Origin of the sequence: Saccharicrinis aurantiacus, from assembly GCF_001660705.2 — a bacterium.
GTDB lineage: Bacteria > Bacteroidota > Bacteroidia > Bacteroidales > Marinilabiliaceae > Saccharicrinis > Saccharicrinis aurantiacus.
Genome location: NZ_LYBV02000013.1, coordinates 1 through 115,343, shown reverse-complemented (window position 1 = coordinate 115,343; position 115,343 = coordinate 1). Strand labels below are relative to the sequence as shown.

Genomic DNA, 115,343 nt, shown 5'->3' with positions numbered 1-115,343 from the left:
TGAGCAGCATTGGCTGGCACAGGATGATCCGGTTGTTCAGGATCAGCATTTACAGTGTGCGGACTACTAGATAGAAGTAACTGCATCGGAACATCTTCAAGAGCTGCATCTCCTGGTTGATCAGAAGAGAAATATTTTACCCCATCATAATAAAAAGATACCTCGGTTGGAGTCCAAAGCATTCCCCAAACATGCCAATTAAAACAATCCCGGTTTTGTGTATTTGCATAAGATACAGTTGCATGAGATTTTCCATTAATTTGAGCTTTTGCTCTATAATGGTGCGAAGTTGTAGCATGATTATTATAGTACTTAGATGCAAAACCACTGTACTCCATTAAATCAAATTCGGTTGCTGAAGGTGCTGGTCCTCCATTACGCCAATTACCGCCCCATATCCACCAAGTTGGCCAGATAGATCCCTGATTCCAACCGTTAACACGGATTCGTGCTTCGTAATATCCATACTTATTATTGCCTGAGAATTTAGTATTTGAGCCAACCCAACCACCTTTAATTTCACCATTAGAGGTATACGTATTCTTTATAGTTAACACACCTCCTCCAACGGTTAAATGATCGGTAACGAAAACGCCATTAGTTCTAGGTGTCCAAATACTTGTATTTAACGACGAACCACTAAATTCATCGGCAAATACATTTGTCCAACCACTTCCTGGTGGTTGAGCTGTTGAAATCATGCTAAAAGCAATGAAAATAACAATGAGTAGATTTTTAATTTTCATGATTAAATATTTAAAAGTTAACAACTATAAATATATATCACGATGCAGAGAAATAAAACCCTAAACCACTACACTACAGTGAGATAAAATAAAACACATCCAATAAACAGACCAATTAACGTTAAATAATAAGGCATCTTCAATCTTTAATTAAAGATGCCATAAAGGTTTAACGTGTTAATTATTAGAACAACTTAGAAAACTGGTATAAAACCTACCAATTACATTTTATTTAAAATAACCAATAAATTAATGGTATTATCACCCCTACATTATTAAGACACTTTGGTCTTTTTCACCAATAAAAGATCAATTTTCATCAATACTTAATCGTTTTTTTAATCATTCTTAAATAAACTTCTATTACCCTCTTAAAGTTAACTCAACTCTCATTCCTAAAATTGAATGGTAATAATCTTTCGCAAACTGCAAGTGTATTTCTACAAACCAATTTTTGTTGCTGCAAACTACAGAACTTCATAAATGGCACATTGATTTCATCAATACAAGCAACAATATACCACACTACTAATCAACCGATACCACTGACAAGCACTTAAATATCCGTATCTGTAGTTTACTGTCTTACTTAAAATAAAATCTCCTTGTATGTTTATTTTTTGGAGATTAATAATGAACAAAGATTGCACTTATTAGTTTATAGTGCGATAACTGTTTGGATATATATCCATGCAGAAAACAAACAAAACTATAAACTTAAACAGTTTTAATCATGAGAATGAAAAACAGTAAATTATTATTGCTCATTGTAGCAATAGTTTTTGCAGGAATAAACCTAAAAGCTCAAGAAATTATTCACGATGCGGAATATTACATTCTTGAAGCTCAGCATGGAGACCAATGGGCTAGCGAAGATTCAGAATTACAAAAGAAGCTTGCCAAGCTCAGAAAAAAGTACGGTACTCCACCAAACATTATTCATATTATGTGGGACGATATGCCAGTTGGAGAGATTGGTATTCCAGCACTGCAAAAAAACAGAGGATTTGAAACTCCTGTGATGAATAAAATTGCAGAAGAAGGCATCTTAATGACTAGGATGATTACTGAACCATCATGTACACCTTCTCGTGCGGCAGCAATTACAGGAAGACATGCCGTGAGAAGTAGCATGACTAACGTAGCCTTCCCTTATGAGTATGGAGGTATTGCTGCTGAAGAGGAGTTCATGTCAGAAGTATTATCCAAAGCAGGTTATGCAACAGCCTTTTATGGAAAAGCCCACTTAGGTGATGTGGAATCTAGTTATTTAACAAACCAAGGTTTTGATGAAGCTTTCTGGACTCCTTACAATCAAGTACCTAGTTTATATGTTCGCAGAGGACAACAAGCTGCACTATATCCAACAAGTATGTACCCGGACATGTACCCAGAAGACAAATACTCCTTAGATGACCAATGGATTCCTAAAGGATTTGTTTGGGCCTTGGAAGGTAAAAAAGGTGGTCCTGTAAGTGAATGGGGAAACACAGAAAGTGATGACGACTATTATAAAATTGATCCTGAATGTGTAAAACGTGCCAAGGCTTTTATGGCGCAGAGTAAAGAACAAGATAAACCTTTTTATATTGCCTATTGGCCAATGATGCAGTCTTTCTTAGGCAACCAACCAGGCACGCCTAACAATACAACTAGTGGAGCTCTTCCGCAAGAAGGCTACGTAAAAGTTGATGGTTATGTAGGTGAAATAATGGCTGAATTAAAAAAGTTAGGCTTAGAGGAAAATACCCTAGTAGTGCTAATGGCTGATAATGGTCCGATGACTCACAACGGTCCGCAAGGAATGATTGAGCATATCTACCGAGGTGGTAAAGGTGACTTTACAGAAGGAGCCGTTCGTGTACCTGCTATTATTAAATGGGAAGGTGTGATAGACGAAGGACAAGTAGTTGGGGATATGTTCCATATAACTGACTTGTATACCACTTTTGCTAATATAGCTGACGCCAAGCAATATATCCCAACGGACAGAATTATAGATGGATTAGATCAAACTTCTTTATTATTGAATGGTGATGGTTTTGGCAGACGTGATTATGCCTTTATCTATACAGGTCCTATTCTTGCAGCTACCGTTAAAGGTCGCTTTAAGCGCCATTGGATTGGTGAGTTACCAGGATTAAGTGGTGCTGCATTTTACGATCTATACAACGACCCGCGCGAAGTAAACGGAAAAATGCTACCTGGTTTTACAACCAAAGGGATGTTTACCGAGATGAAGTTAAGACACGAACTTTGGACTTTAAAATATCCAAACCGCGCACAATCTAGGGACTTTCCTTTTAAAGGGATAGAAAATGCATCGCCTAATGTTAAAGATGCCTCACAGCCAAGGATAAATCCTGATGACTTACCGTTTGATCCTCGTGAATTTATAAAAGCCATTCCTGAATGGGAAGATACAGAAAGGCTCTGGTAAACTAATTATATCAATACAAGGGAGAGCAAGCGCTCTCCTTTTTATATTAGCTTAATTTTTACAACAACACTTCATATATGTCGGAATGGATTAATGGATAGGCCATTGCGGATAAAACCCCGACACAATAATAAAGATATTTGTTACAATTAACACTACAGGGAAAACCAATAGGCTTTCCTTCTTAAATTATAAAATTATGCTAGTTGCTATCTTTTCTTTAATTGCGGCCCTATTATTTGGAGGGAACGAAATGGATTATTACATGGTAAGTTCCTTAGAAAAAGGAATGAATAAATGTATCGTTGATAAAAACGAAAAACAGGAAATAAAACAAGTTTTAAAAACCAGTAAGAGCGAAACAAAATCATTCTACAAAGCTCAAAAGCAGAATACCAAAGAGCTTAAGAAACTATTGCTTAGTAACAAAACCACTACTAAAGAATTTTACACCTTTGAAGAGAAAAAGATTGATGAATTATCAGCCTATCAAAACAAAGTATTTGAAACACGCATCACTTGCCTAAAGTATATTACTGAACAAGAGTGGAACTGCATTATTGAAACTGCAGAAAAGCATACCTTAAAAGACATCCAAAAGAAATCAAAGTCAACAAAAGAAGATCCTTTTAAAAAGGTAAAGTTGGTTATTGAAAAGGAAGTTGCTTCGGAAATAAACCAAAAACACTTGTTGAAATCTGTTGATAAGCTAGAGAATAGCTACCAAGAACTTTTAGAAGCTTTGCAAAAAAGAAATGAGATTGACCAAGCGGTAATTAGTCAATACGATTCAACCATAGATGATTTTAAAGTTATTGCCACTGAGATAAATTCATTACGCAGCGATGCCTTTGATCAATTGGTTCAATTTCATCACGATGCCAGTCCACTAACAAGTGCAGAACAATGGCAATCTATTGCAAAACAATTAAACAAAGTAATAATGAACTAGAAAAACCAACCCACCCTAACTGATGAATAAACTCCTCAACAATCTATCATGAAATACATTCTAATTATACTAACTATAGTTTTTTGCACAATAGCAGTGCCTCTTTATGCGCAGTCGGAAGAAGATGTTGACCTTGATAAAATAAATAGGGCGCTCGATAATCCGCTTTCACGATATTGGTCCTTGGTTTTCCAAGAGAACCTAACTATTAAAACAGGTAATTCTCTTGAAAGTAATAAGGTAGCTAATACATTCTTTTTTCAACCGGCATTACCTGTTCCAATATCAAAATCAACCATGTTTACGGCCAGGCCTGTATTCCCCTTAGTGAGCAATCCTAGTTTTACCGAAACAAACGAAATTAGCAATACGGTAACCGGTTTGGGAGACATTCAGTTAATGACTTTATTTGGTCCGGATAAGAAATCAGCCTTTGTGTGGGGAGCGGGTTTAACCTTTATCTTCCCAAGTGCTACCTCTGAGTTTTTAGGTCAAGGAAAATATCAAATGGGGCCTTCGCTAATGCTTATTAACATGACAAAAAAATGGACACTTGGATTAGTTGGTCAGCATTGGGAATCGTATGCCGGCGATAAATCCCGACAAGAGGTTTCTCAAACAGATATACAATACTTGATACGAAGAAATATAGAAGGTAAAGCCATGTCTATTGGTGTAGGACCAACTGTAAGTGTGAATTGGAATGCACCGAGTAACGAACGTTTGGTTTTTCCCATTGGTCTTGGAATTGTAAAAATGGTGAAAGTATCCGGAAGACCCGTTAAAATTAAATTAGAACCTCAATACAACATCATACGCCCTGAAAGTTATGCAACCAGTTGGACCTTCCGATTACAAATAACACCCGTTATTGGCAGTCCTTTTATTTAAGCAATTGTTTCCTCTATGTCTATTCGGGATATGGATGCGTCTTATCAGATTAAAAACTCCTACAAAACAAGTGCACCTTTGTACTATACAAACACTTACAAAACATTACGTCATGAAACTATTTAATAAATTAACATTCGCAGTACTTTTTACTCTAATTACATCCTTGCTGTTTACAGGGTGTCAAAATGCAGAAAGCGACAACAAAAATAATGTAGCTAACGAGAAGTTACAATTAAAAGTAGCTGGCTACGACTTAGACAGATTAGAAGGAATCTTTAAAGGCAAAGTGCCTATCGAAGGCTGCGAAATAGAATTTCAGAAATTAGGAATTGGTGATGCCAATACGGCTGCCTTTAGTGGTGCAGGCACTTACGACATTACAGAAATAGGACTACACCCTTTTATGTTAGCCTATGCCAATAACGACTTTAGAGATTACACCTTAATTCCTGTATTTCCCATCAGGGCATTTCGCCATAAAAGCATTTTTATACATACCGATAGTGGTATAAACACTCCTGAAGATTTAAAAGGAAAGCGCATAGGAACGCCGGGTTATTCTTCATCCTCACTTACGTGGATAAGAGGTGTATTGAAAGATGAGTATGGCGTAGATCCTGAAGATATTACTTGGGTATTATCCAACGAAGATTCATCGGCCGAAGCTGTCGGAAAAATTTCAGCCGAAGAACAAGTGGTTCCTGAAGGCATCAATGCTGTTTATGGCACTGCGGGTAAAGATGAGTCGGAACTTTTATTAAGCGGAGAGGTAGATGCCCTGTTTCATGCAGCAGAACCTAAATCGTATATAGAAGGTAACCCTAAGGTAAAACGTCTTTTTGATGATGCTCGAAGCACTGAAAGAGCCTATTACTCAGAAACAGGTATTTTTCCGATAATGCATGTAATTGCCATTAAAACGGAGCTTGTTGAAGAAAACCCTTGGTTAGCAAAAGCAGTATTTGAGGCTTATTCTAAATCAAAAAGTATGCACTACGCCAAGTTAGATAAAATTGGTTGGGCCTATTCATCGCTACCTTGGTTTGCACAAGAATACGAAGAAACAAAGAAACTAATGGGCGATAACTTTTGGCCTTACGGGATAGAAGCCAATCGCAAAACATTAGAAACACTTTTCAGATACTCATATGAGCAAGGCTTGGCCAGCAAGCATTTAACTATTGAAGAGTTATTCTGCACAGAAAGCCTAGAATTATCAGAAGAATAAACAACTACTAGAACATTATAACTTATGAAAACACTACATATTATTAGCCTCATTTTGCTTTCTACTTTTTTACTGCAGTGCAAACCAAAAAGTAACGATCACTTTAAGAGAAGCATTGCACTGCATGGACAAAGTAACTTTAGAGATATTGGCAACTATACAAACGAGGATGGCAAAATGATGAAATCAGGTTTGGTTTATCGTTCTGGTGCGCTCTCAAAGTTAGATTCTACCGATATAATTCAGCTTGAAGAGCTCAATATAAAAACAGTTGTAAGTTTTTTAACCCCTGGGGAGATTGCTAAATATGGGATGGACAAATTACCCAATGGGGTTAATTACTATAACTATCCCATCACTGGCAATAACAATGAAGCACAAACCGTATTGAAGGCAAGGATGGATGGTGATTTCTCGAAGGTGCCGATTTCATTTAACTACGATATTCACCAACTTCTTATTGAGGTTGGGCAATCGGCTTACCTAAATTTATTTAAGCTATTGGCTGATGAAGATAACTACCCCATCGTTTTTCATTGCTCGCATGGTGTGCACCGAACCGGAACGGCAGCTGCACTTGTTCATGCAACTGTAGGAATTCCCTGGGAAACCATTACTGAGGACTACCTTTTATCGAACCAATGCAGAAAAGAGGAAGTATCTAAAAGAATTAACGAGTTATCTAAATTGGCTAAGAATAATCCTTACGTATTTAATATGAAGGAAAACAAAGAGAATATAACGGCTTTTTATAAGCTGAAAAAAGAATATCTCGAAGGCTGTGCCACAGCTATACAACAAGATTACGGCAATACTAATAATTACCTTCAACACATTGGACTTACTGAAAACGAAATATCAAACATCAAAAGTATATTACTACAATAAAATATACGGTGATATGCGATCTCAAGGCGAGCTGTAAAAACGTTTATAACTTATCACTTAACATTTATCACTCATTCCTTATGCAGGCTCTCCAAATACAGCCTCGGCCTCTTTTTAAATGGCTGCTGTTTTAATAAGCCTTTTAGTAAGACCAAGAAGTTAGGAGCTTGGCTCCTAAATCACTTGGCCGCACTTAAAGCTTATTAAATAAGGCAGACGTTTAAAAAGCAGCCGACGGTCTTTTTGTCTACTTTTGGGGCTGTAGAAAAAAGTAGAAGCCTTGCGGCTTGAGCATTTTTTATCTATCAATTAATAATGTGCTTTACAAGGTGCCTTGAGATTCCTTCGTACCTCGGAATGACGAGGCGCTTAATTTGAATAATTCGAACGCGAAGGGATTCGCGCACGAGCGCTTAAAAATTACAACGCACATACAATATCACGTCTTCGCGAGGAACGACGCGATCTCAAGGCGAGCTGTAAAACAGTTTATAACTTATCACTTAACATTTATAACTCTAAACAATTATAACTTAAAATAGCCAGCTCCCCCGAGCTGGCTATTTTATTTATCCCCTTTGTTGTTTTGGTATTACTTAGGCCACTACTTCCTCAGTACTCACACGCTGCTTCACCACATTATCGGCATCGTTAATTTTAGTAGCCACCTTTAGGCAAAGCTCAGTATATTCAGCCTCTTCCATCACCTGATTAATGCGCAGGTAGGGAATAAACTTAGTATTAAGTACAGTTACCAACTCTCTTTTTAACTGTGTGGCATTGGCGTTTTTCTCCACACTAACAACAGCTTCTTTAAAACTCTGCTGTTCGGCAACAAACTCATCATTCTGCGTTTCAAAAGCAGTTAACAAGCCCGCAACGGGTGGTAATAAAGCCAAACTATCGCTTAATTCGGGCTTTTTCATATCGGCTATAAACGATTGCCCCAATACCGATTGGGCCGAGTAGCCTCTCTCTATAAGATCGTAACCATAATTGCCAATAATTTTATCAAGGTCCTGAGCCGCCTTAACTACAGCCGCATCGGGATACAATAAATACGCCGATACCAAGCGCAATATCGATTTATAGGTAGCATCGCGCTTATCGTCTAACTCCTCTAAAGTAGACGATTTTTTATCTCTGCTTATGGCGCCTACCAATGCAGGCAAAAGCCCATTTGTTTCATCTACTATGCGGCTAAACTTTAAGTCGCTAATAAGTAAAGCTTCATCAACATCAAGCAATATTGCCTGACAAAGACCCGCTAATTCGGAATTACGCATGTAATTCACAACCTTCTGAATTTTTTTCATGTACATTTTTTTTAATATGAATAGATATGGGGATTTTTAAGTTTGTGCTAGTTTAAGCAAAAGTTCACCAACTAAAAGGAAAGCTCGTGTACAAAGGTAAATTGGCTGCCTGCAAACTGGGGAACACATTTACATACAAAAATTCGAATTCCGTTGCGCCGGTGAAGGCGTACTAGTTTGTAAATTGACCACCTGTAGAAATTTGGACACATGCTAGAACTAGCAAAGCACTTTCTTTTGCCGGGGGAACACGTGCTCGAAAAAATATTGACTTCCTCTGGCTGGGTGAGCACGTGCTAGAACTAGCAAAGCTAAGTATTACAAATAACCGAGCCGCTATAATTGATAGTGCCTACACTTTTAAAATAATTGGAGTTTACTGATACCGAAAAAGGATTGTTGTTAGGTTTTGGCATAGTGCCCGCATGCAAAACAGGGCAACTTGGGGTAAGTGGGTTGTTTGTTATCATTACTTAAGGTTAAAAATTAGGATAGCTAATATAACTAATTAGGGCGTACTAGCAAACATAAAAAACTAGACTAGAGCTTATTTAGGTTTGTTTTAAATAATGCAACGAGGTTGAAGTACTTACGTTTTTCTATAAATAGTTAGCAATTGGATTTTTTATAATCTTATTTCTTTTCCATTATCATTCAGCACCCTCACAGTCTTACCATTACTCTTTAGTTCTGCAATTAATCTCCTTATAAGTCCTAAATAGCTATGTTCAATCCGAATATTATATGTTACTGTCAACCCTTTAAACTTGAACGATAGTTTATTGTCGTCCCCTGTATCAAACAATATCATAGAAATAGTTCTTGATCTTTGTGCATAACCATCATACATCAATGAAATTTGAGATATTTCTGAAATTGGGTATTCAGTCTTATGTCCGTTTAAATAATATACAAATCCATATTTATTCATTCTTAATGTTCCTTTTGGAGAAGTTGATTTAGGAATGAAAAAACCAATAATAACAAATGCCATTAATACTCCAATAAACAACTTCCCAATAATATTATTTTCATCTTTAATTACTAGAAAAGAAAGAATAGAAACAATAGAAAATGTTACAAATACAATGTTATAGATAATTAAGGGAGATGTTTTTTTCAATTTAATTACAGGTAATTCTATGTCAGTTCCCATTTTTATTAATGTCATTATTTTTAGTGCGATTGTAGCTTTTCATTCTAACAGCATGAAAAGCTTTGGCGAAACTGGTTTCGCCATAAAACTTTCATAATTATCTGCGCTCCCACATTGTTTATTCCAATTTGTTGGGGTGCGTTATTTTTATCATCATTATAGATAAGATCCATATAACATTTGCTACGATAAATGAAATCTTTATCCACCATAAACTATGCCCCATTCTACGACTATAATTCCCATCAATTTCTTCCAAAACGTAAACTTTCTTTTTATTACTTATTAAGGATTTATTAATCTTTCCTCTATCTGAATATGATAAGTCTTCTAAAAATTGAGTATTAAACTCGAAATCATTGTAATAAGTTTTGATTGAGTCAATATAATTGTTAATAAGTTTTCTCTCTTTTATTTTATCATCAAATACCCTATTGGAAAATGTTTGTGTAAATCTTTTAGAAATAGATATTCCATTATATTCTTGATTGACTTTATCTACAATTGGGCATGTAAAAGAAACTTGTACGCTTATCTCACTACCATATCTACCTAATGAATGTTCGCTGATTTCCACTTTTGTTTTTTCTTTCAGTTGAATGGTGTTATTAAGACTGTAGTATCTCGTATCATCACTAATATGAATGTCATTTATATTATCAAGGGTTGTTAATTCACTATACTTTTCTTCGATGTGAAACTGCAGAAATAAAGCAATTCCTGCAAGCAATACCATTTCAATACCCAAAAGAGGTCTTCTACCGGATCTATCAAGATCTATCAATTTTAATTTTCTATCAAATCCAAGCCACATAAATAGTCCAGCAGTAATAAAGGGAGCCCAAGATAATACAATAGTATAGCTAGGTATTTGCTTTAATACAACTATACAATAATAATATACAAAAGCATAAAATAATGAATGTAGGCTAGTTCCAATAATAAATGGGATTATAAATTTTGATATTTTGTACTTCATGTATTTAATAAGGTTAAGATCAGTTTTTATAACTGTTAGCAGCTGTATTGCTAATGCTCCCTAGCACCAAAATAAAACGCACGAATGGCGTTTGTTCACATTGTATGGCGCCTTCAAATTTAACAAAATAATGGAACTAATTTCTAGTAGGTATTTATTCGTTATACAGCATGCATTTTTAAAGCATACAAAGCCCTCATACTCAACGAAGCGTCTCGTCTCGTTGTTGCAATAAGGTCTCTGTACAAACTCTTTTTTATATAAAGACATTAAAAAGGGGTATTCATTATTAAACACAAAACCTTTCCCCACCCACAACGTTCTTCTTAACACAGTTGTAATCAATTAAATATTGAAAATATGAAAACTGCAAAATGGAATGGTGTTGTGTTGGCACAAAGCGAAACAACAGTAGTAATAGAGGGTAACGATTATTTTCCGATGGAAGCTATCAATCAAGAATACTTTAAAGAGTCGGAAACAACCTCGCACTGCCCGTGGAAAGGCGAGGCCAATTATTACAGCATTGAAGTGGATGGCAAGGTGAATAAGGATGCTGCGTGGTATTACAAAACCCCTAGCAAATTGGCCGAGAGCATTAAAGATCATGTGGCTTTTTGGAATGGCGTAACGGTGGAGTAGATTTTAATATTAGACAAAAGACAATAGTATAAAGACATAAGACACACAATGCGCTTTTGTAATCTTTATACTTATGTCTTTATTCTTAATACTAGAATTTCCTAAACCCTATTCAACACATAATTGGCAAAGTAGCCTTTATTGTCGGTGATTTTTGATTGTATTTCAAAGTCGGTTTTCTCCAGAATAGTATTTATAATTTCGTCGTTATACTTGCGCGATACTTCTGTTTGTATTTGTTCCCCTTCTTTCAGCTCGTAGAAATTACCATTGCCATTAATCCTTACTTTTTGGTCTTTCCTACTTTTTAGGTAGCTACGGGCATAACCATCCTCCTCAGAATATGAAGGTATATGCTCAAACTCATTCAAGTTAAAATCGCCGTGTAACTCTTCGTTAATTCTACGCAGTAAATTTAAATTAAAGTCTCTTGTAACGCCCTGAGAATCGTTATAGGCAGGTAACACCACCGAGGCGGGTTTAATTAAATCTACGCCCAATAAAAGCTTATCTCCTTTGGATAAGTTACTGCCCAATGCACTCAAAAACCCAATGGCCTCCTCATCTTCCATATTGCCAATACTTGAACCCAGAAATAGCACCACTTTTGGGTGCGAAGTTGCTTTTAAGGAATCTAAAATCTTAAAGTAATCGCCTTGCTGCTTTTTAATGGATAAAGAGGGCAATGCACCTTTTAACTTATCGGCTATCAACTCAAGCGCATTCATAGAAATATCTATGGGCATATAGTCGAAACTAAAATTTTGCACCACCAGTGGCTTTAGTAACTCTAAGGTCTTTAGCCCATCGCCGGCACCCAATTCAATCAACTCAAAGTAAGAGGAAGGAGACAGTGCCAAGGCTTCAATTATTTGCGCCGTTTTAGTCTGAAAAATCTCCAATTCCGAACGGGTTAAGTAATACTCTGGCAAATGCATTATTTTAATAAATAACTCATCTCCTCGCTTATCGTAAAAGTATTTCGATGGAATTGTTTTCTTCGATTTACTTAAACCTTCTTCAACATCTTGTAAAAATTGCTTAGACATGAGCCACTAATTTAGGTTGACCCGTTTCGTAGGCATTCTCTTCGTCGTTACTCCACTCAAACCAACCGCCATCAAATACCGACACACGCGGCCAGCCCATTAACCAGGCATTAAAAAACGCCTCGCTACCGCGCCATCCGGTTCCGCAATAAAAGGCCAAATGTTTATCGGGCGTAACGGCCACCTCTTCCCAAATGGCTTCCACCTCTTGGCTTTCGCGTATGGTATGATCCACGTTTCGGTAGTTTTCCATGTGGTAGGCATCCGAACCACAGTTACCAAAAATAACACCCGGAATACGCCCTTTCTTTTCTATATAGTTATAGCCACTCACTGCGCCAATATATTCAGGCCAGCTGCGCACACAAACCAAGTCGGCATTATCCGACTTAATCATTTGCTTGGCCTCATCTATATCAACAATAATCTCGGGTTTCGCGGGTATGGTTAGTCCAAAGTCTGCCACTGGCATTTTAGGTACATCATCAGTACTTATTTCATGTCCGCCATCTTTCCACGATTGAAAACCGCCATTTAAAACGCGAACATCCTTCACTCCTGCGTAAATCATGATCATGGCATTACGGATGGCTCCAATATGCCCCGCAGCACTGCCTGGGAAGTCGTTATTATTATCAGGGTGCATATACTTTCCGTACAGAATTATCGTAGTATCTGATGTTATTCCATGCGCCTCCAATGCTTGCTTCAATTCGGCAGGCTCTCTCCTATTCCAGGTTTCGGGAGATTCAAGCGCTAGGGTATCCATATCTAATGCTCCAGGTATATGCCCCGATAAATAGGCATCTCTATTACGATAATGGGCATGCACAATCACATATTTCGAATTCTCGTATGTATCGGGTTTTTCCCCATCAATTAATTGCTGAACCCAATCAGAATAAACAAGGTTCTTATATCGCGCCAAATGCTCCATAGGAAGCGTTTCATCGGCACACCACTCTTCTACAAATTCATTATATATGCAAAGGTTATGGTAACCTGCTTTGTTAAACATGGTGGCAACACTAATAGCATCTTCAGCATCATAGCCATAAATAATAAGTTGCTGCTCGGGTTTTATTTCTTTCGATTGAACTACTTCTATCCAATCCATATAATTACACCACTTTATGGGTAAGGATTTCGCCCCTTGTATATGACCGCCACGTTCCTCTTTTCGGAACTTCCAGCCATTATAGGCATCGGTTGTACGTACATCAATAATTACTGTATCACTATTTTCCTTTAGCACTAGGAGCTCTTGAGTGGAGATTGTTTTGAATGAAACCATAGATTATTAAGTATTTAGAACTATTTATAAGAGTATTAAATATAGTCACTGTTTAGGCCAAATCAAATTGCTTGATGATATTATTATCTTAACACTAGCGATTTAGATTTTAAGTAAAAAAAAAATGCCGGGCAGAAGGCAAGTATAAATTATACGCGATGAAGAAGATCAGATGAGAATTACGCGCATAAAAAAAGGTCTCTTCAACTAAGAAGAGACCTTTACTTGGTACTCGAGGCGGGACTTGAATCTACCTGTCGGCAGACAGGCCCGCAATATCTAATTCATTCCTAATTAACCTCAACTTTTCTTTTCCTACACCCGATTTCCAATACTTCTCACGAACTCTTGCTTCTGGGCGCGATCCAACTTCTTCTGAATATATTAAAGTAAAAGGTGCATAAGGCTTAGTCGTTCGCTCGTAACCTTGATTATGACGTTCTAACCTATTGGATAAATTCGAAGTCATACCAACATAAATATAGTTTCTTGCATTACTGGCAATAGCGTAGACTGTGTGCATAAGGAATCAGTTTAAGGAGAACTGAAATTAACCAAATAAAGGATCAGACCCAAATATTGTGCGTGATCCCCTCTTACCTCCAAGTATAATCCAAAATAAAGGGCATAAAAAAAGGTCTCTTCAACAAAGAAGAGACCTTTACTTGGTACTCGAGGCGGGACTTGAACCCGCACGTCCTAATGGACACAAGATTTTAAGTCTTGCGTGTCTACCAATTCCACCACTCGAGCATCCTTGGAGCGAAAAACGGGACTCGAACCCGCGACCCCGACCTTGGCAAGGTCGTGCTCTACCAACTGAGCTATTTTCGCGTCATAATGTTTTGTTTGTAATCAGTAAGTGCCATTGCCTTTACCTTGCGATTACTATATTGTTTTGCTTTTTCAAATTAAAAGCTTCCTTCAAGAAGAAGGAAGCTTATTGGTACTCGAGGCGGGACTTGAACCCGCACGTCCTAATGGACACAAGATTTTAAGTCTTGCGTGTCTACCAATTCCACCACTCGAGCATCCTTTGGAGCGAAAAACGGGACTCGAACCCGCGACCCCGACCTTGGCAAGGTCGTGCTCTACCAACTGAGCTATTTTCGCATTTCAAAATCGCTGCAACCCCTAGTGTCATTACCTTTGTGATGAACACATCATTTCGTGATTGCGGGTGCAAATATAGATCATATTTCTATATCTGCAAACTTTTAGTGCATTAAAAAGTGAACTTTTTTCACCTCTTTTTAGTTGTCCTCTGAAATTCAATAATTAAGCCTATTTAATTCCTGTGAACTTTTTTATTTCATTTAGTTTATTGAGGGCCTCAACGGGAGTTAAATTATTAATATCGGTATTTGCTATTTCATCTCTGATCTGTTTTAATACAGGATCGTCTAACTGAAAAATGCTCATTTGATACCCTTCTCTATGTTGTCCTATATCATTAACCGGTTTCGCAAGGCTTCCTTTTCTGTTGGCTCCTTCTAGTTCCAATAATATATCGTTGGCTCTATTCACTACCGTTTTGGGCATTCCAGCCATACGTGCCACATGTATACCAAAACTGTGGTTACTGCCTCCGCGAACCAATTTGCGCAAGAATATCACCTTATTATTAACTTCCTTGACCGATACATTATAATTCTTGCATCGCTCAAAGGATTTTTCCATTTCGTTCAATTCATGATAATGGGTGGCAAATAGTGTTTTTGCTCTGGCCCTTTTATTTTCGTGTATATATTCCACAATACTCCAGGCAATGGAAATACCATCGTAAGTGCTGGTACCTCGTCCTAGCTCATCAAATAAAATTAAACTACGTGGCGAAAGATTATTTAATATACTCGCGGCTTCATTCATCTCAACCATAAAGGTAGATTCGCCGGCCGATATATTATCAGATGCTCCTACTCTAGTAAATATTTTATCCACCACACCAATTTGGGCCGATTCTGCAGGTACGAAGGAACCAATTTGTGCCATCAATACAATCAAGGCTGTTTGCCTTAATAGTGCCGATTTACCAGCCATATTAGGACCAGTAATAATGATCACCTGCTGCTTGTCCGTATCTAAGGCCACATCGTTGGGGATGTACTCCTCATCAATAGCCATTTGTTTTTCGATAACCGGATGACGACCGCCTTTGATATCCAACACATCATCATCCTTAATTACAGGACGTACATATTTATTCTGCGCTGCCGTTGTGCTAAACGACAATAAACAATCGAGCTTCGCCAATAAACTAGCATCGAGCTGAATGGCCACCAAATATTCACTTAGGCTTAAAACCAGTTCTGTGTATAATTGTGTTTCTAGCACCAATATTTTTTCTTCGGCACCTAATATCTTGGCTTCATATTCTTTCAGCTCCTCGGTAATGTAGCGCTCAGCATTCACCAAGGTTTGTTTTCTGATCCACTCTTGTGGTACTTTATCCTTATGGGTGTTTCTTACCTCAATATAATAGCCAAACACATTGTTGAAGCTAATTTTTAGCGATGGTATTCCCGTGCGCTCAACCTCGCGCTCCACCATGCTATTGAGATAATCTTTTCCTGAAAAGGCAATTTTGCGTAAATCGTCGAGTTCTTGATTTACGCCTTCAGCAATCACATTTCCTTTGTTAATTTGTGCCGGCGGATCGCTTGCAATCTCTTTCTCTATTCTTTCGCGGATAGAAATACACGGGTTCAGTTGCTCACCAATACTTTTTAAAGTATCGTTATCGCCCATTTCGCAGCCTTTTTTAATGGGCTCAATAGCGTTTAAAGCTTGCTTTACCTGAACCACCTCGCGTGGCGAAATACGACCAACAGCAACCTTTGATACCAAACGTTCTAAATCGCCCACCGGACGTAAATATTCTTCGAGCTGCGATTTAAATTCGGGTGCCTTAAAAAAATACTCCACAGCGCTCAAGCGATCTTCAATAAGCTTAACTTCTTTTAGCGGTAAAGCCAACCAACGCTTCAGCATTCTACTTCCCATTGGCGAAATAGTTTGATCAATAACTGCGCTTAAGGAAGTAGCACCATCGTTAACAGAACCAAATAACTCTAGGTTGCGGATGGTAAACTTATCGAGCCACACATATTTATCTTCCTCGATACGAGAAAGTCCTGTAATATGCTGTATTTTATGATGCTGGGTGATATCTAAATAGTGCATTATGGCTCCCGAAGCCACCACACCATATTTTAAATTATGAACGCCATACCCTTTTAAAGATTTGGTTTCAAAATGCTTTAGGAGTCTATCGTGTGCCGAATCTTCGGTAAAAACCCAATCCTCTAAACCATAGGTGTAAAACTTATCGCCAAAGCATTCAACAAACTGTGTGCGTTTGCTTTTTTCGAACAATACCTCTTTGGGTTTAAAACCATTGAGTAATTTATCGATGTATTCGAAACTGCCTTCTGCGGTTAAAAACTCTCCGGTAGAAATATCTAAGAATGATACCCCTGCTAAGTTTTTATGTATATGAACGGCAGCCAAAAAATTATTTTCTCGATGCTCTAACACATTATCACTGATGGCCACACCAGGCGTAACCAACTCGGTAACGCCACGCTTTACAATGGTTTTGGTCATCTTTGGATCTTCTAACTGGTCGCAAACGGCAACGCGCTGACCGGCACGGACTAACTTTGGCAAATAGGTATCTAAGGCATGATGTGGAAACCCCGCTAACTCAACATACGAAGCGGCACCATTGGCTCTTCGAGTAAGTGTAATACCGAGTATTTCAGAAGCTTTGATGGCATCATCAGAAAAAGTCTCGTAAAAGTCGCCCACTCTAAAAAGTAGAATCGCGTCTGGATGCTTGTCTTTAATCGAATAATATTGCTTCATCAAAGGGGTTTGAACCGCCTTTTTTGTAGTTCCTTTTTTTGCCAATGTATTGTTGTATTTGATTGTTAGAATTTAACCTTTTTCTTGGAAGTAATTGAGAATATTATTGCTCGAGCAGCTTCTCAACTTCAATAATAAGCTTAGGAAGATGCTTGGATATGATCCCCCATATAACCACATCATCTACTTTATCGTAACCATGAATTACCCAATTTCGAGTATCTACAATTTGTCTTGCATTCTCTATGTTAACATCAGGTGCAATTTTTAATATGCGATTCATTGCTTCCCCTATAATTTCTATCTCTCTTTCAACAGCCCTTCGTAATAGCTTGTTGTTTTGATACTCAAAGAAATCACGTTTATCACCTAGATAATCAAAGATAGAATCTATTGAAACTTTAATATCGTATAGATACTTCTTTACCTCACGCTTCATATATTAACTCTTTCGTTTCGTTAATACTTTCTATAAAATACGGATTTGATAAGGTACGTTCTGTTACCAAATCTATTTCTCTTTTTAAGAGGTCTTTTAATTTATAATGAAGTGCAAAGTAATTATCAGCATACTCTTCTATCGATAATTCATCGGAAAATGCAATCAATAAATCAATATCACTATCCTGTGTAAAGTTTCCTTCTACAACAGAACCAAAAGCATGCAGCCTTTTAATCTTAAAAGTCTTACATAGCTTCTTTAAATCGGTGATATGTTCTACTAAAATTGCTTGCATTTTTTTTATAAAGTTAATAATTAATCTTTGAGCTCGAAATTCACTTTATTAATCAATTCTTCACCACTCACCTTGAGATTGCTTCCGTTGTCGCAATGACGAGGCGCATAGTGTTCCTATTTGATAGCACCTTTTTTGCGTCATCGCGAGGCACGCGGCGATCTCAAGGCGCCTCATTTACTAATTATCCAAGCTTTAAAGTCTCGTAAATATAATCCATATCGCAAGCTTCGCGCACTACGTTTGCTAACTTATCGTATTCTTGATTTTTGTATTCTTTATAATTAAAACTTACGGTAAAATCGGGTTTTAACTGCTGCAACATTTGCTTTAACACAACTGGGTTATCCATGATCCCATGCATGTACGATCCCCATGTTTTGGCATCTTTATAATACCCATCCTCACCATCTTCTGTAATACAAAGTGGACTTGGATTGGCTGCAATGGTTTCGCCCATATGAATTTCGTATCCATCGCAGATAGCTTCTGATCCCAAGAAAGAGAATTTACTTTGAACCGTTTTCTTTTCTTCACTTAAGATGGTCTCTACGGGTAGCAGGCCTAAACCTTCTATCTCATCAATTTCACTTTCTACGTGATGTGGGTCAGAGATTTTAGTTCCCATCATTTGATACCCCCCACAGATACCATAAACTGGCGTTCCCTTGGCGTGCATTTGTTTTACCTGAGTGGCTACTCCATTATCGGTGATGTATTTTAAATCGGCAAGCGTACTCTTTGAGCCCGGAAGAATAACCATATCTGCTTTGGCTATTTCAGCCTTATTATCGGTGTAATATAAATGAACTTCGGGAAGATGCTCAATCATATTAAAATCGGTAAAATTAGACATGTGTGGTACTAAAACCACTGCCACATTAATTTTACCTTCAACAGCGGTGCTGGTTTTATGCTGAATCACCACGGCATCTTCTTGCTCAATATAAATATCGCGGAAGTAAGGAATAACGCCAACCACAGGCTTTCCTGTTAACTCCTTAATAATGCGTTTCCCCTCTTCGAACAAAGACAAATCGCCACGGAATTTATTGATGATGATTCCCTTAATGGCATCACGTTCCTCTTGTGGCAATAGCATAATTGTACCATAAACACTTCCTATTACTCCGCCTCTATCGATATCGGCAATGAGATAGGTTGAAGCACCGCTAGTCACGGCCACCTTCATGTTTACAATGTCCTTATCCCAAAGGTTAACTTCAGAGATACTACCGGCTCCTTCAATAACAACAGGGTTGTACTTTTCTTCGAGACGATGATACGATTTCATGGCTTCCTTAAAAAGCTCCGTTCTATCGGTATATAAAAAATACTCCTGTGCCGTTTGGTTGCCAATGGGCTTACCGTTTAAAACAACCTGAGTACTAATGTTTGTATTGGGCTTTAACAAAACCGGATTCATCTCAACAGAACACTCAATGCCGCAAGCTTCTGCTTGAGCTGCTTGAGCTCTCCCAATTTCTAAACCATCGGGAGTGGCGTAACTATTAAGCGACATGTTTTGCGCTTTAAATGGTGCTGGTGCATAACCATCTTGTAAAAAGATACGACAGAATGCAGCGTTAACGGCCGATTTACCCACATCGGAACCAGTACCCACAAACATGATTGGTTTTATTTTTTGCATGTTTTCTTTTTAGTATCAAGATACAAGTATCAAGTATCAAGATGATTTACAAAATGTAGAGCAAAGTAATTTTAGATATTAAGACACAAGACTGATTTACAAGATGTATTTCATCTTGATACTTGTGTCTTGATACTTACTACTCATTTTACAACTTAATTAAAGTTCCCTCTTTGGTATAAACAGGTACTACATCTAACACATCAGATTTATAACAATACTCTAAATCTTCGGTTGCGCCTAGGCCTGTTAAGCGTTTATAGTGCTTTCCTTTTGAACCTAAAGCATGGATATCGTCTTTATTTTGTTCGTAAAGCGTAGCCATGGCAATAGCCACATCGCTTAGGTGGGCACCATTTTGTTGTAAGTGATAAGCAATTTTACCTGCACAAAGAGAATCTTCCATGGTAAAATGATCGTGCGATCCGCTAGCCACTAGCACTACTTCTTCATCGCCTGTTACAGCTTCAACTATGGCTCTATCGTTTAAAAAAGCACCTACATATAATTTACTGGCTCCTTTAGAGTTGATAATAGCACGCGTTCCGTTGGTTGTTGTAATCACTAAAGTTTTATCCTTAATAATTTCGGGAGAATACGAGAATGGTGAGTTACCGAAGTCGAAACCTTCGATAGGTACAGCCTTACGCTCGCCACCTAGTACCACATTTTCTTTACCCATTTCTTTTTGCACTTCAAAGGCATCCTCTGGGTGAAGCACCGGTATAATTTGCTTTGCGCCGTTAGCCAAAGCGGTTGTCATAACCGACGTAGCTCTTAATACATCAATTACTACTACTGTTTTATTTTCTACTTTATCAGGAAAAATCTCTCGTGCTGATGAAATTACATCTACGTTCATTATTTTATATTTAGTATCAAGTATCAAGACAAAAGTATAAAGACTGATTTACAGCTTCCATTATCTTTTATCTAACTATCTATTATTAATTATCTTATTTGTATAAATAGTTGTTAGTTTTTATTCAGTAGATAGCAGTTCTGCCATCAAGTCTATTCATCTAACTTCTATTATCTAAAGTCTAATTATAAATCAATTTTTTATACAAACCTTTAAAACGGTATCGCAGCCAAATACTCGCTATTGCCAAACCAGAAAGGTAGCCCACCCAAATACCCGATGGACCCATGTTAAATTGGAAAGCACAAATATATGAAATTGGCAAAGCCATTAAAATCCAAGTCACAAAAGTTATAATGGTTGGTGCTTTAACATCTTCTAAACCACGAAGTATGCCTAGCCAAGCAATTTGCAATCCATCGAAAACTTGAAAAATACCGGCCACTACCATCAGTTGTGATGCCACCAATAACACTTCAAACTCATCGGAAAATATCCTAGGTAAAACATTACGCGCTAATATAAATGCAATTGCAGTAAAAGTCATAAATACGATAACCTTATGCACAATGGCATAGGCCGATGCTTTTACATTAAACCAATCTCCAGCGCCTCGGTAGGTGCTTACTTTTATGGTGGCTGCCGATGCCAATCCGCTCGACATCATATAGGTAACACTAGCAATGGCAATTACCACCTGGTGCGCAGCCATGGCTTCTTTACTAATCCATCCCATCATAATGGCGCCCATGCTAAAAGCAAATACCTCAATCACCATTTGTCCGCCAATGGGGAAACCAATTTTTATAAGTTCCCATACTTTTTTCATCTCCACTTTAGTGGATAAATACACCTTTTTATAACTCTTGAAAAACGGTAAATAAGCAAATACTATAATGAAAATTAATGGCATCAGGATACGGGATATAAAGGTAGCCCAACCTGCACCCATTACTCCCATTTCTGGAGCACCTAATTTCCCATATATCAAAATATAATTGAGTATTATATTAATAGCGTTAGCCGCTAGGGTAATTACCATGGCAATGCGGGTATTGGAAATACCTTCGGCAAACTGTTTGAATACAAAGAAAATACTGATGGGAAATATGGAAGATACAATCACCAAATAAAATGGAATAGCCATGGCCACCACTTCGGGCTCTTGTCCCATAAAGGGCATCAGTAAAGAAACCAACAACATGAGGATAGTTTGCGCCACAGCAAACATCCCTACCCCAACGATTCCTTGCTTTAACCAGAATCCTGTTTTGTGTGAGTTGCCCGATCCATGCGTTTTCCCCACCAAAGGAGTTACTGCTATGCTTAGACCGATGATTAAAACAAAACCTACGATAAATATACTATTGGCAAAGGAAACAGCAGCCAATTCGGTTGATCCCAACTGCCCCACCATAAGTGTATCTACCAAATTAACCACCATTTGCCCGGCTTGCGATAACACTACAGGTAGGGCTAATTTTAGATTAGGCAGATAATGTGGCTTATAAGGCTCTAGAAAGGATTCAATTTTATTCTTCACGTATATTTATTTTAGCCGCAAAGATAGGAATTACATACTAAGTATGAAGGTATAAAACCTTACTAAACTAAAATTTTAGATAAAAGTCTTTTGTGAGTTTTTTGTAGGCTTCTGAATACTGATGACGACCAAATTCTTCCACTATCATTACTTCTGATTGAATGGGTAATTCTTGAAATGAATATTGCAGCAATACGCGCTTTTCCGGCTTCTTGGGAGTAGGCTTTAACTTTAGTTCTTTATTTAAATGCAGGTTTGCTTCTTTGGCAAAATCGGTAAAAATTGCTTGCTGATCAGATGGCAGTACCACACAAAAAGAACCATCGGCAGTTAATAAGTTCGCGACTCCTTTGGTAAGGTCTTTAAATGATAAACTATCGTTATGACGTGCCGCACTCTTTTTATCGCATTCGTTTTTTAATGAATCGGTAAAAAAAGGTGGATTACTAACAATTAAATCGAACTTATCCACAGGTTGATTTACGTAGTTCGTAAAGTCCGCTTGATTGATGGAGATTCTATCTTTCCAAGGTGAAAGTGTTGCATTCTCTTTGGCCTGAAGTATTGCATCTTGATCAATATCTATGGCTGTTATATTTAAAGAGGGATTTCGCTGAGCAAGCATAATGGCAATTAAGCCTGTGCCTGTTCCAATATCCAAGGCCTTGCTTTTATGCAGCACATCGGCCCAAGCGCCCAATAAAACGCCATCAGTACCCACTTTCATGGCAGCTTTATCCTGATGAATGGTGAACTCTTTAAATTGAAAATAGGTATTTGCCATGATAAAAAAGTTATTGAGTTTTCAGACTGAAGACTGAAGTCAACTTAAAACGCTCTAAAATTTTTCAAATACACCTAAACCAAAGAGAGCGTAATCGTATTTAATGGGATCGCTAGCATCAAAGGACTTGAGCACTGAGGTAATTTCTTCAACGGATTTAAAGTCATTAGCCTTACGTGTTAATATCCCCAATTTACGTCCCACATTACCCGTATGTACATCGAGCGGCAAAAGTAAATTGGCTTGATTAATCTGATTCCATATACCAAAATCAACGCCCATTTTATCCTGTCGTACCATCCATCGTAAATACATTAAAACACGTTTTGATGAGCTACCTTTTGCCGTATTTGCAATATGCTTTGCCGTTCTACCGGGTTCTTGAAAAGAGGTAAAAACATCACGAAAGTGAATAAGACTTGCTTTTATATTGTTATTTTGTTGATATCCTTGGGTAAAAACCGCCTCAAGACCATTATGGTTTTTGTAAATATTTCTCAATCCTGTTAATATATACCTAAAATCAAGTCCATTAAATGTTCGGTACAGCGCTCCATCTGGTATGCTATCAAAGTCACCATTCATTACAAAATCAAAGGGTTCGTAATCCATCAACTGAAGGATATTTTCTGCAGCTTTTAATATCGCTTTGCGCTGTCCCCATGAGATGGTTGCAGCAATATAACCGGCAATTTCTATATCTTCTTTTTTTGTAAATTTTTTAGGAATAGATATAGGATCGGAATCGATAAACGAAGGCGCATTATATTGTAGCACTTTCTCATCGAGAAAGGATTTTATTTCCTGAAGTTCCATAACTATTGGTCTGAAAGAATTAAACCATCTTTCATCTTTATTTCTCTATCACTTAAACCCGCTAAATGCAAATCGTGCGTAACAATAACAAAGGTTTGATTGAACTCATCGCGCAGTTTAAAAAATAACTTATGTAATTCTTCTTGATTTTGGGAATCTAAACTACCCGTAGGCTCATCGGCAAAAACCACTGCAGGATCATTAATTAAGGCTCGTGCAATAGCTACACGTTGTTTTTCGCCACCACTTAGTTCGGCAGGCTTATGCGTTTCTCTATCCTTTAAATTTAAGAAGGAAAGAAGCTCTTTTGCTCTTTTCTCGCTTTCTCGCTTATTTTTACCCGCAATTAATGCAGGCAAAGCAATATTCTCAATGGTATTAAACTCCGGCAATAATTGGTGAAACTGAAATACAAAACCAATATTCTCGTTCCTGAATTTAGCCAATTGCTTTTCGTTCAGGCTTTGAATCGGTGTGTTATTTATGATAACATTTCCATCATCAGGTTTATCAAGCGTACCTAAAATCTGTAACAAGGTTGTTTTACCTGCGCCACTAGCTCCAACAATGGAAACAATTTCACCTTCGTTTACTTGTAGTTCGATTCCTTTTAGAACCTGAAGGTCACCGTAGGATTTTGTTAAGCCTTTTCCTGAAATCATAAAACCTAATTAGCAAATAAAATAAACATATAAGCTGCATATAAAGCAACTAAGATGGCACCTTTCCATCGTGTTAACACGCCTCGTTTTAAAGGAATTATCATCACCAATAAGAGAAATGCAACAAATACCATTACCAAAACATCAAACTGAATGATTTGCAATGAAACATTTAATGGTTTTAGAATAGAAGTAACTCCAATAACTCCTAACAAATTAAATATGTTAGAGCCGATAATATTACCTATGGATATATCTGTTTCTTTACGAAAGGCTGCAATTAAGGATGTTGCTAATTCAGGAACGCTTGTACCAAAGGCAACCACTGAAATACCAATAACACGATCGCTAACATTTAAGGCTGCAGCAATACTCTTTGCACCACCTACCAACCATTCTGAACCAAGGTATAAACCTACTGAAGCTAGTAGTAACAATAAAATAGCTTTCCAAAGCGCTAAAGTTGGTTCCTTTATCTGTTCTCCTTGCTTTTTAGAGTCTAGCCTGGATTTGAAGACTGACCAAAGCAAATAAATTATTAATAATACAATAAAGCAGATTCCTTCAATTAAACCAACTGTTCTGTCATAAGCGAATATGTAAAACAATAAAGAGGCAAACATCATCACACTCCAATCTATCCAAAGTGCCTTATTTTTTACCTTTATTGGGAGGATTATAGAAACTGCACCCAGAACTAGTGCGATGTTTGCAATATTAGATCCAACAACATTACCTATTGAAATATCAGGAGATCCACTAAAAACAGCTTTTAGACTAACTAACAATTCGGGAGCTGAAGTACCAAAAGCTACAACCGTAACTCCAATAACTAATGTAGAAACCTTTAGGTAACGCGCTATCTCAACGCTAGCTTTCACAAGCCAATCTCCGCTAAAAAATAGCAAGGTTAAGCCTGCTACGAGCATCAATACACTCATTATTATTGTTTGCTTGGGTTAGATTCCTTTTTTTTATCTTCTATAGAAGCCTCGTTTGCTTCGCTTTTATGAGCATCTTCAATCTCAGAAGCATCTTCTCCTTCTTGTAAATACTCATCGTCTTCATACGAATCGTAATCTGAAATATCAGTTACTGAATTGCCAATTTCACGAACCTCACGATTAATTTCTTCTTGACTCTTTTTTATATCATCTACTATCCCACCTGTACTATCATTAAACTCACGTTTAATATCGTCGGTAGCTTTTTTAAACTCATTCATTCCCTTACCGAACATACGGGCTAATTCAGGAATCTTACTCGATCCGAAAAGTAATAAAACAGCAAGGGCGACGAAAATAAATTCTCCACCACCAATACCTAAAAAGCATAAACTCATATTATTGAATATATCTAAAAAAATAAGCTCAAATATAATAAAATAAGGCCAATCAAATTACTACTCACTAAATATATACCAATTGAGTACTGTTCTTCCTTAGTATAATTAGCATGAAACAAAAACACCCTTTAAACCAATTGGTTTAAAGGGTGCCTATATTATTATTTAGCTTTTAAAGATTATTTCTTTTTAGCAGCTAATTTTTTCTTTTCACGTGCATCAATAACTGAAAACGTTACTGGAGTTGCAATAAACAATGAAGAATATGTACCAACTACAACACCTAACATGATAGCGAATACGAAACCTTGTATTACTTCACCACCAAATAAGAAGATTACTAACAATACAACAAACGTAGTGAATGAAGTATTTACCGTACGACTCATTGTAGAGTTTAATGCTGAATCAACAACTTCACCTTTATTTTTCTTCGGATGTAATCCTAAATACTCACGAATACGGTCAAAAACAACCACGGTATCATTAATTGAATATCCAATTACTGTAAGAATTGCCGCAATAAATGCTTGATCAATTTCTAAACTAAATGGTACAATTGAATAGAACATTGAAAATACTCCTAACACAATTATTACATCATGCATCAAGGCTGCAACAGCACCTAAACCATACTCCCAGTTACGGAAACGAATTAAGATATAAAGGAAGATTACAATTAAAGAGAACGCAATTGAGTAATATGCTTTTGTCTTAATATCACTCGCAATGGTTGGCCCAACTTTTTGAGAGCTCATTCTGTAATTATCGATAAACTCATCGAACGTTACATTTGCTCCTAAATAAGTTTTTAAACCGTTGTATAATTTTTGCTCTAATTGATTATCAATTTCCTCACCATTCTCGTCAATCATGTAGTTTGTAGCAATACGAACCTGATTATCTGAACCATAAGTTTTAACCTCAACATTTGAACCTTCGAACTCTGCATCTAAAGATTTCTTAATATCTGAAGCAGATACTGTTTCATCAAAACGAATAACGTAGTTACGACCTCCAGAGAAATCAATACCTAATTTTAAACCATGAGTTGCTAAAGAGCCTACACTTACTAATAATGCTACAGCAGATATAATGAAGAAAGTTTTCTTTTTCTCTAAGAATTTAATTTTAGTATTCTTTAAGAAACCTTCAGTCATTTTTGTACCAAACTTAAGATCTGCTTTGCTTTCTAACATTCTCTCAAAAATTAAGCGAGTAATAAAAATCGCACAGAAGAATGACGTGGCAATACCAATCATTAATGTTGTAGCAAAACCTTTAATAGGACCTGTACCAAAAACAAATAAGATTAAACCTGTTAAGAAAGTAGTAACATTGGAGTCAATAATTGCAGAGAAGGCATTTTTATAACCATCAGCAACAGCTAAACGAACCCCTTTACCAGCAGATAACTCTTCACGAATACGCTCATAAATAAGTACGTTGGCATCAACCGACATACCAATTGTTAAAACAATACCAGCAATACCTGGTAATGTTAATACAGCTCCGAAAGAAGCTAACACACCTAAAATAAAGAACATGTTTGCGATCAAAGCAAGGTCAGATACTAAACCTGCTTTGAAACCGTAGAAGAATACCATGTAAACTAATACTACTAAGAATGCCCACATAAATGATGACAATCCTGAATCAACAGCTTCCTCACCTAATGAAGGACCAACAACAGTATCTTCAACAATACGAGCAGGAGCAGGTAATTTACCAGACTTAAGAATGTTAGCTAAATCTTTTGCCTCTTCTGGAGAAAAGTTTCCAGTAATAGAACTTCTACCACCTTTAATTTCACCATTTACTGTTGGTGCTGAATATACATATCCATCTAATACAATAGCAATAGACTTATCAATATTTGATTTTGTTAAACGAGCCCAAACATTTGCACCTTCGGCATTCATACCCATGCTAACTTCGTAATCACCACGTTGTCCTGTTTCAGCACGAGCGCTTGTAATTACATCTCCTTCTAGTGGAGGACGACCATCATGACTAGATACTTTAATAGCAAATAATTCAAATATTTGATCTTTACTCATCGTACCATCCTGTAACTTACGTTGAGGAAGTGCTTTTACACCCCACATAAAACGAACGTTTTTAGGGAATACAGATTGTACCTGTGGTAAAGACATATAACTATTAACTTTAGCAGTATCTTTAGATAATGCCATACCTACAGTAGCACCAGTCTGACGTTGAGAAGGCATTAAAACACTAAATAAAGATTTAGTTGTTTCAGCTTGTAAAGAGTCAACTGCTGAATCTTCAGCATCTAAATCTGCTAAAAGACCATCTTCTTTAACTTCTTCAGTCTCTACTTTAGCAACTTCCTCATCAGCTGGTTTATTAGCCTCTGCTTTAACAGCTTCAATTTCAGTTACTTTTTGATTTGCTTGAATAAGGCTATTTACAATTTCGCTCATCTCGTAAGTTTCCCAAAACTCAAGACTAGCTGTTCCTTGTAATAATTTACGAACCCTTTGTGGATCTTTAATACCCGGTAGTTCAACCAATACACGACCTGCTTTTTCAAGCTTCTGTACGTTTGGTTGTGATACACCGAATCTATCGATACGAGTACGTAATATATTAAATGCATTATCAATTGCACTTTGTGACTCTACGCGAATTACTTTTAATACATCGTCATTAGAAGTATTATAGTCAATTCTACCTTTCATCTCAGGCGTATTAAAAATAGCAGCTAAGCGAGCTTCTGAGTCTAATTCTGTAAACGCTTCATAAAAAAGAGTTACAAAATCAGCAGAAGTATTTTTCTCCTTTTGTTCTGCAATTTGTAATGCTTCGTTAAAAGTAGGATCTGTATTGTAGTTTGAAAGGGCTTTCAAAACATCAGCCACTTTAACCTCTAAAATAAGGTTCATTCCACCTTTAAGATCCAGACCAAAGTTAATCTCACGCTCTTTACATTCTTTATATGTATAAGATCTTAATCCAAACATAAAGTTGTAAACAGGTTCGTTAGCTATTGAATCCAGATACGTAAATTCTACTTGTGGATCTCCAAGCGCAACAGCCTTGGCTTCATTCTCCACTCTTCGCGTTTGATAAGTAAATATCAACTGATATAAACTTACTAATGCCAAAAGGATGGCAAAAGTTCTTATCGCTCCTTTGTTTTGCATCTGTTCTTAAAATTTATTGAATTTTGTCAAAAAAAATATTATTTCACTTCTGAATTGCGCAAATATATTGTTTTTTTTTAGAAATCCCACTTATGAATATCAGCAATTGAACATTCAACGAAAACAGAGAATAAGTACATAAATATCAATTACAATATGTAACCTTTTCTACAAATCTACGTTCGTCAAAAAAACTAAATTAACGACAAGTGAAATTTGATTTTAATATATAAACACAGTTTTGGGAATTATAATTTGATTACACAAATTATTACTTTTTTAAATACTGCATTCTATTAAACATTACAGCAAGATGTGCATACAACGAAGTATCCTGAACTACAACATCTTCACCTAGTCTAATTCGCATTGGAGTAAAGTTCCATATTCCTTTTATACCCCCATCAACAATATCATGCGCTACTTTTTGAGCATACTCTGAAGGAACGGTTAATATTCCAATATTAACTTGTTTCTCTTCTTGCATCTTATGGAAATCATCCATATGATAAATAGGAACCCCTGCTATTTCTTTCCCTATTATATTTGCATCAACATCAAACGCAGCAACAATCTTGAGCCCAAACTGACTTAATCCATGATCAAGAAGAAGTGCATTACCTAAACTCCCAGCACCAAAAAGGTAGGCTTCATCTATAGTTCGAAAACCTAAAAACTCCTCAAGTATGTTAATTAAAGGCTCCACCTCATAACCAACACGCGTTTTACCCACTATACTTGTGTAAGATAAATCCTTAGTTACCTGTGTAGGATCTACCCCCATATCACGGGCAATATGCGTACTAGACACAAATTGTTGATTTTGATTTTTAGCCATTTTAAGATATGCCAAGTAAGTAGGCATACGTCTTAACGAAGGCTCTGGAACTAAACCTTCTTTCTTTTTATTATCAGTGCTCATTATTTACTCTAATTCAGGGAAAGACCAAAAGTAGACCATTTTTCTTTTAAAGAAAATTTTCGTTAATAAAAAATTTAGGTGTTTTACAGCATTATACATAATTGCTTGCAAACACTAAATATAATAAACGAAAAAAGGAGACTCAATAATGAATCTCCTTTTCTGTGGGCGATGAGGGAGTCGAACCCCCGACCCCTTGGGTGTAAACCAAGTGCTCTGAACCAACTGAGCTAATCGCCCTAATGCGTAATCGTTTAATCTTTTAAAGATTGTGGGCGATGAGGGAGTCGAACCCCCGACCCCTTGGGTGTAAACCAAGTGCTCTGAACCAACTGAGCTAATCGCCCGAATACGTAATCGTTTAATTCTTTTAAAAGATGTGGGCGATGAGGGAGTCGAACCCCCGACCCCTTGGGTGTAAACCAAGTGCTCTGAACCAACTGAGCTAATCGCCCGAAAACGTATTCTTCAATGCTTTTAAAAATGTGGGCGATGAGGGAGTCGAACCCCCGACCCCTTGGGTGTAAACCAAGTGCTCTGAACCAACTGAGCTAATCGCCCTTTTAGAAAACTAACTAAATTCTCGTTTGAATTATCAAGGCTTGTTTCCAAAAGCGGTGCAAATATAGAGGTCTTTTTTAGAACTGCAAAAATTATTTTCAAAATCACACAACTTCTGCAACAACAAAAGTACTTCCCCCGATGAATATCAAATCATTATGGGATGCATTTTTTTTTGCACCTTTCTTCGCTTCATCCACAGAATCGTACACTTTGCCCATTAAACCATACTTTTTTGCGGAACTCTGTAATTCAACAGCATCTAATCCTCGAGGAATATTTGGCCTCGCAAAGTAATATGTTGCATCCTTCGGTAATAACTTTAATACATTATCAACATCCTTATCGTTAACCATACCCCAAACGATATGCAATTTATCAAACGCTGTTGATAATAATTGCTGCATCAACTCCTCCACACCTTCTTTATTATGACCCGTATCACAAATAATTTGAGGATTCGCACCTAATACTTGCCATCGTCCCATAAGTCCAGTATTCTTCACAACATCACACAAACCATTATAAATATCTTTAGATGTGATAGCGTACCCATTAGCTATCATCACATCAAGAACCGTTAAAACAGTTATTAAGTTTTTCTTTTGGTAATGTCCTAACAAATCTAATTTTAGATTTTCAAACTCTAACTTACCATCCTTATAAACCTGAAATATCTGACGGGCATCAATACCGTTCATTACAACTGGGCTCGAATAAATTTCTTCTGCAAATCTAATTTCAGAATTCCCAGCATTAGCTTTTTCTATAAAAACATTTTTAGTTTCAGAATGAATCGCACCAATAACTACAGGTATATTTGGCTTTATCACTCCTGCTTTCTCTAATGCTATTGCCCCTAAGCTATCACCCAATAAAGCTGTATGATCCAGACCAATATTAGTAATCACTGAACATTCGGGGGTAATAATATTAGTAGAATCAAGCCTTCCTCCTAAGCCTACTTCTACAATCGCAATATCAACCTTACAATCTGCAAAATATTTAAAAGCCATTGCAACAGTCATTTCAAAAAATGACGGCTTTATCACTTCTATAATCTTTTTGTGATCAGTTACAAAATCAACTACATCCTCTTCCGATATACATAAACCGTTTATTTTAATTCGCTCCCTAAAATCTTTTAGGTGCGGAGAGGTATATAAACCTACCTTATACCCAGCCTCTTGCAACACCGAAGCCAAACAATGCGACACCGAACCTTTTCCATTAGTACCTGCCACATGAATACTTTTAAACTGCTCATGCGGTTGTCCGAAATAAGCATCTAACTTTTTAGTATTATCCAAATTAGCTTTATAAGCTACCGCACCACTTCGCTGATACATTGGAAGTTGAGAAAACAGAAAATCTAAAGTCTCTTTATAATTCATTCTCTTAATATTTTCAATAAAAAATAAGTAATATATATCATCCTTATTTGTTAATAAAATAAATAACTTTAAGCATGTTCAACCACTAAAACGTCCTTTATATGCCTAAAAACCGGAAAATATTTGTACTTGACACAAATGTGATTTTACACGACCACAAATGTATATACAACTTTGAGAATAATGATGTAGTTCTGCCAATTGTTGTTTTAGAAGAGCTGGATAAGTTCAAAAAAGGAAATGATCAAATTAATTATCAAGCAAGAGAGTTTGTTAGAGATTTAAATAAAATTTCAGGAGAAAAACTCTTTATGGAAGGTATTTCACTTGGAGCAAAGCAGGGTAAGCTTTTTGTAGCCACCGGAAAACCTTTTACCGAGGCGATGCAGAATTCCTTTTTTGAAAAAAATGCTGATCATAGAATCTTAGCTATAGCCCTGCACATAAAAGAGGAATTTAACGGAAGAGTTGTAACCTTAGTTTCAAAAGATATTAACTTAAGAATGAAAGCCAAATCTCTTGGCCTATTAAGTGAAGATTATGAAACTGACAAAGTAAAAAACATTGACCTCCTAGAAAAAGGGGTTCAGATTCATGAAGACTTTGACACAGAAATTATTTCGAACCTATACAACTCAGAAGGCATTCCTGAAGAGGATTTTCCAATTAAAGACATGCCTGCTAATCAGTATTTTGTTCTTAAAAATGGCACACAAAGCGTTTTAGCTTGGTACGACTCTCAAAACAGTATAATTAAACGAGTTGAAAAACACAGCTGCTTTGGCATTGAGCCGAGAAATGCTGAACAAACTTTCTCGTTACATGCCCTAACAAACCCCAATGTCAAACTCGTTTCTTTAACTGGAAAAGCAGGAACCGGGAAAACTCTTTTGGCATTAGCAGCAGCACTCCATCAACATAAAAATTTTAAACACATTCTATTGGCGCGCCCAATTGTACCATTAGCTAATAGAGATTTAGGATTTCTACCTGGCGATGTTAATGACAAAATTGGCCCATACATGCAACCTCTTTTTGATAATCTAAGTGTAATTAAAAATAGCCATGGAACTAAAAGCCGGGAAAATGTTCTGATTGATGAAATGCAACGAGATGAACAATTAACTATTACACCATTAGCATACATTAGAGGACGTAGCCTTTCTGATGTGTATTTCATTGTTGATGAAGCTCAAAACCTCACACCTCACGAAGTAAAAACAATTATAACGAGAGCGGGCGCAGGAACAAAAATGATCTTTACTGGTGATATTGAACAAATCGATTCTCCATATCTAGATAAAACATCAAATGGACTTGCCTATTTAACTGAAAAGATGAAAGGTCAAGATGTATTTGCACATGTAAACTTAATAAAAGGAGAAAGAAGTTTCTTAGCAGAATTAGCTTCCGACTTATTATAAAACAACTAGTCTCATCACAAAACCGGCTCACCAAAGAGTCGGTTTTTTTCTTTTTCGCAAAAACACACACAATCTCATTTTCAATTATTATCTTTGTGCCCTTATTTTTCAGAATTTAACTGAAAATAAAAAAGATACAACTACATTACCCAGATGGAGTTGCATTTAATTGTAGATTAGAGATGATTGATAAAACACAGTTTTTAGAGAAGAAAGTAGCTTTTCACACTTTAGGTTGTAAATTAAACTTTAGTGAAACCTCAACCATAGCCAGAGGATTAATGGAAGAGGGCTTTAGCAAGGTGAAATTTACCGACTTTGCGGATGTATATGTTCTGAACACATGTTCTGTTACTGAAATTGCTGACAAAAAGTGCAGACAAGCTATTAACAAAGCCATCAAAATAAATCCTAACGCCTTTATTGTTGTTACAGGATGCTTTGCTCAATTAAAACCCCAAGCCATTTCTGAAATGCCCGGCGTAGATCTTGTACTAGGCTCAAATGAAAAGTTTAAGATGGCGGATTATCTTGGCGATCTACAAAAGAAAGCATCAGGAGAAATTCACGCCGGTAAAATTTCTACAAATAAAGAGTTTTTTCCAAGCTATTCTATGGGCGATCGAACACGAACCTTCTTAAAAGTTCAAGATGGATGTGATTACTTCTGCTCATACTGCACAATTCCTTTAGCAAGAGGAAAAAGCAGAAATGCAAACATAAAAACAACTGTTGATTTAGCGAAAAAAGCAGCGAAAGAAGGTGCCAAAGAAATCATTTTAACTGGAGTAAACATTGGTGATTTTGGAAAGAGTACTAATGAAACCTTCTTTGACCTAGTTAAAGAATTAGATAAAGTTGAAGAAATTCAACGTTTCAGAATTTCCAGTATTGAACCCAACCTACTTAGTGATGATATTATTGAATTTGTTGCAAAGTCTAACAAAATAATGCCTCATTTCCACATTCCATTACAATCGGGTTCAAATAAGGTGTTAGCTCTAATGAAGCGCAAATACAATAGGGAATTATTTGCCAAAAGAGTAGAAAAAATAAAATCATTGTTACCAAATGCCTTTATAGGTGTAGATGTAATTGTAGGTGTTAGAGGAGAAACCGACACACACTTTAATGAAGCCCTTGAATTCATAAAGTCATTAGAGATATCGCAATTACATGTATTTACGTATTCCGAAAGGCCTAATACAAAAGCACTAACAATAGAACATATTGTACCTATTGAAGAACGCAAAAAAAGAAGCCAAATTTTACACGAACTATCGGATAAAAAAACACGTTTCTTTTACCAACAATTCGAAGGTCAGGAAGAACAAGTTTTATTTGAGGGCAGCGAAAACAATGGTTTCATGAATGGCTTCACACAAAACTACTTAAAAGTTCGAATACCATATAACGAAAAACTCACAAATCAAATCACATCTGTAAAACTCAATAAGTTTAATGCAGAAGATATGATTTATGATGCGGAAGTTTTAATTGATTATTCTAGCTTTGAGCTTCAAGTTTAAAACTATGGATTATAAAACTCTTTGCCAACAAGCAATTGACCTGATTAAATCAACAGGTGCCTATATTAAAGAAGAAGGTAAAAAACAAAAGCAAATTGAGACCAAAGGCAGTAACGATTTTGTTACCCATGTTGATAAAGGATCTGAAAGACTCCTTGTTGATGGCCTTAGCAAACTTTTGCCCGAAGCTGGTTTTATAGCAGAAGAAGGAACTTCTGAAGCTATTGGAGATACACATAACTGGATAATAGACCCTATTGACGGAACAACTAATTTTATCCATGGATTATACCCACATGCAATAAGTGTTGCTCTTGAAGAAAATGACGAAATTGTTTTAGGTATTGTTTATGAAATAGGCTTAGATGAATGTTTTTATGCATGGAAAAATAGTTCTGCATTTCTTAATGACGAACAAATCCAGGTATCGAACACACAAAGAGTAAAAGACAGCCTTTTAGCCACAGGTTTCCCATATTCGGATTTTGCCAAAATGGAAGGCTTCATGAAATCTCTTGATTATTTCATGAAGAACTCTCATGGATTAAGAAGACTTGGCTCAGCTGCAACAGATTTAGTATATGTGGCATGCGGAAGGTTTGAGGGTTTTTATGAATACGGACTAAAACCATATGACGTAGCTGCCGGAGCCTTCATTTTGCAGCAGGCAGGAGGTAAAAACTGCGACTTTAGAGGAGGTAATAACTACATTTATGGGAAAGAGATTATTTCCTCTAACAATTTAATTTTTGAGGAATTTAGAACAACGATTAACCAACTAATGAATTAGTAAATTGAAAACTTTTATAGTACACATAGGAATACTTTTAATTAAACTAATAGGTCACCTCCCATTTTGGGCAATATATTTTTTATCAGATATATTTTACCTCTTAGTTAGACTTATAGGCTATAGAAAAGAGGTAATTTTCAGAAATCTAAGAAATGCCTTTCCTGAGAAATCAGAAAAAGAAATATCAGAAATAGCCAAAAGGTTTTACAAACATTTATGCGACTTATTCTTTGAGACTTTTAAAGTACATGCCATATCAAATAACGAGATGGCAAAACGTATGAAATTTCACAATACAGAATTGCTTGACAAATTTTATGATGAAGGCAAAGATGTAATTATTATACTTGGTCATTATGGAAACTGGGAATGGGTACCTTTCGTAAATGGCCATATAAAAGCATTAGGAACGCAGGTTTATCATCCACTCAGGAATAAACCCTATGATAAATTCTTACTTAACATACGCTCTAAATGGGGCACACTAAATTTCCCGATGAAAACATGCTTCAGAGACATGTTAAAATTAAGACGAGCCAAACAACACTTTATTATTGGTATGATTGCAGATCAATCTCCTGCAAAAAATAAAATTCAGTATTACAGTACTTTTTTCAACCAAGAAGTTCCGGTATTACTCGGAGCTGAGAAAATGGCAGTTAAAACTAATAGTCCCGTTGCTTTTTTAAGAGTGGACAAAGTAAAAAGGGGCTATTACGAAGCTACTTTTGAGCTATTAGTAGAACGCCCTAAGGAATGTGAGGAATTTGAGATAACCAAAATACACACTCAACACCTCGAAAACATAATTAAACAGAAACCTGAATACTGGCTATGGAGTCATGATAGGTGGAAACACAAAAAATAACAAACCTATATGACAAAAGTAGCAATCGTTATACTCAACTGGAATGGAGAAAAACTACTAAAGGAGTTTATACCCACAGTAGTGAAAAACTCACATTCAGTTAATTTTAAAATTTATGTAGCCGACAATGCATCTACCGATAATTCTGTTAGCTATTTAGAAAACAAGCACCCAGAGATTGAAATCATAAAGCTTGATAAAAACTATGGCTTTACGGGCGGATATAATAGAGCCTTAAAACAAATAGAGTCCAAATATTACATATTACTCAACTCTGATGTTGCTCCGGCAAATAACTGGCTTGAACCGCTTGTTCTCGAAATGGAAACGCATGATAATATTGCTGTATGCGTTCCTAAAATTAAAAGCTATAAAGAACCAAAATATTTTGAATACGCAGGTGCGGCAGGAGGACACATTGACAAATATGGATTCCCATTTTGTGAAGGCCGTATATTTAATAAAATAGAAGAAGACACCGGCCAATATAACACTTCAAAAAACATATTTTGGGCTAGTGGAGCCGCACTAATGACTAGAGCAAACATATTTCATGAAGTTGGTGGTTTAGATGAAGACTTTTTTGCTCATATGGAGGAAATTGACCTATGTTGGCGCTTAAAGAACAGAGGCTGGAAAGTTAAATATATAGCAGAAAGTGAAGTGTATCACCTCGGAGGTGCCACTCTAGATTATAGCGACCCAAGAAAAGTATACTTAAATTTCAGAAACAACTTATTTCTGTTAACAAAAAACCTACCCCGAAACAAATGGCTATTTAAGCTAATTGAAAGAATGATTATAGATGGTATCGCAGCCATGAAGTTCTTAGCATCTCTAGAAATTAAAAACTTTTGGTCCGTATTAAAAGCTCATCTTAGTTTTTATAAACACTTACCTTTATTCTACAAAAAAAGGCGCAAAAACCTTAAATATACAACTCAAAATAAACATCCAGAAATATACCAACACTCTATTGTATTTCAATTCTTTTTTAGAGGGATCAGAAAATACTCAGACCTCAGACATAAGATATAATACTAAAGATATTTTACTACATCTTCGAGTTTATTACTCCTCGACCCTTTTATAAATACAAATGAATCTTTAATCGGATGATCTTTTAAATAATTGATTAGATCTAATGTTGTAGAGAATACTGCAAAAGAACCATCACTACATGATACCTGGCTAAAACTTGTTCCAAGAAGAAAAACTTGCGAAAAATCTTCCTTAATAATTGTATCAATTATATTTTGATGCTCCTCAATACTCGATTCACCAAGTTCTTTCATTTCACCAATAACCAATACCTTATTCTGATGATCTAGCTTAATAAAGTTCGCTAACGCCAAAGCCATGCTACTTGGATTTGCATTATAGGCATCAAGCAATATCTGATTAGTCGCCGTTTTTATTAACTGCGACCTGTTATTTGAAGGCACATACAACTCTATTGCAGCTTTAATATCTGATACATCTATATTAAAATACATACCAATGGAAATTGCAGCCAATACATTCTCGATATTATAAGCACCAATTAAATGAGTTGATAATCTCATGTCCTTTTCTCCAACTTTTGCGATAAATGAAAGAAGAGGATGATTACTGATTTCCTTACACGATACATTATCAACCCCTACACTACCATAAGAGATTATTGTTGCTCCAACATCAAGCATACTTTTCAAATGTTGATTCTCACCATTAACAAAGAGGGTTCCATTAACACTTTCAATAAATCTATATAATTCAGACTTTGCTTTCTTTACGCCTTCAAATGAGCCGAAACCTTCAATATGTGCCTTTCCAACATTAGTTATTATGCCACAATTTGGTTGAGCAATTGCGCAGAGCTCTGCAATTTCACCAACATGATTAGCACCCATTTCCACAACACCAACTTCTATCTTCTCATCCATAGATAGCAAGGTTAAAGGAACTCCAATATGATTATTTAAATTTCCTTTTGTGGCGCAAACATTTAAACCTTTACATAGTACTGCATTAACAAGCTCCTTAGTTGATGTTTTACCATTTGTTCCAGTAATCCCTATGATAGGAATATTAAGATACGTTCTGTGATAATTAGCTAAGTTTTGAAGAGTTTTAAGAACATCATCCACCACTATAACAGAATCATCACCCCATGCTTTTTCATCATCCACAATGGCACACTTTGCTCCATCTGCAATAGCTTGTTCGGCAAATTGATTCCCATCAAAATTAGCACCCTTCAAAGCAAAGAACATACTCCCTTCAATAATATTACGGGTATCTGTACATGCCCCACTTGACTTTAAAAACAACTGATGTAACTCTGCAATACTTTTCATACATACAAAAATAAAAAAAGGTTGATCCAATTAAGAACCAACCTCATATATTTATTTCAAAAAATTTATTTATTTCTTTTTTCGATTGCCAGTTGGACTACCTACACGGGTCATCGCACAACGGAAACCTAAATCATCTCTAGCTTCTCTTTCATCAAGATAACGACGAGTACCTGGACTCAACCAATATGCTCTATCTCTCCATGATCCACCTTTATACACTCTAGTTCTATCTGACACTAAAGAGCCTAATTGACCTGTATGCGCTCCATACATATCTGAGGTAGATTCTTCACTATCTAACCAATCTCCAGTAGCAATATTAGTTTGACCATCACCATCTTGGTAATTTCTATTATCAGCAGTACGATAATTTTTTCTATCCAAAATATCTTTATCCGTTTCCATTCTATAACGAATACGACCTAAGCTATCTTTTTCAACAACATAACCTTCTTCGTCAAGAACTTTAGTTTTAAACTCATTACCCCTATATGGACTAAATTCATCAACATCTTCAAATGATAAAGGACGATATACATCAGCTACCCATTCATTCACATTACCTGCCATACAATACAAGCCATAGTCATTTGGGTAATAAGATAATACACTTACTGTTTTATCACCGCCATCATTTAAATCGCCAGCTACACCCATGTAGTCACCTCGACTTCTAACAAAGTTAGCCATCATTTTACCACGCTCCTGCTTACTGGCATTTCTTGTAATATGACCATCCCAAGGATAAATCCTACGATTTGTTACTCTTTCTTCCTGAGAATTACCAATTAAACCTAATGCAGCATACTCCCACTCAGCTTCAGTTGGTAGTCGGTAACGAGGCAACAATGTTCCGTCTTCCCATCTAACTCTACGACTATCCTTGTTAGGGTCTAAATCCTCAATTGGGTTTTTACCTGCAATACCATCGTATTGGCCTAATAAATAAGCATCTGTATTAAAGTTATTATCCCCTTGTTGATTTACATCCATTTCAAGAACTCCCATATCAACAAGAATTTTCTCATTAACCCTATCTGTACGCCAAGCACAAAAATCACTCGCTTGAAGCCAATTAACTCCAACAACAGGATACTCGCTATATGCAGTATGACGAAGGTAATTTTCAACCATCGGTTCGTTATAAGCTAAAGACCTTCTCCATACTAGAGTATCAGGCAATGCCTTTTTATAAACCTCAGGGTAATCAACAAAAACGCGATTTGTCCAATATAAATATTCACGATAATCAACATTACGAACTTCACTTTCATCCATATAAAATGAAGGTACAGTAACTCTACGCGGTACATTATCCCAATCGTACATAACATCCTGTTCAACACGCCCCATAATGAAAGTACCACCTTCAACAAACTTCAGACCTGGTCCTAATTCTTGTTCATAACCAGCAATATGTTCAAAACCTCCATTTTCAGGGGTATTATAATCCCAACCTGTAACTGATGATACATTACCCGAACCACCTTTACTACATGAGGTAAAAACTGCAATGCTTAGCACAATTGTAGCATACGATAAAATACTTCTTAATCTCATAGTAATATATTAATACTTTATTTTAATTCTTCGATTACGAACCAAGAGACTTAATTAAAATATTAAATCCCACTCTTGCATTATACTGCAAAAATAAAAAAAGGTTATAATCTGAATCATTAAAATGGATTTTTTTTTCAACAACTCTGATTCACACCTCAATGCTATCATTTTACAACATACTGCATAATAAATTCCAATAGAATAACGTTTAAGTTATTGAATTCGTATTTTTGTAGCGAATTTATTTTTATCCAAACCAAAACTAACCAATTTCGTTTATTAGAAACGGGGTTACAATTAACACAAAGAGAGAAAGATGATTATCGAGATATATAAAAAGATACTATTATTTAACCTTTTATTTATTCTAACTATTTCTGTTAGCGCAGAGGAAAAGATTCTTTTAAAGAAAAAAATTGATTGGCACGAAACTAGTCTAATGACAATTCTTGGAGAAGAAAAGGAAGTTCTGAGCTTTTCTAACAATGGATATACCAATGAAATTGGCTTACCTATTATTATAGAAACAATTAATATTCCGGCGAATATTGATTTATCGACTCTAAAAATTTCGATTTCCGATGCATCCTATAAATGGCCAACTCCTGAAGAACACCTTGCTATTAAGGATATTGTTGAAAAAGATAGCATTGCAATTTCTTACAAGGTCAGCACATCACGAAACATTAATAATTTAGATATATCAATAATTCCAGTTAGAAGAAATCCTAACGAACCAACCTTTAAAAAGCTACATCAATACACTTTAAACATAAACTTCGATACCCTAAGTGACGCAAATTTAAAAGGAGCATCTAACGTCTCAACATTTACGAACAATTCTGTACTAAAGGATGGCAAATGGGTAAAGGTTAAAATTAAAGATAGTGGCATTCATAAAATATCATACACTGAGCTTAAAAATATGGGGTTTTCAAACCCAGATAAAGTTAGTGTTTATGGAAATGGTGGACGAATGCTGGCAAAGCTTAATAGTGATTTCAGACATGAGGATTTAGCAGAAAATGCGATATGGCATCATAACAATGCCATTTATTTCTATGCAGAAGGAACTAAATATTGGAATTATAACGATACTAAAAAAATCATTGAACATGAAATTCACGACTTCACAGAGGATGCTATTTACTTCCTTACAGATAAAAACTCAACTATAAAATCCGTTACAAACTCTGATGAACAAGGAGGTTCCGCAACTGTAAATGTAGATTATTTTAATGATTATAAATTCTTTGAAACAAACGAGCAAAACCTTATTAAGTCTGGTAGAATATGGTTCGGTGAGCGTTTTTCTACATACAGCACACTTTCATATGATTATACATTTTCCTTCGACAATTTAATTACAAATGAAGATGTAATTGTATATACACAACTAGCTGCAAGGTCAGAAACTACATCAACCTTCACTATTAATCATAATTCAAATCTATTAACTACGGTTAGCATTCCTGAAATTATACCCAATAAAACCGAATGGTATTTTGCCCAACTAAAAAACAGTGAAGTATCTTTTTCTCCTGGTGATAATAACTTCACCATTACATTACAATACAATGGTACAAGTTCTTCAATTGGTTATTTAGATTATATTGGAGTTAATGCAAAAAGAAAACTAATTCAATCAGGAAGTCAAATGATTTTTAGAAATATTGATATTGTAAGCAACAATCAGATTGCAAACTATACCCTTGGAAATATCAATGCTGATTTCAAGATTTGGGATATTACTGATCCAAGCAATTGTAAACTAGTTAACCATACATTAAATGGGTCTAATGCATCTTTCAACTACAATGCAAACTCCATAAAAGAATTTATTTCATTTAATCCATCACAAAGTTATCCTAGCGTAACATTTGTTGAAAATGTTGAAAATCAAAATCTTCACAACTCAACTCCCGTTGACTACATAATAGTAACCCACGAAGATTTCATAGATCAAGCAGAACGATTAGCATCAATACATCAAGAGCATAATAATCTAACAACCTTAGTGGTTACTCCAGAGAAAATTTACAACGAATTTTCAAGTGGTCAACCTGACGTAAGTGCTATCAGAGACTTTGTAAAAAGCCTATATGAAAAAGCTGGGGACAATACTGATTTATTACCAAAATACTTACTCCTATTTGGTGATGGATCTTATGATAATAGATCAACAACAGACAATACAAACAAAATTATAACCTACCAATCTGATGAATCATTGCACCAAAGTAATTCTTTTGTTTCTGATGACTTTTTTGGCTTCTTAGACCCTAATGAAGGAGAAAATATTCAAAACAATAAACTTGATATCGGAATAGGTCGTTTCCCCGTAAATACTATTGAGGAGGCAACTAATGCCGTTGACCGCTCTGAAAAATATATTACCTCGCAAAAGTTATCCCCATGGAAAACTCAGGTTTCTTTTGTTGCTGATGATGGTGATGAAAATACACACATGAGCGACGCAGATTTCATCAATGAAACATTATCTAATAAGCACCCTGAAATAAATGTAAATAAAATATATTTTGATGCTTATCCAAGAGTATCTACGTCAAGTGGAAATAGGTACCCTGAAGTTGAAGAAGAAATCAACAATTGTATTCAACAAGGAACTTTAATATTTAATTATACGGGTCACGGTGGTACTAATGGGCTAGCTGAAGAACGAGTAGTTACTAAAGAAAGTATAAGTAGCTGGACAAATATTAATAGCCTTCCGTTATTTGTTACCGCAACTTGTGAATTTAGCCGTTTTGATAACAAACTAGAAACTTCTGCAGGGGAAATGGTTTTTCTAAGCCCAGTTGGTGGAGGGATTGCATTATTCACAACCACCCGAATTGCCTACACAGGAAGTAACAAAACGATAAGCTTAAATTTTTACAACAATGTTTTGGAGAAAGATGAAAACAATAAAAAGCTCCGTTTTGGCGAGATAATTAGACGCACAAAGAATGATTGTAGTGCAGGAGTTTACAAACTTAACTTTACTCTATTAGGTGACCCTGCTCTTGAATTAATTTATCCAGACTTTAATGTTAAATCGACTAAAATTAATGATATACTAATTTCTGATACTGTTAAAACAGACACACTAAAAGCTTTATCATTAAACAAATTGGAAGGCAGCATCACAACAAACAAATCCTCCGAGAATACAGTTATTAACAATTTTGATGGAGAATTAAATCTAACTATCTATGATAAAAAACAATTTGTTAATTGCCTAGGGCAAAATTCTGATACTATTTTCTCTTTTGAAATACAAAAAAGCACAATTTACAAAGGACGCTCTTCTGTAAACCAAGGACAATTTCAGTCAGAGTTTATTATTCCAAAAGATATTAAATACAATTATGACTATGGCAAAATTAGTTACTATGCCAGTAGTGGAGATCATGAAGCTTATGGCGCATTTAATGATATCATTATTGGGGGCATGAATGAGAATCCTATTGATGACAACGAAGGACCTGACATTAATGTATTTCTAAATAAACGCAGCTTTAAATCAGGAGATGAAACCACACCTGCCCCTTTGCTTATAGTTGATCTGTTTGATAAGAGTGGTATTAATACTACAGGAACAGGAATTGGTCATGATATCACCTATGTCATCAATGAAATAAGCCCAATTCCTACAGTATTAAACAACTATTATGTTGGGAAAATAGATAGTTACCAAGAAGGATCTATAGAATGTAATCTACCACAAATGGAGATTGGGGAATACACACTAACCGTTAAAGCATGGGATAGCTTTAATAATTCAAATGAAAAAACTATTTCATTCAAGGTAGGTAAAAATATAAAAATCGATTTTAATAATCATAAGGTATATCCCAACCCTATTGTAAGCGGAGCTGATGCATATTTTAGCTTTGAACATGACGAACCTAACTTAAGCCTAAGTGTTGAAGTTAATATTCACACTTTAAGTGGAGAGCTATTAAGTAAACAACGCAAAAATGTAGTTTCTTTAGGCAATACAATTCCGCCTATTCATTGGAAGGCCAACTATTCAAATGGTAAACCTTTAAGTGCAGGAGTATATATTTATCAATTAAGAGTGAAGTCAGAAACAGGAAGAGTTGGTAATCTTTCTGGAAAAATAATGATCACTCAATAATAAAAATCATTTTTTTGCGTTTACTTTGTAGACTATTATATTTTACAAACAAATAATTTATGCAAAAATCAACCTTTAAACTAGTTGCTATTGTAAGTATTTTTGTTCTTTCTACAATTGCTTCTTTTGCGCAAAACGAAGTTGAAGAAGGAATACTGGTTCCAACCGCTACCCCATTCTTAAATATTTCTCCAGAATCAAGAGCTGGAGCAATGGGTGATGCAGGTGTTGCCACATCGGCAGACCTTAGCTCTCAACATTGGAACTCATCTAAGTATGCCTTTTTAGAGCAAGACATGGGGGTTTCTGTTTCATTTACTCCTTGGTTAAGAAACTTGGTTAATGATATCAACCTATACTATCTTACTTTCTTTAAAAGAGTAGATAAGATGTCAACGGTAAGTGCATCCTTAAGATATTTTTCGATGGGACATATTACTTTTACCGATGATAATGGAGAACCTACAACAACTGGTAATCCAAATGAATTTGCGCTTGATGCTGCCTATTCTCGATTATTATCAGATAACTTTTCAGCATCTATTGCCTTTAGGTATATTCGATCAGACTTATTGAATGGTAGTGGAACAGCTGGCGCATCTGCAGGCAATGCCTTTGCTGCTGACCTTAACTTCTATTATCTACAACGCGTAAAATGGGGAGGACGAAAAGGAGATATATCTGCCGGACTAAACTTCTCAAATCTAGGTTCCAAAATATCATACAATGGTGGTACAGACGAACAGTTTTTACCTGCTAACATGCGCTTGGGTGGAGCTTACTCTACCGAAATTGACCGATATAACAAAATTGGCTTTACAATGGATATTAATAAGCTAATGATTGCAAAAGGTGAAGAAAACCAAGATATTTCTGTACCTGCTTCTTTCTTTAAATCTTTTGGCGATATGACCCTTGAAGACTTCATGTTTTCTTTAGGTGCTGAATATTGGTACGATAATCAATTTGCACTTAGAGCCGGTTATTCTCATCAAGATGAAACAAGAGGAAATAACAAATATGCAACCGCTGGTGCTGGGCTTAAATTTAACATGTTTACTATTGATGCTTCGTATATAATTCCACTGGTTGCTAATAATCCGTTGGCAAATACAATCAGATTCTCACTAGCATTTAATTTTGATGAGATGACAGGAAAAAATAAACGACCTACTTATAAAAGAAAAAGATAGTTTATCTAAATAAAATAGGAATCCCGTATACCCCAAGTATACGGGATTTTTTGTTTCATATAGTTTAATTAGCTTTACAAAAACAATAATTTAGTTATCATGAAAATAAGAGTTGGATTTGGCTATGATGTTCATAAACTTGGTGAAGGTGAAGAGCTGTGGATTGGTGGAATACATGTAAAACACATAAAAGGATCAATTGGCCATTCGGATGGAGATGTACTTATTCATGCAATATGCGATGCTTTACTTGGGGCATGTAACATGCGAGATATAGGTTTCCACTTCCCGGATACATCAAGTGATTTTAAGGGTATTGACAGTAAAATATTATTAAAGCGAACAGTTAAAATCATCACAGAAAAAGGATTTGAAATTGGGAATATCGATTCTACTATTTGCCTCGAAAAACCTAAATTAAAAGATTTGATCCCAACAATGCAATCAACTCTTGCCGATGTAATGAACATTGACACAGATGACCTCGCCATTAAAGCCACCACAACTGAAAAGTTAGGTTTTGTTGGTACACAAGATGGAATTGCTGCTTATGCAACGGTATTGGTTCAAAAACTAACAAAATAACAAATATGAAAACTTTAGTAATTGGTGCTAGCCCAAAGGCAGAACGATATTCAAACAAAGCTATTAAATTACTTATTTCTCATGGACACAAGGTTATTGCCCTTGGGAATAGAGCTGGACAAATTGACAACACCCCTATTGTTACACAATTAGAAAATACAACTGATATTGATACAATAACAATGTACATTGGAGCTAAACATCAAGCTCAATATTTCGACTTAATTAAATCAATTCAACCACGAAGAACAATTTTAAATCCAGGTACAGAAAATCCAGAATTAGAAAAATTTGCAACACTAGAAAATATTGAAATAATACATGCATGTACTCTAGTACTGCTAAGTACGAATCAATATTAGATAATCATAGTTATAATTTAATCCAGCGCTTCTGAGGATTTAATTTAATCAAATGTTTGATTGGAGTTTGATGAAATACGAATCATTTCTTGATACTCATCAGCAGTTAAATCATTAAAGTAATAATGCGTTGGATTTACTTTTTTATTCTTAACCATAACCTCATAGTGCAAGTGAGGCCCTGTAGAAGTACCACTATTACCAACGTAACCAATTACATCACCTCTTTTTACCTTCTGCCCTTTCTTCACATTAAAATCATTTAAATGTGCATACAGGGTTTTATATCCAAAACCGTGATCTATTTCAATTCGTTTTCCATAACCTATACTTTGCTTGGTCACTTTTGATACTTTACCATCACCTGTTGCATATACTTCTGTACCAGTAGATGCTGTAAAGTCCATTCCATAATGAAACCGACGTGTTTTGTATATTGGATGAATACGGTATCCCCATCCTGAAGCCGTACGTTTTAAATCTTTATTAGCTATTGGCATAATAGCAGGAGTCGCTTTTATTAGCTCTTCTTTTCGTTTAGCCAAACTAACAATTTCATCAAATGATTTTGACTGAACATAAAGTTGTTTCATAATTACATCAAGCTTCTTAGATGTATTTATTACCAAAGCTGCATCATCTAAGTCCTCTAGACCCTCGTAACGATTAACACCGCCAAAACCAGCATGTCTGATAGAGTTCGGAATCGAGTCGGCCTGAAATATAACCCTATAAATATTTTCATCACGCAGCTGTATGTCGTCCAAAACCAAAGCTACCTTATCAAACTTCTTATTAATGATTTCAATTTGGGTAGTTAACCTTGCATTCTCTCTCAGTAATCGTTTCTCTTTTGGACTATCGACCAAATTAGAGTACGCAAAAAAGAAGGCTAAGCCGAGAACAGCACCAAACAATGTGTACAATACAGCACGAGCCGTATAATACTTAAATCCGGTTTCTATTTTATCGTAACTTAAGGTTTCTGGGTTATATCGGAATTTAACTTTTGCCATACAACAAATAACTTATTGTAACTAGTGGATTTTTAAGATTATTTAGATGCAAAATTAGCGAAAAAATCTAACTTTGCAACTTCGTAAAATAGGTACAATAAGTAAGTATAACAATAATTAAGTAAGAACAATGAATGCTTCTGAGGTAAGAAAAAGTTTTTGGGATTTCTTCGAATCCAAACAACATCAGATTGTTTCATCTGCCCCAATGGTTGTTAAAAACGACCCAACATTGATGTTTATCAATGCAGGTATGAATCAGTTTAAAGATATTTTTTTAGGAAATGCCAAACCTTCTTCATCACGAATAGCAAACTCTCAAAAATGTCTTCGTGTTTCCGGAAAGCATAATGACTTAGAAGAAGTAGGTCATGATACTTACCACCATACTATGTTTGAGATGCTTGGCAACTGGTCTTTTGGCGATTACTTTAAAGCTGAAGCGATAGATTGGGCCTGGGAATATCTTACCGAAGTATTAAAAATTGATACAAGCAGACTTTATGCTTCAGTATTTGAAGGTGATAAGGATATGAAGCTTGAAAAAGATATGGAAGCTTTCAATTTATGGAAGAAACATTTACCTGCTGAAAAAATTATCAATGGAAATAGAAAAGATAATTTTTGGGAAATGGGAGAAATGGGACCATGTGGACCATGCTCTGAAATCCATGTAGATTTACGCTCCGATGAAGAAAGACAAAAAGTTGATGGTGCTTCTTTAGTAAACGAAGATCACCCTGAAGTGATTGAAGTGTGGAACTTGGTTTTTATGCAATACAATCGCAAAGCAAATGGAGACCTAGAAAATCTACCTCAAAGCCATGTTGATACCGGAATGGGTTTTGAACGTTTATGCCGTGTTGTACAAAAGAAACAATCAAACTACGATACAGATGTATTTGTGCCTATCATAAATGAAATTGCAACAATTGCGAACATAAAATATGGCAACAACGAAGATTCTGACATTGCCATGCGAGTAATTGCGGATCATATCAGAACCATTGCATTTTCTATAACCGACGGACAATTGCCTTCTAACAATAAAGCGGGCTATGTAATACGTAGAATATTGCGTAGAGCAGTGCGTTATGGATATACATTTTTAAATCAGAAACAAGCCTTTTTACACCAATTGATTCCTTCTTTAATTGAATCAATGGGAAGTGCATACCCTGAGTTAAAACAACAACAAGATTTAGTAACTAAAGTTATTCGTGAAGAAGAGGACTCTTTTTTAAGAACTCTTGAAACGGGTATCTCCATGCTAAATAAAATAATAAAAGAAACCAAAGCCGATGATTACAAGGTAGTACCAGGTAAGATTGCTTTTGAACTTTATGATACATTTGGTTTTCCGTTAGATTTAACTGAATTAATTTTAAAGGAAAACGATCTTGTGGTAAATCGAAGAGAGTTTGAATCTGAGATGAATGCGCAAAAAGAACGTGCACGAAATGCAACTTCGATTGAAACTGACGACTGGGTTATTTTAAAGCATGATGATGTTGAAGAATTTATCGGTTATGATAATTTAGAAAGCGACGTTTACATCACTAAATACCGTAAAGTTACAGCCAAAAACAAAACTCTATTTCAGCTTGTATTCAATATTACACCTTTTTATGCTGAAAGTGGTGGTCAGGTTGGCGATACTGGATACATTGATAATGGATCTGAGAAAGTAAGTATCATTGATACTAAAAAGGAAAACGGATTAATTGTGCATATGGTTAAAAAACTTCCAGCTAATTTAGAGCCTAGCTTTAAAGCTGTTGTTGCAGTTACCAACCGTAAGTCAACCGATAGAAATCATACAGCAACCCACCTACTACACCATGCCTTAAGAAGTGTTTTAGGCGAGCATGTGGAGCAAAAAGGGTCATTGGTTCATCCTGATTATTTACGTTTCGACTTTTCTCACTTTCAGAAATTAAGTACTGAAGAAATTGAGCAGGTAGAAAATATAGTGAATACCAATATTAGAACCAATTATGCACTTAACGAGATGCGTGATATTCCGGTTAGCAAGGCACAAGAAAAAGGTGCTATGATGTTATTTGGAGAAAAATATGGCGATCTAGTGCGTGCAATTCAATTTGGAGATTCAATAGAACTTTGTGGAGGTACGCATGTAAAGCACACTGGTGAAATCGGTTCCTTTAAAATAATTGGTGAGTCATCTATTTCGTCTGGCATACGCCGTATTGAGGCTGTAAGTGGAGAGAAGGCATATCAAATGTTTCAAAAACAAACGCAATTACTCACAGCCTTAGGTAATATGTTTAAATCAACTGGTGATCTCGAGAAAAACATCGAGAACATGCTTAGTGAAAACTCAAGCTTAAACAAAGATTTAAACGGCATGAAACAGAATCTATTAAACATGAAAAAACGTGAATTAATAGATGATGCCCAAACAATTCATGATATCAAACTAATTACTGCAACAGTTCAACCAATATTAGGTGATAAGATAAAAGATCTAGCCTTTCAATTAAAGAAGGAGCTAGGTGAATACGTTGCCATTATTGGATCTGAAGTTAAAGGCAAACCACAAATATTAGTAGCTGTATCTGAAAACTTAGCGAAAGAAGGTAAAGTAAACGCAGTTGAGGTTATTAAAGATGCTGCAAGTGAAATTAAAGGTGGCGGAGGTGGCCAAGCATTTCTTGCAACAGCAGGAGGTAAAAATCTTGAAGGATTAGAAAAAGCAATCGACAGAGCACGTAACTTTGTCGAAAATAAAATAAGTTAATTATAAACTTACAAAGTAACCAAAGGCCGGGTTAATCTCGGCCTTTTTTTATGCCCTACAACACTATCTAGAAGGATTCTAAATACAATTACCCTGTAAAAGGCAGCAGTTAAAATAGTGGATGAAAATCCTTTAATTAAAGATTAAAAGCTATTTTTTATACATATACATGAACCAAATGTGGTAAAAGAGGGTTAATGTTATGCTTAGCTTTAAATAAACTCTTAAATACGTAAAGTGTCTCTAGATAGAACTAGTTTCACAAATATCTGTTTATTATGGATACAACAAAAATGAAAGATAATAGGATTCCATTCAAAAGGTTTCACGAGAGAAACGAAAAGTTAGAAGATCAATACGACGAAACATATTTTTCTAAACAACACGCCAAAGGTAAATTAACCGCTAGAGAGCGTATTGAATACCTTATGGATGAAGGTAGTTTTAGAGAAATTGATGCTTTTGTTAAACCCGCTGGAATGCCTAATGAAGAAAAATTTGGCGACGGAGTTATAGTTGGTTATGGAACAATAAACGGACGTCAGGTTTTTTTATACGCCCAAGATTTTAGTTTTATGGGTGGTTCTTTGGGAACTGTGCATGCGCGAAAAATCATAAAAGTTCAGGAGATGGCTCTTAAGATGGGGCATCCAATCATTGGGCTCATTGACTCTGGTGGTGCCAGAATTCAAGAAGGAGTAGCTAGTTTAGCTGGTTACGCTGGTATTTTTATGCAGAATGTAAAAAGCTCTGGAGTAATACCCCAAATTTCAGTAATTCTTGGACCTGCAGCTGGTGGTGCTGTATACTCCCCTGCTTTAACTGACTTTAAATTCATGACTCGCGATACATCATATATGTTCGTTACTGGTCCTGATGTGGTTAAAGAAGTGCTTAATGAGGATACAACTTTTGAAGAATTAGGAGGTGCCGAAGTACACGCTAGCCAAAGTGGTGTTGCCGATTTAATTTATAGTGATGAGGAACATACTTTAATGGGTGTAAAAAAGCTATTAAGTTATTTACCATCTAATAATGTAGAAAATCCTCCTGTAACATCGGTAGAGAATGCTGCAAGTTCTAAAATCGAGAAGTTATCTATGCTATTGCCTGATGACCCCAACAAGCCTTATGACATTGTTGAGGTAATTAAGTTGATTTCTGATAAAGATAGCTTTTACGAAATTGCCGAAAATCATGCTCAGAATATAGTTATCGGCATGGCTCGCCTAAATAATCAAGTAGTGGGTATTGTTGCTAACCAACCAAAAGTAATGGCCGGAACACTTGACATTAACGCCTCTAAAAAAGCTGCTCGTTTTGTTCGTTTCTGCGATTCTTTTAACATTCCAATATTGGTACTTGAAGATGTTCCTGGTTTTATGCCTGGTAAAAGCCAAGAGCACAACGCCATAATTATGCATGGTGCTAAATTACTTTATGCCTTTGCCGAAGCTACTGTACCAAAAATTACTGTAATTTTACGTAAAGCATACGGAGGTGCTTATATTGTAATGAATAGTAAAAATATGGGTGGCGACTTTAACTTTGCTTGGCCTACTGCTGAAGTAGCAGTTATGGGACCTGAGGGAGCTGTTAAAATCTTAAATCGTAAGGAATTACTAAGCGCCAAAGATCCTGAAGAACTGAAACGCAAATTAATTGCTGATTATAAAGAGAATGTGGCTAACCCATATGTAGCTGATGAAAAAGGTTATATAGATGAGGTAATTGACCCTTCTGAAACAAGAGATATTATTATTAATGCATTTGCATTGTTAGAAAATAAAGTTGAGCAAAATCCTCAACGTAAGCATGGAAATATGCCTTTATAAAAAATTTAAAGGTCATACTTACTGAATTTCAACAGGATTGATGTAACTTTTAAGCAATCAGTCGTCTGTAAAAAAAAATTATAATGAAGATTAAATCGATTTTAATTGCAAATAGAGGCGAAATAGCCATTAGAATTGCACGCACAGCAAAATCTATGGGTATTAAAACCTATATGTTTTTATCTCACCATGAGCCAAATGCATTACATATTGAGCATGCGGATGAGGTGATTGATGTATCAGATAATACATTTATCAATGTTTATACTAATATTGATAAATTAATTGAAGTGGCATTAGAAAATAAAATTGATGCCATACATCCAGGATATGGTTTCTTATCTGAAAACCCATATTTACCAAGAGAATGCGAACGTAACAATATCATATTCATTGGACCTTCTTCTAAAGCCATTAATCAGATGGGTAATAAAGGGCTGGCCAGAAATATGGCGATTAAAAATAAGGTACCTGTTTTATTAGGAAGTAAGGGCGTAATCTCTACTCTAGAAGAAGCAGAACGTACCTCTGAAGAAATTGGATATCCAGTTATGCTAAAAGCAGTTGCTGGAGGTGGTGGAAAAGGAATGCGTGTTGTTCGTAAAAAAAGCGAGCTTGCGCTGATGTATAAACTCGCAACCAACGAGGCAAAATCTTTATTCGATAACGATGCAATGCTTATCGAAAAGTTTGTTGAGAATCCACGTCACGTAGAATTTCAAGTTTTAGCTGATAAAAAAGGGAATGTAGTTCATCTTTTTGAAAGAGAGTGTAGCATACAGCGAAAGCACCAAAAGTTACTTGAAGAAGCCCCCTCATCGGCTTTAACTGAAGAGTTGAGAGCCAAAATTGGAGCAGATGCAGTGCGCCTTTGTGAGGCTACCGGATATTACAGTGCAGGTACTGTTGAGTTCTTACTTGACAAAGACTTGAACCATTACTTCATGGAAATGAATACACGCGTTCAAGTAGAACATCCAATTACTGAAGAAATTACTGGCTTCGATATTATTGAGCAGCAAATTAAAATTGCTCAAGGTGAAGCTATGGATATCAAGCAAGAAGATATCAAAATTAATGGATGGGCTATTGAGTTAAGAGTTAATGCTGAAGATGTACAATCGGGTTTCGCTCCTTCAACAGGTTTAATTGAGCAAATGGATATCCCTAACAAGAAATGTTTACGTGTTGATTCGGGTTACCAAGTTGGCAAAGTGGTTATTTCTTCTTTTGATTCCTTGGTTGCCAAATTAATTATAACTGGCAAAAACAGATCTGAGGCAATTAAAAACTGTAGATCTGTGTTAAACAGCACTACAATTAAGGGAGTAAAAACTACGCTACCATTCTTTAAGCAAGTAATGAGAACACCTTCATTTGTTAAGGGTAATTATAACACATCATTTATTGAAACTGACTTAGAGCAGAGCTTTTATCAAGAAGATGATGAACTTGTGGCAGCTGCAGCATTAGCAATGCAAGCATACCTTAATGAGCAGGAAAAGATTAATTCGGATACATTATCTGACAAATCTGTTTCAGCCTGGGCAATGAGTAAAAAAATTAAGGGTAATTAAATAGTTGGTTAATAACCTTCGTTTTATACTCAAATAAAAACTTAGTAATTTGTAATTACATTTATTATGAGACTTATACATCATACAAAAAATTACACTTTAACTGGAGAACAGAAAGTTACAGTTCAGGTTAAGGATAAGAAGATTAATAAAATTAATAATAAAAAATCTCACGTTGAAATAGAACCTTTAAACGAAGAGGAATTTTTAATAAAAGGTGAAAAGAAATCTCATGTTGGCGAAATTGTTAGCTTAAAGCAGAATGAGGTAAGCGTGATGATTAATGGTAACACTTATACGTTTACTATTGATACTGAAATTGCTAGCAAAAGAAAGGCAAAATTAAGTAAAAAAGCAGGACCAAAAGTTGAGAAAGTAAATGCACCATTGCCTGGCGAAATTGTAGTAGCTCTTGTTGGCGAAGGCGCTGAAGTTCATAAGGGTGAACCTGTAATGATTTTAGAAGCCATGAAGATGCAAAATGAAATTACTAGTCCGATTAATGGTAAAGTAAAATCAATTCATGTTAAGGCTGAAGAAACTGTAATGAAAGATCAATTATTGTTTGAAATTGAGCCTTTAAAATAATAACATCAATCTTTTTTTTGATTTAAGGAGTCTGATTATCAGGCTCCTTTTTTTTGCTTATACGTTAAAGAATCACAGTCAACACAAATATGACAATAGTCACATTTAACTAACATTCAGCACTTTGTGAGAATTATCATTTTTTATTTTATGCAAAATAATGAAATTGAGATCATACCTAATTAATAAATAATCTCAAATACATATTGCATGATAAGTAAAGTAATAACAGCCATTTTGCCGCATCTTCCAAAGAAATTTGTTTGGATGTTCTCTAAAAAGTATATCGCTGGTGATTCACTCTCCGATGCTATTAAAGTATCCCAAAAATTAAACAACCAAGGGATTAATGTCACCATTGATTTACTTGGTGAGTTTATAGAAAACATGTCGCAAGCGGATTATTATAAAAGACAATATCTTGATATAATTAATACCTTCGAAAATAAGAATGTAGAAGGAACGTATTCGCTTAAACCTACCAGTTTTGGACTCCTAATTGATAGAGAACAATGCTATAAAAATATTCATGAAATTGTTGCTCTGGCTAGTGCTTACAATTCCTTTGTTAGAATTGATATGGAGGACTCACCATGTGTTGATTTAGAAATAGAACTTTATAAGCGATTAAAAGCTGAATTCCCGCAAAATGTTGGTCTGGTATTACAAGCCTACTTATATAGAACAGAAAAAGACATTGATCATTTACTCAAAGAACATAGTGCAGAATCTCCCTTAAACTTCAGACTCTGTAAAGGAATTTACATTGAAGATGAAAGCATTGCCATTAAAGATCCTAAAAAGATAAATGAGAACTATTTACTTTTATTAGAAAAGCTCCTCATTAATAAAGTATATGTAGGTATTGCAACGCATGATGACTTCTTAATAAAAGAATCGAAGAAATTAATACAAAAACATAATGTATCAAACGATATGTTTGAGTACCAAATGCTATACGGCGTAACCCCTCATTTGAGAGATCAGATTGTGAAATCTAATAAAAAAATGCGCGTTTATATTCCTTTCGGAAAGGATTGGCTTAAATATTCAATACGACGCTTAAAAGAAAACCCAGCAATGACATCTCATATCTTAAAATCCCTATTTAATTAAGCATAAACTATAGCCAAATAACACCCTACCATTTTAATTGTATTTTGCTTATATTTAAAGAAGTAACTTGATTTACTCCTTAATAAGCAGAATGCAATAACTGGTAAACTATAACTTATGCTCTTATCCCCTCAAAAAATTCTTATTATTGACGATTCAAAAGCTAATATCCTAATGCTTGGGGAGGCGCTGAGCGATTACAAATGTGTTGCGGCAACCAAAGGCGAAAATGGTATTAGAATTGCCAAAGGAATAAAAAAACCTGACCTTATTTTGCTTGATGTTGTAATGCCTGGTATAGATGGCTATGAAGTATGCCGAAGATTAAAGGCTGATGAAGAAACGAAAAACATTCCTATTATCTTTTTAAGTGCCGCTACAGACTCCAATAGTCTTGTAAAAGGATTTAGCTCTGGAGGAGTAGATTTTATAACTAAACCCTTCAATTTTGAGGAACTTCGTATTAGAGTTTCGACGCAGTTGCGCCTAAAAAAGTCACTGGATGATAACACACGTTATTTAAAATCTATCGAAGAGATCTATTCAACCATTACAGATAGTATATTTTACGCCCAAAGGATTCAAGAAGCGTCGTTACCTAGTAATTTACATTTAAAGGAAACTTTAGGCGAGGACTTTTTTATAGTATATAAACCTCGTGATATTGTTAGCGGTGATTTTTATATTACACACCGCACCGAAGACAAAACAATAATTGTTGCAGCTGATTGCACAGGCCATGGTGTTCCCGGGGCCTTGATGAGTATGCTAGGTATGGTGTTTTTTAGAGAAGCCATTCGTTTTGAAAACCTTACTACTCCATCTGTAATATTAGATAGGGTAAGAAATGCCATTATTAACACGCTAGCTAACAATACCGAAAATGAGGTTCAGGATGGAATGGATGCCTCGGTAGTATGTATCAATCACTCGGAAAATACAATGGAATTTGCAGGTGCTAACTTACCTGTTTACATCATACGTAATGGAGAATTAATAGAATACAAAGGAGATAGAATACCCGTAGGTCCTTACCCTCAGATTCGACCTTATACCAACCATTTAATTAACATTACCAATAATGATTTAATTTACCAATTCTCGGATGGCTATGCAGATCAGTTTGGAGGAAGCTTTAATAAGAAATTAATGGCCAAACGATTTAAGGAAATTCTACTAGAGCATCATAAACTAAAAATGGAGCGCCAAAAATACAAGCTTGAAGAAGCCTTTAGTAAATGGCGCGGCTTATACGATCAAATTGATGATGTATTAGTTATGGGGTACAAATTTAATGCACAGCCTTAATGAAGCTCAGCCACAACTTCCTCTACAAGTAATACTTCTTCTTTTAAATCATCGACAGATTTAACGTAATCACCTGAAGCTTGTTCCACCAAGTCTTTTCCTTTATTCAATTGATCTGATGCAACTTGAATAGAATCTACAATGGTTGATATATCACGCGAATACTTCTTCGTTTCTTCTGACATTTGAACAATCTCACCAGAAATTACACGAAAACCACTACCTAAATCACCAACATACTGAGATTCAATAGATGCATTCAATCCCATTATCTTAATCTTATCAGACATTTCGTGAATATACTTCACAATTTGGCTTGTTTCGCCAATCTTCTTACTTGTGCTGCTAACCTTATCAAATAGCTCATTGGTAAAGGTCATCATCTCGGATTGTTGCTTTGCCAAGCGACCTATTCTCATTGTTAATTGGTCAACACGTTCAATCAGTTTATCACCGGCATTTTTACGCTTACTAATATCAGAATCAACCGTTACTAAGTGGATTATTTCGCCATTATCATCAAGTACTGGCGACAAAGAAGTATGAGTCCATATTTCGTTTCCTGAAGGTGTAACATTAATTGCTTCGTATGACGTGGGTTGTTTTGTACTAAGAGTTTCGTTAATACATTGTCTCACTAAAGGGTTAAAACTCGTTTGTAAAATATTGGTGCCTCGTTGCTTTATAAAAGCTTCGAAGGTATACTCATACATACGAGTAAAACCATCATTAATCCATTGAATATTGCCCTCAATATCCATTACCATGATGGCATTATCGGTTTGCTTGGCAACAATAGAGAGTAGTTTTAATTCAGCTAAACGCTCATCGTCCTTTTCTTCAAAAGAGTCACTTGATTTTTCTGCCTCTTCACGTATTGGTGTATTAATGTGTTGCTTTAAGCCTTTACATTTTTTTTGAAGCCATACTATATAACAAGACATAGCTATGCCACAAAAGCAAATAAAATAGATCATAGGTGGTGTATTTTTATAGTCTCCCAGTGCAAATATAATAATTATAAGAAATTCACCCTATAAGAAATGATAATTGTAATTAATAAAACAATTTAATTTACGATCTATTACAAAAGGCATGCATTCATTTACAATATTGATTTATAATAATAAGTTATATTGAGTTCGGCCAAAGTAAGGTATACTAAACTGATACTAGCTCAATAGTTACATAACTGACATTGGCCTTAGAGGATTAATCTTATCCAAATAAGCTACTTCTCTAGTTTGAATCAAAACCATACTGATCAGTAATAAATAGTGGCTTATAATATATGACCTATAACAAAAAACGCCAAGCACATATTATTGTACTTGGCGCTATTGGTATTAAATAATAAGATTAATGATCGTGACCTTCTTCTTCAACTACAATTTCCATCCACGTCGTTGATTCGTTACCAGCAACATCAAAGCAATAAACCCCTAAGTGGTACTCACCCGGTTCAGCGTTTTCAGGAACTTCAATTAAAAAGGCTACTCTATCTTCTTGTTCTTCTTTAAGATCTCCAGACCATTCTTGATCCCATTCAACATGATCCTCTTCAGTAGCAGATTTAACTACGGCACTATGCTCATGTCCATCACCATTATAATGAATGGCAACTTTATAAGACTTAAGAGCGACATTATCTGTAAACTTCGCTTCAAATTCGAATTCATCACCCTGATGAAATTCAATATGATCCTCACCTGCATCTGCAACTGGTTTTATTATTTCAATAACGGGCTTTGTTGTATCAACGTCGTCATTATCGTTGTTACATGCCACCAAAAACATTGCTGCTACTGCAAATAAAAAATACTTCTTCATAATATAAAATGTTTGATTGTTTTTTAATAGATAATTGTGCGACACTATGTTGTCGCATTTCATTTGTGATAATTAAAATGGAACTTTAACCAGTAATTGAATATTCCTTCCTTGCTCAGGAATTTCTATCTGTCGGTAAAAGCTCATGTGGTTGTAATACTTGGCATCCAATAAATTGAACCCCTGCAATACTAAATCCACCTCCTTATTACTTAATCTAACTTTTGTTGAAAAACCAGCTCCTAACGAGAAGTAACCATCCGTAACTTCTTCGTTTCGGGCCACATTTTCTTGTTTTGACGCAAAGCGGGTATTCACAAAAAATCGACTTTGCTTCAATACTTTTGAATGGGCAAAAGCAGCATAATCTATTTCTATAAATCCGTTTAACGGTGGTGTAAATGGTAAAGGATAACGCTGTGAAGGATCATCAGATACTTGTTGATTATAAACATACTCAAGCGTAAAATCTGCACTGAATTTACCCAATTGCCTGCGTGCACTCAACTCTAAACCTGATACAATTGCGGCTGTTTGATCATAAGCATAAATCTGACCTGCATGCGGTAAACTACTCCATTCTCCTGTTGGGCGCAAATACAAAAAGTTGGTGAAATAATACAAATACGGACTTACCGAAAAACTCCACAAACTATTGTTGAATTCAAGATTAGCATCGGTATAATACCCCTTTTCCGAATCGAGTTCGCCATTGCCTAACTCATGCCTGAACGAACCGTGATGAATTCCGTTAGAAGATAACTCAACTGCAGTGGGCGTTCGAAAAGCTTTGCCAACATTAAAACGCGTAATCCAATTATTAGCTGGTTCGTAAACAAAACCAACTAACCAACTGTAATCACCATAATCTTTATGCAGTTCAGTGCTTCGTTGGGCATAAAAACTGGCTTCTTCTGCGCTACTACCTTTCGCAATAAAATAATCGTATAAAATAGGATCAAAATAAGCCTCGGTATCAATATTTGAATAATCAAACCGCAGCCCTACGTTCATTTTAAACTTATCGTTTATTGTATAGGTATCTTTAGCAAATAAGCCTGTTGATAAACTCTGATATTGGGGCATTAAAAAGCTATAACCCCCTACTTTATTATCGCGATACTGCGATTGCGAACCTATGGAAATAGCATGCTTTTCTGTTTCCTTAAAAACATACTTAACATTAGCTGTATAGGTACTCAATCGAAATGCTAACTCTAAATCAGGATCTATTTCTGGGGGCGATTGATTGCCATAGTGTGTATGAAACTCACTTAACTCTTGCCTATTATTAAATTGATAAGCAAGATCAGCTATTAACTCACCTGAGTTGAAATAGAATTTGTTATTACTCATCACCTTGGTATGATTGGCCACTTGATAAGGAAAATCAATATTGCGATAATCACCATCATGTTTCACACGATCAGCATCCGGCACACCGTGGGCTCCCGGAAAAAATCCGGATTTCTGGTAAACATTACTAATGGTTATCGACGATTTAAACGCTTCGTGCAAATACCCATATTGAAGATAGGCATCATACTCTTTACCTGCCGTATTTTTAAGTCGGCCATTATAAATGGGCACAATCCTATCTAAATATATTATTTGATCTGTTGGCACTTTATAATCGCCATAATCAATGGCACTTGCCCTCACTTTCACATAATGCTTATCCCCTCTTGCTTCAACAGCGCCCGATGCACCAAAAGTGGCATTTACACTCTTGGTTAAAAAACTTGCTTCGCCAGAAACCGTATTAGGCAGAGGAACCTTATCGTTACTAATATTAATATATCCACCAATGGCATCGCTACCATACTCAATACCCGATGCACCTTTAACTATTTCGGCAGTTTCAATATTGAAAGGATCAATCTCTAGTCCGTGATCTGCTCCCCATTGCTGACCTTCTTGTTTTACGCCATTTTCACTTACAACTACCCTATTAAATCCCATTCCTCTAATAATAGGCTTTGAGGCATTGGCACCAATATCCATAGCATTTACGCCTGGTAATCTTTCTAAACTTTTAATAAAAGTGCTCGACAAGTTTTGAGCCATGAACTCCGCTGTTACAACTTCGTTTTTACGCGATTTCATGGTATCAATCCTATTTCCTTTAACAGAGATTTCCTGAACCATTTCGTGCGACGGAATCATGTGAATATCCAAGCTTGAGTTTGAACGAACTAAAGTGTCCAAACTATTATAGCCCATAAAAGTAAAGGTAAGATTTGCTGTTAAGGCCTTAGCCTCAATTGTAAATGCTCCATCACCATTAGTTATGTTACATGTTTTCCCGTAATGAACATGGCATCCTGGCAAAGGCATACCTGTTTCATCAGAAACAACACCCTGAACAGTAAACTGTGCAGAAACATAACTTACAGATAGAAATAGAACAATTATTGTAATAACAATATTCTTATTCATCGTAATCTGATCAACAAATTTATACAACCTATGTCTCTTAATATTCTTAAGAAATAGGTATCCCGGGCATCCTTAAAAACTATGCAAGTTTTTAATAAACGCCAATAAACTATTGTATAAGCTCAGATATATTGATGCACTTTACCGCATAAAACGGTAAGGCATTATAACTGACACTTAACTAAACCAGATTATTTGGAGGTCCGCGATGGGGATTGGATGAAAATAGAATGGAATTATAGCCTCGTTGCAAACGAGCTGCAAATTCCCTTTGATAAGTATTTGTAATGTGATTTAAAAAAAGCTGCGTTTCAACTTCAAAACCTGCATAATGGAAATTACAGATATAACAATTGTGGTTTGAAACCTCTGTTATGTTACTAGCAAATCCATCGCTCTGCTTTTCATCGGCATGGTGATGATCGCAATACTGGTGCGTAGCTTCACAATGATGTAGCAACTTAGCCATGTTAGGAAACGCGAAAGCTCCCAACACTACAAACGCCAATATTTTAAACCAACTCTTCATAAAAAACATATTCGACTCTATAACTCGAAATGGTTTGTTTTGTTTAAATGAGAGCGCAAATCTATATAATTTTTAAGGAATAACTATTCTAATCTCCGCAAAAGCCATTTTAGCTACAAAATAATTCCTGAACATTATGTAGCCTATCATCTTTATAGAGTATCACCAAAATTTACTAGACTATGAGAGCATATGAATTTGTTATTATTGGCGGCGGAAGTGCTGGTTATAGCGCCATAAAAGCCATTAGGGAAGAACAGAAGAGTGCAAGTATATTGTGGATTACCGATGAAGATCGTCTACCCTATAAACGAACTCATATCAATAAAAATATAAAATCGGGTTTTAAGCGAGAAGCCTTTGCTATGGTTAGCAATGAATGGCTCAGTGAGCAGAACATTGAGTTACGTTATGCGCATGTAACTAAAATTGACGGCCCAAATAAGAACCTCATATTCGCAAATAATGATAGTTTACGTTTTGAGAAACTTATTATTGCGGTGGGTCAATTACCTAAGAAACTAAGCATCGAAAACCTAGAGCACATTGCGCATGTTTATACAGCTCAGCAAGTAGAAGATATCATTAAAAAAGCAGAACATGCCACTAATATTTTAATTGTAGGAGCTGGAGTTGAGGGCGTTGAAACGGCCTCACAATTGGTGGCTATGGGCAAAAAAGTGGTTTTAATTGATAGAAGTGATATGCTTTTAAAACAGTTCTTCAATAAGCGTTTTAGTGAGCTAATGGCAAATTCCCTTGCTGAGGCAGGAGTTGAATTACAACTATATTGTAAGCATATTTCTTACAATTCTGATTCGGAAATAACTTCCATCGATGGCAAAAATTACCCTTTTGACATGCATATTAGTACCATTGGATACGAACCAAATATTCAATTGGCTATGGATAGCGGTATAGCTTGCAAACGAGGGATTATTGTGGATGAAAATCTTAGAACCTCTGTTAATGATATTTTTGCAGCTGGCGATGTGGCCCAACATCCAAATGGACAAACCACAGGGCTTTGGCACGCAGCCGAACAGCAGGGGTATATTGCTGGCAAAAATGCGTGTGGTGGTTCTTTAAATAACGAACTTCCTCCGTTTAGAATGAAAACTCAGGTGTTTGAATCGTTCTATTTTTCTGTTCCTCCGAAAGATAAAGCATATGAGATTATCGACGATTCGAATGACACCATCACCAGAGAACTCTACTTTTATGATAATAAATTAGAAGCTGCACTGGTAAAAGATGATGCTACTAGAGCCAAATTGTATCAGAAAGCATTATTGGAAGGATGGGATAAAAAGCAAGTAATTGAAAAACTAGCCTTATAGGGTTAGCTGTTTTCTTCTGGAAGTATATTTTACTCTTGCGAAAGTGCATATCATTCTTATGAACAAGATCATTTTCTTCTGGAAATGTATTTTGCTCTTATGAAAGTGTATATCGCTCTTGTGAACAAGATAATTTTCTTCTGGAAGTATATTTTGTTCTTGCGAAAGTAAATATCGTTCTTATGAACAAGGTTATTTTCTTCTGGACGTGTATTTTACTCTTATGAAAATGCATATCGTTCTTGTGAACGAGATTATTTTCTTCTGGAAGTATATTTTGTTCTTGCGAAAGTAAATATCGTTCTTATGAACAAGGTTATTTTCTTCTGGAAGTGTATTTTGCTCTTATGAATAAGTAAATTTTCTTCCTATTCATTTTGCCTACCATCCATAATAATTATCATCCTTTTGGTGAGATGCTTTACGTAATTTTGCCCTAAACAATCACAAACAATAAGTATGAGCCAAATTATAGAAACTTCAGTTGATTCAGAAATTGGAGAATTAGAAGGAGTAATATTACACACGCCAGGTAGCGAGGTTGAAAATATGACTCCGGGTAATGCAGAAAGAGCCTTGTACAGTGATATCCTAAACTTATCAGTAGCTGATGAAGAATACCAGCAGCATGCCGGTGTTTTAAATAAGGTGACAAAAACTTTTCAGGTTAAAGATTTATTGGAAAGCTGCCTTAATAATAACTCGGTAAAAAATAACTTAGTTACAGATATCTGTACCAGCGAGAACGTATTATTTTTAAAAGATAAGCTATTGGATTTGCCTTCAGCTGAATTAGCCCAACAAATTATTGAAGGTGTGCCCTTAGAGAACAATACTTTAAGTGCATTTTTATCTGATGAACGCTATGCTTTACGACCTTTGCATAATTTCTTTTTTACACGCGATGCTTCAATAACAGTGCACGATAAGGTGCTGATTGGTAAGATGGCGAATAAAGTGCGTGAAAGAGAATCGTTGGTTATGGAAACCATATTTAACAATGCTCCATCAATCAAATCATCTACCATTAATCCTACTGAAAGCTCGGGCGATCAAAACCTGATTTCTATCGAAGGTGGTGATGTACAAATTGCACGTGAAGATATTTTAGTAATTGGTACCGGCGAAAGAACCACAACACAAGGGATTGATTTTATAGCAAAATCGATACAACAAAGACATAAAGGCAAACACTATATAGTGGTGCAACAACTGCCATCGAAACCCGAATCATTCATTCATTTAGACATGGTTTTTACCTTTTTGGATAAAGACAATTGCATGGTATACGATCCGGTAATTATGCAACCCAATAGGTATCAAACCATTTTAATTACGATAGATAATGAAGAGGTTCAGAAAATTGAAAAGAAAGATAACCTGCTAAATTGCTTAAAAGGTTTAGGTATGGATCTTAAACCAATATTTTGTGGGGGCAGAAAAGACCTTTGGATTCAAGAGAGAGAACAATGGCATAGTGGGGCTAACTTTTTTGCTATTGCTCCGGGTAAAGTTATGGGCTATGCCCGAAATGTTTATACCCTTGAGGATATGAATAACAATGGCTATGAAATAATATCGGCAAGTGATGTAATTAACAACAAAGTTGATATTAACAACTACAACAAGTGTGTTGTAACTATTCAGGGTTCTGAATTAGCCCGAGGTGGTGGTGGTGCACGATGTATGACAATGCCTATCCGCAGAAAAACGGTTACTTGGTAAGCAATAAGTATTATTGCAACTGTTGAGTATTGACAAATACTAACACATAAAAAAAGGCTATAAAACATCTGTTTTATAGCCTTTTCTATATTATCAATTATCGCTTATCTAAGCTCTAACTTTTTTGTATTACCATATTCACCGCGTATCGCTGTAAATTCAGCTAACATTTCCTCTAATTTCTCAGGCTGTGCTTTTGCTAAATTATTCTCTTGGCTAATATCTTCTTTTAAGTTGAATAGCATAAAGTCTGTGCTAATTCCCATTTCAATATTAACTTGAGTGTTAACTGGCTTTCCTTTGTAAGGAGGAATTAAAATCCAATCTCCTTTACGGAAAGCAGTTTTTGTATTTGCTTCAATTACTAAGCTTTCTCTTCCTTTAACTGAAGTTCCTAAAAATGCATCCAATACATTTTTACTATCCGAATAAGTTTTATCAGAACCTAACATAGCACCAATCGAAGTCATTAAATCCATTTGGCATACTAAAGCATCAGATACTTGTGGCTTAATAGTACCTTTCCAATAAGTCATTAATGGCACACGTGTACCCGCTTCAAATAAGCTATACTTTCCACCTTTTAAAGGACCTGTAGGCTTATGATTTCCTAATAACTCAACAGCATCATCATTATAACCATCGTTTAATACTGGTCCGTTATCACTAGAGAAAACCACTAAAGTATTTTCTAAAATACCTTCTTCCTCTAAAGTTTTCATAAACTCACCAATTACCCAATCAGCTTCTAAAATTACATCACCTCTTGGTCCCATACCTGATTTACCAACAAAACGAGGATGTGGTGTACGTGGTACGTGAGGTTGTTGCATTGCATAGTATAAAAAGAATGGTGCGTCTTTATGATTCTTCACATAATCTTGAGCTTTAGCTAAGAAGTGATCTGCCATATCAACATCGTTCCAACGTGCTTTCTCTCCACCTTTCATGAATCCAATACGGGGAATACCATTGATGATAGTGCTGTTATGACCGTGATGCCACATCATTTCACATAATTCAGGATTATCTTTACCTGTAGGCTGACCTTCAAAGTTGTTTTTATAATCTACTTCGATAGGATCGTTAGGATCTAAACCAACAACATTTCCATTATCAATATATACCGTAGGAACACGATCTTGTGTTGCTGCCATAATATATGCCTCATCAAAACCAACTTCGTTTGGTCCAGGAGTAACATGCTCGTTCCAATTCACCACACCAGTTCCTAAACCTAAGTGCCACTTACCAACAACTGCAGTTTGGTAGCCATGCTCTTTCATCATTTTTGGGAATGTAAACTGATCTGTTTTAATCAACAAAGGAGCTGTACCAGGTAGGATACGAGCATCTTTATTTCTCCAAGGATATGTACCTGTTAATAATGCATAACGAGATGGTGTACATGTAGCAGAAGAAGCGTAACCATTGGTAAATTTAACGCCACCATTAGCAATAGCATCAATATTAGGAGTTTGAATTTCAGTAGCTCCGTAAGCACTTAAATCGCCATATCCTAAGTCATCTAAATAAATAACAACTACATTAGGCTTAGTTTCTTTTTTTGTCTCTTTAGTTGTGCTTGTTCCGCATGATGAGAAAAGCGTTAATACTAAAGCGAACACAAGGGATAATGATAAATATGTTCTGTTCATCTTCAAATAAATTATTATGTATAAAAGTTTATTTTAAATAACGATGCGCAATGTACAAAATAATAGATTGTAACATTGTTCTTGTAAGTACAATTGACATGTTCTTGAGTGTTTGCCCCCCCAAATAATTAAACACACCTTATTAAAAAAGTACTCAACTGTACATTTGTACAGTTTTTAAAATGGATACGCACAAAAAAAGCTGCCATTAAAATATGACAGCTTTTATAAATCAAAAATATTTTAAGCTCATTCAGATCTATTTGAATTGTATTTCGTTAGCAACACCATCGCTCACAATCATTTCAGATGCTTTGCCATCGTAACTATTATTACTAAAAATTACATTCTCAGAATGATTGATTATAACTACCGGGTTTTGCGCGTTAAGCTGTGGGAAGGTACCTGAGTTGGTAATTTTATTACCGCTTACTTTAACACCATCAGCATTTGAAATTTGCAGTATCAAATTATCAAACTGATTAAATATATTGTTGGTAATTTCTACATTACGGAAAGCAATATTATCATTGTCATCATCGGTATCAAATCGTATAACACCTCTATCGAATCCGCTATGTTGGCAATCCTGAAAAGTATTATTGTTAATAAATACATTGGCTGCATTTCCTGACTCGTACCAATGTCCGCTCTCTACAGGAACTAAAATAGCTTCCATCTCAGTATGGAAAAAGCAATTCTCAACCACTGTTTTCTTAGGTGTTGATAACAACAATCCACGGGCTCTATTTTTACTAATATTACAATTGCTAATATAGGCTTCAGGATAAGCGCTTAAGTTTTCAACTAGGTCTCCGGCTTTCACTGAAGCAGGAATTTTTTCATTAAAAGTGATAATTTGATATCGCCCGTTTAAATACTGAATATCCTTAATGGTTAATTCATCATATGGATAAAAAGAATCACTTAATCTTACCAAACCTATGGTATCATTAGCAATACCAATGGTAAAACCCTTCTGCTGGTCGTGCCCCATCCTAACCCCTAAACGGTAATCATCTAATACATCAACAATTTTCTGATAAGTACCGTGAATATTAGAAGCATCATCTAATTGATTATTGAACGTACAGTTTTTCAATACCACTTTTCCTCTACATCCTACAAAGTGTGTAGCATCTGCTGTGGTTGATACCATTCTGCCATGAGAAGGAGTAACATTAAAATTATCCAAAATAATATCCGCTGAATTCTCGGCAATAATTCCCATACCGCCAGCATGATGAATATTTACATTTGTCCCTTTAAATCCATATACGTGTGTTAAACGAAAGGCTGGTGCTACGCGATTTAACCCCTGAGATCCTTTGGCTGTAAGAACCATTCCTACTTGAGGTAATTTTTTAGTGTGGTTAAAAATACGCACCACGCCTGGCTTAATTTCTTTACAAACTAACTTATTTTCTCTACCTAAGTTTTTATACTCAACAGCACGCTTATCAACTTCGTACTTATACTTTACCTTACCTATATTGCGCTTGGTCTTAATTCCTTTTACTGCAGTAAGATTTGTATAAGATTCCGTATCAAAAGTAATTGCCTCTCGGGCAGGATCGTATAAAATAGTTTGTCCTAAACTATGCTCATAATATGGTTTCACAAACCATAACTGACCGTTACGTATTTCATATGGGTAGTCATCACTAAACTGTACATCAAAAGTTTTGTCTTTTGCATTATTGGCAACAATTAAACCCTCACTATGAAACGGAGTTTCCCAATCAATACTCAAATTTTTAATATTGATATTCTTCGACTCATCCATTAAAAAAGGAATCATAATACCATGAAATATGAAAGTAGAACCTTGGCCATCGATAGTTAGATTTTCAAAATTCTGTAAAGGAAATGCGGTACTAACCATTACATCACAATGGTTTGAAATATGGCAATACTGCTCTAATCCTTTATCAGGATAAAAGTGATAAGTACCCTTTTCAAACTTAATTTCTGAAATTGGATTATTAGTAGCATCTAAAATTCTACTAACTACAGAAGGTGTTGCATCATCAGATATGCTTGTTGTAAACATTACTTGCTCACCTGGTTTAATTGTTGGTGCACATCCCACTACGTAGAATAAGGTAATTAATAATAATGCAAAATGAATAACTATTCTTCTCATTTAAAGCTCTGTTAATTGTGTGTACTTTGATTTACAATACAAACATTTAACTTTTTTAAACAGATAGCGTATTCATCAGTAATTGTTTTGTACTTATTAATTATATTTAAAATATAACTAATTCTCGCACATACTTAAATACCAATCTATATGGTCATTACACACCTTATAATTACATCATCAAGAAGAGGATTGCAGACAAAAAAAATCCCACCTCGAAAATGAGATGGGATATATAATAAGATGTTATTCTATTCTTTAATGAAAAGTAAGCGTTGCTAAAACTACTATAACAATACCAATTATTAAAATTAAATTTTGAAGTTTATCGTATTTTGGAAGATAAGAAGTATCGTTACCCTTCTTTATCTTTTTCACATAAATACTACCTAAAATAATTAGTATCAAACTTAATACAACTAGGACTAATTTAGTAGTTAACAATGGCATTACTCCTAGTACCGACCAATATGGTGTCATTAGGTATCCGCCTGAAAGAATCAATAAAGTAATCCCTAGTTTCAATACATAAACCAATGGAAGCACTGCCTTTTTGATTTCAAGTGCCAATTGGTCTTCTTTTTTGTTTGCAATTTTTGTTACCACAAATGCGGCAAAACCACTCCCAACAAATATGGCTATCGATATAAAATGTATTATTAACATTACGTCTCTCATCTTCTAAATTTTTAGTTTCCTAAACTGATTAATCAATACATAAAACAACTCATAAACTATGAATTTGTTTATTGTACGAGTTAAGAATAACTTCAAATTTTAAAGTGCACGCTTTTATTCAGCTCGTTTCTTACCTAATGCTTACCCAAGATGTTTACGGAGTAATAGAGTTAAGTACTCTTCCCTAACTTAATTACAGCCAAGTAAAGTATCGCAAAACCAGCTATAAACAACCATATTGAGGAAATACCAAATGCTGCGGGTATCGTTCCTACAGCTATTGAAACACCACCTACTAATAGTGCATACGGCATTTGAGTACGCACGTGTGATAGGTGATTACATGAACTCGCCAATGAACTTAAGATAGTAGTATCTGATATTGGCGAACAATGATCGCCAAGAACAGAACCTGCCAAAACTGTTGAAACAACATTGTAGAATATTGGTAAAGCCATTTCGGGCGTAAAGCCATATTCCATTGATATTTTCCAACAAGCTGGTAAAATAAGTGGGTATATAATTGCCATAGTTCCCCACGACGATCCGGTGCTAAAAGCAATTAAAGCCGAGAATACAAATGTTAAAACAGGTACCCAATAAGGACTCATCTTTAGAAACTTCAGCAAATCTGTGATAAAAATTGCAGTATGCATATGTTCGGTAATAAGTGCCACACTCCAAGCTAGTACAAGTATTAGAACGGCATTAAACATGGTTTTAAATCCACTAACCATTCCTTCCATTGCCTCTCTTAAGTTGGATATTCGCTGGGCAAGAGTTAATGTTAACGCTGCAACAACACCCAAAAGCGAAGACCATAATAGAGCTACAAAGCTATCGGCATTACCGATAATTTCAGAAAGTTTTGTGGTTATAGGCAATGAAGTATCATTCCAAACTGCCGAGTCCCAACCTGTGTAAACCAAGCCTGATATTGTTCCAACAACAACCACAAAAACTGGGATAAAAGCATTGTACCATCGTCCTTTCACACTATCTGGCACATCAAACTCGTTAGCTCCATGGGCACTTTTAACTGCATTAGTATTGATGCCAGAACTATTTCGTGCCTCTATTTCACTATGATACATAGGGCCGAAATCTTTCTTCTTCACTATTAAAAGTAGAACAAAACCTAAGGTGAATATAGGATAAAACGAATACTTTAAGGAATGCAAGAATACTTGGTATGCAGATTGGTTGAGCCCCAACTGATCAATTCCCTCGGTGATGTAACTTAACTCGGCTCCAATCCAGGTAGTAATAAATGCAATGGCTGCAATAGGTGCTGAAGTAGAATCTACAATGTACGCAAGCTTCTCTCTTGAAACTTTAAGTTTATCAGTAACCGGACGCATTGTATTACCTACAACCAAAGTATTGGCATAATCATCAAAAAATATTAACAAGCCCATTAGCCAAGTAATAAACTGACCCGAACGTGGGCTATTGGCATAACGCGATAATTTATTAACTACCCCTTTCATACCTCCGTTAAGGGTAATAAGTGCTACCATACCCCCAATTAACATCGAAAATATAATAATAGAAATATGTCCGCTATCGTTAATGGCTTCTAAAGCATAAGTATCAACAACGCTGAACATCCCTTTAAATAAACTTATAAATAACGAGAACCCTTTATAACGCCATATTATTGTAGTTCCAACAAGTAAACCTACAAATAAAGAAGAAAAAACTTCTTTGGTTAAAAGCGCCATAATGATGGCGATTAATGGGGGAAGTATCGACATCCATAAAGGAATGGGCGTTAATTCTTTTTCATATAATAACTTATCATTTTCATATACCTTTAATTCACTTCTGGTCTCAACTTCAGCATGTATAGTTGCTACCTCATCTTCCCAAGAAGCTTGAACTTTATTCCCATTTATTTCGAACCAAATATTATCGTATGAATTGGCATCTAAATTAGATATATTTAACTCCAAATCTGAGGGTACAGAGGATACAAATACATCAGGAGTTTTTAGATCAATAACTTTAGGTTGTGCATTAATTGTGTTTAATCCAATTAACAAACATAAAAAAACAATAAACCGCATACTGGAAATTTATAAACTGATTGAAGTATAAAGGTACTAAAAACTGAATTTTTATGTTATACTTTATACAATGAGTTGATACTGACATACAAAATAAGGGCCAATATTTTTTTATAACAAGCAAATAATTGTTAATTTAAAACAATAGATTTAACAAAATGAGCAAAAAAAATTTTAACATATTTAAGGTTGACAGACCCAAGATAAAACCTGATAAAGGCACAATCTTGATTGCAGACCCTTTTTTAAAAGGGCCTTATTTTAGTAGGTCTATTGTTTTATTAACCGAATATGGAGCGCATGGTGCTGTAGGTTTTGTACTAAATAAAACAAGTCATATTTTTCCTGATGAAATTATTGATGATTTATTAAGCTTTAAAGGTGAATTATATATCGGAGGCCCAGTTTCATCAGATACTCTGCACTTTATACATAAATTAGGAGACAAAATTCCTGGTGCTTTAAAAATATCAGATACCCTTTATTGGGGAGGTGAATTTGAAGTACTCAAAGAGTTAATAAACAAAGGTAAAGCTGATTCAAGCAATGTAAAATTCTTTGCAGGATACTCAGGATGGGCATCTGGTCAACTTGAGAAAGAAATCAAGGAGAACTCATGGATTCCAACAGAAATGAACGAAGAATTTATTATGGAAAGAGGTGTAGCTAGTATTTGGCGCGATAGCCTTTCGAAGCTTGGCGGTAAATATGAAACTTGGTCAAAGTTCCCAGAAGATCCAAGCAGTAATTAAATAGATTCATAAGTAAACTCATTTAACAATTGCTGTAGTTGTCGAGTCATTTGATTAAAATAACGCTTATCATTATACCCTACTATCCACTGAATACCTTGAATAGCATTGCATAAAAACATCTCTTCAACATTTACAAGTTCCTCCTTTTGCACACCACTTACTTCTATTACATTTGGCCATTTAGAACTTTTGATAATTTGAATAAGTACCTGACGCATTATACCACCTACGCAACCTGCAAAAACAGAAGGCGTATAAAAAACACCATCCTTAATCCAAAATAAATTAGAGCTGATGGCCTCAATAATTTTACCTTCATTATTATAAATAAAACAATCATCAACATTACTATTTACTTTTTCGAAAGAAGCCAATATATAAGGTAATGCATTTCCACTTTTAAAAAATGAGATAGGATTATAACCTTTCTTTACCTCAGTAAAATCTCCCAATAAGAGCCCTTTTTTATTCAGCTCGTAGTTTGTGCTTACAAGCTTACTACATTCAATTACAAAATCAACGCTATTTGTTTCGGGTGTATATAAACCCATGCCTGAACGAAGAACTTCTATTCGAACACGACTGGCACCAAAACACTTATTCTGTTTTAATAAACTAGATATTAAATGCTCTAACTCATGCTGCGGTGGCAAACTAGCTATTTCCATTTTAAGACTCATCAAAGCCTTAATCATCCTTTTGTAGTGCAGGTTAAAATGAAGCGCTTCGTTACCATTACATCGGATGGTTTCGAAGAAAGAATCTCCAAACTTAAAAGCCCTATTGTTAAACCTTATTGGAACCTCATCCTCATGATAAAACCTTTTATTATAACAAACGATGGAAGCATTCATAATTATTGCTTTACTATACTTTCACATATACCAAGAATTGAAGTATTCTTTTCAACTCTATAACTTTGCTTCACTCCTGCTGCTTCACCTGCCTGAATATCTCGTAAAGAATCGCCTATCAAAAAAGATTCAGACAAATCTATATCATATTCTTCTGCAGCCTGTAATAGCATACCTGGCTTTGGTTTTCTGCATTCACAATTAGATACTTCATTGTGATGAGGACAACAATAAATTGCATCAAAATTAGCATTATAAGCTTGCAAAATACCTTGCATCTTTTGATGAATTGCATTCACATCATCAACAGTATAAATACCTTTGGCAACTCCTCCTTGGTTGGTTATTAACACAAGCATAAAACCGGCCTCTTTTAGCAAAGCAAGTGCACTTGGAAGATCAGGGTTTAAAACAAAATCTTCTATTTTATAGATGTAGTAATGTCCTTCATCACTATTTACAACCCCATCTCTATCAATAAAAACTGCTTTTTTCATTATAAAAATGGAAATAATCTATAAATGAAATCGATAAATAACGAGGGCTTGTAAAGAATTGGGAAAATTAATCCAAATACTGCACCCCAGAAATGCGCATCATGGCCAATATTATCCATACCCTTTTGGGCCATAACCCTAGAATAAACCAAGTATCCAACACCGAAAACAATTCCAGGAATAGGTACAATAGCAAATAAGTAGAGCATGCTATAAGGACTAAAAAATATACTTGTAAAAACTACTGCTGAAACAGCACCTGAAGCACCAATAGCATTATAATATGGGTTCTCCTTTTCTTTTACTAGCGAATATAAACTTGAGAAGATTAGTGCTGCAAAAAAAAGAATAAAGAACATTAATAAACCTCTGCCTGGAAAAGCTTGATTAAAATAGTAAATCACGGCTCTACCAAAAGAGTACAATACAAACATATTAATTAGTAAGTGCGACCAACTACCATGTAAAAAACCATGTGAAATTAGTCGAACATATTCCTTATGCTTAATAATTCTATAGGCGTTAAACTGGTATTTTTCAATAAGGTGCGGCTGACTAAATGCGGTAACACTAATGACTACGATAACTGCAATCAATATAAATAATGCGTTCATTATAAGTTCTATTTTAATGTAATATTTTAAAAATCATCTCTTTTAACAAGTCTCCGGTATTGGCAGAAACATTGTTAAAACCTTTACTCTTCATATCGTAATCTCTAAGTATTGAGATGATATCAACAACTTTTCTACCTGAATAATTACGAGCTCCTAATGCATAACCCTGTACAAAAAATGGATTAATAGATAACTCCTTCGCCACATTTGCTTTACCTTTATCCTTTAGGTAATAGTATATCATTAACTTTGAAAAGTAATTAAACAATACTGATATTGTTGCCTGGATAGGATGATCTTTAGGATTGTTGGCAAAAACCTTAATTATTCTATTGGCTTTTAGCACTTCCTTATTAACAATGGCTTTTTGTAATTCAAAACTATTGTAATCCTTACTTAGCCCTATATTCTTTTCTACATCATCAGCTGTTATTTGCTGCACATTGTTACCTAAGGCAACCTTAAGTTTATCAAGTTCCTTTACTATTTTTGATAGATCAGAACCCAGTGAATCCGACAATAATGACGAAGCTTTTAGGTCAATACTTAAGCCATTTTCTTTTAAATAACCTGTTATCCACGGTGCTACCTGATTATCATAAAGCTTTTTAAACTCAAATATACTCTTACTCTTTTTTAAGGTTTTAGATAGCTTCTTTCTACTATCAAAGGTTTTGTATTTATAGTTAACAACTAATATGGTTGAATTCAGTGGATTTTCAGCGTAGTGTACTAATTCTTCAATCTTATCTAAATTCTGCGCTTCCTTTACCACTACCACTTGATATTGCGACATCATTGGGTAGCGTCGAGCAGTAAGAATAACCGTATTAACATCGGTATCTTTACCATACAGAATTGTTTGATTGAAGCCTTTTTCCTCTTCAGTCAAACAATTATCTGTTATATAATTGGTAATTTGATCAATGTAATACGTTTCTTCACCCATTAAGAAATAAATAGGCTTAAACTGCCGATTTTTTAAATCGGCCATTATCTGCTTAAAATCGTTCACGCTTGTAGTTGTTCTCTTTTAGTATAATACAAAAGTACAATTATCCTTCAAAATGTAGGTGTTTCACAGATAAGCCTTCATCAATAATTTCGCGTATTGAATCAATTCCTATTTTAAGATGTTGCTCAACAAACTCTTCTGTTACTTTCTTATCGCTTGAATCCGTTTTTATGCCTGTAGAAATCATGGGCTGATCTGACACTAACAACAAGGCACCCACTGGAATTTCATTTGCAAAACCAACCACAAAAATTGTAGCCGTTTCCATGTCAATTGCCATGGCACGAGTTTCCTCTAGGTATTTTTTAAAATTAGAATCATACTCCCATACCCTTCTATTGGTTGTAAAAACAGTACCCGTATAATAATCTCTTTCGTAACTAACTATAGTTGACGAAACCGCACGCTGTAAATTAAAGGCAGGCAAAGCAGGCACTTCTGCAGGCAAATAATCATTTGATGTACCCTCATTTCTGATAGCCGCAATTGGAATAATTAAATCACCCAGCTGATTCTTCTTTTTTAAACCACCACATTTCCCTAAAAATAGAACAGCCTTTGGTTTGATGGCTCCTAGTAGGTCGATAATAGTAGCAGCATTAGGACTACCCATTCCAAAATTGATTATGGTAATTCCATTGGCACTTGCATTGGGCATATTCGCATCTTCACCAACAATAGGTACATCGTACCATTTGGCAAATAAATCAACATAATGCTGAAAGTTTGTTAGCAATATATGTTGAGTGAAGTCTTCTAATTTCCTACCTGTATATCGAGGCAACCAATTGTCTATGATATCTTTTTTTGTTTTCATGGCTGTATTTTTTAGTTGATTTGACTTTTTATTTGAGGCCCTAATATACCTTATTTCGCAATAACGACTTTAGTAAAAAAGTTATATTTGTATAAAAATTGATACGAATGGATCCACTGAATTTGCCACAATATAATTTCACAATTAAAGAAGTGCTCGGCAAAAAAAAGATATTTGATAAGATAAGGCGCAAGTATGTTGTTCTTACCCCGGAAGAATGGGTTCGGCAGAATTTTGTATCTTTTTTAATAGAACAGTTGAATTACCCTTCATCCTTAATGGCTATTGAAGCCAAAGTTAACATCAATGGACTTTCGCAAAGAGCCGATATAGTAGTTTACAACACCATGCGTAAACCTTTGCTGATAGTTGAATGTAAAGCTCCAAAAGTAAAAATAACGCAAGCTGTATTTGACCAAGCTGCCCGATATAACATTAAACTTAGAACCAAACTACTTGTGGTTACAAATGGTTTGAATCATTATTGCGCTTCTATTGCGGATGATGGCAGGAACTATCAATTTTTAGAGCAAATACCAGCCTACAAATAACTTACTGATTGTTGATCAATTGATACATAAATTCATCCTCGTATTTATTGGCTACTTTGCGCCACTCTTTGCGCGTACCCATTAATGTAAAACCCTTATTTTCAAACAACTTTACAGAGGCTTTATTAGAAGTAATAACAGAACAATATAATTGATGAATGCCAAGGTGTTGAAATGAATATTTGATTAATAGTTCTAACGCCTTACTTGCAACACCTCTATTCTGAAATTTTTTATTAACAATTATCCCCACTCCTGCTCTATTATGAAATGGATCGAAATCAAATAAATCAATGATCCCTGCCACTGCTTTTTGGTCGTTATGATCTATCTCAACAATTAACCTAAGTTCTTTATTTTCATAGATATCATTATTCATTGAAGCAATATACTGCTTCAGCTGAAAACGCGAAAATGGAACTAGGGTCTCAGATGCGACCCATAGTTCCATTTTATTTTCTAATTCATAAAGCGTATTGATATCCTCAGGTTCAACAGCTCTTAAACGTATATTTTGATCTAGCATTATTCTCTCATTTCTTCTATTTGGTAAATATAGCGAACAAATGGATCTTTATAACTAACTATTTTTAATAATTCTGATTTGGCCTTTTTAGCTTCACTATAAGAATTGTATGCACCATATAAATATCTAACATTACCATCTTTACATTTCACAATATCTACTTGAGTCATATCAAGATTATTAAAGTACGTTGTTAAATCAACTTCCTTTTTAAGGGTTAAAAATTGAATCGTATACTTTGCATCTGCACCAGAAATATTACTAGTTCCACTGGTCTTTGTGGCTTCTTTATGAGTTGCAGCATCCCCGACTATAGTATTGCTTTCTTCTGGAGCTTTAAGTGTAACTAATTGAACAGGATCTATATTTACAAGATTCTCTCTATTATGATAGGTCATTTCCCTATTCACTTCAATCTCTTTTGTATAAGTCTCAAATTCATCTCCTGAATAAACAATATCGTAACTCTTGTCAGCCTCTAAAATCATTAGGTAAGTATTATCTTCAGGGTTTACTTTATACTTACCAACAACAGTTTCTTCATTTTTAACCAATATTTTCAACTCCGCCATTGGCAAATCCGCATCATTACTAATTGCTCCTTTTAAAACAGCCATTCTTTCAATCTCTGGCTCTTCGTACTCAACTTGGTAAATATCTATTCCCCCAATGTTAGAATCAAAACGAGACGATGCCATATAGGCTTTATTGGTTGATGCTGTAGGTACGAAAAAAATATCATCATCAGGAGTATTAATCGGGTAACCCATATTTATTGGGTTGGTAAATGTACTATCCGGTAATATTGAAGAGTAAAAAATATCAAAACCTCCCATACTATTATGTCCCTCAGAGCTAAAATATAAAGTTCTACCGCCTGGATGAAGCATTGGTGTTTCTTCATCAAACTCAGTATTAATTTTTGGGCCAAGATTTACAGGCACTCCCCATTCTCCATTAGGTATCTTTCTAACGTAATAAATATCTAAACCTCCATAACCTCCAGGGCGATCACTCGTGAAAAGCAAAATAGATTTATCAGCACTGATAGATGCATGCGTTTCATTAAATCTACTGTTAATTCCTTTAGGCAATTTATATGGCTCACTCCAAGTTTCCCCATCGTAGTTACTCACATATATTAAACTACCATCAATATTACTCCTTAACAAATACATTTCAGAACCATCAGGAGAAATAGATAAAACAGATTCGTGGCTATTTTCATCAAGAATGGAAGTAATAATCTCTGATTCTTTCCACTCTCCATTAATATACTTTGAGTGATAAATCTTCTCAGAAAACTGTCCATTAGGTATTTTCTGAGAATAAGATGATTTCCTTTTGGAGGTAAAAAACAGCTCCGACTCATCAGCACTAACAACAGGCGTATGGTCATCGTATTTTGAGTTTATTACTGCCCCTAAATTGTAAACGTCTAACTCAACAGGATTCTTCATTAACTCAATTCCGTTCTGTGAAGTTTCTATTTCGCGTTTAATAACCTCTTTTAAATCCACAAAATCCTCTGGTATAAAACTTAGAATATTTGAATATGTTTCGATGGCTTTTTCATAATTATAAGTACGCTGATAGGATTTAGCCAAAGACATATTCACATCTATACCAAAGTCGGTATTCCGCATTTCTGGCTTTAGTAGCTCCTCGGCTGCAATAAAATGTATTACTGCAGAATCGGGCCCATGTGCTGTATTAAGGTAACAATGTGCCAATTGATATTGTACATCAATATTTTCAGGATCATTTGCTTCTACTCTTTTTAAAAGAGGAATTGCAGCTTTATAATCACCGTCTTTAATAAAATCAAGACTCTTTTTGTACATTTTATCAAACCCATCATTCTGACCTGAAACGGGTTGTGAAATTTGAAAAAGACATACTAGCGCTAAAAGGGTAGTTAGTAGTTTCATATATTACTTTTTATCTACATTTTTATATTGTAGCTACCTAACTTAATTACATACTTTAGTAGTAATATAATTATTTAAGATGGCCTTATATTAAACTATTCTTTACTTATTTACCAATGGGTTCTAACACAATAGGATCTAAATAAAAAGTAAATCCTTTACTCTTAAAAGCCTTGCCTCCTGGCACTATCACTTGTTTCTCCACAGGTTTAAAACCATCACACTCCACATACATTGTGTACTCCTTATTGGCTGGTAGAATCAAAACATACTTTCCTGTATTCGGATTCACTCTATAGGGTTCTTCCTTTTCTTCATCACTGTTATCCACCAAAATTATATTTGCTTGTTCTGCAGGCTTTTTCTTATCTGTATAAATAAAACCACCCACCGTTGTAAGTGAATTCGTATGCTTATCGGGATACTCAATTAAATAAATATCACTTCCGCCAAAGCCTTCTTTACGCTTTGATGCATAATACACTCTATGCTCATCAGCGGTTGGACAATAAAAAAGATCATCATAAGGAGTGTTTATAGGATAACCAATATTTTCTACTGACACCCACTTGTTGTCATCATCTGAATGCGCTTTAAATATATCGTACCCACCCATACTATTATGACCTTCAGAACTGAAATACAAGGTATGATTGGTATCATCAATAAAAGGACTGCTCTCATCATAAGCTGTATTAATGCGAGGTCCCAAATTTATTGCTTTACCCCAACTACCATCGGGCAACTTAATCGACATATAAATATCCATTCCGCCAAAACCTCCAGGTCGATCGCTTGTATAATAAATTGTATCGCCATTAAATGAAAATGCAGCATGCGTTTCGGCATAAAGAGAATTTATTGGAGCTGGAAATTTAATTGGCTCTTGCCACTTTCTATTTTTGTAATTGCTATAATATAAATCGCCAACTCCTCCATTGCTCCTATACAATACCAGCGTTTTACCATCTGATGCTAAACTAACTGTGGCCGTATTACTTTTATCATTTAAATAAATAGGTTCTGGTTTTTTCCATTTACGATCTCTCCAAACCGTTGAATAAATCCTCTCATCATCATTAATACCCAAAGAATCAGACTTTCGAGAAGTAAAAAGCAGCAAGTTTTCATCGTAACTAATAACTGGGCTATGCTCATCAAGGGCTGTATTAATATTTGAGCCCATGTTTGTGATCTTAAAGTATAAAGTATCCTTAGTTAACTCTATCGCATTATTACAATATGAAATCCCTCTATTAATTTTAGAAATGGCCTCTAACTCTTTTTCGGAAATCCTTGATAGTAGAGATTTATATTCGTCAATGCTTTTATTAAAAGACTCTCCAAGGTGATAACACTGTGCTAAGTAATACGAGGCTATTAATGACTGTTCATCAGTACTATCAATTGATAAATAATACCCTGCTGCAGATTCTAACAGTTTTATTGCAAGCGGTATTTTTGCTTCTGCAAACAAAAAACACTCTCCAGCCTTTAATTCCAGATAAATATCATCAGGGTAAGCACTTAATAAACCCTCGTATATAGCCATTGCCTCGCTATAGTTTTCGGTGGCTACTAAATTGCTTGCCTGCTGAACTTGCTTTCTGTATGTTTTTTGTTGTGCATTTACGCCTATGGTAATAAGCATACACACAACCAAGATAAAGTGCTTCATTTCACGCTATATAATAAAATCAGTATTTGTTAAAAGTAAACAATTGACCTTATAATAATAAGGTATTAAGTTAGTTATTTGTTAATGAGCACGATTACTTTGATGAATGTCTTTTTTTAAGGGATAGTAATTGCTGAAGTATTTACTCAACAAAGCTTAGTGCATTATTATTGACAAATACAGCACTTCAGATGTAGAGCTTATAAAGTGATAACCGAGAATAATGGCTTTAGAGCATAAGGTATTGGACTAAGATAACTTAACATAAACAGCCCTCTTTGCCAATATAGTCTGACTGATGCTACGAGCCAACATAAACAAATTCATCGATAGCCAAATAGCCTGAGTTCCAATATGCCCTCGCAAGAGATAAAAAGGAATAAAGAAGAATATTACAGATGATATTAACATTGAATTTCGCATGGCACGTGACGAAGTGCAACCGATATAAATACCATCCCAAATAAAGGAAGCAAAACTAGCTATGGGTATAAACACAAGCCATATTAAATATTTTGAAGCCTCATCTAATACCGTTTCCTGATTGGTAAAGATTTGCAATAACTCCCTGCCAAACACCCAATATATTAGGGTGAAAAACAAAGCAAATCCTCCACCCCAAATAAACAACTTAAATACCGATTCCTTTAGCTTGAGTTTGTTTTTAGCACCAAAATAATGACCTACGATAGCCTCTGCGGCATAGGCAAAACCATCTAAGAAATAAGAAAACAAAAAGAAGAATTGCAATAAAGCACTATTGGCCGCCAACTGAATATTACCAAAACCAGCTGACTGACTAGTAAAAAACGTAAATACAGCAATTACACATATGGTTCTGATAAAAATATCGTTGCTTACGTTTAAAAATTCTTTCAATTCGTTTAAACGCAATATCTCTTTAACTTTAAAATAATGGAGTACATGCTTATACTTCTTTAAAAATAGAAACACCGACAACAGCAAGCCACTATACTGAGCTATTACCGAGCCCATGGCAACACCCCTTTCTTCAAAACCACCCAACTTTACCAATAAAAAACTACTGCCTATATTAATCACATTAATGATAATGGATATGAGCATTGGATAAATTGAATTTTGCATTCCAATAAACCACCCATTGATAACCATTAGAGCAATGGCGGCAGGAGCAGCCCAAATACGAACATAAAAGTAATTAGATGCAAGCTCTTTTACTTCAGGCGATCCATCGAGAAGCCAGAAACTGAAATTACCGATGTATTTTTGAAAAATCAGAAGAAATAGACCTCCACTAAGGGCAATAAACAAACCTCGAAAAAGAACCATGGCCATTTCGTTTTTGTTCTTTCTTCCGTTTGCTTGGGCAGAGATACCACTGATACTCATACGCAAGAAAGCAAAGCCCCAATACACAAAGTTAAATATAACACCTCCAAGAGCTATTGCTCCCATATATACATCAGAATCTAAGTATCCCATCAAATGTAAATCAACCATACCCAACAGTGGAACTGTAAGGTTAGATAGAATATTAGGGATGGCTAGTTTTAGTATTTTCTTATGCATATGTTCTGAAGCTATTGGTGTTTATTCCCAATTTGGGTGCAAATATAAATATTATATCTATTGGTAATTCATCAATAGTTCTTTAGTTTTTAGTAAGTAAGCATTAGTAAATGCTATTAGCGGATATTGCAGATAAAAATTTATCAATGACTCTATGTATACCTGAGTCTTATAAACAAAAAAATGGGGCTTCGAATCATTATTCGAAAGCCCCACATTACCCAGACAAAATAAACAAACTAACCTATTAATTCTATGAACAACATTGAGCAATAGGTAATGCTCAACATATCTTTATATTTTACTTTAATCTTTTTGCAACCTCATCCCAATTAATAATATTCCAAAATGCTGAAATATAATCTGGACGTAAATTTTGGTATTTTAAATAATACGCGTGCTCCCAAACATCTAAAGCCAAAACAGGAGTACCTTTCACTTCTGCTATATCCATTAGTGGATTGTCTTGATTTGCTGTTGATGTAATGGCTAAACTACCATCCTCCTTTTGCACTAACCAAGCCCAACCTGATCCGAAACGTGTAGCTGCTGCTTTCGAGAATTCATCTTTAAAAGCATCGAAAGAACCAAAGCTCTTTTCAATAGCTGCTAAAACATCTCCTGTTGGAAGACCGCCTCCGTTTGGACTAAGTACTTTCCAAAATAACTCGTGGTTATAAAAGCCACCTCCGTTATTACGAACAGCTGCTGATTGAGACGAAATTGAAGCTAAAATATCTTCAACTGATTTACCTTCTAAATCTGTACCTGCAATAGCAGCATTTAAATTATTTGTATATCCTGCATGATGCTTGCTGTGGTGGATTTCCATTGTGCGTGCATCAAAGTGTGGTTCTAAAGCATCGTATGCGTAATCTAATTTTGGTAATTCGAATGCCATAATTAAGTTGTATTTGTTTAGTTATATTTTTGTAGAGGTATTTAAGACCTCTATATCTTTATTAAATTTCATAGGTTAAACAGGATGTATTATAAAAGGTTCAAAAAGGATTAAAAAAAAATACAATATTTTTCAACCATGCTCCAAACACCCCTATAAATAAGGCCATTACAGCTTACCTATTTTACATATTTCTTCCCCCTTAAAAAAAAGGGGGTTGGCTTGAAAAAGGTTTTATAGCATTACAGAGTTAGGGGGATTTTGGTTATTGTAGAGCCAATCCTCCTTAAATATTAATACACGAGAACTTGAAGACATCCCCTTCGCCAAGGTTGAAAAGTGTTATATATTGAGATTTCATTCCCCCTTAGAAAAAGGGGGTTGGCTTGAAAAAGGTTTTATAGCATTGCAGGCTTTGGGGAATTTTGGATATTGTAGAGTCAATCCCCCTAAATTATTAATACACGAAGACTTTGAAGACAACCCCCTTCGCCAAGGGGGAAAAGTGTTATATATTAAGAATTCATTCCCCTTTAGAAAAAGGGGGTTGGCTTGAAAAAGGTTTTATGGCATTGCAGGGTTTGGGGGATTTTTGATCTCATAAAGTCAATCCCCCTAAAATATTAAACTATGAGAACTTGAAGACAACCCCCTTCGCGAAGGGGGAAAAGAGGAACAGTCATTAATACTACAAACCTAAGTTCTGCTTCTGATCTAAAACTACCGACTCAATAAGCCTTAATACATTTGGGAAATCAGTTTTAATATCGTATTCCTGAATTCTTAATACTACATACCCCAAATCATTTAGCAAATTATCCCTAGCAAGATCTTCCTCTATCTTAAATTGATGAGAGTAACCATCTACCTCGATAATTAACTTCAGTTTTCTACTTATAAAATCCACGATATAGTTTTGTATACAAAATTGTCGGTTAAACTGGTAACCGTACATCTGTTTTGCTCGAAGTGCATTCTTCCAAAGAATAATCTCACCTGGTGTTGAATCATTCCTAAGGTCTCTGGCAAAGAGTTTAAGTTGTTTTTTACTTAGGGTCATGTTTATAAATTTAGCAATAGCAATTATATATCGCAAAGAATATAACTTTCATTCCCCCTTAGAAAAAGGGGGCTGGCTTGAAAAGGATTTTATCGCATTACAGGCTTTGGGGGATTTTGGATATTTAGAGTCAATCCCCCTAAATTATTAATACACGAAGACTTTGAAGATAACCCCCTTCGCCAAGGGGGAAAATTAGGAAAGAATAGTATTCTTAAATTTTAAGATAAAGGTAGTGCCTTTACCTATGATGCTTTCAACATCTATTTCGGCACCATGAGACTCTATAAAGCTACATACCAATTGAAGGCCTAAACCTAAACCTTTTTCGTTGTTTGTGCCGTAGGTACTTGCAATATCACCTGAGCATAGGCGCTTTTTAAAATCGGCTACTTCTAAACCAATACCTGTATCAGCTACTTTAACAATAATATGGTCTTTTTCGCGATAGGCACTTACGGTTATAAAACCGCCAACTTTGGTAAACTTTAGGGAGTTACTAATAAGGTTACGCATAGTCATTGCAAAAAATGGCTTATCTACGTGCAAGTCTAGGTCGCTGGCTATATTCGATTGTATTTGTATGTCTTTAGAGTTGGCAATGGGTTGTATGTGAATCAATTCTTCTTGAAACACTTGCAGAATAGGCACATTAACCTTGTTTATCTTTATGTTTTTCATTTGAATAACCCCCCACTGCAATAGGTTATCTAACAATTGCACTACACTTGCCGAAGAACGCTCTAACTCTTTGGCTAATTCGGGTATTTGCTCATAATCGTTGGTCTCCAAATAATAGTTGAGTACTTCTGAATAACTGTTAAAGGTTGCTATGGGACTACGTAAATCGTGGGAGAGTATGGAGAAAAACTTATTTTTTGTATCGTTGGCAATCTCTAGTTCTTTATGCTGCTTAGCTAAAATAATGGCATCGTGCTTACGTAATCTGCGGTTACGGTACAAATGCGCCACATGTGCTAATAACAAAAACAAAACAACAAATAATGAAATACCAATTATAGTGTAACGCTCTTTTTGATTTACCAAGTCATCTACTTCTTTCTGTTTTTGAGCAACTTCGTATTTGGTGCGGAGATTTGCAATTTTACGCACCGTTTCTTCATTATTAATACTATCGCGGTAAGCTACATATTCACAATGTTTTTGGTAAGCTTTATCGTATTGTTTTTGTGCATTGTAAATATTAGCTAGGGTCAAACTAGCATCTCGCATTTGTTCTTTTAGACCATGTTCTTTAGCCAAAAGGAAACTACTAATAACAGCGTTAATAGCATCTGAGTAATGTTTCTCTTCTAAATAAATTCTTGCCAACCCTTCTTTATAAGATGAGATAGCATAATTATCCTTATAAGGCTCTAAAAGCTTCACCCCTTCATCAAGATATTTTTTTGCACTATCCAACTCTATTAAGTCAATAAATGCCAATCCCATATTTCCTTTTGCGTATGCAACGCCCTGACTATATTTAGCTTTTTGGAATAATTTGCTTGCTCTCTTATTAAAATATATGGCAGAATCTGGCTCATCCCAATCTCTTTTACATTCTCCTAAATTGAGGTTTACAGCAGCACATCTAAGAGAGTCGTTAATATACTTAAATGCATTTAAGGCCTTTTTATACCATTCTTCTGCTTTCCTCTTTTCTTTACTTTGGTAATATATATTACCAGTTTCAAGATAAGATGCAGCTATTCCTTTTGAATCGTTGAGTTTATCATATATAAATAGACCTTCTTGTGCACAATCCATTGCCTTAAAAAAATCTCCTCGCACTCTATGCGTTAAGGCCTTTAAAAGCATAGCCCTAGCCACTCTTTCCTTGTCATCTAACTTAACCGCAATAATTAAAGCTGAATCCGCATACAAATATCTTTGGCTAGGGTTTTCTATTTTGTAAAAGGTGTCATAATATGTTCTATACTTGATTAATAATTCAGAAACAGAATATAACTCTTTAGTATTGGCAAAACTAAATTCACCAATTCCTCCGCAGAAAAGGAGTGTTAACCCGAAATATATCTTTAAAAGTAACTTCACAAGTAAACTATAGGAGAGACCAAATCTCTCCTTTCAAAATTATTAATCTTTAGGTGGCACACTTATAACTGGATCAATACTTACCTTTGACCCATCCTTATATTCGAAGTCAATATTATATGCTTCATCTCCCTCAACATCCTTATCAATAACCCCTTTCCATTTCTTATCAGTCACTTTATGCGGTTTTACACTAAAGACTTCTTCGCTATCTTCCTTCTTATAAATATTTAGAATCTTATTAATATTACTATCCTTAGCTAATTTCCATTTAACCTTTTGACCACGACCTCCTACTGATCTAAGATCATCTACTCCTATATTACCTTCATTATCACTCAACCAAAGGTCTATTTTTCCGTCCTTTTCTACGGCTTTCAAAAGAATTTTCAATGACATAAATTAAATTTTAAATTGTTTACACTTATTGTTTTAGTCTTTCGGAGGAATCTCAATAATAGGATCAATGATAACTATACTCCCATCCTCATATTCAAAATCGATATTGTACTCAATGCTGTTAGCTGCCCAGGGGGCTACTTTAGCTTCCCAAATACCATGCGATACACGGTAAGGTTGCACCTCAAAAATATCAGCACTATGCTCCTTTTTATAAATATTGAGTATTTTATTTATTTTGCTATCCTCGGCCAACTCCCATCTGATAATAAAGTTGGGTTCTGCTTTAGTTTCAATCATTGGAGTACCCGTGTTACCTTGTGTATCCCAAAGATCAAGGGTAATTTCTGTGCCTGTATCTACAGCACGCATGCTAATGGTAACATCTGCTGTTGGTGTTTCTTCTAAATCCTCATTGCTATGAGTTTCTTTTAAATCTTCTTTGCTACAGGATATACATATTAGTATTGCTATAGCGCTTAATAATAGGTTCCGTTTCATATGGTTTTAGGTTTTAATTATTAAAAACGAGGCTAAAAATAGTAATTTTATGTTTACAGAAAACCTATTGTTAAAAAAAACACACTGCAGTCTGAATATTTAACATTGAGCCTATGTAGTAAATACATGCAACTATGCCCATATAACGGGCTGCACAGGAGTTATAGCTCCGTTATTATACAGTAAATAAATTACAAATTTTTACGCGCTACAGAATAGACTACAAACACCCTTCTTTATATAACTACAAAACAGAATACAATTAAAATTGAACAGCTAGGCTTACTATAAACAAATGACTGGTTGTATATCTTTTTATTACAACTAGGGAACCTACCTTTAAACCATAGGCAAATGCAAAATAAACGTAGCACCTTTTCCTAACTTACTTTCCACATCAATGCTACCATTATGCGAATTAATAAAGCTACAAACCAATTGCATCCCTAAACCAAGTCCTTTTTCGTTATTGGTGCCGTAGGTACTTAAAATTTCACCGCTTTTAAGACGCAATTTAAAAGCATCCTCATCTAAACCAACACCAGAATCGGCCACCTTAATAATAACACTATTGTTTTCGCGGTAAGTACTCACACAAACAAAGCCTCCCTTTGGGGTAAATTTAATGGCATTGCTAATAAGGTTTCGAAGCGTCATGGCAAAATAGGCCTTATCTACAAAAAGTTCAATATCGGTGGCTATATTGAATTGTATCTGAATATCTTTTGCCAAAGCAATGGAGTTCAGGTGATGCAATTCTTCTTTAAAAACTTGTATAACCTTAATTTGCTGTCGTTCTATTTTTATGTTTTGCATTTGAACCATACCCCACTGTAGTAGGTTATCAAGCAAATGCATAACACTGCTCGATGAACGCTCTAGTTCTTGCACCAATTTGGGTAATTGTTCAATTTCATTGGTATTAATATAATAATTAAGTAATTCGGCATAGCTATTAAAGGTAGCAATGGGGCTGCGTAAATCGTGCGAGAGTATTGAGAAGAACTTATTTTTGGTATCGTTTGATTTTAATAAGGCATTACGTTGCTCCTCAAGTAATAATTTATCGCGATTACGCTGCTTACGATTTTTGTATAAAAGAAATATATGTATGCCTAATAAAACAAGTATTATAAGTAACGCCACAAGCAACAATTGGTGCTTGCTCTTTTTATTTTGTAAATCATCTACTTCTTTCTGTTTTTGTGCCACCTCGTATTTAGTACGTAAGTTGGCAATTTCGCGTATGGTATCTTCGTTTACTAGGCTATCGCGATAAATTACATAGTTATTATGATGATGGTAAGCTTCTTTATAGTTTTGGGTGCTACTATATATACTCGATAAACACAAACTGGCATCGCGTATTTGTTCTTTTAATCCGTACTCGTTAGCCAAGCGTAAACTCCTCTGAGCCAATTGTTCTGCTTTTTCCAAATCACCATCGGCAATGACTAAGCGTGCTAAGCCTTCTAAGTAGGCAGACACCGCGTAATTATCTCCCGTAGGTTCTAATATTGCAATGGCTTTGTGTAAATTAACTTTGGCACTATCTGGTTTATTGAGGTCTATGTAAACTAGACCAATATTTCCTTTGGTGTAGGCTGTTGATGATATATTATTCAGTTGAGTAAATAAACTATCTGCTTTTTGTAGTTTAGAAAGTGCTTTATTCGGTTTTCCCCATTCTCGATATAACTCACCGAGATTACATATTGCGGCCGCACATCTCAAAGAATCAAGCTCCAAAAGTTCATCAATGGCGACTAAATAAGTTTCTTCCGATTTAGCGAAACCGTTAATCTTTTGATAAACTCCAGCCTTACGAAATAAGCAATCAGCCACACCCTCCCTAAATCCAACTATTTCGTGTTTAACTTGTGCTTTATCTAAAGCTAATAATGCGTTTATATTATTCCCAGCTAATTGATATCCTCGGCTCAACAACACTAAGGCAGATCCCTCCAGCACATGATCTCCGTAGTGCTGTGCCAATAAATGAGCTTTATTGGCATATGAAATTTTAATTGCTACTTCATTTGAATAAAAAGATATTTCTTTATATCGAGAATATAACAATTTCCAAGACACTTGGCCTGAGTCTTTATTACAAAAATAAATTAAACTATCAATATTTGCATTAACAGAAAAAAAATGAAATACTATCAAAGAGAATATCCATATTTTTATAAATCTAACCACAATAGTATTTCATTTGTTAAAATACTATCCTGCAGGTGGAACATCAACCAATGGATCCACATGAACAGGCGTTCCATCCTCATAGACAAAATCAATATTGTAAGATTCTACACCTACAGCATCATCAGCAACCGTAGCGGTCCATTCGGTACTACTCTTGGCTGCAGGTCCCTCACTAAAAACAGATTTACTGCCTTCTTTTTTAGAAATACCTGTGATTTCTTTTATGGAACTTTCATTAGCTAGTTTCCATACAATTTGATCGCCATCTTTAGCTTTAGTTGTTAAGTTATTTTTACCCATATCGCCCTCATTGTCGGCTAGGTAAAGATTAATTGTGCCGTCTTCTTTAACAGCCTTCATAAAAATATTAATGATCATAATTTTATATAATTATTTTAGGTTATTTATAATAAACCCTAACGTTTGCATATAGTTTTTCCATTTACACTAAGTGCCAATTAATTTACGCTAATTACATTAATTACCATATAAACAACTATACACTAATGCATACTAGACAATCTGCTAATCAAACTCACAGAAATAATAAGTGAGTATAAAAAATGCGCCAAAATGTGGAACCAAGTTTATTTTCACCGCAACTATATAAAGTAGCGCTAGAAAACAGTACCTACAATATCAAATAGTGCAAGCTTTTTTTGCGGATCTATATACTAGATTCTATCTTCGCTTTTTTAAGCGGAATAAAAAACAAGTATATGCAATTAGATAAGCAACACCTCCTAATGGAACTATTTACCAAATGGTCGGGGCAAGAAGTGGAAAGTATTAGCACCCAACCACCATCGGGTTCGTACCGCGAGTACATCCGCATAAGCGGAAGTAGCAAAAGTGCTTTGGGCGTTTACAATGCCGATACCAAAGAGAATGATGCTTATCTGGGTTTTACCGATCACTTTATAGAACAAGGCTTGCGCGTGCCCAAGGTTTATACGCGTATGAATGCTGAAAACATCTATTTAATAGAGGATTTAGGCACCATTACCCTTTTCGATTATCTGCAAAAAACACGTATTGAAGAGGTTTTTCCTGATGAGTTGATTGAGGTATATCAAAAAACGGTTCGCGAGTTGGTGCAATTTCAACTGAAGGGTGGCAAGGGCTTAAATTACGATTTATGCTACCCCCGTAAGGCTTTTGATAGACAATCGATGCACTGGGATTTATCCTATTTTAAATATTACTTTTTAAAGCTTGCGCAGATATCTTTTGATGAACAAAAGCTTGAGGACGATTTTAATACGCTGATGGATTACCTATTATCAGCAGAACAAAATTTCTTTTTGTATCGCGATTTCCAAAGCAGAAACATTATGCTTAAGGATGGCGAACCTTGGTTTATCGATTTCCAAGGCGGACGCAAAGGTGCACTGCAATACGATTTAGCCTCGCTACTTTACGATGGCAAAGCCGATTTACCCAACGATGTGCGTGAGGGATTACTTCAAACTTATCTTACCGAACTAAAAAAATACCACAAGGTTGATGAAACTGAGTTTAGCCACTTGTTTTATGCGCATGTATACATTCGTATTATGCAAGCAATGGGTGCCTATGGTTTTAGAGGTTTTTACGAGAAAAAAGAGCATTTTTTAAAGAGTATACCGTATGCATTAAAAAACATCACTAAACTATTACAAAACAACCCGCTTCCATTAGAAATACCTGAGCTTACAAAAGTGTTACGCTCACTAACGCAAAACGAAAAACTAAAGCAAATTAATTCCCTAACGGTAACTATCAATAGTTTCTCGTATAAAAGAGGTATTCCGTTTGATATGAGCGGTAATGGCGGAGGTTTTGTTTTTGATTGTAGAGCCATCCATAACCCTGGTAGATATGAAGCTTATAAACAAATTACGGGTAAAGATCAGCCTGTAATAGACTTCTTTGAAAAAGAACCCGAAATGCACGAATTTTTAGATGGCGTGTATAACATGGTATCTAAATCGGTTGAAAAATATATTTCGCGTGGTTTTAAACATTTAATGGTCAATTTTGGTTGTACAGGTGGACAGCATCGCTCGGTATATTCTGCCGAAAATTTAGCAAAATACCTTAAGGAGAAATATGCTGTGAGTATTAAATTAAAACACGTTGAACAAGAAATTAAGAAGGGGTAACTTTAAGTTTACAAGTTTTCAGGCAGAAGAGAGATGTGAAACTTTAAATGAATGCCTATTGATTGATAAGTTATGGGTAATAAGAAGTGCAAAGAAAAGGGCTTGAAGAAAAAATGTGAGGAGCTTCCGAAACCAAAGAAATACATGTGCAAAAAATGCGATGCTACTTCAAATAAAGAGGGAAGGTTGTGTAAACCTAAAAAGAATAAGTTAAACGATTAGATTTTTAGACTTTAGATAATAGACTATTACAAAACACTAAAAAGGCTGTATGATAAGTATAATACACTTACCATACAGCCTCTTTTTTTTATTATTGAGAGAACATTCTATAACTCTATAAAAACTATCCTCCGTAATGCAAAGGTGCTCCTGGGCCAATTGGTAAGCCTAAAACCATCCAAATGGCTAGCATAATACTCCATCCTATAAAGAACACAATTGAATAAGGGAGCATAATGGAAATAACGGTTCCGATACCTGCTTTTTTATCGTACTGATTAATAAATGCAACAATTAGGGCAAAGTAACTCAGCATTGGGGATATAATATTGGTTACCGAATCGCCAATACGATATACCAATTGTGTAAACTCAGGTGAGTAACCCAATATCATAAACATAGGAATAAACACAGGCGCCATTATGGCCCATTTAGCCGAAGCAGATCCCATGATGATGTTAATTAAGGCGGCTATTAATATAAAGCCTATCATAAGTGGTATGCCGGTTAGTTTAATGCTTTGTAAAAACTCGGCTCCCGATATGGCTGAAATCAAACCAATATTTGTCCACTTAAAATATTCTACAAACTGAGCTGCAAAGAACACCAAAACAATATACGAGCCAAGGGTTTCCATTGATTTACCCATGCCCTTCATTACATCCGCATCGCTTTTAATGGTTTTGGCTCCTACTCCATAAGCAATACCCGCAACAGCAGCCACAACAAATATTATAGTTACAATACCTTTTAGGAAGGGCGATTTTAAAATACTGCCTGTTCCTGCTTCTCTTAAAAACCCACTAAAAGCAATAAAACTATCCTCAGGTAATAATCCCCATACCATTACAAGCACCATAATCAGCGTGGCAATGGTAGCATAAAAAAGTCCTTTCTTTTCTGCGGCATTTAGCGGATGAATATCTTCAGCTTCGGCATCACCGGTATACAATCCTAGCTTAGGAATTACAATTTTTTCAGTGACTAAAGTCCCTAATCCCGAAATTAAGAAGGTAGATACAAACATAAAGTAGTAGTTACTAGCCGCACTAACCGTATAAGTTTCATTCATAATTTGTGCTGCTTCTTGCGAAAGCCCAGCCAAGAGTGGATCAACAGTACCCAAAAGTAAGTTGGCACTATATCCTCCAGATACCCCAGCAAAAGCCGCTGCCAATCCTGCTAAAGGATGGCGCCCAGCAGCTAAAAATATTACTGCAGCCAAAGGCACTAATAACACATAACCTACTTCGCTAGCTGTATTTGAAATAACCCCTGCAAAAACAACCACAAAGGTTAATATTTTAGCAGGCGATTTCAATACTACCAAGCGTAACATGGTTCCTATAAGGCCCGAGCTTTCAGCTATACCAATACCTAATAAGGCCACCAATACGGTACCCAGAGGTGCAAAACCTGTAAAATTAGTTACTGTTCTAGTTAATATTAAATCTAAACCTTCCTTAGAAAGCAAGTTCACCACCTTTATGGTTTCTTTCGTACCCGGATGGATTACCTGCGGATCGAACAAACTCATTACAAAGCTAAGTACTAAAATAGTAGCCGATAAAATGGCAAATAAGGTTGCAGGATGTGGTAAAGCATTTCCTGCTCGCTCAACTATATTTAAGAATTTATTAATCATTCCGCCATTTTCGGCCTTGGTTTCTTTTACAGACATATGTTGTGTTTTTCTTAATATTCAGGTATACTTACCTAGTAAGTTTTTGTTATGCTGTTTGCGAAAATAAGAGAAAAAAACGGTTTCTCTAAACTGTATAAAATCATGTCGCACCTGTAAATGAGATGGATGCTGAATACGGGGCAATACAAATAGTAAAATAATGCACTAGGTTTCATTATCCTTAACTAATAAAGAAGCAGTTTAGTGGTAAATAAGTCTTTTCGTAAATCAATTTGAACATTACAGAGCTCAATATCCTTATTCCAGTATAATAATACCTAAAGCATATAATATTTTATAATAGTTTTATGCAGTTTTTATAGATACAGATAGTATTTATGATTTTAACATTGCATTTTATTGAAGTCAACCCTCTCCATAAAAAAGCAATAGAAATATATTCAAATGAAAAAGGCAATGATGATTATTCTTATAATAATAGTGAGTTTTGCAGCGGCTACTTACCTATTTATGCAGCAAAAAAAGTTTGGAAAGCTTCCGAGTGGCGAACGCTTAGAGCGCATTAAAGCATCTCCCAACTATCGAGATGGTGAGTTTAAAAATCTAAGTCATACGCCTAGTTTAGCCGAAGGGCACAGCATATGGGGCGTTCTTAAAGAGGCCATCTTCTCTGATAAATCAAAAAGAAAACCTTCTGATATAATACCCTCTGAGAAAATTGACTTGCACAATTTGAGTCCTGAAGAGAATATTTTGGTTTGGTTTGGACACTCTTCTTACTTTTTACAAGTTGATGGTAAAAGAATATTAATCGACCCTGTGCTTAGTGGCGCAGCTTCGCCAATTCCGATAACTACAAAAGCATTTGAAGGTACTGATGTATATGCCTATAGCGACATTCCTGAAATTGATTATTTGTTTATTACCCACGACCATTGGGATCACCTAGATTATGAAACAATTATGGCCCTGAAACCAAAACTTAAGCAAATTGTATGCGGATTAGGAGTTGGTTCTCATTTTGATAGATGGGGATTTAAAAAGGAAGCCATTATTGAAATGGATTGGAATGATAAAACCACACTCGATAAAGGGTTTGTGGTTCACACTACCCCTACCCGTCATTTTTCAGGACGAGGATTCAAGCGCAACCAAAGTTTATGGGTAGCCTTTGTTTTTCAGAGCCCAAGTACTCAATTATTTTTTGGGGGCGATGGCGGTTATGATACGCACTTACTTGAAATAGGCAAACAGTTTGGTTCTTTTGATTTAGCACTTATGGAGAATGGCCAATATAACGAGGCTTGGAAGTATATACACATGATGCCTAACGAAGTACTACAAGCTGCCAAAGACCTCAATGCAAAGGCCATTTTACCCGGACACTCAGGAAAATTTAGTTTAGCCAACCACGATTGGGATACCCCATTATCAGAAATTACAAAATTACATAAGGATACAACTTTTCATATTATTACTCCCCTCATTGGTGAAAAAGTACCAATAAGCAATTCTGACAAAACGTATACTTTTTGGTGGAATGGAGAAAAAAACGAAGATGAACCAAAAGTAGAGCTTGTAAACAATAAAAATTAGTATATTAACAAGCAGAATTACTTTTTAGCATTATTGGTTTAATAAATAACAAAAAATCCCACTGAAAATGTTTCAGTGGGATTTTGATTTTCATTACCTCACTAAGCGTTGTTCGTTATACCCACAATGTGCGTTAAAAAACCTATCCACCTCTGAAAATTTATGATTGAACTTAGTATTTAAACCGTAAAAATAATAACCTACTTCGCTATCTTCTTCGTTCATTAATGGCCTTACCAAACATCAACATAGGTTCTACATGCCTACCAGTGACAGGGCCTATTTATTTCACCAAAGAGGCACAAAGTTTACCAAGTTTTTATTTGAGATTTTGTGGTAAAAAAAAGTTTTGTACTATCATACATTCGTTATGACCCAATTTTAATTGGGATGACAACTCGCTATAACAAGGCGCCTATTTTTACTACTTGCCTAGTAGATAAAATTAATTATTTGAAGATCTAACAAGTTACTATTCTCGCACTAATTTTAAGATGTTTGATGTAGAAGCACCCAATATACCTGCTCCTCCCTCTACATTTGAATATATTTTAACGGGTTCTGAAAAGGGATTATCGCCGTAATAAGTCGATTCATCAACTGATTTATAATATCGATATAATCCCTTGGTAATTTTCTGAATATCTACCTCAATGCCTTCTAAATACATTTGTTTATCCACTTCTGAAAGTCCAGAACTTTCATTATAAAGTTGAAGACTTAAAATATAACTATCTCCATCAAATAAAAAATCATTAAATATACCGTAAGAATTGTAAGGGACATCTTCAAATTCATTCTCGCTAATTTTATTAAAATTTAGTACAGGGTCGTCAGATTCAAGGTATCCGGAATAAGGTCGCTTTTGTAAGCTCAATAAAGTTTCTCCTGTTTCGTAATTATATATTATAACAGGGGAATTAATTACGATCCTATAATAATCCTCTCCCGAAAAGTCATGTACTTTAATCTTCATTTTTAAATAAGAACTACTCCAACCATAATAGTCTTCATCCTCCGATATATCAACAGATACAATCTCAGCATTTGCAGGCTCTAGAATATGTGTACTTGCCGAAATAGGAGCAAAAGATTTATCCTGAACCTCTATTGTATATTCGGCGCCCTTAATTGCATACACCTCATCTTCTGGTATATATTTGCTTACACTATAATCTACACCATAATAATCTTGGGCACCTTCATTCCCATCAGGTACATATTCTGATTCATCAACAAATACCATGTTAGTGACAAACTCTTTATCTTTATAAAGTTTTACTTCTGCATTCTGTATTACTATAAACTTATAAGGTTCTGATAAGTTGGTGCTACTACTAATGCCACATGATATTAGCGAATCGGCATTTAGATTGGCATTTAGCACCATAAAGTTCCCAAATTGACTCCCATCATAATCTATAGTCTTTTCACATGATAGGAAAGCAATTACAAAAATAATGACTATTAACTTTTTAATAATATTCATAATAGTTAGAAATTAAAGGTATAAGATACAGATGGTAAAATAGGAAACAGCGATACTTGTTTTAATGAGAACCCATCGTGATAAAGATAAAATGGATTTTGCCTGTTATATAAATTATAAATACTCAAATTCCATGTTCGTGTTCCATTCTTCTTCTTTTTGTGAAAATTACATCCAATATCTAAACGATGATAGTTAGGCATTCTATAGTTGTTTCTATTTTCAAAATATGGTAAGTCAGAGTAACCATTAGAGGACGGCAATGGTTGAATATAATGCGTTGGCAAAGTAACTGCATTACCAGTACCAAATACCCAAGTGGCACCAAAATCAAACTTATCAGATACCTTGCAACTGTATACTGCACTAATATCGTGGGTTCTATCATATCGAGCAGGAAACCATTCTCCGTTATTTAAATTATCGAATAATCGTTCAGAACGTGACCAAGTATACCCAAGCCAACCTGTACTTTTACCTCGTTCTTTTTTTAGCAGAAACTCTACACCATAGGCCTTACCATCACCCGATTCTACTTTCTCTTCCCAATTAATAGAAGATCCAAAAAAAGAAGCACCTTCTTTATATTCAATAATATTTTGCATCTCCTTATAAAAGCCTTCGGTTGAAAATGTATAACCTGGAAATATATTATACACCACTCCACCAGCCACTTGGTGAGATATTTGAGGTTTTACTTTATCAGTTACAGGCAACCATAAATCAGTAGGTAAACCTATGGTTGAATTACTTAAAAGGTGTAAGTATTGTTGCATTTTTGAATAAGCAACTTTAAATGTGAGTTTATCAGTTGCCATATAACGCATACTCAAGCGAGGCTCAATAGAAGAGTAGAAAGAATTATCTACACTAAACATTGAATAGTGCAGCCCTACATTGGCTTTCAGTTTATCCGTTAAGATGATATCATCTTCAATAAAAGTATTAATCTCCTGTGCATTTGTAGGATCATCTCCCGTAGATTGATCAATATTGTCATAATCTCCACTAGCCCTAAAAACTTCAACCCCTGGTGTAAAAGTGTGGTATATATAGTTTAATCCAAACTTTATATTATTGGTATAATTAGGGTACCAATCAAATTCTATTTTAGCACTCATATCGTCAATCCCTGATTTGTATTTGTAAAAAACATCGTCTGTTTTAATATCATACTTATAGGTTTGTGATTCACTCTGCACATTGAAATTGTATTCGCTATAAGTAACTGTAGTATTGCTAAAAAGCTTGTTATTAAATACGTGATTCCACCTTAAAGCTGTGGTTATATTACCCCAAAGTAATTTACTTTCATCTTTATACCTATATCCATTCTGATCATATTCGTAATCATCATTCCAAGCACTACTAGCTTTATCTCTACCTGCGTAAGCACTCAAATACAAACGGTCTTTTTCAGAGAATTTATGATTCACCTTAGCATTTAAATCGTAAAAGTAATAGCCCACAACGCCATCTTCTTCATTCATAAACGGGCGCATTAAAGCATCAACGTATGTACGCCTAGCCGATACATGAAAAGCGGTTTTATCTTTTTTGATGGGCCCCTCTAAGTGAAATTTAGAAGAAACTAAGCCCACTTGAACGCCTCCATGAAATTCCTTTTCATTTCCTTCTTTCATTCTAATATCAACAACCGAAGAAAGGCGACCGCCAAAACGTGCGGGAAAACCCGCTTTGTAAAGCGATACATTTTTAATAGCATCGGGATTAAATACGGAGAAAAAACCAAACAAATGATTGGCATTGTAAACGGGCACACCATCTAGTAAAATAAGGTTCTGATCAGGACCACCTCCGCGTACATATAAACCCGATGTAGATTCTGAGCCCGATTGTACTCCAGGAAGCAATTGTAAGGCCTTCATCACATCAGCCTCTCCCATAAAAGCAGGCATCGATTTTACCATTTCCATAGTAAGCACCTCTTTACTCATCTGGGAGTCCTCGAGTTTATTGGTAACTGCACCACCTACTACGGTTACCTCATCAATAGATTTGGTATAATCTAGTGCCATATTTAGCACCTGATCTTCCTTTAAATTAATTTCTACGATTTTGTTCTCAAAGCCCACATAGGAATACACAATTTTATAATCTCCTTCGGGTAAGGATAAACTATAGAAACCGTATACATTACTCACTGCACCTTTATAGGTGTTGGGATCGTAAATATTGGCGTTAATGAGTTTTTCTCCACTTCCGGCATCAGTAATATATCCTGATATGGTGAAGTTTTTAGTTTGAGAGAAAGCATACGTTCCCATAAGTAGGAAGAGTATGCTCAACAAGTTTGTTTTCATTTAAGTTTAGGTATTTATTAGGTATTATTACTGCCAATCACAAGATTAACAGGTGAAATAACGCACAAACATAAGTATTATTATAAATATATGATACGTTTTTTCATTTTACTAATACACACCGAATCTTACATATGCAGCCTACTGAGTTAAAATGCTAATTTACATACGAAATAATAAGACACAAAAAAGCCCAATGAAAATAATTCCATTGGGCTTACTATATTTTTTAAAAGGTTCTAGTTGATACCTTTCATCATTTTACTCAACCAAGGAGAAAGAATGAATAAAAGAACAGATGCAACTCCAGTAATTACGGCTACAAACCAAAATACATTTACTGGCTGACCTATTGAAGCTTCAACTGATGCAGAAAACTTCTCCATTTGTGATGCACCCATGTTACCTGCTGCAAAAGAGAACATCCAAACACCCATTAGTGTAGAAACTAATTTTGGTGGAGCTAATTTTGTTACCATAGATAATCCAATTGGTGAAATACAAAGCTCTCCCATAGTAAAGATTAAATATACAGCTGTTAACCATAATGGAGATACTAACTGCATTGACTCACCTCCATTAGAAATCCCATCGGCAACAGCCATAACAGCAGCACCAACAGCTAATAACAACATTCCCCATCCAAACTTAAATGGCGTTTTTGGGTTTAGTTTTAACTTATCTAGTTTTAACCAAAGTATAGAAAACACAGGAGCTAATAATACAATAAAAATAGCGTTAATAGCTTGAAACCATGAGGCAGGAATTTCGAAACTCCCAATCATACGGTTAGTATTGTCAGCTGCAAAAAGGTTAAATGTTGTACCTGCTTGCTCAAAACCTACCCAGAAAAAGATATTAAAGAAAGCTAGTATTAATATAACTGCAACTCTAGCCCATTGCTCTTTACTTTCAACTCCGCGAACAATTGAAATAGTAAGATAAATTCCACCAATTGCACCAACTACTTTTGGTATTGTACTTTGAGCACCTTCGCTTAAAGCGTTCCATCCTTGCATGAAACCGATAACACCGAATACTAATACTGCAGTGTAAATACCAACTTTCGTCCAATCAACAGCGTTTAATTTAGTTCTTGATTCATCAGCTTTAGGAGGTAAACCAATACGACCTAAAGTTTTTTCAGAACGAACTAAAAACCAAACTACACCAATTAACATACCTAAACCAGAAGCTAAATATCCATACTCCCAGCTAATTTGCTCGCCTAAATACCCAGCTACAAATGGCGATAAAAATGCACCTAAGTTAATACCCATATAAAAGATAGTAAAACCACCATCTTTGCGCGGGTCATTATTATCGTATAGGTCTCCAACCATAGTTGAAATATTAGGCTTGAAAAATCCATTACCTAAAATAAGAACACCTAATCCAGCATAAAACCAAAATTGACGCGTTTCCATGGCATCGCCACCAATAGCAGCCGCAGATAACAAAAACTGACCAACAGCCATAGTTAAACCACCAATATAAATGGTCATTCGTTGTCCTAATACCTTATCGGCTAAAACACCACCCAAAAGAGGTGTTACGTAAACCAAACCAGTAAAAATACCATAAATGGTAAAGGCAGCTTCTCTATCTAATCCAAAACCTCCTGTTGCTAATTCAGCTGTTAAAAACAGTACTAAAAGAGCACGCATACCATAATAGCTAAATCGCTCCCACATCTCTGTGGCAAAAAGTGTAGACAATCCCATTGGGTGTCCAAAAAATCCTTTATCCTGATTACTCATTTTATAGAAATTATATATTTTGTGATGTTTAATATTTGTATAAGCGCGGCAAAAATAGACAAATTACCCTAGTTAAAAAGTGTTTTTTCTCATATAAACCTGAGTTATACACATAAACTTAAAATATTAAGTAATGATATTTGTATCTTCCGATTGATATAAATAAGGCCTCATAGGTATTATACCATATGATATGGCATGTAAACATCAAACAAAATCATAGAGAGTATGAAGATTCTTCCTCCCCTTCAAATTAAAGCTTTAGATGCATTTACCATTAAAAATGAACCCATCAGTTCAATTGATTTAATGGAAAGAGCAGCCTCCAATGCTGCAGATTACCTACTGCATTACTACCCTAATAAACCTTTTTATATTTTTTGCGGTAATGGAAATAATGGTGGTGATGGCTTGGCTATTGCGCGACTACTCACCAATGCCTTACAGTCGATTCATTGCTACTTTATAGACTTGGGTAAATCTATAAGTGAAGATGCCAGTATAAACCTTGAGCGCTTTAAAGCACTTGCCCCCGATAAAATAAAGTTAATTTCGAACAGTGCTCAACTTGATAATATCCCCGAAGATGGAATTATAATTGATGCGCTATTTGGCACAGGTTTAAACCGACCTATTGAAGGACCAATTGCTGAAATAATTACACAACTAAATATGCTAAACAGAACTGTTATTTCCATCGATATTCCATCGGGATTAATGGCAGAAAACAGTCCTCATCCCAAGCATCCGATAATTAAAGCCACTGAAACCTTAAGCTTTCAAATGCCTAAATTAAGTTTCTTATTTCCTGAATGCGATTGTTACGTTGGAAACTGGAGTTTATTAAATATTGGACTCTCCAATTCGGGCATAGCCTCTAGTAAAACCACCAATTACTTTGTGGATGAAGAAATACCTAAAGTAATATTGAAAAAAAGAAGTCGCTTTGCCCACAAAGGTACTTTTGGTCATGCCCTATTAATTGCAGGTAGTTACGGAAAAATGGGCGCTGCAGTACTATCGGGCAAGGCCTGTTTAAAATCTGGCCTTGGTTTATTAACTTGTCATATTCCGCATTGGGGTTATCAAATAATGCAAACTAGCGTGCCCGAGGCCATGGTAAATATCGATAGGTCGGAAATGTATTTTACGCAATTCCCAGCACTCGACACCTATGCAGCCATAGGCATTGGGCCTGGTTTAAATACTAAACCTAACAGTGCAAAAGCCTTTGAGCAATTATTAATAAATAACCAAAAACCCATGTTAATAGATGCCGATGCTTTAAACCTATTGGCAGAAAATCCCTCTTTATTAAAACATCTTGGCTCACATACGGTTTTAACTCCGCACCCGGGAGAATTTAAACGCTTAGTTGGTGAATGGGAAAATGATACTGAAAAATTAGAAAAGCTTAAATTGTTTAGTAAACAACATAAGTGCACCACCATTTTAAAAGGTGCGTATACCATTATATGCCTTGCTGATGGTACATGCTACTTTAACAGTACTGGAAATCCGGGCATGGCAAGTGCCGGAAGTGGTGATGTGCTAAGCGGAATAATTTTATCTTTACTCGCACAAGGATATTCATGTAAGGATGCATCAATATTAGGTGTATATTTGCATGGCTTGTCTGCCGACATAGCCCTAAATACCGAATCGCAAGAATCGCTTATTGCTAGTGATATAATAAATCATTTAGCAGCAGCGTTTAAAGAGATAAACAACAAATAATATTATACCAAAAACAGTAAAATGCACAAGTACATTAAAACCTTATTTATCGGAGCTTCCGTTGCGTTTTTTGTGAGTTGCTCAGTACCGCAAGAAGTCGTATCAAAAGTTAACATTACGTCAACTAATTCTATTGATGATGCAACCAGTCAGTCATTAAGCTACACCTTACCAAAATCAATTATTCAGGTAGATATTGTAACTGAAAAAGTGATTCAAAAAGCGGGTCCTTTTTACAGATATTCACAACGTTTTTTAAACTTGAACAATGTAATTACCCAGGATAATGAAGAGTGGCACATCAAAAGTGTTAAGGTTTATACCAAAGGTATTGCTGATGAAAACAAAAGGTATAGTATAACTACTGAAGGGAACTCTTCTGCAGATCATATTAACCTAACAAAGGATGGTGTGTTGAGAGGATTTAATAACCCTGCAGAACCAAAAACTACAGCTCCATGCAAGAAACAAGAAGAAATTCCTCATTTAGAGGATATCACCTTTAATGAAGTTGAGCTTACCGAGGATATTTTATTAAAAACCTCCTCAACGGCAATGGCTCAAGAAACTGCCAATATGATTTATAATATCAGAGCCAATCGCTTCGATATTTTATCAGGAAATATTGATAATACTCCAGCTGATGGTATTGCCTATCAGCAAGTATTAAATAGGTTTGATCAAATGGAGAAAGACTTTGTTTCTATGTTTGCAGGTAAAACCATTAAAGCATCAAAAACGCAGTCTTTTAGTTTTGCACCTTCGCAAGAAGGAGGAAATGCAGTTTTGTGCCGATTCTCAAAAAGTAATGGTATTGTAGATGCCATGGACTTAAGTGGTACGCCAATCTATATTAAAATAGATAGAGCTGATTTTAAAAAACTTGAAAACAATAAGGTAGTTGATCCTAAAAAAGAAGATGTAGTACTTCGCAACGGTATTTATTACTGTTTACCAGGATCTGCCAACGTTAAAATTGTTGATAAAAACATTGAGCTATTGAGCCAAGATCTTAAAATTGCTCAATACGGACAAGTAGTTTCTATGCCATCAAGCATACTAGAGAAAGAAGGTACTGTAGTTAAGATTTGCCCAACTACAGGTGCGCTCATTCAAATTTCGGATAAGTAATCATCAAAATAAATAGGCATAAGCCTCACCCAATGGTTTATGCCTCACTATTTATAAATAACAAAAACACAATAAATGGAAAATACTATCGCCCAATTAGAACCTAAAGGTTTATGGGAAAGCTTTTATGCCTTAACTCAGATTCCCCGACCAAGTAAAAAAGAGCAAAAAGCAGCAGACTTTATAGTTGCTTTCGGACAAAAACTAGGTTTAGAAACCATTGTTGATAAAGTTGGAAATATAATTATAAAAAAGCCTGCTACTCCTGGCATGGAGAATGCTAAAACCGTTGTAATGCAGGGCCATATTGATATGGTTCCTCAAAAAAATAGCGATAAGGTGCATAACTTTGAAACTGACCCTATTGAAACATTTATTGAAGATGGATGGGTTAAAGCCAATGGCACAACCTTAGGAGCTGATAATGGTATTGGTGTAGCTGCAGCAATGGCTGTTTTACAAGCTACCGATATAGAGCACGGCCCGATTGAAGCCTTAATTACCATTGATGAAGAAACTGGTATGACAGGAGCTTTTGGTTTGGAGCCTGGTTTATTGGATGCTGATATTTTATTAAACCTCGACTCGGAAGATGAGGGTGAATTATATGTAGGCTGTGCTGGTGGTTCAAATGCCAATGCAACTTTTAAATACACCGAAGTTGAGGCTGATACTAATTCTGTTGCTTTTAACATTTCCCTTACGGGCTTAAAAGGAGGCCACTCTGGTATGGATATTATCCTAGGCCGTGGAAATGCTAACAAATTAATGTTCCGCTTATTGAAGGAGGTTATTGTTTGTTATGGCGCACGCTTATCATCCATTAATGGTGGTAGCTTACGCAATGCCATTCCGCGCGAAGCTTTTGCTACAGTAACAGTACCTTCAAATAATGTAATTGAGTTTGTTGAAACCGTTGAGGAATTTGCTAAAATATTCAAAACAGAATTGGCTGTTACTGAACCAAACTTATCTTTAGTAGCTGAGAAATGTGAATTGCCTGCTTTTGTTATGGATGAAATGGCACAAGACGATTTAGTGAACGGAATACAGGCTTGCCCCAATGGTGTTATCAGAATGAGTGATAGCATGCCAGGCCTTGTTGAAACTTCATTAAACTTAGCTATTGTAAAATCTGAGAATGGCGTAACCAAAGTAATGTGCCTTATTAGAGGGTCGGTAGATTCAGCGAAAGATGATGTGGAATCAACATTAGAAAGTGTATTCAGATTAGCGGGTGCCGATATTGAATTTAGCGGTCAGTATCCAGGTTGGAAACCGAACCCTGATTCAGCAATACTCAATACTATGAAGGAAGTGTACTTTAAGCTTCACGGAGAAACGCCTGAAATTAAAGGCATCCATGCTGGTTTAGAGTGCGGAATTTTAGGAGCAGCTTATCCTAATTGGGATATGATTTCTTTTGGTCCTACAATTCGTTTTCCTCACTCACCTGACGAGAAAGTAAATATTGACTCAGTTGAAAAGTTTTGGGAATATCTAGTAGAAACGCTCAAGAATATTCCAAACAAATAAACTTCGATTTTATTTAATACAGCAAAGGGCATCTCGATTAAGGTGCCCTTTGTTATTTTAGTGCGTAGGTTATATCAATTAAAGTTTTGAATGTATTCTTTAAGCTTAACATCCTTCTGCAAATCCATCTTCTTCTTTAAGCGGTAAATTTTTAAATCCACACTTCGAATAGTAATTTTAAATATTGGTGCCAATTCTTTTGAAGAAAGATTAACCTTCAGGTAAGCACACAATTTAAGATCCTCAGGGCTCAGTTTTGGATGTTTTTCTTTTAATCGTTTAAAGAAATTCTGATGCGCCTCAGAAAAGGCCGCTTCAAACACCAACCAATCTTTAGTTTCGTCAATATTGGTTTTTATCATTCGCGAAAGCTTATCAATATGACGAGCATTTACATATCGCTGTTCCTTTTTTATACCGTGCAATTCCTCCTTAATATTATCAATAACTTCCTTTTTCTTGGTATTCTGTAAAAGCAAGTTTGTTAATTTATCGGTTTTACTCGACACCTCTGATTGCAGCTCTTTCACCTCAGTATTTAATAACTCCTTTGTTCTTAAAAGTAACTGTTCATTTCTTTTCTTTCGCTCCTTTACACGCAGCTTATACAGGCTCCAACGTGCTCTTTTTTCTATTGAAAATCGAATGCCCCAAGCTAATACAATAACAATGAGCAGATAGATCATATAGGCCATGTTTGTTCTAAAAATAGGAGGTTCTATTACAAATGCATAAGTCGTAATTTCAGCCTTACCCAATTCTCTAACCTTTAATTTATATTCTCCTTCTCTAAGGTTTTGAAATTTTACCCAATTCCTATTTTTTATGGATCTCCATTCTGTATGATAGCCTTCTAGAAATACTTCATATTTAGAATCGCTATTATAATTTAAGGCAGAGAAGGTAATTGTTACCGTATTAAAATCATTCGGAATAACACTTATACTATCTACCGTAAAGGTTTCTGCTGACCTATCATTACTAAATTCAACATTTGTTAAGACTGTCTTTTTATTGGCAATAGGATGTTGGAGTAAACTATCAATATTAGAATAAACTAATCCATCTGATAAACAAATAATAAAACTAGCATCGCCTACTTTTCTAATATTTTCATATTTAAAAATAAGATTCCTCTCTACTTTAGACAGATCATACGGAATATTTACAAATTGGCTAGTATTAGGATTGTACAAACGTAATCGGCCGTTTTTTAAGATAAAATTATAGTTATTAATTGACTCTGATACATAACTAATATTTTGCATTGCTGCAGGAGCTTTATACAATTGCTCATTTTTATAATAAACAGAGGTATCATTGGTAACTAAAAGTTGATCATCCCCAACATTAAAAGCTCTAATCCACTTTGAATTCTTGAAGGCAGTGAGCTTACTCAAATCTTTAATTTGTGCACTCTTCAATTCATTATCTGGATAAACATGAAAAGCTTCCTTGTATTGCGAGCTAACTAGCAACGAACCATCTTCAAGTTCAATTACATCGCGCGTTGGTCCATCAATATTATTTATTGTATAATAAAGATTCCATTGCTGGTTTATCTTCTTATAAACGGCCAATCCATAAAAAGAACTTTGGTAAATAATACTTGGGTCTATTTTACTTCGTAAAAATTGATAACCACCAGCTATATGTGACAATTTCCTTAATTGATCTCCCTCTATAATAAAGCTTGCATCATTATGTCCTATAAACAGATTATTATCAATTACATTCAAGCTCCATGCGTGTCCTTCTGTTCCATCAACCAATTCTAGGTTGTGTTTATAGGATTGAAAGGGTTTAACTTTATTACGGTATACGCCTTTATTTGTACATAAATAGTAATAACCATTGTATTCTACCAAGTCGTAATTAATTCCTAATTCAATATTCTTATTTTCTAGGTAACGCAAGGGGTTTTCAATATTGATATGTGATATCCCATTTTCAGTACCAACCCATAAATTAGAATCATCTTGTTTGTATAAACTATGTACTCTATTATTGGCCAATCCATTTTTCTGGTTGAGAACATACTTAATTTCACCGGATAAATTAGCAACAATTAGTCCTCCATCCAAAGTTCCAAAAACATAGGTATCATCCTTCAAATGAATTGCTCTATTAATCTTATATCGTTTGAGTAATTCATTTAACTCCCCATTAAATGGTCGCAACTCATTATTTTCAATAAAAAACAGCCCATTATTTCTAGTTCCTATTAGATACTTGTTCTGCTCAAGTTTAGAAATGTAATTGACCATATACTTACTCAATATAGTATCATCAATTATTTGTCGACTAGATTTATTGGGTTTTAAAGCAAATAAAGCACCGTAATTTACCTGATAAAAGATTTCATTCTCAAGCGGATATGAATAACTAGTATTACCCTCTGCTATACGCTCAATACTAATTCTACCATTGGTATCGAGGTAGAAGTATCTATTAAACGATTGAAATACAACATCCTCATCAAATGAATAAATCTTCCATATATCGGATTGTATATTGGATAAAGAATAGAATGTAGATAAATTTTCACTTTCAATATAGTAGCCCATTATTCCATTGCCTCCCACATAAATAGTATCTCCAATGCAATGCACTGATCGCAGTATATTATCAGTGCTGTGTAGTTCCCAATTCTCTCCATCATATGCTAACAGCCCTAATGAATTGGCAAAATATACCACCCCTTTGTCCGAACTACTTACATCCCAATTTTGATTCTCGGCATTGTAAACATCTTTCATAAATGTAGTCACAGAAGGTGTAACAACCATTTGTTGATTTACATTTGTAGTATTAAGAGCACTTAATTTTAATAATGCTAAATGAAATATTAATACGGTAAACACAGGCCTACCAACTATTTTTATTATCATATGTGTGCGTAAATTATATGTAGTAGTATATGTACAAAACGTTATATAAACTAACAATGTTTATATCAATTTCCCTGCCAAATATAGTGATGTATTAATATATATCTAAAGATTTTTTAACCTTAATTTAATGCTTGTTTACAATCCTACAAAACACTAATAACCCGCATCTTACAAAGACAAAGCAAGACGTGATGTACTTTTGATGTATGGATAATTCATGCACAACAAGGCTTTTTCTGAATATTTGTTCCACAATCACAACAAAGCAATTTCAGAAAACAAATGAAAAAAGGGTTCGTAATAGTCGTCTTAATATTCATCCACTTTTGCACTACTGAGGCACAAGTTAAAACATCATTTAATGATGGATGGTTTTTTAGTTTTAAAAATCAAAAGGAAGATGCAGCACAAGTTGTATTGCCCCACCATTATAATAATGATGCTTACCAAACTGCAAATTATTATAGAGGTGAAGCTACTTATACAAAACATTTTTTTATTGATGCTATCAGTAAAAACGCAGATAGCTACTTATACTTTGAAGGCGTTAACTCTTTAGCTACTGTAATTGTAAACGGAGAAACCATCAAAACTCATAAAGGGGGCTACACTGGTTTTTACGTTAATATTAATGAAGCCATAAAATATGATAGTTTAAATACTATTAGTGTAGTTGTTGATAACACCAATCAAGACATACCTCCCCTTTCGGGTGACTTCACAATTTTTGGAGGAATATATCGCCCTGTGTGGTTCATTCAAAAAAACAAATTACAGTTCGCCATTGATGATCTTGGAGGAGCCGGAGTTAAATTCTATACCAAAAGTATTTCACACACTGAGGCAAGAGGAGCATTAACTATAGATGTTAAAAATAATACTGAAACAAAGTTAAAGTCAACTATCCAAATTAAATGTATTGACCCAAATGGTAAAGAGGTATTTAATAAAAGTATTAAGCAAAACATCAGCAATGGAGTAAAACGCATTGATTACACAATGCCTGAGATTAAAAACCCTATGCTTTGGAGTCCTGACACTCCAAACTTATACAAACTAGAACTTAACATAATTAATAGTAAGAGCGTTGTTGTAGATGCACTTACAGAAAATATAGGTTGGCGTTGGCTCGAATTAGATAATAACAATGCTCTTGTTTTAAATGGGGAAGCACTAAAGCTAATGGGTGTTAGCCGCCATCAGGATAGAGATGCACAAGGAATTGCCCTTACAGATCAACAACATTACGACGATATAGCTCTAGTTAAAGAAATGGGTAACAATTTCATTAGACTAGCACATTATCCGCAATCTAAAGCTGTATTAGATGCTTGTGATGAGTTGGGTTTATTGGTATGGGAAGAAATCCCAGTAGTGGATTTAGTCAATAACAACAATGCGTTTAAAGCAAATGCAAAATCAGCCTTATCAGAAATGATTCAGCAACATTTTAACCATCCATCAATAATTATGTGGGGTTATATGAATGAGGCTATCATTCAAGTTCCTTATAGAATAAAAAATAAGAAAGAGTGTGATGCGCAATATAAAGCTACGGTAGATTTAGCCTATGAGCTGGAAGCTTTAACAAAAGAACTTGATCCTTCTCGATATACAGTTATGGCCTATCATGGCACACAATTGTATAACGAAATTGGCTTAGCCGAAGTTGCTGATATATCTGGTTGGAACCTGTATGATGGGTGGTACGGAAATAGCATAAATGATTTTGAAGATTTTGTAGTCAACGAACATCAAAAATACCCAACACGTCCTCTTATCATCTCTGAGTTTGGTGCTGGATCGGATAAGCGTATTCATAGTTTCAATCCTCAGAAATTTGATTTTTCAATTGAATATCAGCAAGAATTTATGGAGCATTACTGGCCTGTAATTAGAGATTCAAGTTACATTATGGGAGGTGCCATGTGGAATCTTATTGACTTCAGTTCTGCTGCCCGACAAGAATCAATGCCACGCATCAACAACAAAGGTATGGTTTATAAAAACCGTGAACCAAAGGATGTATTTTATTATCAGAAAGCACTACTAACTGACCATGAGCCTGTATTGCATATTGCTACGCGTGACTGGGACAATAGAACTCTATTGGAGACCGATAGTATACAATTCATAAAAGTTTATTCTAATTCTGATAGCATTAAGCTTTATATGGATGATGTATTCATCGGCCAAAAGGCTGTCAAAAACTTTTCTGCCAAATGGGCATTAGCCATTAAAGATGGTAAACATGTATTAAAAGCTACAAGTATCTCTAATGATGGGAAAAAGGCCGACGATATTACTTACATAAATATCAATACGCAAGAAAAACAAATTGCTGGTAGCGATAAAGTAGCTATACATATCAACGCTGGTAGTGAAGCATATTTTCATCAGGATAATTCTTCCATTGTTTTTATGCCTGATGTGGCTTATGAAAAAGGAAGCTGGGGATATATCTCAGGCGAGCCATTAATTAAAGGAGACAGACCAGGAACTACAGCTGAAATAAAAGGTACTAACGATGATCCTTTATTTCAAACGCAACGCCAAGGAGAGTTTACTTACAAATTTGATGTAAAACCTGGCACTTATGAGTTAACACTGCACTTTGCCGACTTACAGCATTCTGGAGCTCCATTGGCTTATGATTTAGGCGCGCAGCAAAATACGCATACCGAAAATGTTAGCATGGATATAACTGTGAACAACACAGTTATTGAGAAAAACTTTTCTCCTTCTGATTTGGTGGGCGGATGCCATAGCTTATCTAAAACCTACCTCATTACAACGGATTCACAATCAATCGAAATAAATTTTAATTCAGTACAGAGCTTACCATTTATCAACGGTATCTCTTTAATAACTAAGTAATAATTATCTATAATGATTAGAAAATTTCTATTTATGTTTTTGCTGCTAAGCCAAGTGGTTTTAGCGCAAGAAACGGTAACTGTAACAGGGCACGTTTTTGACGATTCTGGCTTTGAGTTACCTGGGGCAAGTGTTATTATTAAAGGCACAACTACGGGGGCTTCAACTAACCTTGATGGTTACTTTGAACTTCCGGGAGTAAATGCTTCTGATGTATTAGTTGTATCCTTCATCGGATTAATTAGTCAGGAAGTAACTATTGGAAACCAAACAAACCTTAGAGTTGTACTTAAGAGTGATGCCAGTGACCTTGAGGAGGTGGTAGTAATAGGTTATGGTACCAGTAAATCAAAAGACCTTACTTCGCCTATTGCAAGTGTTTCTGCTGATGAAATTACCTCAATGAACTCTTCTTCGGCAATGACTGCTGTACAGGGTAAAGTTGCAGGTGTAAACATTGTAAACTCAGGTGTTCCTGGAGAAGGTCCATCTGTAAGTATACGTGGTGTTGGGTCTATTCAAAACTCAAACCCGCTTTACGTAGTAGACGGAATGTTTTTAGATGATATCAATTTCCTTAATCCTAACGACATTGAAACAATGTCGATTCTTAAGGATGCTTCTGCTGCAGCAATATATGGTGTTCGTGCTGCAAATGGTGTTGTTTTAATTACCACAAAAGGTGGTGGCAAAAACCGCGAAATGCAGGTTACTTATGATGGATACTATGGTGTTCAATCGGTAACTCAACGTGTTGAAATGGCTAATTCTGCCCAATATGCAGAATTAATGAGAGCTTCTGGTAACGGACGTTTTGTTGATAATGCCATTGCAAAATATGGTGGTGCTAATGGTGTTCCAGGGGTATCAACCGATTGGTATGATGAATTGATTAAAAGCACTGCTCCAATTCAAAATCATAACTTATCTATTACAGGTGGTAATGACAAATCTGCGTATGCCTTTAGTGTTGGTTACTTTAGCCAAGATGGTATTATGGATGCCACTGGTGGATATGATCGTTTTAACCTACGTGGTAAAGTTGATTATGAGGTTTCTTCAAAGTTAAAAATAGGCTTTGGTACTATCTTAACGCAAGAGCATCGCATGATTGATGATGAACAAGCATGGTTTCAAGCTTATGTAAACAATCCAATGTATCCGGTATACGAACAAGAGAATAGTGGTAACTCTTACCCTGTTCCTTTTGATAATCCTCATGACTTAGGTTACGGAACGTATTATTCAAATCCAGTTTCAAGAGCCTATTACCATGGAGATAATAGTTCTGACATCACACGCTTTATGCCAAATATTTATGCTGAGTTAAAGCCGTGGGATAACAAGGATATTACATTACGTTCATCGATGAACATGGATTTCAGATATGGAGCAGCAACATTGTATACTCCAGAGTATGTAGTAGGAAACAACCAACAACTGGTTAATAACTTAAGTAAAACAACCAATTGGAATTACGATTACGTATGGGATAATACCGCAACAGTACGTAATAACTGGGGTGGTCATAGCTTAACCTCGATGGTTGGTTTCTCAGTACGTGAAGAAAATTACCGTTGGTTAAATGGTACTGCTCAAAATGTTACGAACAAAGATTATTTAAGTTCTGGCGATGCCGATACTAGAAGAAGTGACGATGGAGGAGCTCGCTTTAGAGGCATGTCAGCCTTTACACGTTTCTCTTACGATTACAACCACAAATATCTATTATCACTTACAATGCGTGCTGATGGATCATCGAAATATCAACAAAAATGGGGTTACTTTCCATCACTTGGTGCTGGTTGGGTAATTTCTCAAGAAGATTGGGCTAGCGGATTATCAAATGCTAATGTTGATTTCTTAAAAATGCGTGCTTCGTGGGGTCTATTGGGTAACGATAGAGTTCCGGGTAACGATGGCTTTGCTTCTATTGCAAATGGTGGCCTAGGTGATTCAGGTATTTTTGGAGGAACAAACTTAGTTCCGGGTATGGTAAACAATCCAATTTTCACTGATCTAGAGTGGGAAATGGTTGATGAGAAAAACATTGGTATTGAAGCCAAAATGTTCGATTATAGATTAAGTACTGAAGTAGATTACTACAATAGAGAAACACGCAACATGGTTATTTTAACCACGCTTCCTATGGGTAATGGTCACTTATTACAAAATGCAGGTTCTGTTCGCAACTCGGGTGTTGAAGTAATGGTAAACTGGTCGGATAAAATTGGTGACAATTTCCATTATTCAATTGGCGGTAACATCACAACTATTAAAAATGTAGTAACCGATTTAAGTGGTGAGCCATATCTTCAAACAGGAACTGCAGAGTTACCTCAGCGTTCTTATGTAGGAGGCTCATTATACTCATTCTATGGATGGCAAACAGATGGTGTGTATCAAACACAAGCAGAAATAGATGCCTGCCCTATTGCGCAAGATAACAACCTACAAGTAGGTGATTTTAGATATAAAGATTTAAATGGCGATGGCCAAATAGATGATAATGATCGTACTACATTAGGCGATCCAAATCCGGATTTCACATACGGTATTAATGTAGCTGTTGGTTACAAAGGTTGGACTTTAGCTGCTAACTTCCAAGGTGTCCAAGGTGTATCAATATTAAATGCCCGACGTGCCGATATTAACAAACATCCTGAAAATAATGTTGATGCAAACCTATACCATAGCTTGTGGACAGGACCTGAATCAACAAATAGCGCTCCTTCAGCAGAAGGTTTATACCGCTCATGGAATAACGGTCGTTTGAGTGATGCCTTAATTGAAGATGGATCGTATTTCCGTATTCAAAACGTACGTTTATCGTATGATATCCCACGCACGGCTATGGAGAAAATTGGTTTACAGGCTGCACAAGTATTTGTAAATATGGACAGACCATTTACTTTCTTTAATTCAAATGGTTTTACTCCTGAAGTACCAAACGGAATTGATTATTCAGTATATCCTGTACCTGCAATCTTCTCTTTAGGAGCACGCATTAATTTTTAACAATACATTTTATTTGAAACAGCCAGATGAACTTGTTCTGTACTCCAATTTAACATCCATTTGGCGTTTCTTTTAAATGACATAAAATAGCAATTCAATGAAAAAATTAAATAAAATAGCATTAATGCTGATCATGTCAGTTTTAATGTCATCCTGCACCGATTGGTTAGATATTGTTCAAGAAGGAACTATCCCTTCTGAGGATATCGACTATACTGATAAAAGCCTGATGTATGCACCAGTATCTGGGGTATACTCACAAGCACGTGCACGTTTATCGCAATGGGAAATTTGGCCTTTATTAAACGTACGTGGAGACGAAGTTACTAAAGGTGGTGGCTCATTAAACGATCAGGGCGAATACTTAAACGTTGAAAACTTCAACTATCCACTGGCTAAAGGATTTTGGGCTTTAAACAACACATGGGTATCGTTTTACAAATTGGTTTTTAATACACACGATAATCAAGTGCTAATGGATAACTTCCGTGAGCATTTAACTAGTGATGAAGATATTGCATTAATCAATTCTTACGAAGCTGAAATCATCTTCCACAGAGCTTTAGCATACTACCTTATTAGTAACCTTTGGGGTGATGTACCTATCATTAATCCAGAAGATATTACTTACGGTATCCCTTACCAACCTTACCGTAATTCTTTAGCTAAAGTTAGAGAGTACATTAAAGAAGAATTAGATTTCTGTATTCAACATTTACCAGAAACTCAAACATCGCACCCTGGTGCTGTAACCAAATATACAGCAATGGCTTTAAAAGCAAAAGTTGCCTTGATGGAAGGTGATTTCAGTTTAGTTGAATCTATTACAGATCAAATTATTCTTGAAGCTGGTATCAGTTTAAGTGAGGGTGATGCATATTACAATTACTTTAAAATACCTGGAAAATTAGCACCGGAATCACTATATGAACTTCAGTTTACTGATTTTGATAACGGTAGTGGCGACCAAATATACGGTGGCTCATGGTTCGGTCATCAAGGTCCGGCTCAAGGAGAAGCGCCAATAGCTGGTTGGGGTTTCATCATGTTTGAGAAAGAACATTTAGATTTTATGAAAGATCGTAACGAAGATCTTCGTTGGGAGGTTTCTATTTTATCATCAGGCGAATTTACACCTGCAGGAGATTCTATTCCTTTGTTTGAGCCAGATTACCAAGACATAAAAGCTTATTACAACGGAAAGCCTTATGTGCCATCTGATCAAATTACTCCCGGACGTAACGACTATGGCTCAAACAACAATATAAAAGTACTGCGTTATGCCGATGTTCTGTTAATGAATGCTGAAGCTAAAGTAATGGTTGGAGGTAATGCTGCAGGCCCATTAAATGAAGTACGCACAAGAGCTGGTTTAGATCCAATCAATAGTCCAACACAAGATGATATCCTTGATGAGCGTCGTGCTGAACTTTCAGTAGAATGGGGTAACCGTTTCTTCGATTTAGTAAGAACAGGAAAAGCTGGCAAGCTTGAAGGTTTTGTTGCTGGTGAGCACGAGTATTTACCAATACCATTAGCTCAAGAGGATTTAAATCCAAACTTAGCTGAACCAGCAGTTGACTAATTACAAAGGGGAGAGTCTTTCTCCCCCTCAAAAATTAAGAAATATGACAATTAAAAAATATATTTACTCAGGAGCTGTTATTGCAGCCGCTCTATTTTCATCATGCAGCGATACCAAAACGGTTCACATACCGGGTTGGGATAGCTTTAGTGG

General features: G+C 35.5%; 86 protein-coding genes and 8 tRNA genes (1 of these 94 running past the window's edge). 33 read left to right on the top strand and 61 right to left on the bottom strand.

The window, feature by feature from the left end:
• Positions 1-746: the 5' portion of a T9SS type A sorting domain-containing protein gene (locus tag A8B35_RS05515; RefSeq protein ID WP_075602374.1), read on the bottom strand. Its footprint begins 730 nt before the window's first position; the window shows 746 of its 1,476 coding nt (coding positions 1-746); it begins with the start codon at positions 744-746; its stop codon lies beyond the left edge, outside the window.
• 733 nt (positions 747-1,479) lie between these two features.
• On the opposite strand from A8B35_RS05515, the gene A8B35_RS05510 reads away from it, so the two are divergent.
• The 5 genes from A8B35_RS05510 to A8B35_RS05490 all read left to right on the top strand — a co-directional run bounded on the left by A8B35_RS05510 (position 1,480) and on the right by A8B35_RS05490 (position 7,148).
• Complete coding sequence (locus tag A8B35_RS05510) at positions 1,480-3,186, top strand: sulfatase-like hydrolase/transferase (protein ID WP_075602373.1); 1,707 nt, start codon at positions 1,480-1,482, stop codon at positions 3,184-3,186.
• A gap of 199 nt (positions 3,187-3,385) precedes the next feature.
• Positions 3,386-4,138 carry a hypothetical protein gene (locus A8B35_RS05505; protein ID WP_075602372.1) on the top strand — a complete coding sequence of 251 codons (753 nt, stop codon included), beginning with the start codon at positions 3,386-3,388 and terminating at the stop codon, positions 4,136-4,138.
• 48 nt (positions 4,139-4,186) lie between these two features.
• Positions 4,187-5,029, top strand: a complete 843-nt coding sequence (locus A8B35_RS05500; protein ID WP_075602371.1) for a hypothetical protein — start codon at positions 4,187-4,189, stop codon at positions 5,027-5,029.
• Positions 5,030-5,141: 112 nt separating this feature from the next.
• Positions 5,142-6,260 (top strand): ABC transporter substrate-binding protein, encoded by a 1,119-nt coding sequence (locus A8B35_RS05495; RefSeq protein WP_171973161.1) that lies wholly within the window; start codon positions 5,142-5,144, stop codon positions 6,258-6,260.
• A gap of 24 nt (positions 6,261-6,284) precedes the next feature.
• Positions 6,285-7,148: a tyrosine-protein phosphatase gene (locus A8B35_RS05490; protein WP_075602370.1), complete on the top strand. Its 864-nt coding sequence runs from the start codon at positions 6,285-6,287 to the stop codon at positions 7,146-7,148.
• Between the two features lie 596 nt (positions 7,149-7,744).
• Here A8B35_RS05490 and A8B35_RS05485 read toward each other — a convergent pair.
• From A8B35_RS05485 to A8B35_RS05475, 3 genes are all read right to left on the bottom strand, one after another.
• Positions 7,745-8,464, bottom strand: coding sequence for a DUF6261 family protein (locus A8B35_RS05485; RefSeq protein WP_075602369.1), 720 nt, complete (start codon positions 8,462-8,464; stop codon positions 7,745-7,747).
• Between the two features lie 625 nt (positions 8,465-9,089).
• Positions 9,090-9,635 (bottom strand): hypothetical protein, encoded by a 546-nt coding sequence (locus A8B35_RS05480; RefSeq protein WP_075602368.1) that lies wholly within the window; start codon positions 9,633-9,635, stop codon positions 9,090-9,092.
• Between the two features lie 103 nt (positions 9,636-9,738).
• Positions 9,739-10,599, bottom strand: coding sequence for a hypothetical protein (locus A8B35_RS05475; protein WP_075602367.1), 861 nt, complete (start codon positions 10,597-10,599; stop codon positions 9,739-9,741).
• A 360-nt stretch (positions 10,600-10,959) separates the two neighbouring features.
• Here A8B35_RS05475 and A8B35_RS05470 point away from each other — a divergent pair, with 360 nt between their 5' ends.
• Entirely contained in the window at positions 10,960-11,241 is a 282-nt protein-coding gene (locus A8B35_RS05470; RefSeq protein WP_075602366.1) for a DUF427 domain-containing protein, read from the top strand.
• A 101-nt stretch (positions 11,242-11,342) separates the two neighbouring features.
• On the opposite strand, the gene egtD is transcribed toward A8B35_RS05470, so the two are convergent.
• From egtD to A8B35_RS05345, 25 genes are all read right to left on the bottom strand, one after another.
• On the bottom strand, positions 11,343-12,290 hold the full coding sequence (gene egtD / locus A8B35_RS05465) for an L-histidine N(alpha)-methyltransferase (protein WP_075602365.1): 948 nt from the start codon (positions 12,288-12,290) through the stop codon (positions 11,343-11,345).
• Positions 12,283-13,584, bottom strand: coding sequence for a rhodanese-like domain-containing protein (locus tag A8B35_RS05460; protein WP_075602364.1), 1,302 nt, complete (start codon positions 13,582-13,584; stop codon positions 12,283-12,285). Before A8B35_RS05460 ends, egtD begins: the two co-directional genes overlap by 8 nt.
• Positions 13,585-13,834: 250 nt before the next feature.
• Positions 13,835-14,107: a GIY-YIG nuclease family protein gene (locus A8B35_RS05455; protein ID WP_075602363.1), complete on the bottom strand. Its 273-nt coding sequence runs from the start codon at positions 14,105-14,107 to the stop codon at positions 13,835-13,837.
• A gap of 143 nt (positions 14,108-14,250) precedes the next feature.
• A tRNA-Leu gene (locus A8B35_RS05450) sits at positions 14,251-14,337 on the bottom strand.
• Between the two features lie 5 nt (positions 14,338-14,342).
• A tRNA-Gly gene (locus A8B35_RS05445) sits at positions 14,343-14,418 on the bottom strand.
• Positions 14,419-14,528: 110 nt separating this feature from the next.
• Positions 14,529-14,615 (bottom strand) — tRNA-Leu (locus tag A8B35_RS05440).
• A gap of 6 nt (positions 14,616-14,621) precedes the next feature.
• Positions 14,622-14,697, bottom strand: a tRNA-Gly gene (locus A8B35_RS05435).
• A 171-nt stretch (positions 14,698-14,868) separates the two neighbouring features.
• Positions 14,869-17,496: a DNA mismatch repair protein MutS gene (gene mutS, locus A8B35_RS05430; protein WP_245820771.1), complete on the bottom strand. Its 2,628-nt coding sequence runs from the start codon at positions 17,494-17,496 to the stop codon at positions 14,869-14,871.
• Positions 17,497-17,554: 58 nt separating this feature from the next.
• Positions 17,555-17,890 carry a HepT-like ribonuclease domain-containing protein gene (locus A8B35_RS05425; protein WP_075602362.1) on the bottom strand — a complete coding sequence of 112 codons (336 nt, stop codon included), beginning with the start codon at positions 17,888-17,890 and terminating at the stop codon, positions 17,555-17,557.
• Positions 17,880-18,188: a nucleotidyltransferase family protein gene (locus tag A8B35_RS05420; RefSeq protein WP_075602361.1), complete on the bottom strand. Its 309-nt coding sequence runs from the start codon at positions 18,186-18,188 to the stop codon at positions 17,880-17,882. Before A8B35_RS05420 ends, A8B35_RS05425 begins: the two co-directional genes overlap by 11 nt.
• A 184-nt stretch (positions 18,189-18,372) precedes the next feature.
• Entirely contained in the window at positions 18,373-19,839 is a 1,467-nt protein-coding gene (locus A8B35_RS05415; protein ID WP_075602360.1) for a cobyric acid synthase, read from the bottom strand.
• Between the two features lie 148 nt (positions 19,840-19,987).
• The gene (locus tag A8B35_RS05410) at positions 19,988-20,701 is read right to left on the bottom strand and encodes a 2-phosphosulfolactate phosphatase (protein ID WP_075602359.1); all 714 of its coding nucleotides are present in this window, start codon (positions 20,699-20,701) and stop codon (positions 19,988-19,990) included.
• 181 nt (positions 20,702-20,882) lie between these two features.
• Complete coding sequence (locus tag A8B35_RS05405; RefSeq protein ID WP_083634327.1) at positions 20,883-22,244, bottom strand: MATE family efflux transporter; 1,362 nt, start codon at positions 22,242-22,244, stop codon at positions 20,883-20,885.
• A 67-nt stretch (positions 22,245-22,311) separates the two neighbouring features.
• The gene (locus A8B35_RS05400) at positions 22,312-23,028 is read right to left on the bottom strand and encodes a tRNA1(Val) (adenine(37)-N6)-methyltransferase (RefSeq protein WP_075602358.1); all 717 of its coding nucleotides are present in this window, start codon (positions 23,026-23,028) and stop codon (positions 22,312-22,314) included.
• Positions 23,029-23,082: 54 nt separating this feature from the next.
• Positions 23,083-23,844: a TIGR02757 family protein gene (locus tag A8B35_RS05395; RefSeq protein WP_075602357.1), complete on the bottom strand. Its 762-nt coding sequence runs from the start codon at positions 23,842-23,844 to the stop codon at positions 23,083-23,085.
• Between the two features lie 2 nt (positions 23,845-23,846).
• The gene (locus tag A8B35_RS05390) at positions 23,847-24,506 is read right to left on the bottom strand and encodes an ABC transporter ATP-binding protein (RefSeq protein WP_075602356.1); all 660 of its coding nucleotides are present in this window, start codon (positions 24,504-24,506) and stop codon (positions 23,847-23,849) included.
• 5 nt (positions 24,507-24,511) lie between these two features.
• Positions 24,512-25,447: a calcium/sodium antiporter gene (locus tag A8B35_RS05385; protein WP_075602355.1), complete on the bottom strand. Its 936-nt coding sequence runs from the start codon at positions 25,445-25,447 to the stop codon at positions 24,512-24,514.
• A 2-nt stretch (positions 25,448-25,449) separates the two neighbouring features.
• Positions 25,450-25,848, bottom strand: coding sequence for a Sec-independent protein translocase subunit TatA/TatB (locus tag A8B35_RS05380; RefSeq protein ID WP_075602354.1), 399 nt, complete (start codon positions 25,846-25,848; stop codon positions 25,450-25,452).
• Positions 25,849-26,030: 182 nt separating this feature from the next.
• Positions 26,031-29,021 carry a protein translocase subunit SecDF gene (gene secDF / locus A8B35_RS05375; RefSeq protein WP_075602353.1) on the bottom strand — a complete coding sequence of 997 codons (2,991 nt, stop codon included), beginning with the start codon at positions 29,019-29,021 and terminating at the stop codon, positions 26,031-26,033.
• Positions 29,022-29,292: 271 nt separating this feature from the next.
• Positions 29,293-29,943 (bottom strand): redox-sensing transcriptional repressor Rex, encoded by a 651-nt coding sequence (locus A8B35_RS05370; RefSeq protein ID WP_075602352.1) that lies wholly within the window; start codon positions 29,941-29,943, stop codon positions 29,293-29,295.
• 165 nt (positions 29,944-30,108) lie between these two features.
• A tRNA-Val gene (locus A8B35_RS05365) sits at positions 30,109-30,183 on the bottom strand.
• Positions 30,184-30,215: 32 nt separating this feature from the next.
• Positions 30,216-30,290, bottom strand: a tRNA-Val gene (locus tag A8B35_RS05360).
• A gap of 33 nt (positions 30,291-30,323) precedes the next feature.
• Positions 30,324-30,398: transfer RNA gene (locus tag A8B35_RS05355), tRNA-Val, on the bottom strand.
• 31 nt (positions 30,399-30,429) lie between these two features.
• Positions 30,430-30,504: transfer RNA gene (locus tag A8B35_RS05350), tRNA-Val, on the bottom strand.
• A gap of 104 nt (positions 30,505-30,608) precedes the next feature.
• Positions 30,609-31,898: a bifunctional folylpolyglutamate synthase/dihydrofolate synthase gene (locus A8B35_RS05345; RefSeq protein ID WP_075602351.1), complete on the bottom strand. Its 1,290-nt coding sequence runs from the start codon at positions 31,896-31,898 to the stop codon at positions 30,609-30,611.
• Between the two features lie 101 nt (positions 31,899-31,999).
• Between A8B35_RS05345 and A8B35_RS05340 the strand changes: the two genes are divergently transcribed.
• The 5 genes from A8B35_RS05340 to A8B35_RS05320 all read left to right on the top strand — a co-directional run bounded on the left by A8B35_RS05340 (position 32,000) and on the right by A8B35_RS05320 (position 37,550).
• Positions 32,000-33,322, top strand: coding sequence for a PhoH family protein (locus tag A8B35_RS05340; RefSeq protein WP_075602350.1), 1,323 nt, complete (start codon positions 32,000-32,002; stop codon positions 33,320-33,322).
• Positions 33,323-33,504: 182 nt separating this feature from the next.
• Positions 33,505-34,851 carry a tRNA (N(6)-L-threonylcarbamoyladenosine(37)-C(2))-methylthiotransferase MtaB gene (gene mtaB, locus A8B35_RS05335; protein WP_075602349.1) on the top strand — a complete coding sequence of 449 codons (1,347 nt, stop codon included), beginning with the start codon at positions 33,505-33,507 and terminating at the stop codon, positions 34,849-34,851.
• Between the two features lie 4 nt (positions 34,852-34,855).
• On the top strand, positions 34,856-35,641 hold the full coding sequence (locus tag A8B35_RS05330; protein WP_075602348.1) for an inositol monophosphatase family protein: 786 nt from the start codon (positions 34,856-34,858) through the stop codon (positions 35,639-35,641).
• A gap of 4 nt (positions 35,642-35,645) precedes the next feature.
• Positions 35,646-36,512 (top strand): lysophospholipid acyltransferase family protein, encoded by an 867-nt coding sequence (locus A8B35_RS05325; protein WP_171973160.1) that lies wholly within the window; start codon positions 35,646-35,648, stop codon positions 36,510-36,512.
• 9 nt (positions 36,513-36,521) lie between these two features.
• Positions 36,522-37,550 carry a glycosyltransferase family 2 protein gene (locus tag A8B35_RS05320; RefSeq protein ID WP_075602346.1) on the top strand — a complete coding sequence of 343 codons (1,029 nt, stop codon included), beginning with the start codon at positions 36,522-36,524 and terminating at the stop codon, positions 37,548-37,550.
• A 2-nt stretch (positions 37,551-37,552) separates the two neighbouring features.
• Here the strand turns inward: A8B35_RS05320 and A8B35_RS05315 are convergent, their stop codons facing one another.
• Together A8B35_RS05315 and A8B35_RS05310 are read right to left on the bottom strand one after the other, a co-directional pair.
• On the bottom strand, positions 37,553-38,851 hold the full coding sequence (locus tag A8B35_RS05315) for a UDP-N-acetylmuramoyl-tripeptide--D-alanyl-D-alanine ligase (RefSeq protein WP_075602345.1): 1,299 nt from the start codon (positions 38,849-38,851) through the stop codon (positions 37,553-37,555).
• Positions 38,852-38,920: 69 nt separating this feature from the next.
• Positions 38,921-40,414: an SUMF1/EgtB/PvdO family nonheme iron enzyme gene (locus A8B35_RS05310; protein ID WP_075602344.1), complete on the bottom strand. Its 1,494-nt coding sequence runs from the start codon at positions 40,412-40,414 to the stop codon at positions 38,921-38,923.
• 319 nt (positions 40,415-40,733) lie between these two features.
• Here A8B35_RS05310 and porU point away from each other — a divergent pair, with 319 nt between their 5' ends.
• The 4 genes from porU (at position 40,734) to A8B35_RS05290 (ending at position 46,701) form a co-directional block, all read left to right on the top strand.
• Entirely contained in the window at positions 40,734-44,561 is a 3,828-nt protein-coding gene (gene porU / locus A8B35_RS05305) for a type IX secretion system sortase PorU (RefSeq protein ID WP_075602343.1), read from the top strand.
• 59 nt (positions 44,562-44,620) lie between these two features.
• The gene (gene porV, locus A8B35_RS05300; protein WP_075602342.1) at positions 44,621-45,754 is read left to right on the top strand and encodes a type IX secretion system outer membrane channel protein PorV; all 1,134 of its coding nucleotides are present in this window, start codon (positions 44,621-44,623) and stop codon (positions 45,752-45,754) included.
• Positions 45,755-45,853: 99 nt separating this feature from the next.
• Positions 45,854-46,339 (top strand): 2-C-methyl-D-erythritol 2,4-cyclodiphosphate synthase, encoded by a 486-nt coding sequence (ispF, locus tag A8B35_RS05295; RefSeq protein WP_075602341.1) that lies wholly within the window; start codon positions 45,854-45,856, stop codon positions 46,337-46,339.
• Between the two features lie 5 nt (positions 46,340-46,344).
• Positions 46,345-46,701 (top strand): CoA-binding protein, encoded by a 357-nt coding sequence (locus tag A8B35_RS05290; protein ID WP_075602340.1) that lies wholly within the window; start codon positions 46,345-46,347, stop codon positions 46,699-46,701.
• A 44-nt stretch (positions 46,702-46,745) separates the two neighbouring features.
• Here the strand turns inward: A8B35_RS05290 and A8B35_RS05285 are convergent, their stop codons facing one another.
• Complete coding sequence (locus A8B35_RS05285; protein ID WP_075602339.1) at positions 46,746-47,717, bottom strand: M23 family metallopeptidase; 972 nt, start codon at positions 47,715-47,717, stop codon at positions 46,746-46,748.
• 130 nt (positions 47,718-47,847) lie between these two features.
• On the opposite strand from A8B35_RS05285, the gene alaS reads away from it, so the two are divergent.
• The 6 genes from alaS to A8B35_RS05255 all read left to right on the top strand — a co-directional run bounded on the left by alaS (position 47,848) and on the right by A8B35_RS05255 (position 56,902).
• On the top strand, positions 47,848-50,478 hold the full coding sequence (gene alaS / locus A8B35_RS05280; RefSeq protein ID WP_075602338.1) for an alanine--tRNA ligase: 2,631 nt from the start codon (positions 47,848-47,850) through the stop codon (positions 50,476-50,478).
• A gap of 278 nt (positions 50,479-50,756) precedes the next feature.
• Complete coding sequence (locus A8B35_RS05275) at positions 50,757-52,313, top strand: acyl-CoA carboxylase subunit beta (RefSeq protein ID WP_245820770.1); 1,557 nt, start codon at positions 50,757-50,759, stop codon at positions 52,311-52,313.
• Positions 52,314-52,396: 83 nt separating this feature from the next.
• Positions 52,397-53,890 carry an acetyl-CoA carboxylase biotin carboxylase subunit gene (locus A8B35_RS05270; protein ID WP_075602337.1) on the top strand — a complete coding sequence of 498 codons (1,494 nt, stop codon included), beginning with the start codon at positions 52,397-52,399 and terminating at the stop codon, positions 53,888-53,890.
• Between the two features lie 66 nt (positions 53,891-53,956).
• The gene (locus tag A8B35_RS05265) at positions 53,957-54,478 is read left to right on the top strand and encodes a biotin/lipoyl-containing protein (protein ID WP_075602336.1); all 522 of its coding nucleotides are present in this window, start codon (positions 53,957-53,959) and stop codon (positions 54,476-54,478) included.
• A 210-nt stretch (positions 54,479-54,688) separates the two neighbouring features.
• Positions 54,689-55,594, top strand: coding sequence for a proline dehydrogenase family protein (locus tag A8B35_RS05260; RefSeq protein WP_075602335.1), 906 nt, complete (start codon positions 54,689-54,691; stop codon positions 55,592-55,594).
• Between the two features lie 117 nt (positions 55,595-55,711).
• Positions 55,712-56,902, top strand: coding sequence for a response regulator (locus tag A8B35_RS05255; RefSeq protein ID WP_075602334.1), 1,191 nt, complete (start codon positions 55,712-55,714; stop codon positions 56,900-56,902).
• Here the strand turns inward: A8B35_RS05255 and A8B35_RS05250 are convergent.
• The 4 genes from A8B35_RS05250 to A8B35_RS05235 form a co-directional block, all read right to left on the bottom strand.
• A complete protein-coding gene (locus A8B35_RS05250; protein WP_075602333.1) occupies positions 56,899-57,879 on the bottom strand; it encodes a methyl-accepting chemotaxis protein in 981 nt (326 codons plus the stop codon). The genes A8B35_RS05255 and A8B35_RS05250 overlap by 4 nt on opposite strands.
• Positions 57,880-58,261: 382 nt before the next feature.
• Complete coding sequence (locus tag A8B35_RS05245; RefSeq protein WP_075602332.1) at positions 58,262-58,732, bottom strand: DUF4625 domain-containing protein; 471 nt, start codon at positions 58,730-58,732, stop codon at positions 58,262-58,264.
• A gap of 72 nt (positions 58,733-58,804) precedes the next feature.
• Positions 58,805-61,171, bottom strand: a complete 2,367-nt coding sequence (locus tag A8B35_RS05240) for a TonB-dependent receptor (RefSeq protein WP_075602331.1) — start codon at positions 61,169-61,171, stop codon at positions 58,805-58,807.
• 181 nt (positions 61,172-61,352) lie between these two features.
• Positions 61,353-61,700, bottom strand: coding sequence for a hypothetical protein (locus A8B35_RS05235; RefSeq protein WP_139314818.1), 348 nt, complete (start codon positions 61,698-61,700; stop codon positions 61,353-61,355).
• A gap of 182 nt (positions 61,701-61,882) precedes the next feature.
• On the opposite strand from A8B35_RS05235, the gene A8B35_RS05230 reads away from it, so the two are divergent.
• Positions 61,883-63,040 (top strand): NAD(P)/FAD-dependent oxidoreductase, encoded by a 1,158-nt coding sequence (locus A8B35_RS05230; protein WP_075602329.1) that lies wholly within the window; start codon positions 61,883-61,885, stop codon positions 63,038-63,040.
• A 459-nt stretch (positions 63,041-63,499) separates the two neighbouring features.
• Entirely contained in the window at positions 63,500-64,765 is a 1,266-nt protein-coding gene (locus tag A8B35_RS05225; RefSeq protein WP_075602328.1) for an arginine deiminase, read from the top strand.
• 104 nt (positions 64,766-64,869) lie between these two features.
• On the opposite strand, the gene A8B35_RS05220 is transcribed toward A8B35_RS05225, so the two are convergent.
• From A8B35_RS05220 to A8B35_RS05205, 4 genes are all read right to left on the bottom strand, one after another.
• Complete coding sequence (locus A8B35_RS05220) at positions 64,870-66,423, bottom strand: sulfatase family protein (RefSeq protein WP_075602327.1); 1,554 nt, start codon at positions 66,421-66,423, stop codon at positions 64,870-64,872.
• 259 nt (positions 66,424-66,682) lie between these two features.
• Positions 66,683-68,569, bottom strand: coding sequence for a right-handed parallel beta-helix repeat-containing protein (locus A8B35_RS05215; RefSeq protein WP_075602326.1), 1,887 nt, complete (start codon positions 68,567-68,569; stop codon positions 66,683-66,685).
• A gap of 258 nt (positions 68,570-68,827) precedes the next feature.
• On the bottom strand, positions 68,828-69,247 hold the full coding sequence (locus A8B35_RS05210) for a hypothetical protein (protein ID WP_075602325.1): 420 nt from the start codon (positions 69,245-69,247) through the stop codon (positions 68,828-68,830).
• Positions 69,248-69,417: 170 nt separating this feature from the next.
• Complete coding sequence (locus A8B35_RS05205; RefSeq protein ID WP_075602324.1) at positions 69,418-71,316, bottom strand: Na+/H+ antiporter NhaC family protein; 1,899 nt, start codon at positions 71,314-71,316, stop codon at positions 69,418-69,420.
• Positions 71,317-71,474: 158 nt separating this feature from the next.
• Here A8B35_RS05205 and A8B35_RS05200 point away from each other — a divergent pair, with 158 nt between their 5' ends.
• Positions 71,475-72,068, top strand: coding sequence for a YqgE/AlgH family protein (locus A8B35_RS05200; protein ID WP_075602323.1), 594 nt, complete (start codon positions 71,475-71,477; stop codon positions 72,066-72,068).
• Here A8B35_RS05200 and A8B35_RS05195 read toward each other — a convergent pair.
• Genes A8B35_RS05195 through A8B35_RS05175 form a run of 5 tightly spaced genes read right to left on the bottom strand, consistent with a single transcriptional unit; the run spans position 72,065 to position 75,871 of the window.
• Positions 72,065-72,925: an aminotransferase class IV gene (locus A8B35_RS05195; protein ID WP_075602322.1), complete on the bottom strand. Its 861-nt coding sequence runs from the start codon at positions 72,923-72,925 to the stop codon at positions 72,065-72,067. The two genes, A8B35_RS05200 and A8B35_RS05195, sit on opposite strands and share 4 nt — an antisense overlap.
• 2 nt (positions 72,926-72,927) lie before the next feature.
• Positions 72,928-73,422, bottom strand: coding sequence for a D-glycero-alpha-D-manno-heptose-1,7-bisphosphate 7-phosphatase (locus A8B35_RS05190; protein WP_075602321.1), 495 nt, complete (start codon positions 73,420-73,422; stop codon positions 72,928-72,930).
• Positions 73,422-74,036 (bottom strand): rhomboid family intramembrane serine protease, encoded by a 615-nt coding sequence (locus tag A8B35_RS05185; protein ID WP_075602320.1) that lies wholly within the window; start codon positions 74,034-74,036, stop codon positions 73,422-73,424. The genes A8B35_RS05190 and A8B35_RS05185 overlap by 1 nt, the downstream gene beginning before the upstream one ends.
• A 13-nt stretch (positions 74,037-74,049) precedes the next feature.
• Positions 74,050-75,054: a DNA polymerase III subunit delta gene (gene holA / locus A8B35_RS05180; protein ID WP_075602319.1), complete on the bottom strand. Its 1,005-nt coding sequence runs from the start codon at positions 75,052-75,054 to the stop codon at positions 74,050-74,052.
• 40 nt (positions 75,055-75,094) lie between these two features.
• A complete protein-coding gene (locus A8B35_RS05175) occupies positions 75,095-75,871 on the bottom strand; it encodes an AMP nucleosidase (RefSeq protein ID WP_075602318.1) in 777 nt (258 codons plus the stop codon).
• A gap of 107 nt (positions 75,872-75,978) precedes the next feature.
• Between A8B35_RS05175 and A8B35_RS05170 the strand changes: the two genes are divergently transcribed.
• Positions 75,979-76,422 (top strand): type I restriction enzyme HsdR N-terminal domain-containing protein, encoded by a 444-nt coding sequence (locus tag A8B35_RS05170; protein ID WP_075602317.1) that lies wholly within the window; start codon positions 75,979-75,981, stop codon positions 76,420-76,422.
• Position 76,423: 1 nt separating this feature from the next.
• Here the strand turns inward: A8B35_RS05170 and A8B35_RS05165 are convergent, their stop codons facing one another.
• From A8B35_RS05165 to A8B35_RS05115, 11 genes are all read right to left on the bottom strand, one after another.
• Complete coding sequence (locus tag A8B35_RS05165; RefSeq protein ID WP_083634324.1) at positions 76,424-76,948, bottom strand: GNAT family N-acetyltransferase; 525 nt, start codon at positions 76,946-76,948, stop codon at positions 76,424-76,426.
• Positions 76,948-78,879, bottom strand: a complete 1,932-nt coding sequence (locus A8B35_RS05160; protein WP_075602315.1) for a tetratricopeptide repeat protein — start codon at positions 78,877-78,879, stop codon at positions 76,948-76,950. The genes A8B35_RS05165 and A8B35_RS05160 overlap by 1 nt, the downstream gene beginning before the upstream one ends.
• Positions 78,880-78,985: 106 nt before the next feature.
• The gene (locus tag A8B35_RS05155; RefSeq protein ID WP_075602314.1) at positions 78,986-80,557 is read right to left on the bottom strand and encodes a PD40 domain-containing protein; all 1,572 of its coding nucleotides are present in this window, start codon (positions 80,555-80,557) and stop codon (positions 78,986-78,988) included.
• A gap of 249 nt (positions 80,558-80,806) precedes the next feature.
• Positions 80,807-82,108: an MATE family efflux transporter gene (locus A8B35_RS05150; protein WP_075602313.1), complete on the bottom strand. Its 1,302-nt coding sequence runs from the start codon at positions 82,106-82,108 to the stop codon at positions 80,807-80,809.
• 301 nt (positions 82,109-82,409) lie between these two features.
• Positions 82,410-83,009, bottom strand: a complete 600-nt coding sequence (locus A8B35_RS05145; protein WP_075602312.1) for a superoxide dismutase — start codon at positions 83,007-83,009, stop codon at positions 82,410-82,412.
• 688 nt (positions 83,010-83,697) lie between these two features.
• Positions 83,698-84,069, bottom strand: coding sequence for an endonuclease domain-containing protein (locus A8B35_RS05140; protein WP_075602311.1), 372 nt, complete (start codon positions 84,067-84,069; stop codon positions 83,698-83,700).
• A 195-nt stretch (positions 84,070-84,264) separates the two neighbouring features.
• Complete coding sequence (locus A8B35_RS05135) at positions 84,265-86,127, bottom strand: tetratricopeptide repeat-containing sensor histidine kinase (protein ID WP_075602310.1); 1,863 nt, start codon at positions 86,125-86,127, stop codon at positions 84,265-84,267.
• Positions 86,128-86,169: 42 nt separating this feature from the next.
• A complete protein-coding gene (locus A8B35_RS05130) occupies positions 86,170-86,526 on the bottom strand; it encodes a hypothetical protein (protein ID WP_075602309.1) in 357 nt (118 codons plus the stop codon).
• Between the two features lie 33 nt (positions 86,527-86,559).
• Positions 86,560-87,027, bottom strand: a complete 468-nt coding sequence (locus A8B35_RS05125) for a hypothetical protein (protein ID WP_075602308.1) — start codon at positions 87,025-87,027, stop codon at positions 86,560-86,562.
• A 339-nt stretch (positions 87,028-87,366) separates the two neighbouring features.
• A complete protein-coding gene (locus tag A8B35_RS05120; RefSeq protein WP_139314816.1) occupies positions 87,367-89,118 on the bottom strand; it encodes a tetratricopeptide repeat-containing sensor histidine kinase in 1,752 nt (583 codons plus the stop codon).
• A 135-nt stretch (positions 89,119-89,253) separates the two neighbouring features.
• Entirely contained in the window at positions 89,254-89,610 is a 357-nt protein-coding gene (locus A8B35_RS05115) for a hypothetical protein (RefSeq protein WP_075602306.1), read from the bottom strand.
• A gap of 341 nt (positions 89,611-89,951) precedes the next feature.
• Between A8B35_RS05115 and A8B35_RS05110 the strand changes: the two genes are divergently transcribed.
• The gene (locus A8B35_RS05110; RefSeq protein WP_075602305.1) at positions 89,952-91,376 is read left to right on the top strand and encodes a RapZ C-terminal domain-containing protein; all 1,425 of its coding nucleotides are present in this window, start codon (positions 89,952-89,954) and stop codon (positions 91,374-91,376) included.
• 346 nt (positions 91,377-91,722) lie between these two features.
• Here A8B35_RS05110 and A8B35_RS05105 read toward each other — a convergent pair whose 3' ends face one another.
• Entirely contained in the window at positions 91,723-93,279 is a 1,557-nt protein-coding gene (locus A8B35_RS05105; RefSeq protein WP_075602304.1) for an AbgT family transporter, read from the bottom strand.
• Positions 93,280-93,687: 408 nt separating this feature from the next.
• Between A8B35_RS05105 and A8B35_RS05100 the strand changes: the two genes are divergently transcribed.
• Positions 93,688-94,839, top strand: coding sequence for an MBL fold metallo-hydrolase (locus A8B35_RS05100; RefSeq protein ID WP_075602303.1), 1,152 nt, complete (start codon positions 93,688-93,690; stop codon positions 94,837-94,839).
• A 472-nt stretch (positions 94,840-95,311) separates the two neighbouring features.
• Here A8B35_RS05100 and A8B35_RS05095 read toward each other — a convergent pair whose 3' ends face one another.
• The 3 genes from A8B35_RS05095 to A8B35_RS05085 all read right to left on the bottom strand — a co-directional run bounded on the left by A8B35_RS05095 (position 95,312) and on the right by A8B35_RS05085 (position 100,412).
• Positions 95,312-96,328, bottom strand: coding sequence for a DUF4249 domain-containing protein (locus A8B35_RS05095; RefSeq protein ID WP_075602302.1), 1,017 nt, complete (start codon positions 96,326-96,328; stop codon positions 95,312-95,314).
• A gap of 5 nt (positions 96,329-96,333) precedes the next feature.
• On the bottom strand, positions 96,334-98,652 hold the full coding sequence (locus A8B35_RS05090; protein WP_075602301.1) for a TonB-dependent receptor: 2,319 nt from the start codon (positions 98,650-98,652) through the stop codon (positions 96,334-96,336).
• A gap of 239 nt (positions 98,653-98,891) precedes the next feature.
• The gene (locus tag A8B35_RS05085) at positions 98,892-100,412 is read right to left on the bottom strand and encodes a peptide MFS transporter (RefSeq protein ID WP_075602300.1); all 1,521 of its coding nucleotides are present in this window, start codon (positions 100,410-100,412) and stop codon (positions 98,892-98,894) included.
• A gap of 228 nt (positions 100,413-100,640) precedes the next feature.
• Between A8B35_RS05085 and A8B35_RS05080 the strand changes: the two genes are divergently transcribed.
• From A8B35_RS05080 to A8B35_RS05070, 3 genes are all read left to right on the top strand, one after another.
• Positions 100,641-102,149 carry a bifunctional ADP-dependent NAD(P)H-hydrate dehydratase/NAD(P)H-hydrate epimerase gene (locus A8B35_RS05080; RefSeq protein ID WP_075602299.1) on the top strand — a complete coding sequence of 503 codons (1,509 nt, stop codon included), beginning with the start codon at positions 100,641-100,643 and terminating at the stop codon, positions 102,147-102,149.
• A 21-nt stretch (positions 102,150-102,170) separates the two neighbouring features.
• Positions 102,171-103,280, top strand: coding sequence for a DUF4831 family protein (locus A8B35_RS05075; protein WP_075602298.1), 1,110 nt, complete (start codon positions 102,171-102,173; stop codon positions 103,278-103,280).
• A 75-nt stretch (positions 103,281-103,355) separates the two neighbouring features.
• On the top strand, positions 103,356-104,816 hold the full coding sequence (locus A8B35_RS05070) for an aminoacyl-histidine dipeptidase (protein ID WP_075602297.1): 1,461 nt from the start codon (positions 103,356-103,358) through the stop codon (positions 104,814-104,816).
• Positions 104,817-104,890: 74 nt separating this feature from the next.
• Here A8B35_RS05070 and A8B35_RS05065 read toward each other — a convergent pair whose 3' ends face one another.
• The gene (locus A8B35_RS05065; protein ID WP_075602296.1) at positions 104,891-107,707 is read right to left on the bottom strand and encodes a triple tyrosine motif-containing protein; all 2,817 of its coding nucleotides are present in this window, start codon (positions 107,705-107,707) and stop codon (positions 104,891-104,893) included.
• A gap of 285 nt (positions 107,708-107,992) precedes the next feature.
• Here A8B35_RS05065 and A8B35_RS05060 point away from each other — a divergent pair, with 285 nt between their 5' ends.
• From A8B35_RS05060 to A8B35_RS05050, 3 genes are all read left to right on the top strand, one after another.
• Positions 107,993-110,587 (top strand): glycoside hydrolase family 2, encoded by a 2,595-nt coding sequence (locus tag A8B35_RS05060; RefSeq protein ID WP_075602295.1) that lies wholly within the window; start codon positions 107,993-107,995, stop codon positions 110,585-110,587.
• A 12-nt stretch (positions 110,588-110,599) separates the two neighbouring features.
• Entirely contained in the window at positions 110,600-113,605 is a 3,006-nt protein-coding gene (locus A8B35_RS05055; RefSeq protein ID WP_075602294.1) for a SusC/RagA family TonB-linked outer membrane protein, read from the top strand.
• A 97-nt stretch (positions 113,606-113,702) separates the two neighbouring features.
• The gene (locus A8B35_RS05050; protein WP_075602293.1) at positions 113,703-115,190 is read left to right on the top strand and encodes a RagB/SusD family nutrient uptake outer membrane protein; all 1,488 of its coding nucleotides are present in this window, start codon (positions 113,703-113,705) and stop codon (positions 115,188-115,190) included.
• Positions 115,191-115,343: the final 153 nt, after the last annotated feature.

Excerpts from the sequence above, each read along its gene's own strand:
- A8B35_RS05105 (WP_075602304.1), bottom strand. The coding sequence starts at position 93,279 with ATGTCTGTAAAAGAAACCAAGGCCGAAAATGGCGGAATGATTAATAAA.
- A8B35_RS05100 (WP_075602303.1), top strand. The coding sequence starts at position 93,688 with ATGAAAAAGGCAATGATGATTATTCTTATAATAATAGTGAGTTTTGCA.
- A8B35_RS05125 (WP_075602308.1), bottom strand. The coding sequence starts at position 87,027 with ATGAAACGGAACCTATTATTAAGCGCTATAGCAATACTAATATGTATA.
- A8B35_RS05255 (WP_075602334.1), top strand. The coding sequence starts at position 55,712 with ATGCTCTTATCCCCTCAAAAAATTCTTATTATTGACGATTCAAAAGCT.
- A8B35_RS05190 (WP_075602321.1), bottom strand. The coding sequence starts at position 73,422 with ATGAAAAAAGCAGTTTTTATTGATAGAGATGGGGTTGTAAATAGTGAT.
- A8B35_RS05140 (WP_075602311.1), bottom strand. The coding sequence starts at position 84,069 with ATGACCCTAAGTAAAAAACAACTTAAACTCTTTGCCAGAGACCTTAGG.
- A8B35_RS05220 (WP_075602327.1), bottom strand. The coding sequence starts at position 66,423 with ATGAACAGAACATATTTATCATTATCCCTTGTGTTCGCTTTAGTATTA.
- porU (WP_075602343.1), top strand. The coding sequence starts at position 40,734 with ATGATTATCGAGATATATAAAAAGATACTATTATTTAACCTTTTATTT.
- A8B35_RS05500 (WP_075602371.1), top strand. The coding sequence starts at position 4,187 with ATGAAATACATTCTAATTATACTAACTATAGTTTTTTGCACAATAGCA.
- A8B35_RS05155 (WP_075602314.1), bottom strand. The coding sequence starts at position 80,557 with ATGAAGCACTTTATCTTGGTTGTGTGTATGCTTATTACCATAGGCGTA.
- A8B35_RS05290 (WP_075602340.1), top strand. The coding sequence starts at position 46,345 with ATGAAAACTTTAGTAATTGGTGCTAGCCCAAAGGCAGAACGATATTCA.
- A8B35_RS05145 (WP_075602312.1), bottom strand. The coding sequence starts at position 83,009 with ATGGCATTCGAATTACCAAAATTAGATTACGCATACGATGCTTTAGAA.
- A8B35_RS05270 (WP_075602337.1), top strand. The coding sequence starts at position 52,397 with ATGAAGATTAAATCGATTTTAATTGCAAATAGAGGCGAAATAGCCATT.
- A8B35_RS05265 (WP_075602336.1), top strand. The coding sequence starts at position 53,957 with ATGAGACTTATACATCATACAAAAAATTACACTTTAACTGGAGAACAG.
- A8B35_RS05370 (WP_075602352.1), bottom strand. The coding sequence starts at position 29,943 with ATGAGCACTGATAATAAAAAGAAAGAAGGTTTAGTTCCAGAGCCTTCG.
- A8B35_RS05070 (WP_075602297.1), top strand. The coding sequence starts at position 103,356 with ATGGAAAATACTATCGCCCAATTAGAACCTAAAGGTTTATGGGAAAGC.
- A8B35_RS05160 (WP_075602315.1), bottom strand. The coding sequence starts at position 78,879 with ATGAAACTACTAACTACCCTTTTAGCGCTAGTATGTCTTTTTCAAATT.
- A8B35_RS05055 (WP_075602294.1), top strand. The coding sequence starts at position 110,600 with ATGATTAGAAAATTTCTATTTATGTTTTTGCTGCTAAGCCAAGTGGTT.
- A8B35_RS05215 (WP_075602326.1), bottom strand. The coding sequence starts at position 68,569 with ATGAGAAGAATAGTTATTCATTTTGCATTATTATTAATTACCTTATTC.
- A8B35_RS05390 (WP_075602356.1), bottom strand. The coding sequence starts at position 24,506 with ATGATTTCAGGAAAAGGCTTAACAAAATCCTACGGTGACCTTCAGGTT.
- secDF (WP_075602353.1), bottom strand. The coding sequence starts at position 29,021 with ATGCAAAACAAAGGAGCGATAAGAACTTTTGCCATCCTTTTGGCATTA.
- A8B35_RS05380 (WP_075602354.1), bottom strand. The coding sequence starts at position 25,848 with ATGAGTTTATGCTTTTTAGGTATTGGTGGTGGAGAATTTATTTTCGTC.
- A8B35_RS05490 (WP_075602370.1), top strand. The coding sequence starts at position 6,285 with ATGAAAACACTACATATTATTAGCCTCATTTTGCTTTCTACTTTTTTA.
- A8B35_RS05245 (WP_075602332.1), bottom strand. The coding sequence starts at position 58,732 with ATGAAGAAGTATTTTTTATTTGCAGTAGCAGCAATGTTTTTGGTGGCA.
- ispF (WP_075602341.1), top strand. The coding sequence starts at position 45,854 with ATGAAAATAAGAGTTGGATTTGGCTATGATGTTCATAAACTTGGTGAA.
- A8B35_RS05250 (WP_075602333.1), bottom strand. The coding sequence starts at position 57,879 with ATGATCTATTTTATTTGCTTTTGTGGCATAGCTATGTCTTGTTATATA.
- A8B35_RS05460 (WP_075602364.1), bottom strand. The coding sequence starts at position 13,584 with ATGGTTTCATTCAAAACAATCTCCACTCAAGAGCTCCTAGTGCTAAAG.
- A8B35_RS05170 (WP_075602317.1), top strand. The coding sequence starts at position 75,979 with ATGGATCCACTGAATTTGCCACAATATAATTTCACAATTAAAGAAGTG.
- A8B35_RS05095 (WP_075602302.1), bottom strand. The coding sequence starts at position 96,328 with ATGAATATTATTAAAAAGTTAATAGTCATTATTTTTGTAATTGCTTTC.
- A8B35_RS05110 (WP_075602305.1), top strand. The coding sequence starts at position 89,952 with ATGCAATTAGATAAGCAACACCTCCTAATGGAACTATTTACCAAATGG.
- egtD (WP_075602365.1), bottom strand. The coding sequence starts at position 12,290 with ATGTCTAAGCAATTTTTACAAGATGTTGAAGAAGGTTTAAGTAAATCG.
- A8B35_RS05485 (WP_075602369.1), bottom strand. The coding sequence starts at position 8,464 with ATGAAAAAAATTCAGAAGGTTGTGAATTACATGCGTAATTCCGAATTA.
- A8B35_RS05195 (WP_075602322.1), bottom strand. The coding sequence starts at position 72,925 with ATGAATGCTTCCATCGTTTGTTATAATAAAAGGTTTTATCATGAGGAT.
- A8B35_RS05340 (WP_075602350.1), top strand. The coding sequence starts at position 32,000 with ATGCCTAAAAACCGGAAAATATTTGTACTTGACACAAATGTGATTTTA.
- A8B35_RS05285 (WP_075602339.1), bottom strand. The coding sequence starts at position 47,717 with ATGGCAAAAGTTAAATTCCGATATAACCCAGAAACCTTAAGTTACGAT.
- A8B35_RS05050 (WP_075602293.1), top strand. The coding sequence starts at position 113,703 with ATGAAAAAATTAAATAAAATAGCATTAATGCTGATCATGTCAGTTTTA.
- A8B35_RS05410 (WP_075602359.1), bottom strand. The coding sequence starts at position 20,701 with ATGAACGTAGATGTAATTTCATCAGCACGAGAGATTTTTCCTGATAAA.
- A8B35_RS05415 (WP_075602360.1), bottom strand. The coding sequence starts at position 19,839 with ATGCAAAAAATAAAACCAATCATGTTTGTGGGTACTGGTTCCGATGTG.
- A8B35_RS05225 (WP_075602328.1), top strand. The coding sequence starts at position 63,500 with ATGAGCCAAATTATAGAAACTTCAGTTGATTCAGAAATTGGAGAATTA.
- A8B35_RS05085 (WP_075602300.1), bottom strand. The coding sequence starts at position 100,412 with ATGAGTAATCAGGATAAAGGATTTTTTGGACACCCAATGGGATTGTCT.
- A8B35_RS05310 (WP_075602344.1), bottom strand. The coding sequence starts at position 40,414 with ATGAGATTAAGAAGTATTTTATCGTATGCTACAATTGTGCTAAGCATT.
- A8B35_RS05090 (WP_075602301.1), bottom strand. The coding sequence starts at position 98,652 with ATGAAAACAAACTTGTTGAGCATACTCTTCCTACTTATGGGAACGTAT.
- A8B35_RS05385 (WP_075602355.1), bottom strand. The coding sequence starts at position 25,447 with ATGAGTGTATTGATGCTCGTAGCAGGCTTAACCTTGCTATTTTTTAGC.
- A8B35_RS05115 (WP_075602306.1), bottom strand. The coding sequence starts at position 89,610 with ATGATCATTAATATTTTTATGAAGGCTGTTAAAGAAGACGGCACAATT.
- A8B35_RS05455 (WP_075602363.1), bottom strand. The coding sequence starts at position 14,107 with ATGCACACAGTCTACGCTATTGCCAGTAATGCAAGAAACTATATTTAT.
- A8B35_RS05260 (WP_075602335.1), top strand. The coding sequence starts at position 54,689 with ATGATAAGTAAAGTAATAACAGCCATTTTGCCGCATCTTCCAAAGAAA.
- A8B35_RS05075 (WP_075602298.1), top strand. The coding sequence starts at position 102,171 with ATGCACAAGTACATTAAAACCTTATTTATCGGAGCTTCCGTTGCGTTT.
- A8B35_RS05315 (WP_075602345.1), bottom strand. The coding sequence starts at position 38,851 with ATGAAAAGTATTGCAGAGTTACATCAGTTGTTTTTAAAGTCAAGTGGG.
- A8B35_RS05185 (WP_075602320.1), bottom strand. The coding sequence starts at position 74,036 with ATGAACGCATTATTTATATTGATTGCAGTTATCGTAGTCATTAGTGTT.
- A8B35_RS05480 (WP_075602368.1), bottom strand. The coding sequence starts at position 9,635 with ATGACATTAATAAAAATGGGAACTGACATAGAATTACCTGTAATTAAA.
- A8B35_RS05470 (WP_075602366.1), top strand. The coding sequence starts at position 10,960 with ATGAAAACTGCAAAATGGAATGGTGTTGTGTTGGCACAAAGCGAAACA.
- A8B35_RS05495 (WP_171973161.1), top strand. The coding sequence starts at position 5,142 with ATGAAACTATTTAATAAATTAACATTCGCAGTACTTTTTACTCTAATT.
- A8B35_RS05320 (WP_075602346.1), top strand. The coding sequence starts at position 36,522 with ATGACAAAAGTAGCAATCGTTATACTCAACTGGAATGGAGAAAAACTA.
- porV (WP_075602342.1), top strand. The coding sequence starts at position 44,621 with ATGCAAAAATCAACCTTTAAACTAGTTGCTATTGTAAGTATTTTTGTT.
- A8B35_RS05330 (WP_075602348.1), top strand. The coding sequence starts at position 34,856 with ATGGATTATAAAACTCTTTGCCAACAAGCAATTGACCTGATTAAATCA.
- A8B35_RS05400 (WP_075602358.1), bottom strand. The coding sequence starts at position 23,028 with ATGGCAAATACCTATTTTCAATTTAAAGAGTTCACCATTCATCAGGAT.
- A8B35_RS05505 (WP_075602372.1), top strand. The coding sequence starts at position 3,386 with ATGCTAGTTGCTATCTTTTCTTTAATTGCGGCCCTATTATTTGGAGGG.
- A8B35_RS05395 (WP_075602357.1), bottom strand. The coding sequence starts at position 23,844 with ATGGAACTTCAGGAAATAAAATCCTTTCTCGATGAGAAAGTGCTACAA.
- A8B35_RS05200 (WP_075602323.1), top strand. The coding sequence starts at position 71,475 with ATGAGCAAAAAAAATTTTAACATATTTAAGGTTGACAGACCCAAGATA.
- A8B35_RS05425 (WP_075602362.1), bottom strand. The coding sequence starts at position 17,890 with ATGAAGCGTGAGGTAAAGAAGTATCTATACGATATTAAAGTTTCAATA.
- A8B35_RS05345 (WP_075602351.1), bottom strand. The coding sequence starts at position 31,898 with ATGAATTATAAAGAGACTTTAGATTTTCTGTTTTCTCAACTTCCAATG.
- alaS (WP_075602338.1), top strand. The coding sequence starts at position 47,848 with ATGAATGCTTCTGAGGTAAGAAAAAGTTTTTGGGATTTCTTCGAATCC.
- A8B35_RS05275 (WP_245820770.1), top strand. The coding sequence starts at position 50,757 with ATGGATACAACAAAAATGAAAGATAATAGGATTCCATTCAAAAGGTTT.
- A8B35_RS05060 (WP_075602295.1), top strand. The coding sequence starts at position 107,993 with ATGAAAAAAGGGTTCGTAATAGTCGTCTTAATATTCATCCACTTTTGC.
- A8B35_RS05130 (WP_075602309.1), bottom strand. The coding sequence starts at position 86,526 with ATGTCATTGAAAATTCTTTTGAAAGCCGTAGAAAAGGACGGAAAAATA.
- mtaB (WP_075602349.1), top strand. The coding sequence starts at position 33,505 with ATGATTGATAAAACACAGTTTTTAGAGAAGAAAGTAGCTTTTCACACT.
- A8B35_RS05475 (WP_075602367.1), bottom strand. The coding sequence starts at position 10,599 with ATGAAGTACAAAATATCAAAATTTATAATCCCATTTATTATTGGAACT.
- A8B35_RS05150 (WP_075602313.1), bottom strand. The coding sequence starts at position 82,108 with ATGCATAAGAAAATACTAAAACTAGCCATCCCTAATATTCTATCTAAC.
- A8B35_RS05165 (WP_083634324.1), bottom strand. The coding sequence starts at position 76,948 with ATGCTAGATCAAAATATACGTTTAAGAGCTGTTGAACCTGAGGATATC.
- A8B35_RS05230 (WP_075602329.1), top strand. The coding sequence starts at position 61,883 with ATGAGAGCATATGAATTTGTTATTATTGGCGGCGGAAGTGCTGGTTAT.
- A8B35_RS05065 (WP_075602296.1), bottom strand. The coding sequence starts at position 107,707 with ATGATAATAAAAATAGTTGGTAGGCCTGTGTTTACCGTATTAATATTT.
- A8B35_RS05235 (WP_139314818.1), bottom strand. The coding sequence starts at position 61,700 with ATGAAGAGTTGGTTTAAAATATTGGCGTTTGTAGTGTTGGGAGCTTTC.
- A8B35_RS05210 (WP_075602325.1), bottom strand. The coding sequence starts at position 69,247 with ATGAGAGACGTAATGTTAATAATACATTTTATATCGATAGCCATATTT.
- A8B35_RS05420 (WP_075602361.1), bottom strand. The coding sequence starts at position 18,188 with ATGCAAGCAATTTTAGTAGAACATATCACCGATTTAAAGAAGCTATGT.
- A8B35_RS05205 (WP_075602324.1), bottom strand. The coding sequence starts at position 71,316 with ATGCGGTTTATTGTTTTTTTATGTTTGTTAATTGGATTAAACACAATT.
- A8B35_RS05175 (WP_075602318.1), bottom strand. The coding sequence starts at position 75,871 with ATGAAAACAAAAAAAGATATCATAGACAATTGGTTGCCTCGATATACA.
- A8B35_RS05080 (WP_075602299.1), top strand. The coding sequence starts at position 100,641 with ATGAAGATTCTTCCTCCCCTTCAAATTAAAGCTTTAGATGCATTTACC.
- A8B35_RS05240 (WP_075602331.1), bottom strand. The coding sequence starts at position 61,171 with ATGAATAAGAATATTGTTATTACAATAATTGTTCTATTTCTATCTGTA.
- A8B35_RS05510 (WP_075602373.1), top strand. The coding sequence starts at position 1,480 with ATGAGAATGAAAAACAGTAAATTATTATTGCTCATTGTAGCAATAGTT.